Here is a 112,804-nt window from a genome sequence, read left to right on the forward strand (position 1 = left end):
GTCTCGGTGCCCTTGAAGGTCGTCGGGTCGGCCTGCTTGACCACCTCGAACGGGATGATCTCCTCGCGGACCTTCTCGGCGCCGGTGATGCGCAGGACGGAGACGGTCTGCCCGTCGCGCGGGAAGGACTCTGGCGCCACGGAGGTGGTGTCCTCGCCGCGCAGCGCGATGCCGGCCTGGTCGAGTGCCTCGCGGACGGTGGCGGCGTTGGTGCGGACGGTGTGTTCGCGGCCGTCGGCGACGAAGGTGACGCTGCGTTCGGTGCGTACGTCGAGGTCGAGGCCGTTGCGGCCGATGCGCTGGGCGGGGGCGGTGGACAGGTGGGCGCCCTCGGTGCGGACGCCGATCCGGTGGAGCGCGTCGGCGACGGTCTCGGCGGTCGTCCAGACCTGGCGGCGTTCGCCGTCGAGGGTCAGGCGCATGGGCCGTCCGTAGCGGACGGTGATCTCGTCGCCGCTGGTCAGGGCGGCGTCGGCGGCGGGCTGGACGAGGTCGTGCGCGCCGACCTCGACGTCCTCGTCGGCGAGCAGGTCGCCGACGTCGGCGGCGAAGGTGTGCAGGGTGCGGGGTTCGCCGTCGACGTCGATGCGGACGGCCTTGTCGTGGGCGATGAACGCGGCGGTGCCGCCGGCGAGGAAGGCCACGACGAGGGCCTGCGGGAGCAGTCGGCGGCGGGTTTCGGTGTGCTCGGTGCCCTGGCGGTCCGCGGTGTTGAGCCGGTCGGTCATGCCGCGGCGGTGGGCGGTGCCGCGGGCGGCCCGGCGGGCAGCGGCCCGGCCCGGGTGGGGTGGGGTCGCCCCCGGGCGGAGGCCGGGGGAGGAGGGTACGCCGGCGAGGTCGTCGCGCAGCGGCACCAGCGGTCCCTGGTGCGGTACGCGCCCCGGCGGTGCCTGAGGCGCCTGAGAGGTATGGGAGTCCTGGGCGGCGGGGGGTGCCGGTGTCTCCCACGCCTCGGCCCCGCCGTGCCCCGGGTGCGCGGGTTCGTGGCGTTCGTACGGGGCGTACGTCTCGTAGACGTCGTACGGCCCGTACCCCTCGTGAGCGCTGTATCCGCTGTATCCGCTGTACGCGCTGTACGCGCTGTACTCCCCGTACGACGCGTACCGCCCGTACGGATCGGGGGTCTCGACGGCTGTGTCACGCGGCGGCTCGGCGCTCGGTCCGTATCCGCCGTGCGCGACGGGGTGGCTGCCCTGCGAATGAGTCACGACGCTCCACGTGCCACGGGTCCGGGTTGTCGGCCGGAATGTAGCGGAGCGCCGGTGACTCTCCAAAGCGGGCCCGCCACGCTGTGTCGTCGCGCTAGGGTGCCGGGCCCGTGCCGGGGTGCCGCTCAGTAGCCGAAGGCGCGCGCCGTGTTCGCGGCCACGGCGGTGGCCAGCGCGTCCTCCGTCATTCCCTTGACCTCGGCCATGGCCCGCAGCGTGACCGGAATGAGATACGGGGCGTTAGGCCGTCCGCGGTAGGGGGCGGGGGTGAGGAAGGGCGCGTCGGTCTCGACGAGCACCAGCTCGGGCGGGGCGACGGCGAGCGCGTCGCGCAGCGGCTGGGCGTTCTTGAAGGTGACGTTGCCCGCGAAGGACATGAGGTAGCCGGCCTCGGCGCAGGTCTTGGCCATCTCGGCGTCGCCCGAGTAGCAGTGGAAGACGACGGTGTCCGGCGCACCCTCTTCGCGCAGGATGCGCAACACGTCGTCGTGGGCCTCGCGGTCGTGGATGACCAGGGCCTTGCCGTGCCGTTTGGCGATCTCGATGTGGGCGCGGAAGGAGCGCTGCTGGGCGGCCATGCCGTCGGGGCCGGTGCGGAAGTGGTCCAGGCCGGTCTCGCCGACGCCGCGGACGTGCGGCAGCGCCGCGAGCGCGTCGATCTCGGCGAGCGCCGCGTCGAGGGCGGCGTCGCCGCCTGCCTCGCGGGCCCCCTGCCGCGACCAGCCATCGGGGTCGCCCAGCACGATACGCGGGGCTTCGTTCGGGTGCAGCGCGACCGTCGCGTGCACCGCGTCGTGCGCGGCGGCGGTCTCCGCGGCCCAGCGTGAGCCGTTCACGTCGCAGCCCACCTGGACGACGGTGGTCACGCCTACGGAGGCGGCCTTGGCGAGGGCGTCCTCCACGGTGCCCTCTTGCATGTCGAGGTGCGTGTGCGAGTCCGCGACCGGCACCCGAAGCGGTTCGGGCAGCGGCGGCGGCGCGTCCTTGGTCGTCCTGCTCATGACCGCGATCCTACGAGGGCCGGGTGAACGCCACTCCTCCAGGAGGCGCGCCCTCGCGGGACCGCGGCCGCCCGCTCACCTGCGGTGGTGCTGGAAGGGGTGCAGCAGGTCGGCGAGGTGCCAGTGGTGGCGTTCGCGGCGGCCGTCCGAGGTGGCGCCGCCGTCGGTGCTCTCGCCCTGCTGCGGCACGGTTCCCGCGCCCGCGCCCGCGGTGCCTGCGGCTGCGCCCGCCGAGGGCTGCGCGTAGAGGCCGGCCATCGCCTTGGAGACCATCGAGACCTGTCCGGACCGCATGATGCGGACGACGTGGCCGCCGCAGTTCAGGCAGGTGGGGCGGGTCAGGGGGGAAGGTACGCGCTCGCCGTCCGCGTAGTACACACAGTGCGCGCGCCCGTCCGCGTCGACGTGGTGCCGTATCTCGTACGACTGCTCCCAGCCGTGGCCGCAGCTCATGCACGCGAAGGCGTAGGCCTCGTGTGCCGGGGGGTCCGTCTGGGGGGTGGGGTGGGCGCCGGTGGTGATGCCCGGCGTACGCGCGATGTCACTCATAGCCGCTCCTCTTGCCCGCTGGACAAGGTCTCCGGGGACAAACGTCCCACCTCCCAGTGGACGCCTTTCCCGGCGGTGGCGCAGCAGGGCCTCCTACCTGTTGACACAGATTTGGCGGTGTGCAGACGATGCGCCCGGCTGCGCGGCCCAGGTTTTACTTTCCAGGCTAGTCATTTACCTTCCGCTGGTCCCGTTCGCGCCGCATTCTTTGCCGCCACGACCGCATCGAACACCTCGCGCTTGGGTAGCCCGGTCTCGGCGGCGACGGCGGCGATGGCCTCCTTGCGGCGCTCCCCCGCCTCCTCCCTGACGTGTACGCGCCGGACGAGCTCGTCGGGTCCGAGGTCCTGCGGGCCGGTTTCGGGGGCGCCCTCGACGACGATGGTGATCTCGCCGCGTACGCCGTCCGCCGCCCATGCGGCCAGCTCCGACAGCGGCCCGCGCCGCACCTCCTCGTACGTCTTGGTCAGCTCGCGGCACACCGCTGCGCGCCGCTCGGCGCCGAAGACCTCGGTCATGGCGGCGAGGGTGTCGTCGAGGCGGTGCGGGGCCTCGAAGTAGACGAGGGTGCGGCGTTCGTCGGCGACCTCGCGCAGCCGGGAGCGGCGTTCGCCGCCCTTGCGGGGCAGGAAGCCCTCGAAGCAGAACCGGTCCACGGGCAGGCCGGAGACGGCGAGCGCGGTGAGCACCGCGCTGGGGCCCGGTACGGCCGTGACCTTGACGCCGCGCTCGACGGCGGCGGCGACCAGCCGGTAGCCGGGGTCGGAGACGGAGGGCATGCCGGCGTCGGTGACGAGCAGGACGCGGGCTCCGGCTTCGAGGGCGTCGGCCAGCTCCGGGGTGCGGGCGGCCTCGTTGCCCTCGAAATACGACACGACGCGGCCGGTCGTGTGCACGCCGAGCGCCTGGGTGAGGCGGCGCAGCCGCCGGGTGTCCTCGGCGGCGATCACCTCGGCCGCCGCCAGTTCGGCGGCGAGCCGCGGGGGCGCGTCCGCCACGTCGCCGATGGGCGTCCCTGCAAGTACCAGCGTTCCAGTCACGCCCCCATCCTCCCAGCCGTACGGCCCGCCGTGCTCCGGCGGCCGGGGCCCGCCGCGCACCACGGGTCCCGTGCGCCCCGGCAGCACCGGCCGCGGGGGCCCGGCCGCGCGGCCCCCGCGTTCCGCACAGGCCGCTTCCCTACGATGGGCCGGTGACGAGTGACACCGCGACAGACGCCGACCGCGCCGAGGAGCCCGCCGGACAGCCCGGCCGGTGGCAGCGCAGGCTGCGCCGGTTCGGATACGCCGGGCAGCCGCAGGCCGACGCCCGGGAGCGGCTGGTGCCGGCGTTCCCCGAGCCGGGGACGCGGGTGTGGTCGGTGCTGGGCCTGGGCCCGGCCGCCGCCGGCCGGCTGGCGCGCTGGTCGGGCTGGGGCGGGCCGCTGCTGGTCGCGCTCTTCGCGGGTCTGCTGCGGTTCTGGAACCTGGGCAGCCCGGCGAAGGTGATATTCGACGAGACGTACTACCCCAAGGACGCCTGGTCGCTGCTCCAGTACGGCTACGAGGGCACGTGGGCCAAGGACGCCAACGACGCGCTGGTGGCCCACCCGCAGCAGATCCTGCTCTCGCCCGAGCACTCCTATGTCGTCCACCCGCCGCTGGGCAAGTGGATGATCGCGCTGGGCGAATGGGCTTTCGGGATGAACCCCTTCGGCTGGCGGTTCGTGGTCGCGCTGCTCGGCACGCTGTCGGTGCTGATGGTCTGCCGGATCGGCCGCCGGCTGCTGCGCTCCACGGCGCTGGGCTGTCTGGCGGGCGTCCTGCTGGCGGTGGACGGCCTGCACTTCGTGATGAGCCGTACCGCGCTGCTGGACCTCATCGTCATGTTCTGGGTGGTGGCGGCGTTCGGCTGTCTGCTGGTGGACCGGGACCGTACCCGGGCGCGGCTGGCGGCGGCGCTGCCGGTCGGCCCGGACGGGCTGGCGCGGCCGGACGAGAAGGTGGGTGACCGGCTGCGGCTGGGGTGGCGGCCGTGGCGGCTGGCGGCCGGGGTGTGCCTGGGGCTGTCCGCCGCGAGCAAGTGGAACGGCCTGTACTACCTGGCGGCGTTCGCCGTGCTGATGGTGCTGTGGGACGTGGCGTCGCGGCGCACCGCCGGTGCCCGGCACCCGGTGCGCGCGGTGCTGCGCCGCGACCTGCTGCCGGCCTTCGGCGCGACCGTCGTGGTGGGGATGGCCGCGTACTTGGTGACGTGGACCGGCTGGCTGGTCACCAAGGGCGGCTACAACCGCGACTGGGCCACCGCCACCCCGGAGGGGCGGGCGAGCGGCTGGACGTGGCTGCCGGACTGGCTGCGCAGCCTGTGGCACTACGAGACGGAGGTCTACGACTTCCACAAGGGCCTGTCCACGCCGCACACCTACCAGTCGAATCCGTGGAGCTGGCTGGTGCAGGGCCGGCCCGTCTCGTACTTCTACGAGGACCCCAAGATGGGCCACGACGGGTGCGCGGCGGCCGAGGGCTGTGCACGGGAAGTGCTCGCGCTGGGTACTCCCCTGCTGTGGTGGGCCGGGTGTTTCGCGATCCTGTACGTGCTCTACCGCTGGCTGTTCAAGCGGGACTGGCGGGCGGGCGCCGTCGCCTGCGGCATCGCGGCGGGGCTGCTGCCGTGGTTCCTGTACCAGGACCGGACGATCTTCCTGTTCTACGCGGTGGTGTTCGTGCCGTTCGTGTGCCTGGCGCTGGCCATGCTGGTCGGCGCGATCCTCGGCCCGCCGGGGTCGAGCGAACGGCGGCGCGCGATCGGGGCGGTGGGCGCCGGGGTGCTCGTCCTGCTCATCATCTGGAACTTCATCTACTTCTACCCGCTCTACACGGGGCAGCCGATCCCCAAGAGCGCCTGGCACAACCGGATGTGGTTCGACACCTGGGTCTAGGGCACGACACGGCCGGGACCCGTACGCCGAAAGCGCCGTCCGCGCAGGAACGGCGGTCATACTTGGCCGTCATCGAATGATGCCGGTCAATGCCGATCGCCGCCCTGCGTCCCCGGACGGCCAGGGAGGGAGCGTAATTGAGTACGCCGAAGTTCGTGTACGTCATCGAGCACAACAAGCCCGAACAGGTCGAGGACCACGGCGCGCTGCGGACGGTCGCGCCCGCCTGCAAGGAGACGGCCCTGGCGGCGTTCGCCGACATGGAACAGGCCAGGGAAGAGGCCGAGATCTGGGCCGAGCGGCAGCACTACCCGGGCCTGACCTGGCAGGAGAACAACAATCCGCTGCTCGGTGACGCGGTGGGGCTGTCGGCCACCACCGACGTCGACGGGCAGAAGACGGTCGTCTTCCGCGTCACCGCGATGGTCGTGGTCGAGTCGCGCCACCGGTCGCCCCTGGGCAGCGCGCAGCCGCCCGGCGTCTAGAGCGCAGACGTCGCACGCGTCACAGGGCCGAGACTCACCCCCACACCCCGTGTCCCATAGAGTGCGCTGCACGTTCTTGTGTGCGTGCTGAAGAACGAGGATTCGGGAGGGGATCGGTGACATGCGCCGTGAGGTGAGGTACGGGCTGATCGGCGGGGCGGTCGCCCTGGTCGTGGGCGGCGTCGGCGGCTACACGCTGCTCGGCGGCTCCGGCGACGACGAGCAGGCCCAGCAGGTCCGGGCGGCCCGGGACGGCAAGCCCGGCGACGCGGCACCCGAGGTCAAGACCGGTCCGCTGTCCGCCGCGGAAGTCGGCGACACCGCGGGCAAGTTCCTCGACGCCTGGAAGGCGGGCGCCGCCGACCGGGCCGCCGCCCTCACGGACGACGCGAAGGCGGCCGGCGCCGCGCTGGCCGCGTACCCGAAGCAGACCCACTTCACGGGCCTGAAGCTCACCCCGGGCAAGGCCACCGGCGACAAGGTCGCCTACACGGTCAGCGCCGACATCGCGTACAAGACCATGAAGGCCCCCGTCTCCTACGGCACTTCACTGACCGTCAAGCGGGACAAGGAGACCGGCGAGCCGCGTATCGCCTGGGCGCCGAGCATCCTGCACCCGAAGCTGGACAAGGGCGACGTACTGCGCACCGGCGAGTCCGAGGCGCCGCCCATCAAGGCCGTGGACCGCAACGGCACCGAGCTGACCAAGGAAGCGCACCCGGCGCTGGCCGGGGTGCTGGACAGCCTGCGCGACAAGTTCGGCAAGAAGACCGACGGCAAGCCCGGGGTGGAGCTGTCCATCCACCGGGCCGCCGGCGACAAGGCGACCCAGCGGCCCGACGAGACGCTGAAGGTGCTCTCCAAGGGCAAACCGGGCACCCTGAAGACCACCCTGGACGCCAAGGTGCAGGCGGCGGCCGAAAAGGCCGTCAAGGGCAAGCCGAAGGCGTCCACGGTCGCGCTCAAGCCGAGCACCGGCGAGATCCTGGCCATCGCCAACTCGCCCGAGAAGGGCTTCAACACGGCCACCCAGGGCTCGCTGGCGCCCGGCTCCACGATGAAGGTCGTGACGGCCTCGATGCTCATCGACAAGGGGCTGACGGCGCCGGACAAGCCGCACCCGTGCGAGAAGTTCGTGACGGTCGGCGGCTGGAAGTTCCAGAACCTGAAGAAGACCGAGATCAAGAACGGCACCTTCGCGCAGAGCTTCGCCGCGTCCTGCAACAACGCGTTCATCTCCATGGCGCCCAAGCTCCAGGACGACGACCTGACGAAGCAGGCCCGCGACGTCTTCGGCATCGGCCTGAACTGGCAGACCGGCATCCCCACCTTCGACGGCGCGGTGCCGGTGCAGAGCGACGCGCAGATGGCCGCCTCGCTGATCGGGCAGGGCGGGGTGCGGATGAACCCGCTGACCGTCGCCTCGGTCGCCGCGACCGTGCAGAACGGCGGCTTCCACCAGCCGTACATCGTCGCGCCCTCGCTGGACGGCCGGGCCCTGGCCAAGGCCCCGCGCGCGATGAAGCCGGGCACCGCGTCCGCGCTGAAGTCGCTGATGAAGCTGACCGCCACGTCCGGTACGGCGGCGGAGGCGATGTCCGGGCTCAGCGGTGACATCGGCGCGAAGACGGGCTCGGCGGAGGTCGACGGGCAGGAGAAGCCGAACGCCTGGTTCACCGCCTACCGCGGCGACATCGCGGCGGCGGCCGTCGTCCCCGCCAGCGGCCACGGCGGCTCGAACGCCGGGCCGGTCGTCCGGTCCGTCCTCGCGGCGGGCTGAGACCCGTCCCCGGCCCGGGGTGATCTCGCACACCCCCCGCCCGCCGACCATCGCGTGGCCCGTACAGCTACAGCTAGCGTGCGGGCCATGCGTCATTTCCCGTACGGTCATGAAGCCACCCGCCCACCGGCCCCCGGCGCCGCCACCGCACTCCCGGCGCCGCCCGCCCGGAGCCGGGCGGCCGACCTGCGCGAGCGGACCGCATGAGCCCCCTGGTCGTCGCCGCGGTCCTGGTCGCCGCCGTCACCCACGCCGGCTGGAACGCGATCGCCCACCACATCAAGGACCAGCTGATCGCCTTCACGCTGGTCGGCGGCGGCGGCGCGCTCTGCGGGGCGGTCCTGGCCTGCTTCGCGCCGCTGCCCGCGGCCGGCGCCTGGCCGGCGCTGGTGGGCTCCGCCGTGCTGCACATCGTCTACCAGGCGCTGCTGATGCAGTCCTTCCGCCTCGGCGAGTTCGGACAGATGTACCCCATCGCGCGGGGCACCGCGCCGCTCGTCGTCACCGTCCTGGCCGCCGTCTTCGTCGGGGAGCTGCCCGACGCCCAGGCCCTGGCCGGCGTCGCGCTCGCCTCGGCGGGCCTGGTCGGCGTCGCGCTGTGGGGCATCCGCGGCTCCGGTACGAAGCCGCACTGGCCGGCCATCGTCGCCGCCCTCGCCACCGGGCTGGCCATCGCCTCGTACACGACCGTGGACGGCGTGGGCGTGCGCGCCTCCGGCACCCCGATCGGCTACATCGCCTGGCTGATGATCCTCGAAGGCGTGGCGATCCCCGCGTACGCGCTGGCCACCCGCCGCCGCCTGCTGCTCACCCAGCTGCGCCCGGTGGCGCTGCGCGGCGCGGCCGGCGGCGTGCTGTCCGTCTTCGCCTACGGCCTGGTGCTGTGGGCCCAGACGCGGGCCCACCTGGCGCCGATCGCCGCCCTGCGCGAGTCCTCGATCATCGTCGGCGCCGCCATCGGCGCCCTGTTCTTCAAGGAACGGTTCGGCGCGCCGCGGCTCGCGGCGGCGGGCCTGATGGTCGCGGGGATCGCGCTGATGCTGCACTAGACGCGCTGTCCAGGACGGCCCGGGCCCGGGGCGGGGGTCAGTGCCGGTCGCCGAGCAGCGCCTCGCGCAGGGCCGTGTTGGCGGTCAGGATGCCGCCGTCCACCGGGAGCGTGATGCCGGTGATCCACGCGGCGTCGGAGGAGGCCAGGAAGGCCACCGCGGCGGCGATGTCGTCGGGGCGGCCGACCCGGCCCAGGGGGTAGGCGGCCGCGGCGCGTTCCAGGGCTTCGGGGCGGTCGCCCCAGTTGGGGGTGTCGACCGTGCCCGGCGCGACCAGGTTGACCCGTACGCCGCGGCCGGCCGCCTCGCCCGCGAGGGTGCGGGTGAGGGAGGCCAGGCCCGCCTTGGCGGCGCTGTAGGCGTGGTTGCCGAAGTCCTGCTCGCCGTTGACCGAGCCGACGCTGACGATCGCGCCGCGGCCGTCGGCGGCGGCCAGGTGGGGCAGCGCGGCGCGGGCGCAGCGGAAGGCGCCGCCCAGGGTGATGTCCAGGTCGCCGGCCCAGTCCTCGTCCCGCTGGTCCTCGAAGAGCGGGGTGCCGGGCGAGCACCGGCAGGCGTTGTTGACCAGGACGTCGAGTCCGCCGAAGCGGTGCACGGCGTGTGCGACGGCCGCGTCGACGGCGGTGCGGTCCGCGACGTCGCAGGCGAGCGCCTCGGCGGTGCCGCCGCTGCCGCGGGCGCCGGCGTCCTCGCGGATGCGGGCGGCCGCCTGTCCGGCCCGGTCGGGGTCGCGGTCGGTGACCAGGACCCGGGCCCCTTCGGCGGCGAGCCGCCGGGCGGTGGCCTCGCCGATGCCCCGGCCGGCGCCGGTGATCAGTACGCGGTAGCCGTCGAATCGCCTCATGCGCCCAGCCTGACGCACGGGTCCCGCGAGCAACAGACCCCGGGCGTCGGGCGCCCCGGGCCCGGCTGCGCGCGCCTCAGGCTTCGAGCGCGGCCCGCAGGGCCCGTACCAGTGCCTGGGCCCGCGGGTCGGCGGTCACGTTCTGCTGCATGCCGTTGGTGACGTAGCCGAGCGCCGTGCCGGACTCGGGGTCCGCGAAGGCCAGGCTGCCGCCGCGGCCGGGGTGGCCGAAGGAGCCGGGGGCCAGGAGGGGCGAGGCGGGGCCGTGCAGCATGTAGCCGAGGCCGAAGCGGGTGTTGACGACGAGGGTGCGGTCGGGTCCCGCCGACTCCTCCGTACGGGCCAGGGTGAGCGTGGCGGGCGCGAAGAGGCGGGGGTGGCCGTCGACGGGGCCGATGAGCGCCGCGTAGCAGCGGGCCAGGGCGCGGGCGGTGGCGATGCCGTTGGAGGCGGGGAGTTCGGCGGCGCGGTAGGCGTCGGCGTTCTCGTCGGGGGCCGGGGTGATGGCGCCGAAGGCGCGCCGGGTGAGGGAGCCGGGGTCGCGGTAGGCGTCGGAGACGTTGCGCTTGGGGCGGACGCGCAGTCCGGCCGCGGCGGGCGGGGCCGGTGCCTCGACGTCGGCGAGGCGGCCGGTGCGGGCGAGCGCGTCGGCGGGGGCGCCGACCCACAGTTCCAGGCCGAGGGGCCCGGATATCTCGTCGGCGATCCAGGTGCCGATGGTGCGGCCGGTGATCCGGCGTACCAGTTCGGCCAGCAGCCAGCTGTAGGTCTGGGCGTGGTAGCCGTGGTCGGCGCCGGGGGTCCAGGCGGGGGCCTGGGCGGCGAGGGCGGCGGGGCCGCTGACGCCGTCGACGGCCTGCTCCGGGGTGAGCGGGGTGTCCAGGACGGGCAGGCCCGCGCGGTGCGAGAGGAGGTGGCGGACCAGGACGCGGTCCTTGCCGGCGGCCTTGAACTCGGGCCAGTACGTGCCGACGGGGGCGTCCAGGTCGAGCAGGCCGCGCTGGTGGAGCAGGAGCGGCACGACGGCCGCGATGCCCTTGGTGGCGGAGCGGATGACCTGGGCGGTGTCCGCTTCCCAGGGGGCGCCGTCGTCCGGCGCGTGCGCCTCGGGGCCGTCGGCGTCCCGGCTGCCGCCCCACAGGTCGACGATCTTGCGCCCGTGCCGGTAGACGGCGACAGCCGCGCCGCGCTCGCCGCGCCACGCGAAGTTGGCCGCAAAGGCGTCGCGGACCGGCTCGAAGCCGTCCGCGACCGTGCCCTGGACGTCCACCACTGTTTCCCGCTTCCCACTCATCCGTCGCGTTTGTGACCTATCAATGGTGCAACGCGCGGATCAGTGCTGGTGACCAGGGGCGGCGGCGGACGCGGTGTGCGGGGGTGCCGTCAGGGCGTGGGGATCGTCACAGAGCGCGGATCGAAACCGAAGGGCAGTTCGAGTCGGTGCGCGGCCATCAGTTCCGCGTCGCCCAGCAGGTCCTGGGTGGGGCCGTCGGCGGCGATGACGCCCTCGGACAGGACGACGGCGCGCGGGCACAGTTCGAGGGCGTACGGCAGATCGTGCGTGACCATCAGCACCGTGACGTCCAACGCCCGCAGGATGTCGGCCAGTTCGCGTCGCGAGGCGGGGTCGAGGTTGGAGGACGGCTCGTCCAGGACGAGGATTTCCGGGCGCATCGCGAGGACGGTGGCGACCGCGACGCGGCGGCGCTGCCCGAAGGAGAGGTGGTGCGGCGGGCGGTCGGCGTAGTCCGCCATGCCGACCCGGCCGAGGGCCTCGGCGACCCGCGCCGCCAGTTCGGCGCCGCGCAGCCCGGCCGCGGCGGGCCCGAAGGCGACGTCCTCGCGGACGGTGGGCATGAACAGCTGGTCGTCGGGGTCCTGGAAGACGATGCCGACACGGCGGCGGATCTCGGCGAGGTGGCGCCTGGCGACGGGCAGCCCGGCGACCGTGACCGTACCGGCGCCGGGCGCGAGGATGCCGTTCAGATGCAGGACGAGGGTGGTCTTCCCGGCGCCGTTGGGGCCGAGCAGCGCGACCCGCTCGCCGCGGGCCACGGTGAGGTCGACGCCGTAGAGGGCCTGGTGGCCGTCGGGGTAGGCGTAGGCGAGTCCGGCGACCTCCAGGGAGGGGGCCGGGGGCGGTTCGGGTGCGGTGGTGACGGGCGTGGGCACGGGGTTGTTCAAAGGGTCCATCCCAGCAGGCATACGGCGAGGGCGGCGGCGGGCAGGGCGGCGGCGCGGGTCCACTGGGCGCCGGTCGCGGCGGCGGTGTCCGGTACGGGCAGGGTGCCGGTGTAGCCGCGGCTGACCATGGCGAGGTGGACGCGTTCGCCGCGTTCGTAGGAGCGGATGAACAGGGCGCCGGCGGACTTGGCGAGGACGCCCCAGTGGCGTACGCCGCGCGCCTCGAAGCCGCGGGAGAGGCGGGCGATGCGCATCCGCCGCAGCTCGTCGGCGATGACGTCGCCGTAGCGGATCATGAAGGAGGCGATCTGGACGAGCAGCGGCGGCATCCGCAGCCGTTGCAGGCCGAGCAGGAGGCCGCGCAGTTCGGTGGTGGCGGCGAGGAGGACGGAGGCGGCGACGCCCAGGGTGCCCTTGGCGAGGATGTTCCAGGCACCCCAGAGGCCGGGCTCGCTCAGCGCCGTCCCCAGGATGTGGACGCGCGGCCCCGTGGCGACGAACGGCATCAGGACGGCGAAGGCCACGAACGGCACCTCGATGAGCAGCCGCTTGAGCAGGAACCCGGCGGGCACCCGGGCCGCCGCGGCGACCGCGGCCAGCAGCAGCGCGTACAGGGCGAAGGCCCAGACGGCGGTGCGCGGGGTGGCGACGACGGCCAGGACGAAGCAGAGCACCGCCGTGATCTTGCAGTGCGGCGGCAGGGCGTGCACCGGCGAGTGCCCGTGCCGGTAGAGCTTGTGGGCGTGCCCGGCGCCCATCTCAGGCCGATTCCGGCGTGTGCTGCTGCGGCGGTACGGCGTCCCCGGCGGCGTTTCCAGCGGCGTCCCGGGCCGCGCCGCGGCGGCGCCGTACGACGACGAAGACGCCGGTGCCGACGGCGAGCGTCGCGCCCACCCCGATCACCCCGGCCAGCCCGCCGGAGATCCGGGGGTTCGCGATGTCCTTGACGCTGTAGTCGGCCAGCGGCGAGTCCTTCGCCGCGTGCTCCTCGGCCTTGGCGTCGATGCCCTGGTCCTCGGCGACCTTCTCCAGGCCGTCGGGGCTGGTGGAGGCGTAGTAGCTGACGCCGCCGGCGCAGATCAGCGCGGCGGCGACGCCGGCCAGCCAGACGCGGCGGGTGGAGCGCCGGGCGGCGTCAGGCCGCGGGGCGCCACCCGCGGCGCCCGCCGCGTCCTCGCCGGGCCGTGGCGCCTCGGCGGGCTCCGGCTCCCCCGCTGCCGTCGCGGGCCCGGCCAAGGGGGAAGTCCGCAGCTGGAGCGGCTTGGCCAGCCCGCGCGCCCCGTACACGAGGTCGGGGCGCACGGCGAGGACCGCGCCGACGGTCAGCGCGGTGATGACGGCCTCGCCGATGCCGATGAGGACGTGTACGCCGGTCATCGCCGCGAAGACCGTGCCGAGCGGTACGTGGGTGGTGCCGCCCAGCGCGTACAGGCCGGTGAAGGCGGCGGCGGCGGCCGGTACGGAGACCGCGGCGGCCACGAAGGACGCGGCCGTGACCGCGCGGCGCCCGCGCGGCAGCACCTTGACCAGGCCGCGGAAGATCCCGTACGCGACGAGAACGGTCACCACCGCCATGTCGGTGATGTTGACGCCGAGCGCGGTCAGCCCGCCGTCCGCGAAGAGCACCGCCTGCATGAGCAGCACGACCGAGACGCAGAGCACGCCCGTGTACGGGCCGACGAGGATCGCGGCCAGCGCGCCGCCGAGGAGGTGGCCGCTGGTCCCGGCTGCGACGGGGAAGTTGAGCATCTGGACGGCGAAGATGAAGGCGGCGACCAGGCCGGCGAGGGGCGCGGTGCGCTCGGCGCCGAGAGCGGTGTGCGGTCCGTGGCCGCCCAGTTCGCGGCGGGCGCCGCGCAGGCTGACCGCGACGGCGGCAGCGGCGAGGATGCCGGTGGCGGCCGAGACGGGGGCGTCGATGAATCCGTCGGGTACGTGCATGAGGGTCTCCGCTCAGCCGCGCAACCCTTTCATCGTGGCCGTACTGCATATGGGTCGCAAGAGCGCCCGGGACGCGAAACCGCAACGGACCGTCACCCCGACAGCAGCAAAAGGTGGCGAAGCAGGGCATTGGCCCAAAGGCTTGGGGGCATGACCACGGCCGCCGCGCACGCCCCCGCCCCCGAAGCGCGCAGCGCTCCGCCCGCGCTGAGCCGCCGCCGTACCAACCTCGTCTTCACCACGATCGTGCTCGGCATGCTGCTGGCCGCCCTGGACCAGACGATCGTGTCCACCGCGCTGCCCACGATCGTGGCGGATCTGGGCGGCGGCGGGCACATGGCGTGGGTGGTGACGGCGTACCTGCTGGCCGAGACGGTCTCGACGGTGCTGGTCGGCAAGTTCGGCGACCTCTTCGGCCGGAAGATCATCTTTCAGGTCAGCGCGGTGGTCTTCGTCGGCGGCTCGATCCTGGCCGGGGCCTCGGCCTCGATGCTGATGCTGGTCGCGGCCCGCGCCGTGCAGGGCATCGGCGGTGGTGGCCTGATGGTGACGGCGATGGCGCTGATCGCGGACGTCATCCCGCTGCGCGAACGCGGCAAGTACCAGGGCGCGCTGGGCGCCGTCTTCGGCGTGACGACGGTCGTCGGCCCCACCCTGGGCGGCCTGTTCACCGACCACGCCTCCTGGCGCTGGTGCTTCTACGTCAATATCCCCATCGCGGTCGTCATGGTCGTGATGGCGGCGCGTACGGTTCCCGTCGTACGGGCCGCGGTCCGCCCGGTGATCGACTACATCGGCATCGTGCTGGTCGCGCTGGGCGCCTCCGGCCTCGTCCTCGGCCTGGAGTGGGGCGGCAACGAGTACGCGTGGGGCTCGCCCGTCATCATCGGCCTGTTCGTGGGCTCGGTGGTGCTGCTGGCGGCGTTCGTGTTCGTGGAGCTGCGGGCCAAGGAGCCGATGCTCCCCATGCACCTGTTCCGCAACCCGGTCTTCACCGTCTGCTCGGTGCTCAGCTTCATCGTCGGCTTCGCGATGCTCGGCGCGATGACGTACCTGCCGACGTACCTCCAGTTCGTCGACGGCGTCTCGGCGACCATGTCGGGCGTGCGGACGCTGCCGATGGTCGCCGGGCTGCTGGGCACCTCCATGCTCTCCGGCGTCGTCGTCAGCCGCACCGGCCGCTACCGCGTCTTCCCCATCGTCGGTACGGGCGTGATGGCGCTGGGCCTGTACCTGATGTCGACCATGGGCGCGAGCACCGGCCCCTGGCTCGAATCGCTGTACATGTTCGTGCTCGGCCTCGGCATCGGGCTGGCGATGCAGGTGCTGACCATCGCCGTGCAGAACACCGTCAACTACCACGAGCTGGGCTCGGCGACCTCCGGCGTGACCTTCTTCCGCACCCTCGGCTCGTCCTTCGGGACAGCCGTCTTCGGCACGCTCTACAGCAACCGCCTCGACCCCAACCTGAAGGCGGCCCTGGCGAAGTCCCCGGGCGTGCCGCCGGAGGCAGCGGCGAGCCCGCAGGCGCTGCACCGGCTGCCCAACGCGCAGGCCAGACCGGTGATCGACGCCTACGCCGACACCGTCAACCACGTCTTCCAGTGGGTGGTGCCGGTCGCGCTGGCCGGGTTCGTGGTGGCGTGGTTCCTCAAGGAGGTGCCGCTGCGCGACAGCGCGCGGGCGGCGGCGGGCGACCTGGGCGAAGGCTTCGCGGCGCCCGACTCCACCGACTCCGACCAGCAGTTGGAGCGGGCGGTGGCCCGGGTGATGCGCAAGGCGGAGGGACCGGTGAGCCTGGAGGTGCTGGCCGCGTCCGGCAGTTCGCTCACCCCCGGCCAGGCGTGGGCACTGGGCCAGATCCACTGGCGTACGCGCATCCACGGCGAGACCTCGCTCGCCGCCGTCGCCCAGGCCCACCGGATGCCGGACGAGGTGCTGGAGCCGGTCTTCACGCGGGTGGTGTCCGCCGGGTACGCGCGCTACGAGGACGACGGACGGCTGGTGCCGACCGAGGCGGGCCGCACCGAACTCGACCGGCTGATCGTCGCCTGGCGCGAGTGGCTGGACGACCGTCTGGAGGGCTGGACGGCCGAGGACCCCGAGGACCGCGCCCGCCTGGCGCGCGCACTGGACAACATGGCGGCACGGCTCCTGGACGAGGACTCGTCGCACCGGGAGCGCACGGCGGTGTGAGGGCGGTGCGCGCCGAGGCCGTCAGGGGCCCGGGCGCGGACCGCCGACCGAATGCGGCTTCCTACCCGAGGCCACCGAACCGGCCTGCGGCCACGGCGGAGACGAACGCGGCCAACTGCGCGCGGTCGAACCGCAGCGCGGGCCCGTTCGGGTCCTTGCTGTCCCGTATGGCAACTGTGTCGGCGTCGAGGATGCCGCATTCGACGCACTGTGCTCCGCTGTCGCTGTACGTGGACTTCCACCACGTCACGGGAAGGGCGGAAGCGTCGTCAACGTGGCTCATGTGTTCTTCCTTATCTCTGTGATCAGGTCCGCCGATGCCCCGACCGGGAGTGCGGCGGAGGTAAGTCGTTGCCAGGCGTCCCGGTGAGCCGCCACCTTGTCAGCTTCCTCGATGTACAAGGCCGAGGTCAGCCCCTCGGTATGAACGACGTCAAGGTCGACGTGCGGGCCGAACCCAGCACCGAGAAGCTGCCCGGTTCCGCCGCCACGCAGACGAACCGGCTCCGCGTCCACCTCACGGCGCGCCGTGCCGAACGGCTCCCGGACCGGCAGTGCTGTGCGATGACCGCAGGAGGCCGGGCGCGTTCTGGACCGGGGGCGCGGGCGGGGTTAGGTTGCCAGGGCAACTATCCGCTCGCGGGAGGAGCCGGCGACCGTGACCACAGCCGTGCAGGGCATCTGTGCCCCCGAGTTCGAGAACGTACGGGCCGAGTTCGAGCGCAACTTCGCCGAGCGCGGCGACGTGGGCGCGTCGCTCGCGGTGCGCCTGGACGGCGAGTTCGTCGTCGACCTGTGGGGCGGGGACGCGGACGCCGAGGGCGCCCGCCCCTGGGAGCGCGACACGCTCGTCAACGTCTACTCGACGAGCAAGGGCATGACCGCCCTGTGCGCCCATCTGCTCGTAGATCGGGGCGAGCTGGACCTGGACGCGCCGGTCTCCCGCTACTGGCCCGAGTTCGCGCAGGCCGGCAAGGGGGACGTGCCGGTGCGCTGGCTGCTCTCGCACCGCGTGGGCCTGCTCGGGCCGCGGGAGCGGCTGACGCCCGAGGACGTGTACGACTGGGAGAAGATCTGCGCGGTCCTGGCCGCCGCCGAGCCGTGGTGGGAGCCGGGCACGGCGCAGGGCTACCACGCGGTCAGCTTCGGCTTCCTGGTCGGCGAGGTCGTACGCCGTATCACCGGTGTCTCGCTCGGCACCTTCCTGCGTACGGAGATCACCGAACCGCTCGGCGCGGACCTCTACATCGGCACCCCCGCCGCGGAGCACGGCCGCTGCGCCCAGCTGATCGGCCCGGACGGCGGCGGCTCCCTCCGCAGCCTGTACGCGAAGCTGCTGGAGGACGGGCCGGTGCGGTCGCTGGACGCCCACCCGCTCGCGCCGCTGGCGCTCGCCATGGGCCATCTGCCGACGGGCAACGTGAACAGCGCCGCCTGCCGTTCGGCCGAGATCCCCGCCGCCAACGGCAATGCCACCGCCCGCGGCCTGGCGGAGGTGTACGGGGCCCTCGTCGACGGCAAAATCGTCGGTGCCGACACCCTCGCCGCCCTGCGGGAGCCCCAGGGCCGCCCCGGCGAGCCGGACGTGGTGCTCAGCGCCACCGCGCCGGACGGCCTGCCGTTCTCCTGGGGCTGCGGCTACATGATCAACACCGGCGGCTACCTGGGCCCCAACAAGGGCGCCTTCGGGCACGGCGGCGCGGGCGGCTCGTTCGCCTTCTGCGATCCGGAGAACCGGCTGTCGTACGCGTACGCCATGAACAAGTTCGGGGGCGGCACGTCGGGCGGCGACGTCCGCAACTTCGCGCTGGTCGAAGCGGTGTACGCGGCGCCGGGCCTGGCCGGGCGCACCGGCTGAGACGGAGTCCGGCGGCCCGTACCGCCGCGGCCGGTCCCGCCGTCCCCTCGTACCGCCGCGGCAAAGGGCCCGGCGGCCCGCCCCGCTCCGCGGGGGCCGGCCGCCGGGCCGTTTCGCGCCGCGCCCCGTCCCCACGGGGCGGCGCGGGCCGGGGCGGCCGCACCGCTCACGCGGCCGCCCCGGGGCTCGTCACACCTTGGCGAGTTCCGGCTTCTCGGCCGGCTCGGGGGCGAGGTGCTTCTGGAGCTGTTCGCCCTCGACGTCCACGTTGGGCAGCGCGCGCTGGAGCCACTTGGGCAGCCACCACGCGGCGCGGCCGAGGAGGGCGAGGACGGCGGGGACGAGGGCCATGCGGACCACGAACGCGTCGAAGAAGACGGCGACGGCGAGCCCGAAGCCAATCATCTTGATCATGGATTCGGAGGAGCCGATGAAGCCGGCGAAGACCGAGATCATGATGACCGCGGCGGCCGTGACCACCCGCGCGCCGTGCCGGAAGCCGGTGACGACCGCCTGCCCCGGGCGCTCCCCGTGGACGAACGCCTCCCGCATCCGCGTGACGAGGAAGACCTCGTAGTCCATGGCGAGTCCGAAGACCACGCCCACCATGAAGATCGGCATCATGCTCATGACCGGACCGGTCTGCTCGACGCCGAACAGGCCGGACAGCCAGCCCCACTGGAAGACCGCGACCACCGCGCCGAGCGCCGCGACGACCGAGAGCAGGAAGCCCAGGGCGGCCTTCAGGGGCACCAGGACCGAGCGGAAGACGACCATCAGCAGCAGGAAGGCCAGGCCGACCACCAGCGCCAGGTAGGGCAGCAGGGCGTCGTTGAGCTTCTCGGAGACGTCGATGTTCATCGCGGTGGTGCCGGTGACCAGCGCCCGCGCGTCGGCGTCCCGCGCCGCGTCGCCCGCCTTGCCGCGGATCTCGTGGACCAGGTCCTCGGTCTCGGTGCTGCTCGGCTTGGACTTCGGTACGACGCTGAGCATCGCCGTGTCCCCGGCCTGGTTGAAGGTCGGCGGGGTGACGGCCGCGACGCCGTCCAGCTTGGCGACGACGCCGGCGACCCGCGTGGCCGCCGCCTTCGGGTCCTTGCTGCCCTGCCCGTCCACGACCAGCATCAGCGGCCCGTTGAAGCCCGGCCCGAAGCCGTCGGAGAGCAGGTCGTACGCCTTGCGCTGGGTGGTGCTGGTGGGCTGGGCGCCGTCGTCCGGCAGGCCCATCTCCAGTGAGCTCGCGGGGACGGCGATGACACCCAGGCCGACCACTCCGGCCAGCAGGACGGCGACCGGCCGCCGCAGCACGAAGCGCGCCCAGCGGGTGCCCATGTTGGGCTTGCCGCCCTCGGCCTCCCCCGCGGCCGGGGCGCCCTTGCGGGCCTTGCGGCTCAGCACCCGCTTGCCCGCGAAGCCCAGCAGCGCGGGGATGAGGGTCAGCGCGACGAGGACGGCGATGACGACCGTGCCGGCCGCCGCGATGCCCATCTTCGTCAGCATCGGGATGTTGACCACCGACAGGCCCACCAGGGCGATGACGACGGTCAGTCCGGCGAAGACCACGGCGGACCCGGCGGTGCCGACCGCCCGCCCGGCCGCGTCCTCGCGCTCGCGGCCCTCGGCCAGTTCGGAGCGGTAGCGGGAGACGATGAACAGCGCGTAGTCGATGCCGACGGCGAGGCCGATCATCATGGCGAGGGTGGACGTCGTGCTGGACAGGTCCAGGACGCTGCCGAGCGCGGTGATGGACGAGACGCCGATGCCCACGCCGATCAGCGCGGTCAGCAGCGGCAGGCCGGCGGCTATCAGCGCGCCGAAGGTGATGACGAGGACGACGGCGGAGATGACGATGCCGATGACCTCGGTGGCGCCGGTCTCCGGCATCGCCTGGAGCGCGTTGCCGCCGATCTCGACGGTCATCCCGGCGTCGCGGCCGTGCTGGGCCGCTTCCTTGAGCGCGTCGCGCGCGTCATCCTTCAGCTCGAAGCCGGAGACCTTGTAGGTGACCTGCGCGTAGGCGATCTTGCCGTCCTGGGCCACGCCTTTGGCCAGGTACGGGTCGGAGACCGAGGCGACCTGCGGCGAGGAGGACTTCAGCTCGCCGACGACCTTCTCGACGGCCTGCTTCTGCGCCGGCCCGGTCATCTGCTGCCCGTCGGGCGCCTTGAAGACCACGTGTGCCGTGGCGCCGTCCGCCTTGGTGCCGGGGAAGCGCTCGCCCAGCAGGTCGAAGGTCTTCTGCGACTCGGTCCCCGGTACGGAGAAGGAGTCGGCCGCGGGCGAGGAGGCGGTGGCGGCGCCGACACCGGCGACGGCCAGCAGCGCCACCCATATGAGGGCGACGAAGCGGCGTCGCCTGAAGGCGAACCGTCCGAGTTTGTAGAGGAATGTAGCCACGAGGAGGGGCGCTCCCGTCGGGTGAGGGACGTACAAGGGCGTACGGAGCCGGCCCGACGACGAGAGCGGCGCGTCGAGAGCTGCCGTTATGGGGGGAGTTGGAGACGGTTGGGTCCGGCCTGCGTGGGGGGGGCCGGGCCCGGTCAGACGCCGAGGGCGGGGAGGACCACGGCGTCGACGTAATCGGCGAGGAAGGCGCGGTCCGGGGGCCGGTCCTCGATGAGCTGCTGGGCGACGAAGGCGCCGATCAGCATGTGGGGTACGTAGGCGAGCGCGGGGCGTCCTGCGGGGATTTCGCCGCGCTCGACGGCGCGGGCGAGCATCACGTCCATCCCGGAGAGGTCCGGGTTGACGATCAGGTCGCGCAGCGCCTGGTGGAGGTCGGGGTTGTCGTGCGCGGCCCGTACGAGGCCCCGCAGCAGCGCGCAGTCGCGTTCCATCTCGCAGTCGTCCGCGCGGGAGACCATGGCGTGCAGGTCGCCGCGGAGGCTGCCGGTGTCGATGTCGGCGACCTGGACGGGCTTGTGGTGGTGGAGCGCCTGGGCGACCAGTTCGGGCTTGCCCTGCCACTGGCGGTAGAGGGTGGCCTTGCTGGCGTGGGTGCGGGTGGCGACGGCGTCCATGGTCAGGGCGTCGTAGCCGACCTCGCGGAGCAGGTCGAGCACGGCCGCGTAGAGCTCGGCCTCGCGCTCGGGGGTCAGCCGGCTGCGGCCCATCGCGGCACACCTCCTCCTGATGAACGAAACGGTTTCGTACAGCTTCGGTACGGCCCGACGCTACTCCCGGCCACAGCGAAACGGAAACGTTTCGATGGTGGTGTGCGTCACGGGATCACGGCCCGTGGCCGAGTTGCCACGGTCCGCCCGCGCCGAAACCATGGGGGCGTGAGTGACGGCGCGTATCTCCGGTTCCCGCACCTCCACGGCGAGCTGCTGTGTTTCGCCGCCGAGGACGACCTCTGGGTGGCACCGCTGGCCCCCGACGGCGGGCCCGCGCCGCGGGCCTGGCGGCTGACGGTCGACCGCACCCGGATCAGCCACCCGCGGTTCTCCCCGGACGGCCGGCACATCGCCTTCACCACCTGGCGCAGCCTCGACCCGGAGGTCCACCTCGCCCCGGTGGAGGGCGGCCCGGCGCGCCGCCTCACCTATTGGGGGAGCACCGACGCCCGCGTCTGCGGCTGGACCCCGGACGGCCACATCCTGGCCGTCTCCTCGCACGGCCAGCCCTTCTCGTACTACTCCTGGGCCTACAGCGTCCCCACCGACGGCAGCCCCGGCGGCCGGCTGCCCTGGGGCCCGGTCTCGGACATCGCGGTCGCCGACTTCACCGCGGACGGGCGCCGCCTGGAGGGCGACGGCCATCCGTACGGGAATGTCGGGGACGGCGGGGAGGACGGGGGCGGCCAGGCGGACAGCGGCGTCGGCTCCCACGACGACACGGTGGACCGCAAAACGCTGCTGCTGTCCGGCAAGCCGCCGCACGAGCCCGCCTCCTGGAAGCGCTACCGCGGCGGCGCGATGGGCCGGATGTGGCTGCACGGCACCCGGCTCCTGCCGGACCTGCGCGGCCACCTGGACGCGGTGATGTTCGTCGGCGACCGGATCGCGTTCCTCTCCGACCACGAGGGCGTCGCCAACGTCTACTCCTGCAAACCGGACAGCACGGACCTGCGGCGGCACACCGACCACGCCGACTTCTACGCCCGGCACGCGGCCACCGACGGCGCCCGCATCGTCTACCAGTGCGGCGGCGACCTGTGGCTGGTGGACGACCTCGGCCCGAGCGGGAAGCCGCGCCGCCTCCAGGTGCGGCTGGGCGGCCCGCGCGCCGGGCGCCGGACGTACCAGATCCCGGCCGGCTCGCACATCACCTCCCTCGCCGTGGACACCACCGGGCGGGCCAGCGCCGTCGGCGTACGCGGCAGCCTGTACTGGCTCACCCACCGCGACGGCCCGGCCCGCACCATCCACGACGAGCCGGGGGTACGCGTCCGGCTGCCCGAGATGCTCGGCTCCACCGGCCGGATCGCCTACGTCACCTCCGCGGCGGGTGACGACGCCATCGAGATCGCCGACCTGCCCAAGGCGGGCATCCCGCGCGCGCCGCGCCGCCTCGCGGCCGGGCGGCTGGGCCGCGTCCACGAACTGGCCGCCGCGCCGGACGGCGAACGGCTGGCGGTGGCCGCGCACGACGGACGGCTGCTGCTCGTCGACGTCCCGGCGGACGGCGACGGCGAGGGCGGGGTCGCCGAGCTGATCAGGTCCGACAACGGCCCGGTCCGCGACCTGGCCTTCTCCCCCGACTCGGGCTGGCTGACCTGGTCCCACCCGGGCATCGGCCGCACCCTGCGGCAGATCAAGATGGCCCGGCTCACCGGCAACGGCGCCGGGGACGGCGAGCCGGCCGCCCGCGGCGTCGTGGACGTCACCAACGGCCGCTTCGAGGACGAACAGCCGGTCTTCACCCGCGACGGCCGCTACCTCGCGTTCCTGTCCTGGCGCGGCTTCGACCCGGTCTACGACGTGCACACCGGCGACCTGTCCTTCCCGCTCGGCTGCCGCCCCTACCTCGTACCGCTGTCCTCCGCGACGCCCTCCCCCTTCCAGCTGTCCGCCGACGGACGGCCCGCGGCGGGCGGCCTGGACCCGGCCCAGGCGCCGGTGACGGCCGAGGGGACGGCGCTGGTGGAAATGGAGGGGCTGGCGAGCCGGGTGACGCCGTTCCCGGTGTCGGCGTCGAAGTACTCGGCGCTGCGCCCGGTCGCGGGCGGCGGGCTGGTCTGGCTGCGCTGGCCGATCTCCGGCGCGCTCGGCGAGACGTTCGCCAGTCCCGACAACACCTCGGGCCAGCCGACGCTGGAGCACTTCGACCTGGTCAAGGCCAAGCGCACCGAACTGACCGGCGCCATCGACTCGTACGCGCTCAGCGGCGACGGCACCCGGCTGGTCGTCAACGACGAGGGCGACCTGCGCGCGGTGCCGGCGACCGAGCCGCCGGACGCCGACTCGACCGTCTACCTGGACCCGCGGCGCATCCTGCACGACGTGGACCCGCCGGCCGAGTGGCGCCAGGCGTACGACGAGGCGGGACGGATCATCCGCGCGTACTTCTGGGACCCCGGGCTGAGCGGCGTGGACTGGGACGGGGTGCTCGACCAGTACCGCCCGCTGGTCGAACGGGTCGCCTCCCCCGACGAGTTCGCCGACCTGCTGCGCGAGGTGCTGGGCGAGCTGGGCACTTCGCACGCGTACGTGACGGCGGGCAAGCGCAACGAGGGGCCCCCGCACTACCAGCGCGCCATCGGCCTGCTCGGCGCCAACTTCGTCTTCAAGGACGGCTACTGGGTGGTGCGGCGCATCCTGCCCGGCGACTCCTCCGACTCCCGGGCCCGCTCGCCGCTGGCCGGTACGGGCATCCGCGAGGGCGCGGCGCTGACGCACGTGGACGGCCGCCGGGTCGATCCGGTGGCCGGTCCGTATCCGCTGCTGTCCGCGGCCGGCGGCACCACCGTCGAGCTGACCTTCGCGCCGGAAGGCGGCGGGCCGTCGCGGCGGGTGGCGGTGGTCCCGCTGGTCGACGAGCGGCCGCTGCGCTACCAGGACTGGGTGGCCAAGCGCCGGGCGGTGGTGCGGGAGCTGAGCGACGGCCGCTGCGGCTATCTGCACATCCCCGACATGGGCGGCTCCGGCTGGGCGCAGTTCAACCGCGACCTGCGCATGGAGGTCTCCCGGCCCGCGCTGATCGTGGACGTACGGGGCAACGCGGGCGGCAACATCTCCGAACTGGTCGTCGAGAAGCTGACCCGCACCATCGTCGGCTGGGACCTGACGCGCGACGCCCAGCCCGTCAGCTACGCGAGCAACGCGCCGCGCGGCCCGGTCGTCGCCGTCGCCGACGAGATGACCTCCTCCGACGGCGACATGATCACCGCGGCGTTCAAACTGCAGGGCATCGGCCCGGTCGTGGGCCTGCGCACCTGGGGCGGGGTGGTCGGGATGACCGGGCGGCACCGGCTGGGCGACGGTACGTACATCACGGTGCCGATGAACGCCGCGTGGTTCGAGGCGTACGGCTGGGGCGTGGAGAACCACGGCGTGGAGCCGGACATCGAGGCGCCGCGCTCGCCGCTGGACTGGGCCGAGGGCCGCCACCCGCAGCTCGGCGTCGCCGTCCGTACCGCGCTGGACCTGCTGGAGCGCCACCCCGCCGCGACGCCGCCGGACCTGTCGGACGTACCGGACCGGCGGCGTCCCGAACTGCCGCCGCGGAGCGGCTGAGCACCGACCGCACACCGACAGGAGCACCTGCATGGGAACGCGCATATGCACAGCGTCACTGACCGTCACCGCAGCGTTGACGGCCGGGCTCGCCACCGCCTCACCCGCCCACGCCGCCGAACCGCCCGCCCCCTCCACGCGGGCCGACGGGACGTACCTGCGGTTCGACAAGAACCAGCGCGACCCGTCCATGTCCCGCCTCCGTCTGGTGCAGTCCGGTACGGGGCGGGTGCTGGCCGACTACCGCTCGGGGTCCGGACAGGGCGGTACGGCGGGCCTCGACGAATGCGCGAAGAACAAGGGCTGGCTGCCGGACGGCACGTATCAGGTGCTCTCGCACACCACGGGGAAACGGGGCGGGCGCGACGGCATCAACGGGTACGCGATCCGGGTCGCGGACAAGGTGTGCCGGGACGGCCGGACCCAGCGCACCGCCCTGTTCCTGCACAGTGAGATGCGGCCGGACGGCAGCCAGGGCGTCGCGCGTCCGGGCCGCGACAGCCCGTACCGCTGGGACGGGGACGTCGACTACCGCTCACTGGGCTGCGTGAAACTGGCTCCGGCGGACATCAAGCACCTGTTCGCGGCGGCGCAGCGGTACGGCTGGCCGACGTCGCTCAAGGTCGTCAGGTAGCGGCCTCCGGGCGGAGGGGCACCCGTCGCCACGGGCGCCCCCTCGTACGCGGGCGGCACGCGGAACCCTTCTCAGCGGTTCGTCCGCACCTTCTCGTCCGCCTCCCCGCCCGCGCCCACCAGGCCCACGCGCAGCCCTTCGACCCGGTCGCCGAAGCGGCGCATCTCGCGCTGCCCCACCGTGCCGATAAGGGACGGCAGATAGCCGCGCACCGACTGCATCCCGCGCAGCCACCACTGCCCGTACACATGCGCGGAGCGGCGCTCGATGCCCGCGACGATCCGGTCGACGGCCGGGCCCAGCGGGTACGTCTTGTTCGACGGCCAGGGCAGCCGCCGGCGCAGTTCGCGCATCACGTCGTCCTGGTCGGCGCCGCGCACCATGTCCGTGTCGGTCCAGCTCAGGTAGCCGACGCCGACCCGTACGCCCTTGTGGCCGACCTCGGCGCGCAGGCTGTGCGCGAACGCCTCGACGCCGGATTTGGACGCGCAGTACGCGGTCATCATCGGCGCCGGGGCGAGAGCGGCGAACGAGGCGATCTGGAGGAAGTAGCCGCGCGACTCCATCAGGACGGGCAGGAACGCCCGTCCCGTGACGGCGCCGCCGATGAGGTTGACCTCGATGACCCGCCGCCAGGACACCGGGTCGGACTCGACGAACGGGCCGCCGGTGGCCACCCCGGCGTTGGCGACGACGATGTCCACCTTGCCGAAGCGGGCCTTGACCTCGCGCGCGACCTCGGCCATCGCCTCGTGGTCGGTGACGTCGGCGTGCCAGTGCGCGGCCTCGCCGTGCAAGGAGGCGGCGACGCGGGCCAGTTCCTCCGGCTCCAGGCCGACCAGAGCGAGCGTGGCGCCCCGTGCGGACAGTTTGCGGGCGAGGAGTTCGCCGACCCCGCGGGCCGCGCCGGTGACGACGGCGACCTGCCCCTCCAGGCTCCTGCGTGCGCTCATGCGGTCCTCTCCTTCGCCTCGGCGGCCGCTCCGGCCGTCGTCGTCCCGTCGCCGCCCAGGTGGTCGCTCAGGTGGTCGCGGACCAGTTCCCGGATGCGGCCCGCGACCGTGTCCGGCGCCTCGATGGGCGTCATGTGCCCGGCCCCGGGCAGTTCGGTCATCCCCAGGAACTGCGGCAGTACGGAGGCCAGCCGCCGCGAGTGCACGATCGGGGTGAGCCGGTCCGCGGTCCCCGCGACGATGCCGGTCGGCACCTCCAGCCGGGCCGCGCCGCCGGTCAGTTCCAGCTCCGCGAGGACCTTGCCCCAGCGGGACCGCACGCCCACCGGGCAGGCGTGCACGATGCGCGCGCACGCCTCCACCTGCTCGGGGGTGGCGGCCGGCCCCATCGTGGCGTACTTCAGGATGCGCTTGGCGGGCGCGGTGACCGGACCGAGCGGCGCCCGCGATCCGAGTACGGCGCGGTGCGCGACGCGCCGCCCGCCCGGCGAGCGCAGCGGTATCACCATGGACTCCGACGGCAGGTTCGAGCTTCCCGTGCTGCACAGCAGGACGGCCGCGGCCCGCTCCCGGAACTCCGGGCGCTCGGCGGACGCCATCATCGTCATGCCGCCCATGGAGTGCCCGGCCAGCACGGCCCGCTCCCCCGGTTCGAGGGCCGCGCCGAGGACGGCTGCCAGGTCGTCGGCGAGCGCGGTGGTGGAGTAGCCGCGCGGGCCCACCGCCGGGGTGCGGCCGTGCCCCCGCTGGTCGTAGAGCACCACCTTGTGGTCGGCGGCCAGGTCCCGTACGACCGGGGCCCAGAAGGCGGTGGAGCAGGTCCAGCCGTGCGACAGGACGACGGCGGGCAGGCCCGGGTCGTCCGGCCCGTGGATCTCCACGTGCAGCCGGGACCCGTCGGCCGAGGCCGCGGTCAGCTCCCGGCGCGGGGCGGGCGGGGCGTACCGGCCGCTGGTCATGGGCGTCGGTGCCATCACGCCACCGCCTTCGCGGTGTCGGCGGGCCGCGCCCCCGCGGGCCGGCCGGGGATGCGCAGCACCTCGTACTCGGCGAGGTCCACCTCCCGGGTCACCTTCCTGAACTCGGCGGTCGTACCGGGCCAGGCCGTCGTGTTGCGGCCGTTGGAGTCCAGGTACCAGCTGTCGCAACCGCCGGTGGTCCACACCGTGCGCTCCATGCGCTTCTGGATGCGCCGGGTCCAGGCGTGCACCGCCGAGGGGCGCGCGTTGAGCGCGATCTTTCCGCCCAGCACGTCCAACTGCCTCATGTAGTCGACCAGGTAGTTCAGCTGCGACTCGATCATCAGGATCATCGAGCTGTTCCCCAGGCCCGTGTTGGGGCCGATGATGGTGAGGAAGTTGGGGAATCCGGCCGCGCTGGTGCCGCGCAGCGCCTCCATCCCGTCCTTCCACTCCTCGGCCAGCGTGGTGCCGTTGGCGCCGGTGACGCGGTGGGCGATCGGCATGTCCGTCACGTGGAAGCCCGTACCGAAGACGATCGCGTCCGCCTCGGTCTCCGTACCGTCCGAGGCGATGAGCACATTGCCCCGGACCTCCCGCAGCCCGCCCGCCACGACGTCCACGTTCGGCTGGGTGAGGGCCGGATAGTACGAGTTCGACAGCAGAATCCGCTTGCACCCGATGCGGTAATCGGGCGTGAGCTTGGCCTGTAGCACCGGGTCCTTCACGGCCCGCCTCATGTGTCCCTTGGCCAGCCCCTCGATCAGGCCCAGCTCGTTCGGGCGCTTGGTGAAGGCGCTGACCTGCAGCTCCCTGATCCCCCACAGCAGCCCGCGGCGCGCGGCCCGGGTCGCCGGGACCTTCGTGTGCAGCCAGCGCTCCAGACCGCTGATCTTGCGGTCGGCGCGCGGCAGCACCCAGGCCGGGGTGCGCTGGAAGAGGGTGAGCCGGTCGACCGTCGGCTGGACGGCCGGCACGATCTGGATCGCCGAGGCGCCCGTACCGATCATCGCGACCCGCTTGCCGCGCAGGTCGTAGTCGTGATCCCAGCGGGCGCTGTGGAACACCTTGCCCGGGAACGTGTCCAGCCCCGGGATGTCGGGCACCTTGGGGTCGGAGAGCGGCCCGGTGGCCGAGACGACCACATCGGCGGTCAGCGCCCCCCTGGCGGTCTCCACCTCCCAGTACAGCCCCTCCCCGTTCCACCGCAGGCTGCGCACCTCCGAGTCGAAGCGCAGGTGCGGCCGCAGCCCGAAGGTGTCGGTGACCCGCTCCAGGTACGCGCGGATGTGCGGCTGCCCGGAGAAGTTGCGCGGCCACTCGGGGTTGGGCGCGAAGGAGAACGAGTACAGGTGCGAGGGCACGTCGCACGCGCATCCCGGATAGCTGTTGTCACGCCAGGTACCGCCCACCGAGCCGGCCCGCTCCAGGACCACGAAGTCGGTGATCCCCTGGCGCCGCAGCCGTACGGCCGCCCCCAGACCACCGAACCCCGATCCGATCACCGCCACCCGCACGTGCTCGTGTTCGCGCTCGGCCATGCCGCCGCCTCCCGAGTTCGACCGTCAGAACGTCAAGCCTTCGCCTCAAACCGCGCCAGCAATCACTGGCACGATTGGAGGGTAGGACACCCGCGTACTGAGCGGTAGGGGGTGCGCGGCGGGAAGTTACCGCTGGTTGCACCTCGGCCCGGCCCCGGGGCGGCGACATAGGGTGAACCCGTGGCAGAGAACAGGAACAGGGCACCCGCCCCGGATGACGCGGTCCCGGGCGGGGGCGGCGCCCCCGTGACGGGCGGCGGCGGCAACCCCGGGCCGGACGCCACGGCCGTACCCACCGCCGACTCCGGCCCCCGCGAATACCGCATGGCCGACCTCGCCAGGGAAGCCGGCATCACCGTCCGCACCCTCCGCTTCTACCGCGAGCGCAAACTCATCCCGCCACCGCGCCGCGAGGGCCGCATCGCCTGGTACAACGAACACCACCTCGCCCGCCTGCGCACCATCGCCGGCCTGCTGGAGCGCGGCCACACGCTCGGCGGCACCGCCGAACTCCTCTCCGCCTTCGACAACGGCCGCGACGTCGGCGAACTCCTCGGCCTGGAGGACACCCTCGTCGCCCCCTGGTCCGAGGAGACCCCCGTACGCCTCACCCCGGAGGAGCTCGCCGACCACTTCAAGGACGACGTCACCCCGGAGAACCTCGCCGCCTCCCTCGACATCGGCTATCTCGCCGTCGACGGCGACGAGTTCGTCCACATCAGCCGCCGCCTGCTGGACGCCTCCACGGAACTCGTCGCCGGCGGCGTGCCCCTGGCCGCCGTCCTCGAAGCGGGCCGCGAGGTCCGCACCCACGCCGACGCCCTCGCCGACCTGTTCATCAAGGTCATCCGCACCCACGTCCTGACCGACGTCCTCGACCGCGCCGCCGCCGGCGACCCCCTCGACCCCACCGAGGCCGCCCGCATCACCCAGACCATCGAAAAGCTCCGCCCCATCTCCAAGGGCATCGTCGACGCGGAACTCTCCATGGCGATGGACCGCAGGGTCCGTACCGAACTGGAGACCTGGCACCGGGAGCGGGACGAGGAGGCCGGCCCGAAGCAATCCGGTTGATCCTCCCCTCACAGGAGTGCCGGTTGACCGTTCTCCTCGCGGAAGTGCCGACGGTAGACCTTGTTGGCGATGCGCCAGCCGCCCTCGACGCGGACCAGCAGGAAGATGTCGGTGAAGGTGTCCGCACCGTGTGAGAGCGTCATGGTCGCGGTCGCGACGGTGCCATGGACATCGATGGAGTCGACGCGGCGGGAGCGGGTCGGTTCGTCCGGGGCCGGCCTGCCCCGGAAGAGAGCGGTGTATTCGTCCAGCGACCAGGAGACGAATGCGCCGTCCCGCATTCCTTCGACATGGGCGGTGGGCAGGAACGCGGCGCGGAAGTGGGCGGAGTCGCCGGTGGCGTGTCCGCGGATGTAGGCGTGCAGCGGTTCGAGCACGGCATCCTGTACGGCGGGGACCGTAGCGGCGACAGCGATGTCGGCTTGGGGGGCGGCCGGGCTGTCGGCCAGGCCGGCCGCACTGCGCAAAGGGGTGCCCGATGCGGCGGCCAGCAATGCCATGTCCTTGGCCAGCGCCCCGATCGTGAAGTCGGCTGTGGCGGCGGGCGCCTCGCCCAGGAGAAAGGGGCGTTTGCGGGCCACGAGCCCGCCGAGCTGGCCGAGTTCGAGGATGTCGAGCACCTGGGTGCGGGGCAGACCGAGGGCGTCGGCTTGTCGCAGCGTGTCACGTAGCGCGAGGACGGCCCCGGCAAGGCTGTTGTTGGTGATCAGCTTCAATGCAGCGGCGATGGAGGCCCCCTCCACGCGTTGCGCCGTGCCCAGCGCGTCCAGAACCGGCCGTACCCGGTCGAACGCGTCCTGGCCGGCAGCGGCGAGAATGCGCAGGGTGCCGGCGGCGACAGCCGGCACCGAGCCGAGCACGGGAGCGTGCACGTAGGACGGGCCGAATTGCCGCGCGAACTCCGCCGCTTCGACGGGCGCGACAGTGCTGACGTTCACAACGACCGTGTCCGTTCGCAACGAGCCGTGAACATCATCGAGGACCTGTCGGCAGGCCGGGCCGTCGAACAGTGCCAGGAGTACGACGTCGGCCCCGGCCACGGCCTCGTTGGGCACGCGGGTCGTCCTGACCGCGTCCGGTGTACGCCCTGAACGGGTCCAGCCGACGACGTCCCAGCCCTGGCCGGTGAGTCGGGACGCGATGGCGCCGCCCATGCGGCCCAGGCCCAGGACAGCGATCGAGTGCGGTGTGGTCATGCGCGCCACAGTGCTGCACCTCGCCGGCCTGCGACAAGCGCAGATCTCGCATGTCCGCCCTGCGGCACAGGCATATCAGCAGCCCATACTGGGTGCCATGGATCTGGCAGTGTGGCGCACCTTCGTGACCGTGTGCCGGCTCGGTTCGCTGTCGGCGGCGGCAGCGGAGTTGCATCACACCCAGTCGGCCGTCTCCCGGCAGATTGCCGGGCTGGAACGGCAGCTCGGCGTGCCGCTGATGGAGCGCCATGCACGAGGTGTGCGCCCGACGCCGGCCGGCGAGGCGTTCCGGCGGCACGCCCTGATCACGCTCAACGAGGCCGACCGCGCCGTGCGCGCCGCACGGGACGTGCACGACGGGGCGTCCGATCGGCCGCTGGCCGTCGGCGCACCCCCCTCTCTCGCCGCGGGAATCGTGCCGGAGGCCATCCGGGCCCTGCAGGAGCAGGCCGGACCCTTCCGCTGGAGCCTGCTCCCATGCCTGAGCGCACAGCTGCACCACCGCGTGATCACCGGCGATCTCGACCTCGCCGTCGTCACCGACGCCCCGCCGGGGCTGCCGCACGACCAGCGGGTCGAACGCCGGTTCCTCGGGCTGGACGACATGGTCGTCGTCCTGCCCGTCGGCCACCCGCAGGCCGGACACGGGCCTGTCCCCATCCGGGCACTGGCCGACCAGACCTGGGTCGAGGACAACGACGGCTCAGCGGCACTGTTGCGCCAGCACGCCGCCCGCGCCGGAGTCAGCGCCCGCATCGACCTCACCGCGGCCGATCTGCCCGGCAAGCTGGCCCTGGTCGCCACCGGACACGCCATCGCGTTGATCCCCGGAGTGCTGACGCGCGCGCTACGGGCCGACGTCACCACGGTCGGCCTCGTCGATCCCCCGATCCGCGGCGTCTACACCGTCACACCGCGCCGCAACTCCCACCCCCGCACGGCGCCCCTGCTCGAACAGCTCGCCACAGCCTTCGCCTCGAACCGTCCGGCCCAAGCCGCTCACCAGCCGGCCGAGCCGGACGGCCACACCACTGCGGCGGCGCTTCACGACGTCGGCACCGGCTCTTGAACAGGCCCCGGACCGGCAAAGACCCCGGAACAGCCGATCACCGTATCCGAAATGCTCAACGACTCCGGTCGCCACCCAAGTCGCCACTCGCCCGCGGAAGTCCGCACATTTCTCCCGGCTCGTCCAGCCACACCCGTTCGCCCTCCTCGGCGACGGTCAGCCCGAACCGCTCATAACCGGGCCGCCCCTTCCCGGCCCACCACCGATACGCGGCCTCCACCTCGTCCCAGAGCCGACGCACCCCGTACTGCCAGACCCGGGCCGCCCCGCCATCGCGGAACTGCACGCACGCCCACGACCGGTCCCGCAGCCCGTAGAACCACACCGGCCGCGCCCCCGCGCGTTTCTCCGCCTCCACTTGCAGACAGTCCGGCACCCGCAGCCCCATGACGAACCGCTGAGGCCCGAACGCCCCACCCAGAAACTCCGCCTCCGTGACATCCGTAGAGGTCTCCCACCCCTCGGCCACGCTGCCCCGTACGTATTCGCCGTGCACCACCAGCGGAAGACGCTGCGCCCGCAGTTTCATGAACTCCACCGGCCCGGTGAACCGCCCCGAAGCACTGCGCCCGTCCCCCGCCACCACCAGGCGGACCACCGCATCGGCATTGCTGAAGTGCGTCCCCCACGGCGCGACCAGAATCCCCCCGGGACGGCACTGTTCCACCCAGGCCCACGGAAAGCGCCGTAGCCCACAGGTACCGATCACCCGGTCGTACGGAGCCCCTTCCGGCCGCCCCCGGAACCCGTCACCGTGCACGGCCTCGGCCGCGCTCCCGAACGCCGCCAAGGCCGTACGGGCCCGGCCGGCCACCGCCGCGTCCACCTCCATCGTGACCACGCGCCCGCGCCCGGCCGCCCGATGGGCCAGCAGCGCGGCGTTCCGCCCCGTAGCCGTACCGATCTCCAGCACCCGGTGACCGGAACGCACATCCAGGTCCCGCAGCATCCGGAACACCACCGACGGCATGGACGCGGAACTGGTGGCCACTCTCCCCGGCTCCGTACCGACGTGCTCCCCGTCGTCCCACTGCGTGACCACCGGACAGTCCGCCTCGGCATACCCCCGCCACCGCTCCGGCTCGTCCACACGGGAAACGGCAACACTCCGCCCGGCTTCCATATCCCACGGCCACATGAGATCGGGGAGGAAGGCGGCCCGGGGTACGGCGGCGAAGGACGGCGCCCAGTCGGCGGACATCGCTCCACCTGCCCTGAGGGCACTTCCCAGCTCACTGCGGCTGGGGCGCCCCGGACATTCGCGCGCCATGCCTACGCGGCCTTCGGCGGGTTGGGGACACCGGGGCCGCCGTCGGGCGTCGGCGGCTGATGCGGGCCGGGGTAGGGCTCGCCTGGGAGCTTGTCGCCACCCTGGCTGTGACGGGGAGTTGTCGTCATCGTACGGATACCTCCTGGCTGTTGCGCGATACGCGACCGTGGGTTCACGGAGGCGCCTTACAGTGGGCGGGTTCCTCCGTCGGCGGGCGGACCGCCGTGGTCGGGGTGCCTGCGAATCAGTACCTGGCAGTCCGTCACCTTGGACAGGTCCCCGGCCTTCAGTGCGACGACCAGGGCGCGCGCCAACTCCGCGCACCCCGCGCACTCCACGGCGCCCTCTTGAGACGTACGCAGGGCCGTCACGACTGCCTCCTCGCCCATGCGTCCTCAACGGTCGCACCGACCTGTTCAACGTCACCCATGGACAGCCCTTCACCTGTTCCCGAACCGCACATTCACTCAGTGCGCCCAACTGGTTACAGAGTGGCGCACGATTCAGTAGCCTTGGGGGATTCGGGCACCCAACCTGAGGGTTGGACTCTGGGGCATATGCACGCGCCGCTGACCAGCGCAAACGCCATTTCCCGGGGCCATGACCAGACCTTGAGTCGGGAGAATCGTGGACGAAGAGACCGATACCCCGGAGGACCCACGCCGGGAGTTCGCCGAGGAATGCCGCAGCGCACGCGAACTGCACGACCCGGCGCCGTTGACACAGGCCCAGCTGGCCAGACTGGTACGCACCTCGAAAAGCACGATCTCGCGCCTGGAGACGTGCCATGGGGCGATCCCCCCTGACCTTCCGCCGCTGCTGGACGAGGTGTTCGCGACGGATGGGAAGTTCAAACGGCTTCACGAGGACGCAGTCACAGCGTCGTTCCCATCGGTCTACCGGCGACGTATGGCCATGGAACGCGTGGCCGTGACCATTCGGGAGTGGTCGCCAACTCTCATCCCAGGGTTGTTCCAGACCGCGGACTACGCACGCTGTCTGTTCAAGGGCGGCTATCCGCGTGCCAGCGCGAGGGAAACCTCAGCTTTCGTGAACGATCGAATGGCAAGGAAAGCCCTGTTCGACGGAGACATGCCGCCTGACGTACGCGTGGTGCTGTGCGAGTCAGTACTGCGCCGCCACTTCTGCCCTCCCGAGGTCATGCGTCAGCAGTTGAAAGCCCTGCTCACCGCCGGGTCGCGCCCCACGGTCCGCGTGCAGGTCCTCCCCATGGACGCGCCTGCCCACCTGTTCATCGAGTGCCCGGTTTCGCTCATCACCTCCCCCAGCCACAGCGTGTCCATCTGCGTGGAGAACTACCGGACGGCTGGCATCCTGGAAGATCCGGACCTCGTTCGAGCAGCACTGCGGGCCTACGATGAACTCACCGGTGACGCGCTGCCCACACGGGAAAGCGCACGTCTGATCGCTGAGCAGATGGAGAAACTGACGTGAAGATCAGTCCGACTCGGTGGGTCAAGTCGAGCCACAGCAGCCCGGACGGGGGTAACTGCCTGGAGTGGAGCCCCACTTCCGGCATAGCAACCGGCACCGTCCCCGTCCGCGACAGCAAGAACCCGCACGGCCCCACCCTCACCTTCCCCTCCACCGCGTTCGCGGACTTCATCGCGGGCGTCAAGAGCGGCGCGTTCTCCGATGGGGCGTGGAGTCGGTAACCGGCCCTGCGATGACGGAAGGGGCCCCGGGGGCCCATCGGCACCGCAGCCCGCCGCCCGCCCTCAAGACTCAGACACCGAGCACCCAAGCACAGCCGCTGACGCGGCAGTTGGCGCCGATCCCGCTACCTTGCCACCATGACCTCGTACACCGCTCATGGGCGCCGGCGGCGTCGCGCCGGGGAGCGGCTCCCGAACGGAGGAGTGGCCAGGCATGACGAACTCACCCGCCCCTCCCCGCGGAGACCCGCCGGAAGAGAGCGATCAGGACGTGACATCGCTCCAGGGAGATGAGGCAGGCGCGGCAGCCACTTCCCCGGACGCGGCCCCTTCGAACTCCACCGCCAAGAGCAAGCTCTACTCGGCCGGTGTTCTCACGCTGATCGTCATCGCGCTCGTACTCTCGATGAACCTGTTCGTGCACGCGAAATGGTGGCGTCTGGCGATAACCGTCAGCGCCTGCGCCATCATCGTGGCGATAACCCTGCTCATCCCCCGGTCTTGGCGCGTCCGTCTGGGGACCGTCGCGGGGATCTTCGTGGCGGCTTCGGGTGTTCTGCCGATACTGCTGATCGACCCGGGTGACGAGGAGGGCAGCCCTGAGGTCGACTCCACCGCGATGGCCGCGTACGTGGAAAGAGGGCCGTTCGATCAGCGTCTGCCCACACCGCTGCTGGCAGACGGGATCACGCTTGCCAACGTCGGGAAAGACTCAGGCGCGAAGAAGCTCACCGCCGTAGAGCTGAAAATCAAGGTGGACCCCAAGTACAGCCCCTTCGTCCCGGGCGACGACAACACCGAGCAGTTCGCCATCGCGGCGTACCTGGAGGTGTACCCGGACGCCGATGACGCCACCGTACGGGGAACGGAAGCCATGCGGCACTTCAAGCATTACGACACCCCCGCCCAGGAAGACACGAATGTCGGCTTGTTCTGCTTCCAGGGAGTCACCGTTGCCGCGTTCTGGGAATGCGGCGGAGTCCGGGGGAACTCCTACGCCGAGGTCACCCTGTCCCCGGGAGACAACGCCCACCTCGGATTGGCACGGGACACGGTGACCGCGCTGTTGAACTACTCCGACAGCATGGCGCGGAAAGCGACACCCCGGAAATAGGGCAGCCGGTGGGGCCGTGGCAGCTCCACCGGCTGCTCCTGCGAGGACCTGGAGATCGTCACGCGACCAGCCAACTCGGCTGGCGACGATGAACTTGCGTCTGGCCGGCACAAAGGGTGTGCGGGTACCCGCAGGGCTTGCGACCATGGCCGGAGAACGCACCTCCTCGGGTAGGGCTGATCACATGGCGACCACGGAATTGGCACCGGGCGCGAACCTCGCAGCACTCCGCAAGGCGCACGGCATGTCCCAGACCCAGCTGGCGTGGCGGGCGAACATCTCCGTCTCCCTCCTGTCCAAGATCGAAGTGGGCGACAGGGCTCTGACGCCTGCCGTAGCGGCTGCCCTGGGCAAGCCCATGGGGCTCAGCATGGCCGAGGTGCTGGGCCGGGCCTCCGTCCCCCAGGGCGACGCACAACGGCTGGCGGACCTGCGTTCCGCGATCCGGGACTACGACCTGCCCGGACGCCACGAGGTCACCGAGGACGGCATACTCGCAGCCCTGGAAACGGCCAGGCGACACCGCGACGCCGCAGAGGTGGACCGGCTGCTGGCCCTGCTTCCCAAGTTGCTGAGGAGTGCCACCACCCATGCGCACACCGTCAACACGACGGACGCGTGGATGGCATTGTCCGAGGTCTACAGCAGCGTGTACTGGCTGGCCGCCCGGCACCGCTGGATGGACATGGCGGAACTGGCCGTGACCCGGCAGCGGTGGGCCGTCGAGCAGCAGCCCAATGCGCTGGGGGTGGCCATCGCCGCCCGTGACCGGGCCGGGGCGTATCTCAACGGCGGCGACTTCGAAGGCGGTCTGACCATAGTCGACCGTGCCATCGCACAGGCCCAGTCCGGCCTGTCGGGGCAGGACCGGGCCTTCGCCGTAGGCGTGCTGAACCTTCGGGGCATGACCCTTGCCGGGCGACTGAACGACAAGGAGGAGGGCAAGCGGGAAGCGGAACGGCACATCGCGTCCGCCTATGAGGCCGCCGAATGGTTCGACAGCCGGGACTGGCACCGACACAACATGATCTTCGGTCCGCGGAACACCACCACTCATGTCCTCGCCACCCGCCTCGACCTGGGCCGCCCGCACGAAGCCCTGACCGTGGCGGAGAACCTCGACACGGCTCTGGCGGGTCTGCCCGCCACCCGCGTCGGCCCGTCCAAGATGAACCTCGCCCGTGCTCAGCTCGACATCGGCGACCGTGACGGAGCCCTGGAGAGCCTGACCGCCGCATGGGACGCGGCCCCGCAGATGGCACGTATCCACCCGACGGCCCGGGAGGTCTTCCGCGTACTGTCCTCCCTGCACAGACGCAGCAAGCCGGAACTGCTCCGACTGTCCAAGCTCTCGGGGATCAGCCTCTAGGCCGGGCAACCCACCAGACAGTTACTGGAGGCGATATGACTCCATCTCCGCCCCTTATCTGGACCAAGTCCAGCCACAGCAACCCAGATGGCGGCAACAGCCCGGACTGGAACCCCACCTCCGGCACAGCAGCCGGTGCCGTTCCCGTCCGCGGCAGCATGGACCCGACTGGTCCCGTACTCGGCCTCCCCGTAAGCGTGTTTGGCGCCTTCATCTCATGCGTCAAGAGCGGCACCTTTCCCGGCTGAGCCGTACCGCTCACCTCAGTACGACCTCCACCCGCCTCTCCTCCAACACGGCCACCAGCTCCTCGAAGCAGTTGTAGGGCGTGCCGTCGGGTGAGAGGCGGTGGCTCAGATGGTGGCGGGCCACGTGGGAGTGGTGCCAGCGGAGGGTGAAGGGCGTGGTGGCGCCGAAGCGGCCGGAGAGGCAGTCGGACAGGGCGTTGCGGCAGCCGCCGAAGTAGCCGCCGGGGCCGTTGATCGCTTCGCCGAGGGCGCAGTACAGGCCGGTCTCGTCGCTGATGTGGCGGCCGTCGAGGTCGTAGACGCGGCCGGGTGGGCGGTCCGGAGCGTGGCCGGAGAGGCGGCAGCCTCGTTCTCGGACGATGTCGAGCCACTGCTCGCGCTCGCGGGCGGGGTAGGCGGCCCAGAGGTTGGGGGCGATGGGTGGTCCGGTGAGCCAGCGGGTCCACAGGGGGCGGGCCCAGGTGGGGATCTGCGGGTAGGGCGCGCGGGTGAGGTCGATGTCGAGCAGGCCGTCGCCGAGGGCGGACGGGCGCCAGCCGGATATGTGGAGGCCGGACACCAGGCGGTCGGTCAGCTCCGTACCGGTGTGGTCGAGGATGCGGAGTTCGGCCTCGTCGAGGAACAGGGAGCGGCGGGTGCCGGTGGACAGCACGGCGCCGAGGGTGGCGCCGGGGGCGCAGCCGAGGAGCTGGAAGGGCGGGCCGGACGGCTCGTCGTCCGGTGGGAGGACGACCGAGAGGTCGCGGCAGTGGCCGAGCCAGGTGCGTTCGTCGTGCAGGGACACGCCTGCCGCGAGGTACGGGTCCTCGGGTTCGCCGTAGAAGTCTTCGACGCCGTCGACGGTGATGTCCCAGCGCTCGGCGTCGGCGGGGTTGCGGCGGCTGCCGGTGACGCGTACGTCGAGCAGGCGCCAGGCGTCCAGCCGTTCGGAGCCCGCGGGGCATCGGTCGTCCGCCTCGGGTCGTAGCCAGATGTCGCCGAGCCGGGCGGCACCGGCACCGGCACCGGCACCGGCACCGGCAGCCGAAACGGCTCGCATCGCGTCGAGGAAGGGGCCGGTCGGGGCGCAGCCGAGGAGTTCGTATGACCGGCGGGGCGGGTCGGCGTACAGGCCGGTGACGTCGGCGCAGACTCCCCACGGGCTGTCGTCGTCGGTGTTCACCAGCGCGTACGCCGGTATGTCGCTGCGGTCGAGGCCGGGCGGCCAGTGATGGGACGGCTGGTGGTTCAGCGGTGCTCCACTCCTGTGGTCACGGTCGCGCCCGGCCCCACGGCTCAGGCGTCAGCCCTGATCGTAGGCAACCGTCACCGGTGCGTGGTCCGACCACCGGGTGTCGTAGGACGCGGCGCGCTCCACGAAACCCTTGACCGCGCGGGTGGCGAGGCCGGGGGTGGCGACGTGGTAGTCGATGCGCCAGCCGGCGTCGTTGTCGAAGGCGCGGCCTCGGTAGGACCACCAGGAGTACGGGCCCTCGGTGTCCGGGTGGAGGGCGCGGACGACGTCGGTGTAGCCCGCCTCGTCGAAGACGCGGGTGAGCCAGGCGCGCTCCTCGGGGAGGAAGCCGGCCTTCTTCTGGTTGGCCTTCCAGTTCTTCAGATCGGCTTCCTGGTGGGCGATGTTCCAGTCGCCGCACACCAGGACCTCGCGGCCGGACGCGGCGGCCCGCTCGCGCAGCGCGGCGAGGTACGGGAGGAACTCGGCCATGAAGCGTTCCTTCTCGTCCTGCCGCTCGGTCCCGACGTCACCGGAGGGCAGGTAGAGGCTGGCCACCGTCACGCCGGGCAGGTCGATCTCGACGTAGCGGCCGCTGGTGTCGAACTCGGCGGAGCCGAATCCGATCTGTACGCGCTCGGGCTCGCGGCGCGTGTAGAGGGAGACGCCGGCCCGGCCCTTGGCCGCCGCGGGCGCGTGCACCGTGTGCCAGCCCTCGGGCTCGCGGGCCTCGGCGGGGAGCTGGCCCGGCTCGGCGCGTACCTCCTGGAGGCAGATCACGTCGGCGTCGGTCTCCGCCAGCCACGGCAGGAAGCCCTTCTTGGCCGCGGCGCGCAGCCCGTTCACGTTCACGGTTGTCACAGTTAGCACTATTTGCTCCCTCATCGCGCTGGCGGCAGCGCAGCCTACGCGATGAGGGGGAACAGCGGCGATTCGGCACTACACGCGCCGGTGCCCGGCGCCGCGGGCGCCGGGCACCGTGGTGGGCCGTCCCGGTCAGTGGCAGATCGAGGAGGACGGGGTCGCGTACAGGTCGCGGTAGCAGGTCGGCAGCCGGTCGCTGTCGGTCTTGTTGACCGCGGTGATGACGTACTTGCCGTTCCGGTCGCCGAGGAGCTGGTACGGCTTGTGGCCCCACCCGATGGTGCCGGGGTAGTCCTGGCCGCCGCGGCCGTCACCGTTCCCGCCGTCGTCGTTCGGCTGGCTGCCGAAGGTGACCGGCGGCGCGGGGTCCGCCGGGGCCGCCGCCACGGCAGCTCCGGTCAGACCGGTTGCGGACAGGGAGAGTACGGCGGCGGCGGTGGCCAGCACGGGACGCAGACGCATGGCTTTCTCCTTCGGTTCAGCGTAAGTGGCCCAGCAGCCGTTCCCCGTCGGCGGGGCGGTCTGTCCTCTGCCGTACCGACACACCCCCATCGGGTGCTTTGGCTGAGCCGAACCGCCGAAGGGGAGAAGTGGGCGGAGGCCGGGTCCGGTAAAGGAGCGGAGGCCGCGGAAAGGGGGCCGGGCCGGTTCCCACCTGGCACTCTCGCCCCGGCGCCCGGACGTCCGTACGATTCGGCGGATGGATATCCGGCCCGTCCCCTATGACCACCCCGACGCCGTCCTCCTCGACCGGCTGGTGCAGCGCGAGTACGCGCAGCGGTATGACGACGAGGGGGATGTGACGCCGCTCGATCCGGGGATGTTCCGGCCGCCGCACGGTCTGTACCTGCTCGCGTACGAGGACGGGCGCCCGCTGGCCACCGGCGGCTGGCGGTCCCAGGACGCCAATCCGGAGGGCTACGCGGACGGGGACGCCGAGATCAAGCGGATGTTCGTGGTGGCGGAGGCCCGCGGGCGCGGCCTGGCCCGGCGCATCCTCGCGGCCCTGGAGGCGGACGCGCGCGCCGCGGGCCGTACCCGGATGGTGCTGGAGACCGGCATCAAGCAGCCCGAGGCGCTGGCGCTGTACGCGTCGTGCGGCTACCGGACGGCGCCGAAGTTCGGGCTGTACCGGATGTACGAGGAGAGCCGGTGCATGGCGAAGTCGCTGGTGGATGACGTGGAGGCGGTGCCCGGCGGGCGCGTGGAGGCGCACGCGCCGTAAAGCACGTCCGCACCCGTCCGCACCCATCCGCATTCGTCCGCATCCGCCGGTACGGGCCCAACCAAGATCGCGTTGACATCGATCACCGGCGCTCCCCATACTCATTCCACTAATGAACTAGTGGAAGGGGGGATTCGGGTGAGCGACCCGAGCCCATGGGCGATCGAGGCGTACGGCCTCGGGAAGAAGTACCGGCGCGGCTGGGCCCTGCGGGACTGTTCCTTCCGGCTCCCGGCCGGCCACGTCTGCGCGCTGGTCGGGCCGAACGGCGCGGGCAAGAGCACCTTCCTCGGTGCCGCCACCCGGCTGGTGCGGCCGACCACCGGGACGCTGCGGCTGTTCGGGGTGCCCGTGAGCGACCCGGCCGTACTGGAACACGTCGCCTTCCTCGCCCAGGACAAGCCGCTGTACGCGCGCTTCACGGTCGCCGAGACCCTGCGGCTGGGGCGGGAACTGAACCCGCGCTGGGACCCCGAGATCGCCGAGCGGATCGTCCGCGCCGGGCAGCTGCCCCTGGACGCCCGCATCAGCACGCTCTCCGGCGGCCAGCGCACCCGGGTCGCGCTCGCGCTCGCCTTCGGCAAGCGGCCGAAGCTGCTCCTGCTCGACGAGCCGATGTCGGACCTGGACCCGCTCGCCCGGCACGAGCTGTCGGGGCTGCTGATGGCGGAGGCCGCCGAGCACGGCACGACCGTGGTGATGTCCTCGCACCTGCTCTCCGAGATGGCGGACATGTGCGACTACCTGGTGGTGCTCGGGGAGGGGCAGGTGCGGATGGCCGGGCAGACCGACGAGCTGGTGCCCGGGCACCTGCTGGTGACCGGGCTCGCCGAGCAGGGGGGTGCGGGGCCCGGGGCCGGAGTCCCCGACGGCGTGCCCGCCGAGCTGGCCGAGCGCCACACCGTCGTGGAGTCCCGCGTCACCGGGCGGCAGTTCACCGCCCTGATCCGCCCCGGCGGCCCGCTCCCCGACTCGTGGGAGACGAACGAACCGAGCATGGAGGAAGTCTTGCTGGCCTATCTGCGCTCCCCCGGAGCCCCGCCGCTGATCGCCGAGGAGGCGCGGGTCGAAACGGGCTCGGGTACGGGTACGGGTGCCGGTACGGGTACGGGTACGGGTGCCGGCGGCGGTCAGGGGGCCGCGGCATGAGCGCGCTCTCCCGTACGGCCAAACGCGCCGGAGCCGAGGCGGGCCCCTCCGCCGCCCGCCGCGGCCTGCTGCACGGCACGACCTGGCTCGTCTGGCGCCGCCACCGCGGCACCTTCCTCATCGGCTTCGCCGTCACCGCACTGGCCTGCGCGCTCTTCGCCTACCAGCGCATCGGCCTCATGGACTTCCTCCGGGCGCACCCGCACACCATGGGCCTGTCGTCACACGACGACGGCGAGCTGCTGATGAAGTTCCAGGACCGCTTCAACTCGCTGTTCAACCAGGACATCACCATCCTGAAGGGGGTACCGATCGTCCTCGGCATGTTCGTCGGCGTCCCGCTGATCGCCTCCGAACAGGAACAGGGCACGATCCGGCTGGCCACCACCCAGTCCGTCTCCCGCGGCCGCTGGATCGCGGCGAAGCTGGGCGTGCCGCTGCTCGTGGCGTTCGTGTGCACGTCGCTGATGTCGGCCGTGTTCACCTGGCTGTGGCACCCGGCGCGCGAGCTGGCCATGATGGGCGACTGGTTCAGCAGCGGCGTGCTGGAGGCCACCGGCCCGGTGCCGGTGGCGCGCTCCCTGTTCCTGACGGTCGTCGGCATCGCGGTGGGGATGCTGCTGCGGCACGTCGTCGCCTCGATGGCGGCCGTCTTCGTCTTCGGCTTCGTGTTCGGCGTCTTCTGGAGCGAGAAGGTGTGGCCGATGCTGGCCCCGCTGCGCCGCAAGCTGTACCCGTACGACCAGGGCGACCCGCTCCTGCCCGGCGGCGCCGTGCGGATGGACGACTGGAAGGCCACCGCGGACGGCAAGGTCTATGGCATCGGGACCTGTTCCGACGGCACCGGCGAGGCGTGCCGCGCGAAGCTCGGCATCGTCAACCGGGCCACCGACTACTACGGCTACGACCAGATGGCAGGTATGCAGTGGCTCGGTGCGGGCATCCTGGTGGCGCTGGCCGCGGCGGTGACGGTGTTCGTCGTGTGGTGGGCGCGGCGCCGGCCACTCTGAGCGGCACCGCTTTGACACCCCGTACGAGTGGGCCGATCATCAAGCCGAAACGGACGCCGCCGTACAAGTCGGCGCGGGCGTCGACAACGGTGCGGGGGCAGGCGCCCGCACGGGCAGCGGGGAGGCGGTGAGCGTGGTCGAGTTCCGTATCGACCGGCGCAGCGGCGTCGCCACCTACCTCCAGATCGTCCAGCAGGTCCGGCAGGCGCTGCGGCTGGGCATCCTCGTCGAGGGCGACCGGCTGCCCACGGCCGCGCAGGTCGCGGCCACGACCAAGGTCAACCCGAACACGACCCTGAAGGCGTACCGGGAACTGGAGCGCGAGGGGCTGGTGGAGCCGCGGCCCGGCCTGGGCACGTTCGTGAGCCGGTCGCTGGCCCGGCCCGAGTCCTCGGCGGCGACCGACGCGCTGCTGCGCGAGGAACTGCGGACCTGGATGGAACGGGCCCGGACCCAGGGCCTGGCCAGGGAGGACGTGCAGGCGCTGCTGAACGCGGTGCTGGAGGAGCGGTATCCGGCGGGGTGAGCGGTAGCCGGCGAGGGCCCGTACCCGACGGGAGCCCGTACCCGGCGGGGTGAAGGGCCGGGGCGCGTGGTCGGCGACTTGCTCCGGGCGCGCGAGGCCTCAGCGGCTCGCACCGGGCGTACGCCGCGGCAGCCGACCGCCCCGGGCGCGCGGCCTCAGCGGCCCTCCGCGATCGCCTCTTCCACGTGCTTGCGGACCTCGGCCGCCGGATAGCGGACGACTTCCTCGCCGACGCCCGCCAGCGCCGCGTCGACCGGGCCCCTGGCCGGTTCCGTGACCTCGGCGACCAGGATGGTGCTGCCCGGCGGCACCTCCGCCGCCAGCATGTCGACGGCCGCGTTGTCCGCGCTGGCCCGGCGCGCGTCGTGCGCGCCGCCGAGCAGGCCGCCGGCGCCGAACCCGATCATGACGCCCAGCGGCCCGCCCAGCAGTCCGGCGAGCCCGCCGACCAGGCCGCCGACGGCGAAGCCGCGCGCGGTGCCCGTGTGGTCCTCGCTGTCGGGGAAGGTGACGTTGCCGTCGGCGTCCCGGGCGATCACGGTGGCCTCGCGCAGCGTGATCCGGTGTTCGGCGTCCTCGTGGCGCAGCGCGTCCAGGGCGCGTCGCGCCGCCCCCTCACCGGCGCTGGTGAGGTCCATGAAGAGCACGTTGTCTTCCATCGCGGCGGCTCCAGGGGTCAGCTCGTCGAGGTCTCGTTGCGGCCGGCTCGGTCACGGCCGGTCATCACACGCCTGCTCCGGCCGCGGGCGTCTCACACCACTCTTGGCGCCACTTGGCCGGTACGCACGTCAGGGACCGTCGGCGGAAGGGGTGCCGGCGGATTTCGCCTCCGCCTCCCCCGCCTGCTCCGCCTCGCCCGCCTCCTCCGTACGCAGCGCGTCGGTGAGATCCAGCGTCGCCCGCGCCCCGCCGCCCGCCGCGTTGGCGAACGTCAGCCGCGCGCCCAGCACCCGCGCCTGCCCGGACGCGATGGTCAGCCCGAGGCCGAGCCCGTGGCCGTCCGAACCGCCGCCCGTACGGAAGCGCTGCGGCCCGTGCGCCAGCAGCGCCTCCGGGAAGCCCGGCCCGCTGTCGTGGACGCGCAGGACACCGCGCTCGATCTCGATGACCACGGGGGCGGCACCGTGCCGCAGCGCGTTGCCGACCAGGTTGACGAGGATGCGCTCGACCCGCCGCGGGTCGGTCTCCACCAGCCCGTCCGAGACCACGCGCACGGTGACGCCCGAGCGGGCGGCCCCGCCCATCGCCGCCACCGTCCGCCGCGCCAGCTCGGCCAGCGGGCGCAGCTCCGTGTCGGCCTTCTCGGTACGCGCGTCCAGCCGCGCCACCTCCAGCACGTCCTCCATCAGCCCCCGTACCCGCTGTGCCCGGTCCTGGACCATCTCGGTGGGGCGCGACGGCGGCAGCAGACCGGCCGCCGCGACCAGCCCGGCGACGGGGGTACGCAGCTCGTGGGCGATGTTCGCGGTCACGTCGCGCTCGGCCTGGAGGCGGGCGGCCAGGGCGTCGGCCATGGTGTTCACCGCGGTGGTCAGCTGGGCTATCTCGTCCTTGCCGCCCCGCGGCAGCCGCGCGGTCAGATCGCCCTCGGCGATCCGCTGGGCGGTGCCGGCCGAGGCGGTCAGCCGCCGTCCCAGCCGCTGGGCGACCAGCAGACCGACGACGCAGCCCAGGGCGGTGCCCGCGATGCCGGACAGCCACAGGACGCGGTCCAGGCTGCGCAGGGTCTCCCGCTCCCGTACGTACGGGCGCTTGAGCGCGATGATGTCGCCGTTCAGCCCGGTCGCGGCCCACAGGTGCGGTTCGGGGCCGTCGGGTTCGAGGTAGACGCCGCGCTTGCCGTGTTCTACGGCGTCCTTCAGCGGGCCGGGGAGGTCGGGCGGATCGATGATCGCCCGGCCGGTGTCCACGCCGGCCGCCCGGTCCTGCACCAGGCTCTGCAGCCGCCCGTCGATCGACTCGGCCGCCAGGTCGAACTGGGCGTCCACGGTCCGGTTGTGCACGAGCACCCCGATGAGGACCGCCACCACGGCGGCCGTGGCGGCGATCGCTATGCCGATCTTCGCGCGCAACCCCATGGCGGCCTAGAACTCCGGGGTGTGCAGGCTGACCCTGCCCAGCTCGGCGGCCTTCTGGGGCGGCAGGCGGTCGGAGACGAGGGTGGCGCGGGAGTAGAACGCCGGCCGGTCCTGCTTCTCCTGCTTGGTCAGCCCGCTGAGGGTGACCTTGACCGGATACGGCTGGGTCCCGCAGCCCGGCCGGCACCAGTCGCCGCTGAGTCCGCCGGTGGCCTCGGCGGTCGCCTCGCCCCAGGTGCTCCAGCGCAGGCCGGTCAGGCTGATGGACGCGTTGATGACGAAGGAGGCCGGGCGCTGCAACGGGCGGCGGGCCGCGTCGGAGACGTAGACGGGGTCGGTGACCCGGGCCGGGCCGTCCGGCGGCGAGGGGGACACGGCGGGGCCGGCCACCCGCAGGCCGCGCGGGTCGGAGCAGCCGGACAGCAGCAGCGCCGCCGCGGACAGTGCGGCGACGCAGGCGGACGCGGTGAGTGAGCGCACGTGTCCCTCGGTCGGCTGGGATGGGCTTGGGGGTGGCACCGGAATGCCGTCGGGGCGCCGTCGGGTGCCCTGGGCTGGACTTTTGGGCTTTTACGACAAAGGTAACCGTGTCCGCCCAGATTGCCCCCACGCTAAGCAGTCTGTTTCACGGCGGTCCCACGGCCTTGTAACAGGGGCCCATCGTTGGGCGGCGGCGCCCGCCCCACCGGTGGCGACCACCCGCCGACGCCCTCGCTTGACCCTCACCCCACGTCAGGCCGCAGCCTTTGTCCGTACGGCACGGGCCGTACGGCGGTCCGCGCCGTACGGGCGGGCCGTGGCGCGAAAGGCGGTTCCATGGCGTACTCGGTCGGGCAGGTCTCCGGTTTCGCGGGCATCACGGTCCGCACCCTGCACCACTACGACAGGACCGGCCTGCTCTCCCCCGGCGCCCGCAGCCCCGCCGGCTACCGCCTCTACAGCGACGCCGATCTGGCCCGCCTCCAGCAGATCCTCTTCTACCGGCAGCTCGGCTTCGGCCTCGACGAGATCGCCGCCATCCTCCAGGACCCGCAGGCCGACGCCCTGGACCACCTGCGCGCCCGGCACCGCCTGCTCAACGAGCAGATCACCGAGCTGCGGCGGCTGGTCGAGGTCGCCGAGCGGGCCATGGAGGTGCAGCGTACGGGGGTGGAACTGACGCCCGAGGAACGCTTCGAGGTCTTCGGCGAGGTCACCTTCGACCTCAGCTACGCCACCGAGGCGCACCTGAAGTGGCAGCACAGCGCGGGCCACCAGCGCTCCATGGCGCGGGCCGCCGCGCACACCAAGGAGGACTGGGGCCGGATCATGGCCGAGGCCGGGGCGTGGCGGCACCGGCTGCTCGCCGCCTTCGACGCCGGGGAGGCCGCCGACGGCGACCGGGCGATGGACCTGGCCGAGGAGCACCGGTCCCACATCACCCGCTGGTTCACGCCGTGCCCCACCGACATGCACGGCCGGATCGCCGAGGACTTCGCGGCCGATCCGCGGGCCTTCGCCCTCGTCGTACCGCCGTCCCAGCAGCGCCCCGGCCTGGCCGCGTACCTGCGGACGGCGGTGCTGGCCAACGCGGTACGGCGCGCCCCGGGCCCCTCCGAGACCGCACCGTCCTCCCTCCCGGAGCAGTCATGAAGATCCTCATCACGGCCGCCGGTTCGTACGGCGACGTCGCCCCGTACACCGGCCTCGGCGCCCGCCTCCGGGAAGCCGGGCACAGCGTCGCCCTGGCCGCCGACGCCTCGTACGCGCAGCTCGTACGGGCCGCGGGGCTGGAATTCCGCCCACTGCCCGCCGATCCGCGAAGGGAGCAGGGCGGGGCTCCCCGCGGGCAGCGGGAGCTGATGCGCCGGGCCGCCGCCTTCGTACGAGAACTCGGGCCGGGTGTCGCCGACGCCGCCGCCCAGGGCGCCGACGTGCTGCTCCTGTCGGCGACCACGGCCCCGCTCGGCAGGCACGTCGCCGAGGCGATGGGCATCCCGTCGCTGGACCTGCCGCTCCAGCCGAACGCCCCCACCGGGGACTTCCCGCCCGTGGTCGCGGGCACCCGCTCGCTGGGCCGCCGGGGCAACCGTGCCGCGGGCCGTTTTTCCCTGCGGGTGGTGGACCGCCTCTACGCGGACGGGGTACGGGATGTGCGCGCCCGGCTGGGCCTGCCGCCCGTCTCCGCGCGCGCGGTGCGCCGCCGCCGGGCCCAGAACGCCCGTCCGGTGCTGCACGGCGTCAGCCCGGCGCTCGTCCCCCGCCCCGCGGACTGGCGTCCGGGCCTGGAACTGGTCGGCAACTGGTGGCCGTACACCGCACCGGACGCCGTCCTCCCGCCCGTACTGGAGGACTTCCTCGCGGCGGGCCCGCCGCCCGTCTTCGTCGGCTTCGGCAGCATGGCGGCGGGAGCCCGGGACGACGGCACGTCCGCGCGGCTCGCCGCGAACGTCGTCGCCGCCCTGCGCCGCGCCGAGGTGCGGGGCGTGATCCAGTCCGGTTGGGCGGGCCTGGCCGGGCCGGAGAGCGGCGACGGCATCCTCACCGTCGGCGAGGTGCCGCACGCCCTGCTCTTCCCGCGCACGGCGGCCGTCGTGCACCACGCGGGTGCGGGCACGACGGCCGCCGCGCTGCGGGCCGGTGTCCCGGCCGTACCGGTTCCGGTGGCCGCCGACCAGCCTTTCTGGGCCGCCCGGCTGGCCGCGGTGGGGGCCGGTACCGATCCGGTGCCGTTCCGCGCGCTGTCGCAGGAGGAAGGTTCCGCCGGCCGCCTGGCCGACGCCGTCGCCCGCGCCGTACGGGAACCCTCCTACCGCGAACGCGCCGCCGCGATCGCACGGCGCGTGGCCGCGGAGGACGGCGTGGGCGAGGTGCTCAAGGTGGTGGAGAGCGGCGCATGAGGCGGGGCGGGACCGACACACCCCGCCCCGCCCCGGGCTCCTCAGCCCTCCGCTCCGCGCGTCAGCCGTACGGTCACGATCTGGAACGGCCGCAGCGTCAGCGCCACCTGCCCGTCCCGCACCTCACCGACGGCCGAACCCGCCGTCTCCCGCTCCAACAGGTCCGTCTCCACGGCCCCCGCCACCGGGAACCCGGCCGAGAGGGTGGCCGAAGCCCGCCCGCCGCCCGACTCGTACAGCCGGACCACGACATCCCCGCTCCGGTCCTCGGCCAGCTTGACGGCCTCGACGACGACCGCGTCGTTGTCCACGCCGACCAGCGGCGCGACCGGCCCGCCGCCCTGCACCGTGCGCTCCGGCAGGTTGATCCAGTGCCCCTCCCGGACCGCGTCCGGGACCGCCGCGCCGGGCGCGAGCGCGTACCGCAGCCGGTGGCGGCCCTGGTCGGTCTCCGGGTCCGGATAGCGGGGAGCGCGCAGCAGGGACAGCCGTACGGTCGTGGTCTGGCCGCCGTCCGGGCGGATGTCGCGGGTGACGTCGTGCCCGTACGTGGAGTCGTTGACCAGCGCCGCGCCCCAGCCCGGCTCCTCGACCTGAATCCAGCGGTGCGCGCAGATCTCGAACTTGGCGGCCTCCCAGGACGTGTTCGTGTGGGTGGCGCGGAAGACGTGCCCGAACTGGGTCTCGGACGCGGACCGGTCGGCCTTCACGTCCAGCGGGAAGGCGGCCTTGAGGAACGTCTCGGTCTCCCGCCAGTCCACCTCGGTGTCGATGTCCAGGACCTTGGCGCCGGCCCGCAGCGTCAGCGTCTGAGCGACGGTGGAGCCGTGCCCGAAGGACCGGACGACCTTGACGCGCACCTGCTCGGGACCGGCTTCGGTGATCGTCAGCTCGTCCACGGCCACCAGGTCGGTGACGTTGTGGCGGTAGAACTCGTCCACGTCCCAGGCGTCCCACATGTTGGGGAAGTCCGGGTGGATCTGGAGGAGGTTGGCCGCCGCGCCCGGTGCGACGGCCTCCCGTCCGGCCTCGATGTCATATGCGGACACGACCAGGCCGCGCGCGTCGACGTCGACGCGCAGCCGGTCGTTGGCGAGCCGGTGGCCGCCGGTGGCCCGGCCGTCCACGGTCAGCGGCTCGACGGTCACCGGACGTACGGCGACGGGCGTGCCGCCCCGGCCGGGCGCGGGCTCGGCGCCGCCCGCCGGGACGCCGCCGCGCGCGTGCGGCGCGGCGTTGAAGACGATCTCCTGGTCCCCCGGGCCGGCCAGCGCGGTCTGCGCCGCGACGACGATCGCGGTCAGCTCCTCGCGGACCCGCGCGTACGTCTCGCGGGCCTCCCGGTGCACCCAGGCGATCGACGAGCCGGGCAGGATGTCGTGGAACTGGTGCAGCAGCACCGTCTTCCAGATCCGCTCCAGGTCCTCGTACGGGTAGGAGTAGCCCGGAACCCGTACGGCGGCGGTCGCGGACCACAGTTCGGCCTCGCGCAGCAGGGACTCGCTGTGCCGGTTGCCCTGCTTGGTCTTGGCCTGCGAGGTGTACGTGCCGCGGTGCAGCTCCAGGTACAGCTCGCCCGCCCACACCGGCGCGTCCGGGTACTCCGCGTGCGCCTTCTCGAAGAACGCGTCGGGCCGCTCGATCTCGACCCGCGGCGAGCCCTCCAGGTCGCGCAGCCGGGCGGCGCGCGCCAGCATCTCGCGGGTGGCGCCGCCGCCTCCGTCGCCCCACCCGAAGGGCGCCAGCGACCGTGAGCCCCGGCCCTTCTCGCGGTAGTTGCGCGCGGCGTGCGCCATCTCCTTGCCGCCGAGGTCGGAGTTGTAGGTGTCGACGGGCGGGAAGTGGGTGAAGACGCGGGTGCCGTCGATGCCCTCCCACCAGAAGGTGTGGTGCGGGAACTTGTTGACCTGGCTCCAGGAGATCTTCTGCGTCAGGAACCAGGTCGAGCCCGACAGCTTCACCAGCTGCGGCATGGCCGCGGTGTAGCCGAAGGAGTCCGGCAGCCACACCTCCTTCGTCTCGATCCCGAACTCGTCGAGGAAGAACTTCTTCCCGTACAGGAACTGCCGGGCCATCGCCTCGCCGCCGACCATGTTGGTGTCCGACTCCACCCACATGCCGCCGACCGGGACGAACTGCCCCGCCTCGATCTTCGCCTTGACCCTGGCGAACACCTCGGGCCGGTGCTCCTTGATCCACGCGAGCTGCTGCGCCTGCGACATGGCGAAGACGAACTCGGGGTGGTCGTCCATCAGGTTGACCATGTTCGAGGAGGTGCGGGCCACCTTGCGGACCGTCTCGCGCAGCGGCCACAGCCAGGCCGAGTCGATGTGCGCGTGGCCGACCGCGCTGACGCGGTGGGCCGAGGCGACGGCGGGGGACGTCAGGACGTCCGCGAGCCGCTCGCGGGCCCGCGCCGCGGTGCCGGGGACGTCCTTCAGGTCGACGGCGTCCAGGGCCCGTTCGACGGCCCGCAGGATGCCGTGGCGGCGCGCGTCGGCGACGTCCAGTTCCCGCATCAGAGCGCCCAGCACCTCCAGATCCTGGACGAGTTCCCAGACCTCGGTCTCGAAGACGACGAGGTCCATGCGCCGCACCCGGTACAGCGGCGCGTGGCCCGCGGTGAGCCGGTCGCCCTCGTAGGTGGGCCGGTGGTCCGCCAGTACGGGGTTGGAGGCCGCCTCCACGTACAGCTCGACCTCCTCACCGCCCGCGGCCGGCGCGGCGACGCGCACCCAGTCGTTGCGGGGGTTGAGGCCCTTCACCGCCTCGCCGTCGGGCCGGTAGACCAGGCCCTCGCACTGGAAGCCGGGCATGTTCGCGTCGAAGCCCAGGTCCAGTACGGCTTCGACGGTGTGCCCGGCCCACTCCGCCGGGACCTGCCCGGTGACCCGGAACCAGGTAGTGCCCCAGGCGGGTCCCCACGGCTCCCCGGCCTTCGTCGGTTCGTACGCGGCGGCCAGGCCCTCGGCCGGCGGCACCGGCTCGCCCGGCGCCTCCCAGCGTTCGACCGTCAGCGGCGCGGACCGGCTGCGGACGGCGGGCAGGATGCGGTCGTTCAGGACACGGCGTAGACGGTGTTCCACGATGCTGCGGTCGTCGTGCATGAGGGTGCTCCGGTGGGTGTGTGAGGGTGGGTGATCACGAACGGGCTGCGCGGTTCTGCGGGTTTTCTGCCCCCCGGGCGGGTGGCTTACCAGGTGAATACGGCCGTGGCGGCAGCCGGCTGTCCAGGTGGGCCCAGTGGCGGAGGGCGTTCACTTCACGTCCGACGGCCACACCACCTCCGTGATCCCCCGGCCCGCCAGGTGTGCGGCGTCCCGCGCCCGGCCCGCCAGCACGGCTCCCGCCCGGACGCCCTGGTCGGCCAGCCGTACCCACGCCTCGGCGAAGGAACCACCCGGCGCGCACACCGACCGGTGCGGCGCCGTGCCCTCCTCCCCCGCGTCCAGGACCAGCGCGGTCGTACGGCGCTCCGGCCGTGGCCACCCGTCCCGCAGCCGGGCCGCCACGTCGGCGACCGCGCGCCCGGCCGGTTTCGTCCGCCCGTCCGAGGCGAGCAGCCCGAGCCCGTACTCCAGCTCGGGGAAGTCGGCCAGCTCGCGGGATACGTCGTGCGAGCACCACCAGGTGATACCGGAGAGGTGTTCGCAGGTCAGGGCGTTGTCGATGGTCGCGGTGGCGAACGCGGCGGCGTGCTCGGGCGGTACGAGCGGGGCGGGCGCGCCGACTTCCTGGAGCCAGACCGGCCGCGCCGGGTCGTCCGCCCAGGCAGTCGCCAGCTCGATCAGGTACTCCGCCAGCCGGACCGTACCGGTCCCGTCGTGCCCGTACCGCTGGGCGGTGCCGTTGAAGACCCAGGAGTGGATGGTGGTGGCCCGGCCGAGGCGCGCGGCCTGCGCGGGCGTGAAGGGGTGGCCGTCCTGGAACCACACCGCGTCGTACTCGGCGTGGGTGTGCAGCCGCCCCGGCGCGGCCCGCTCGCAGACCTCCAGCAGCCGCGTCAGCCACTGCCCGGCCTGCTCGTACGTGCACGGGTCGGGGTCCGGATGCGGCGGTCCGGAGAACTGGTTGATCTCGTTTCCCAGCGTCATACCCAGGAAGTTGGGACGTTCGGCCAGGGAGGAGGCGAGTGTCTCCAGGTAGTGGGCCGCGCCGTCGACCGCCTCGGGGTCGGTGAACAGGTTCCGCCGGTGCCACGTGCGCAGCCAGGACGGTACGAAGTCGAAGCTGGACAAGTGGCCCTGGAGGGCGTCCACGGCGACGTCGAGGCCGCACTGCGCCGCCGCGTCCACCAGGTGCCCGAGCTGCTCGACGGCGCGCGGGCGGACGAGGGCACGGTTGGGCTGGAAGACCGGCCAGAGCGCGAAGACGCGGACGTGGTCCAGGCCGAGCGCGGCGAGTGCGTCCAGGTCACGCCGTACGTCGTCGAGGTCGAAGTCCAGCCAGTGATGGAACCAGCCGGTCCTGGGGGTGTAGTTGGCGCCGAGACGCGGCACCCCGTCCGGCCGCCCTGCGGACGTCGTCACATCGCTTCGCATCGCTTCCCTTCACGTCTTGGGCGCCCGGCGTGGGGGCTTGGGGGCTTGGACGCCCGGATTCGGGGCTTGGGCGCGCTTCTGATGTCCTGAGCGCGCGGCTTCGGGGCTTGGGCGCGCCTTCACGTCTTGAGCGCGCCTTCACGTCTTGAGCGCGCCTTCGCCCACGCCCCGGAAGAAGAACCTCTGGAGGGCGAAGAACAGCGCCATCATCGGGATCAGCGCGGCCATCGCCCCCGCCGCGATGAGCCGCTGGTCGTTGACGGTGGTGGCTCCGGCCAGCGACTTCAGTCCGAGTTGCAGGGTGTAGTGATCGCTGTTGGTCAGGACGATCAGCGGCCACAGGAAGTCGTCCCAGGCGCCCATGAAGCTGGTCAGGCAGACCACCGCCAGCGCCCCCTTGGCGGCCGGCACGAACACCTTCGTGAAGCGCTGCCACTCGTCGGCCCCGTCCAGGACGGCGGCCTCCTCCACCTCCGCCGGTACGGCGAGGAAAGCGGCCCGCATGATCATCAGGTTGAGCACGGAGACCGCGCCGGGCAGCCAGACCCCGACGAGCGTGTCCACCAGCCCCATCGAGCGGACGGTGAGGAACATCGAGATCATCACGGACTCGAACGGAAACATCAGCGTCGCGACCAGCACCGTGAAGACGATCCGCCGCCCGCGCCACCCGGCCCGCGACAGCGCGTAACCGCCCATCGCCGCGAACACGCAGTTGGAGGTCACGGCCAGCGCGGCCACGATCAGCGTGTTGCCGACGTACTGCACCAGGGGGAAGGACTCGGCGACCCGCAGGTAGTTGTCCAGGGTGGGCTGACTGGGCAGCACTCCCCCGTACACGTCCTCCCCCCGCCCCTTCAGCGAGGTCAGGAACTGCCAGACGATGGGCCCCAGCATCACCACAAGCATCAGACACAGGGTCAGGTAGCGGCCGGTCAGTCCGAGGGCGGCCTTGCGGGTGCGGTTGCGGTTGCGGTTGCGGTTGCGGTTGCGGTTGAAGCTGTGGGTGCGGCTGCGGTTTTGGCCACGGTCGAGGGGTCGCCGTATCCGTGGCGAAGGTCGTGCACCTGGCGAAGGCCGTCCATCTGGCGAAGGCCGTGCGCCTGGTGAGGACAGCGAAGTCACCTCTCGTCTCCCTTCGACAACCGGTGCCCCAGCAGGCTGAACGCCAGCGTCAGCAGGAACAGCAGGATCGAGATGGCCGCCGCGTAACCGGTCTCCCCGGCGAAGCCCAGCCCGACCTGGCGGATCAGGAACGGCAGCGTCCGCGCGCCGCCTCCGGGGCCGCCGCTCTCCCCGCCGAGGATGTAGATCTCGGTGAACACGCGCAGCGCGGAGATCGCCGACAGCGTCCCGACCAGCAGCATCATCGGCTTGACGCTGGGGATGGTGATGCTGAAGAAGCGGCGCGGGGCGCCGGCGCCGTCGAGCGCCGCGGCCTCGTACAGCGACGCCGGTACGTTCCCCAGCGCCGCGAGGTAGAAGACCATGTAGTAGCCCAGGCCCTTCCAGACCGTGACGATCATGGCGGACACCAGCAGCATCGTGGAGTCGGTGAGGAACGGCACCGGCCCGGAGATCATGTGCAGCTTCTCGAAGACGGTGTTGACCAGGCCGTCGCTGCGGAGCACCCACTGCCAGATCAGCCCGACGACGACCGCTGAGGCGATCACGGGCGTGTAGAAGGCGGAGCGGAAGAAGCCGATGCCGGGGACCTTGCGCTGTACGAGGACGGCCAGCGCCAGCGGCAGCAGCACCAGGCAGGGCACGACGACGGCCAGGTAGACGACGCTGTTGACCGTCGCCGTCCAGAAGTCGGGGTCGTCCAGCGCCCGACCGTAGTTCTCCAGGCCGACGAACCGGCCGCCGCGCAGGATCTGCGCGTCGGTGAGCGACAGGATGACGGTGTTGACGAACGGCCAGAGGCTGAACAGCACCACCATGACCAGCCCCGGCAACAGGAACAGGTACGGCGTCCACCACCGGCGGTGCACAAGGCCGGTCTCCGCACCCATGCCCTTGCCACGACGGCGGGCGGCGCGTGGGCCGGGGGCGGCACGTGGGCCGGGTGCGGCACGCCGACCGGGCTCGGCGCGTGGGTCGGAGGCGGCACGCCGACCGGGCTCGGCGCGTGGGTCGGGTGCGGCACGTGGGTCGGAGGCCGGGCCGGTCGGCGCTTCGACTGCCGTGTCGCCCTTACCCTCCCTCTCGCCCTTCTCGCCCCTGTTGCCCCTGTTGCCCCTGTTGCCCCTGTTGCCCCTGTTGCCCCTGTTGCCCCTGCCATCCATACGCTCGGTCCGGGCCATCGCCGATCACTGCCGCTTCTGCTGCTGCGCGAGGATCTTGTTGGCCGCTTCCTGCGCGTTCTTCACCGCAGTCGCAGGCTCCTCTTCCCCCTTGATCCCCTTCTGCATCTCCCGCACCACCGCGTCACCGACCTGAGTGGTCCACTCCACGGGCGTATTGGCGTCGAGCTGGGCCGACTTCAGCTCCTCGGCGCCGACGACGCGGGCCATCGTCTCGGGGTCCTTGCCGTCGCCCCGGTCGGCGAAGTACGGGTCGGCGAGGCCCTTCGCGTTCGACGGGTAGATCGTCACCTGCTTCGAGAACGCGACCTGGTTGGGCCCGTTGGTCACCCACTTGGCGAACTCCGCCGCCGCGTCCGGGTGCTTGGTGTCCTTGCGCACGCCCAGCGACTGCGTGTAGACGCCGATGTGCCCGAGCGTCCCGGTGACGGCCTTGGCAACTTGCGTCTTCCCGTACGCCGATGGGGAGTTGCGCTTCACGTCCTTGAGGACACCCGGCGAACCGGGCCCGAACGCCAGCTTCCCCGCCCCGTAGAGCTGCGCGAGGTCGTCGGCCTTGGTCAGCGACTCCTTCGGCATCGCCCCCATCGCGTACAGCTTCTTCATCCGCTGCACCCACTCGACGGCCTTCGGAGTGTCGAAGACAAACCGACTCTTCTTCTTGTCGAGGATCGGTACGCCCATCTTCTGCCAGTCGCCGGGCAGTCTCCCCTTCGGGTCCGCCATGAACGCGGCGAACCGGCCGCCAGAGGCCCCGGTGCCGGCCCCGGCGATCCGCTCCGCGTAGTCGAAGAACTGCTCGACGCCGGTCGGCGGCTTGTTCACATCGAGCCCGGCCTTGGCGAACAGGTCCTTGTTGTACGTGAGGATCTCGGGCGTCACATACCAGGGATACGCGTAGACCCCGTCCCCCTTGCCCGGCAGCTTGTACTGCTCCCAGGCACCCGGCACGTACTCCTTCGCCACCCCCGGGTCCAGCCGGGCGACGTCCGCGAGCATCCCCCGTTCGCCGAGCAGTTGGAAGGAGTCGGTGTTCAGGTTGACCACGTCCGGCAGCCCGCCGGCCTGCGCGTCCGCGACGAGCTTCTCGTTGTAGCCGTCGCCCGGGACGTCCTCCCAGGTCACCTTCACGTCCGGGTACTTCTTCTCGAACGCGTCGATGACGCCCTGCACGTACGCGGTGAAGTTCGGCTTGAGCTGGAGCGTACGGAAGGTGATCTCGCCGGAGACCTTGCCGCTCCGCTTCGGCTGCCCCTCGGCGGCCGACGAGTCCTCCGCGCCGCCGACGCCGCAGGCGGCCGTGACGGACATCAGGGCACCCGCGAGGGCGGTGGCGAGCACGATCCGGGAACGGTCGTGGCGGACGTTGCGTACGGGGGCCAAGTGCCTGCGCGTCATGGTCACTCCTGCGTCGGGGAAACGCGTCGGGAAAAACGCTTCTGCTCGGGATGCGCACCCACGGAGGAGGGCGCTTCCGCGTCGGTGAACCGCGAGGAAACAGCGAAGAACCACGCACGGACCAGCACTCGACCGGCCGCGCCGCCGGATGGCGGTGCCAACGTTGTCGTCCACCCTCACTTCCGTCAATGCACAAGCCCCAACTTTCCCGCACACACCTTCACTTCATCCCCGATCCCCCTCACCACCACCCTTCCCCGCTCCGCCCCAGCACCCCTCCCCAACTGCACTAATGCGCTAAAGCTCAGCCCTTCACCCCACCGCTATCTCAATTCCATAACGACGCAGCCGACTTCGCCCCGCGACCTCAACTCCCGACCACCGATTGACTTCCCACCACCACCCGGTGATCCTGATCCCCTAATGCGGTTTAGCCCGGCAAGCTAATGCGGTTTAGCCAAGCCACCACCACGCCTCCCACCGTTTACACCCCACCTTCCTCTCACCCTCACCCACCCATGAAGACCGGGCCGGGGAACAGCGGACCGCCGAGCCCGCAGAGCCAACCAGCCGACGGATCAACTGACCGCCGAGCCAACTGGCCACCGGGCCAACGGGCCGCCGTACCGGCCGGAGGAGCTGACGGACGACATGACCACCGGCACCCCGGCCGCCAACCCCGACGGCCCCCGCCTCCCCGCCACACCCCCGCGCCGCCGCCCGACCATGAAGGACATCGCCGAACGCGCCGGCGTCTCCCCCTCGGCCGTCTCCTTCGCCCTCAACGACCGCGACGGCGTCTCCCCCGGCACCCGCGCCCGTATCCGCGAGGTCGCCGAAGAACTGGGCTGGCAGCCCAACAGCGCCGCCCGCGCCCTGTCCGGCGAACGCTCCGGCTGCGTCGGCCTCGTCCTCGCCCGCCCCGCCCACACCCTCGGCGTCGAATCCTTCTTCCTCCAACTGGTCTCCGGCATCCAGGAGGCCCTGGCCGCCCGGCGCGTCGCACTCCTCTTCCAGGTCGTCGAGGACCTGGAGGCCGAGTGCGCGACCTACCGCCGCTGGTGGGCCGAGCGCCGCGTGGACGGCGTCCTCGTCGTCGACCCCCGCACCGAAGACCCCCGCCCGGACCTCCTCACCTCCCTCGCCCTGCCCGCCGTCGTCATCGGCGACACACGGACGGGGGCGGGGGCGGGGATGGAGGCGGGCCCGGAGACGGGGACGGGGGCAGGAACGGGCCCGGAGACGGGGGCAGGCCCTGTGCCGGGGACGGGATCGGGATCGGGGCCTGGATCGGGGCCAGGGCTGGGCCCGGGGCCGGGAACGGAGACGGGGGCGGGCCCGGAGGCGAAGGCGGGCACAAGGCCGGGCCCGGCGACGGGATCGGGGCCAGGGCCGGCGACGGGATCGGGAACGGAGACAGGGGCGGGCCCGGAGGCGAAGGCGGAGCCGGGCACGAGGCCGGACCCGGCGACGCGACCGGGATCGGAGCCAGGGCCGGGCCCGGGCCCGGAAGCAGGCCCAGCGGCGGCCCCGGAAGCAGCCCCACAGACAGGCCCGGGAACGGCCCTTCCCCCTCTCCCCCCGCCTCCCCCACCTCCCCTCTCCACCATCTGGGCCGACGACGCCGCCGCGATGCGGTCGATCATCGACCACCTGTACGAGCTGGGGCACCGCCGTATCGTCCACATCGCCGGTCTGCCCGGCCTCGCGCACACCGAGCGCCGCGTCGCGGCCCTGCGCACCGAGGCCGCCCGCCTCGGCCTGGACGCCGCCCACGTCCGTTCCGTCTCCACCGACTACTCCGACGAGCAAGGCGCCGAAGCCACCCGCCGCCTCCTCGCCGCCCCCTGCCCGCCCACCGCGATCGTCTACGACAACGACGTGATGGCCGTGGCCGGAGCCGCCGTGGCCGCCGGGCGCGGCGTGCCCGTACCCGGCGCCCTGTCCATCGTGGCCTGGGACGACTCCCCACTGTGCCGCGTCACCCACCCACGTCTGACCTCGCTCGTCCGCGACACCGCCGGCTTCGGCCGCCTGGCCGCCCAGGAACTCCTGTCCGTCCTCGACGGCGCGCCCACCCGCCGCCTCCAGGCCGAGCTCCCGCACCTCGACCTCCGCGAAAGCACCACCCGCGCGCCGTAATCCCCCGCCCGCGCGCCGCCCTCAGCACCGTGATCCGCCGCCCGCACCGCTCCCTCCGCACCGGGCTCCACCGCCGAGGCGCCGCGCTCCTCCTCCCGCGCCGGGCCCCTCCTCCCGCACCGTGCTCCTCCTCCCGCGCCGGGCTCCTCCGCCCGCACCGTGCCGCACCGCCGACGCGCCGCGCCCCTCCCTCCGCGCCGTGATCCCCTCTCCCCCGCACCGTGATCCTCTGCCTCCGCGCCCCGTTTCCCCTTCCGTCTCGTCCCACTCCAGTTACCACCCGGTACGGGGAACCTCTCCGCCGTTCGGGCGTCCACCGCGCGTGTCCGGATGCGCCCGCCCGTCCCAGGGCGTGTCCTCACAACTATGAACTGGCTCCGCAGACGACTCCTGCTGCACGGCGTGGTCCCGGCGGCCATCGGCACCGTACTCAGCCTGGCCGTGACCGAGGCGGTCCCGGCCGTGGCGGCGGGCCCGTGGACGCGTCCGATCGCCGCCAATGCCCGCATCAGCTCGCCCTACGGCGTCAAGGGCAACTGGGCCGCCGGCCACCACACCGGCGTCGACTTCGCCGTCCGCACCGGCACCCCGGTCTCCTCGGTCGGGGCAGGCACCGTCGTCCTGGCCAAGCGCTCGGGCGACTACGGCCTGGCCGTCACCATCCGCATGACCGACGGCTACTACACCCTCTTCGGACATCTCTCCCGCATCACGGCCCACGTCGGCCAGCGCGTCCGGGCCGGCACCCGTATCGGCTACAGCGGCGCCACCGGCCGCACCACCGGCCCCCACCTCCACTTCGAGGTCCGCAGAACACGCCGGTACGGCTCCGACATCAACCCCCTCACCTACCTAGCCCGACGCGGCATCCGCATCACCCACCGAGCCCTCCCCCACTAGCCCCACCACCCCCGAGCCGCCCGCTTCCCCTCCTTCCCGCCTGCCTCCCCGACCCCCTATGCCCCACTCCCTCTCGCCCCGTCCCGCTCGGGCAGCCCCTCGACCTCCACCCGGTCGTACCGACCGAGCCGCCCGGGCACCAGACCGTTCCGCTCCGCCGTCACCTCGAATCTTCCGGCCGACCACCCCAGGAGTGCCGCCGCCTCCTTGGCCGTCACGCTCCGCTCCATCCACAGCTGCCGCTCACCCACCACACCCGCGACCAACTCCCTGTCCAGCCCGTCAAGGCTCCCCAGGCTGTACATCGGATACCCGCGGAACTCCCCCACCGGCTGGAGATGCCCCTCCCCCGCCAGGACCCGTACGTCCTCCCGCTCGACCTCCAGCTCCGTACGCCCGGCCAGACGCTTCGCCGCGTCGATCGACCCCAGCCCAGGATGATCGCCGAGCACTTCCCGGATCTCCGCCCCTCTCTCCCGCAACCCCTCCACAACCGCCCCCGACCAGCGCTTGCCGTCCACGTCCGGCGGCGGAATCATCCCCTGCTGCTCGGCCCGCCCGACCTGCCACCGCTGAAGATCCAGCTCACCCGCCAACTGCTGCGGCCCGAAGGCCTCCCGCTTGACCGGCTTACGGTGCCCGGCCTTGCTCCCGTCCGGCGCCGTGCCGTAGTTCTCGTCGCCCACCACGGACAGGATCTCCTCGACCCGGTCCGGCAGCGTCTTGGCCACCGCCTCCGACCACCGCTCGTCCCCGACGTCCGGGGGCGGAATCAGCCCCCTGGTCTCGGCACGCCGTACATGCCGCGGCTCGATCCCCAGCCACTCGGCCAGCTGATGCGGCCCGAACGCCCGTTCCTTGGCCATGTGTCCTCCCGTTGCCACCGCCATCGGATACCCGATCACGTACCCATTGGCGAAGCCCACCGGCCCCGCGAACAACAACTTTAGGGCCCGGGCCCGACATGCAACTGGCCTGTGGATAACTGTGGTTACGGGCGCTGGAGTATCAGGAGCATCAGGGACCGTGAGGGGCAATCCGGAGCCGACACGGGCGATCCGGGGCCCACAGGGGTAATCAGGGGCTTTCGGCGCCGAAGCGCGAACGCGGCTCGGCTCGCACCCCGCGGCCGGGTACCGACAGGCGGCGTGCGCATCGAAGGCCGGGCACCGCCGGGATGTCGACCGGGAGACAGGCCGGTCGACGGGCGACTGCTCGACCGCTTACCGCAGAGCGCCCCCACCTGCCCGTCGAACAACCCCCGGGAAAGCAGAAATCCCGCCCGATCAACAGATCGGACGGGATCTCATGAACTACTCCCGAGCTGACTCAAGAACAGTCCGTCGGTGGACCTGAGGGGATTCGAACCCCTGACCCCCTCGTTGCGAACGAGGTGCGCTACCAGCTGCGCCACAGGCCCTTGCGACGAGTGAAACTCTAGCATCCATCTCGGGGTGCTCGGAAATCGCTTCCCGTGCTGGTCAGCTGCGGGGGGTTCACTCGTTCGCCGCGCGGGGGCGGTCGTCGTCCGCGTACTGGTCGAACAGAGGGGTGCGGCTGCGGGCGCGGCGGCCGGGCGTGGAACGGCGGGCGGTGTCGGCCGTGGGGGCCGGCTGGGGGGTTTCGGTGGCCGGGCCGGAGCGGGCGGAGCTCCAGGCGTCGTCGGCGTCGAGGTCGACGTGGCTGGTGGCGCGCGGGGCGACCGGGGCCGTGACGTAGGTCGGGAGCGGGACCGGGACGGGGTCCCAGCCGCCGGGCTCGGTGCGCTCGCGTTCGCGCTGCTGGTCCACCCACTCCGCGTGGTCGGTCTCCTCCACCAGGGCCCGGCGGCCGGCTGTCGACGCCGGCTCGGGGCGGGCGACGGGTGCGGCGGGGCGCGCCGGGACGGGAAGGGGGGCGGCGTCCTCAGCGGGGGCTTCGTCGGCGGGGGGCTGCTGGGACGCCTGCGGAGGGCGTGGCCTGCCCTCCCGTAGCCGTTGCGCTGCCGCTTCCGCCTGGCGCTGATCCATGGTGAAGGTGAACCGGCGGCGCTCCTGGGCGCGGAGGTAGACGATGTACGAGCTGAGGAGTATGGCCGGGATGGCCGGCGCCCAGAGGAAGGCGAGGCCGCCGACGGCCGCGATGATCGTGCCGACGGTGAAGGCGAGGAAGAGGACCGTGGTGGTGCGCCGGCGGCGGGCCAGGACTTTGGCCCGCTTCATGCGGTCGGTGGTGGAGAGGGAGGGCCGGCCGAAGCCGGGCTTCCTGCCGTAGCGGAGGCGGGCGGCCTCCGCCGGGGCGGCCCCGCCGCCGGGCGACGCGGCGCCGGATGGCCCGCTGCCGGGCGACGCCCCACCGGCCGGTACGGCGCCGGGCGACCCGCTGCCGGCCGCGGCCGCCGGCTGGCGCTGAGCGGCGGGCGGGGCTTCGTCCGCACGGTCCGCGGGACGCTCCGCGGGCGCGTCGAAGTCCCGGACGGCGGCCTCGTCGGCCACGGCGTCCGGCTCCCGCGTATCGCTCGCATCGTCGGTGGAACGGCCGCCCTGCCCCTGAAGCCCCTTGGCGTAACGGCGCTCCATGGCCGCCCGCCCGGACAGGAGCCGGATGGCGGTACTGAAGCGTTCCGTCGGCCGGGCTTCATTGAGCTCGTCCTGCCTACGGAGCCACATCGGCACCAAGTAGGCGGCCCAGGCCCCGACGATGACTGCGTAGATGAGGCCGCTGCTGCTCACGTCTCACACGGTAGAGGGGTTTGCATGGGGCCATCCGCCAATTGAGCCGGTGTGTCGCACGATCTGGCTGATATCTCGAACTTTTTTTGTGATTGTTGAGATCAGCCGCATGCAGTTGTGGTCAATTGGTGAATTAATTCGAACACATATTTTATTTGTGGGGTGTGCTGGGCTTCTCCCGGTGCCAGCGGCTGAGCAGGCCCTCGGGCACCTCCTCCGCGGTCAGCGCGAATACAAGGTGGTCGCGCCAGGCCCCGTCGATGTGCAGATAGCGCGGCCGCAGACCCTCCTCGCGAAAGCCGAGTTTCTCCACGACCCGGCGGCTCGGCAGGTTCTCCGGCCGAATACAGACCTCGATGCGGTGCAGCCCCACCGAGCGGAAGCAGTGGTCGACGGCGAGCGCCACCGCGGTCGGTATGACGCCGCGGCCGGCCACCGACTCGTCGACCCAGTAGCCCACATGGCCCGAACACATCGAGCCCCAGGTGATGCCCGCCACCGTCAGCTGCCCGGCCAGACGGCCGCGGTGTTCGACGACGAAGGGCAGCATCCGGCCCGCGTGCGCCTCGGCGCGCAGGTGGCGGACCATCTGACGGTACGTGGGGCGATGCGGCGCCGGGATGCCGGGCGGGGGCGGCGGAATGGTCGCCTCCCAGGGGCGCAGCCAGTCGCGGTTGCGGCGGTTGACCTCGCGCCAGGCCCGTTGGTCGCGCAGTTTTATGGGGCGGAGCGCGGTCTCACCGTCCGCCAGCACGACCGGCCAGGGGGCGTTCAGTGTGCGCTCCCGGTGGCGTCCGGGCGGGTGTGGTCGCCGCCGCGCAGCTGGTCCACCGCGTGCGGGAGGAGGTCGGCGAGGACGGCGAGCCCGTCGCGTACGCCGCCGGTGGAGCCGGGCAGATTGACGATCAGCGTACGGTTCGCGACCCCGGCCAGGCCCCGGGAGAGCGCGGCGGTGGGCACCTTCGCGCGGCCCGCGGCGCGGATCGCCTCGGGGATGCCGGGGATGTCGTAGTCGATGACGCGGCGGGTGGCGTCGGGGGTGCGGTCGGTGGGCGAGACGCCCGTACCGCCGGTGGTCAGGACGACGTCGTACGCGGCGGCGACGGCGGCGCGGAGGGCCGCTTCGACGGGGTCGCCGTCCGGGACGACCTGCGGTCCGTCGACCGTGAAGCCCAGCGCGGCCAGGCCCTCGGCGAGCAGCGGCCCGCCCTTGTCCGCGTACACACCGGCCGCCGCGCGGTTGGACGCGGTGATGACGAGGGCCCGGGCAGCGGCGGGGCCTGGGTGGTCGGCGGTGGGTCCCGGGCCCGGGTTGCCGGTGACGTCCGGACTCGGGTCGGCGGTGGACCCCGGGCCCGGATTGGCGGTGCCCCCTGGGCCCGGGCCGCCGGAGCCGGCGGCCGTGCCCGGCCCGGGGTTGGGGGGCGTGGTGGAAGGCCGGTCGGTGGCCGCGTCCGGGCCCGGGTTCGCGGTGGTGCGCCGCTCGCCGCCGGGTGCGGCGGCCGGGCCCGGGTCGGCCGTTTCGCCCCGTACGCCCCGCTTTTCGCGCCGGTCCGCGGTCATGACCGGCTCCAGTGGCCCGACTTGCCGCCCGTCTTCTCCTCGACCCGTACGTCCGTGACGACCGCGCCCTTGTCGACGGCCTTGACCATGTCCACGACGGTGAGGGCCGCGACCGAGACGGCCGTCAGCGCCTCCATCTCGACGCCCGTGCGGTCGGTGGTGCGGACCGTGGCCAGGATCTCCACGGCGTCGTCGGTCACGCGCAGGTCCACCTCGACCCCGGACACCGCCAGCGGGTGGCACAGCGGGATGAGATCGGGGGTGCGCTTGGCGCCCATGATGCCCGCGATCCGGGCGGTGGCGAGCGCGTCGCCCTTCGGCACGCCTTCGCCGCGCAGCAGCTCGACGACGCGCGGCGCGACCAGGACGCGACCGCTGGCGCGGGCGGTGCGCGCGGTGACGTCCTTCTCGGAGACGTCGACCATGCGGGCCGCGCCCGACGCGTCGAGGTGGGTGAGGTCTTGCTGGCCGCTGCTCATCGTTCTCCCGGTCCGGACCGTGCCGCCTGTGCGACGACACCGTACCCGCAGGCGTGGGCCGCCACCCGGCTACCCGGCGAGGACGGCGCCCCCGGCCCACCGGACCCGGAGCACACACCCCGGAGAGGCCCCGGCGTGCCTACGGACGTCACGGCGAGCCCACGGAAGCCCGCGCGAACTCTCGGGCACCGCGCACCCGTGCGATCCCCCGTACGGCGCGCGCCACACACCCGCCTCCGTACGAGCCCCGAATCCCCCGATACCCGCTACGTCCCCCGCTCCCCCGTCACCCCAACAGCACCACCTCCACCTCCGCCCCCTCCGCGACCTCCGTCGCCTCCTCCGGGACCACGATCAGCGCGTCGGCCCGGGACAGCGCCTTGATCAGGTGGGACCCGGCGCCGCCCACGGGGGTGACGGTGGCGGTGTCGGCGTCGTACCGGCCGCGCAGGAACTGCCGCTTGCCCTCGGGCGAGGAGGTGATGGGCGCGCCGCAGACGGCCTTGGAGGTGTGGCGGTGGACATCGGGCAGGCCCATGAGCGTACGGATGGCGGGGCGCACGAACAGCTCGAAGGAGACGTAGGAGCTGACCGGATTGCCGGGCAGGGCCAGCAGCGGGGTGCGGTCCGGGCCGATCAGGCCGAAGCCCTGCGGCTTGCCGGGCTGCATGGCCAGCGTGCGGAACTCGACGGTGCCCTCCTCGGCGGAGAGGTCGGCGAGGGTCTCCTTGACGACGTCGTACGCGCCGACGCTGACGCCGCCGCTGGTCACGAGGATGTCGGCGCGGATGAGCTGGTCCTCCAGGGTGGCGCGCAGCGTCTCGGCGTCGTCGGCCACGGCGCCGACCCGGTAGGCGATGGCGCCGGCCGCGCGGGCGGCTGCGGTGAGCTGGAAGCTGTTGGAGTCGTGGATCTGTCCGGGCGCCAAGGGCTCGCCGGGCTGGACCAGTTCGCTGCCGGTGGACAGCACCACGACACGGGGGCGGGGCCGCACCCGGACCGTGGCGCGGCCGATGGCGGCGAGCAGGCCGATCTGGGCGGCGCCGAGGACGGTGCCGGCCGACAGGGCCAGTTCGCCGGCCGGTACGTCGCTGCCGCGGGGGCGGACGTACTGCCGCTCGGCGACCGGGCGGTACACCCGGACCTCGCCGCCCGCGGCCTCGGGCGCGGCGCTGTGCGCGCGCATCGCCTCGGCGGGCCCGCGGCCCGTACCGCCGTCGGTCCACTCCACGGGGACGACGGCCTCGGCGCCGGGCGGCAGCGGCGCGCCGGTCATGATGCGGGCGGCCTCGCCGGGGCCGACGGCGAGCGGTACGGCGCTGCCCGCCGCGATGTCGCCGACCACGGTCAGCGCGGCGGGGAAGTCCTCGGTGGCGCCCGCGACATCGCCGACACGGACCGCGTAACCGTCCATGGAGCTGTTGTCGAACGGCGGCAGGGCGACGTTGACGGTGACGTCCTCCACCAGGACGCAGCCCTGCGCGTCGAGCAGATGCAGGTCGATCGGCTCCAGCGGGTGGATCTTGGACAGTACGTCGTCGAGGTGGTCGGCCACCGACCAGACGCGTTCCTGGTGGGTGGTCCGGCCGGTGGGGGCGCTCACGGTGTCACATCTCCTCGCTGACGAAGCTGCGCAGCCAGGTCCGGAACTCCGGGCCCAGGTCTTCACGTTCGCACGCCAGTCTGACAATGGCGCGGAGGTAGTCGCCACGGTCGCCGGTGTCATAGCGGCGCCCCTTGAAGACCACGCCGTGTACGGGACCGCCGAGGCCGGGGTCGGCGGCGAGCGCCTGGAGGGCGTCGGTCAGCTGGATCTCGCCGCCGCGGCCCGGCTCGGTGGTGCGCAGCACCTCGAAGACGGCCGGGTCGAGGACGTACCGGCCGATGATGGCGAGATTGCTGGGGGCGTCGGCCGGATCGGGCTTCTCGACCAGGTCGGAGACGAGTACGACGTCGTCGTCGCCGTCGGGGGCGGCGGCCGCGCAGCCGTAGAGGTGGATCTGTGCCGGGTCGACCTCCATGAGGGCGATGACCGAGCCGCCGTGCTGCTCCTGCACCTCGATCATGCGCTGGAGCAGCGGGTCGCGGGGGTCGATCAGGTCGTCGCCGAGCAGCACCGCGAAGGGCTGGTCGCCGACGTGCGGCTCGGCGCACAGCACGGCGTGGCCGAGGCCCCTGGGGTCGCCCTGGCGGACGTAGTGCATGGTCGCCAGGTCGCTGGACTCCTGGACGCGGGCGAGCCGGGACTCGTCGCCCTTGCGGTCCAGCGCCTCTTCGAGTTCGTAGTTGCGGTCGAAGTGGTCTTCAAGGGGCCGCTTGTTGCGTCCGGTGACCATCAGGACATCGCAGAGCCCGGCGGTGGCGGCCTCCTCCACGACGTACTGGATGGCGGGTTTGTCGACGACCGGCAGCATCTCCTTGGGCGTGGCCTTGGTCGCCGGGAGGAAGCGGGTCCCGAGACCGGCCGCCGGAATGACAGCCTTGGTGATCCGAGTACGCGATGGAGTCATGCGGATCACGATAACCGGCACATTGCGCCGGAAGATGGGGTCCTGGGAACGGGCCACGGAAGCGGGAGCGACGGCGCATCATGGGCGGTTACGACGGTACGAAGCGCGGGTTGCGGCGCGCACTCCTGGACATGAGGGCGCAGTTGCCGCCGGATGAAGTCCGGGCGACGGGGGCGGTGCTGGCGCGCCGGGCGCTGGGGCTGGCGGAGTTGGCGGGGGCGGGAACGGTCGCCGCGTACGTGTCGGTGGGGCGCGAGCCCTCCACGCACGCGCTGTTGGACCAGCTGCACGCGGCCGGGGTGCGGGTGCTGCTGCCCGTACTGCTGCCGGACAACGACCTGGACTGGGCTCCCTACGAGGGCTCCGACGGCCTCGTACGCGCCGGGCGGGGGCTGCTGGAGCCTGCCGGCCCCCTGCTGGGCCCGCAGGCCGTCACCGGCGCCGACGCGGTGCTGCTGCCGGGGCTGGCGGTGGACCGGCGCGGCATGCGGCTGGGGCGCGGCGGCGGGTCGTACGACCGGGTCCTGGAGCGGCTGGAGAAGGCGGGCGTACGGCCGGCGCGGGTGGTGCTGCTGTACGGCGCGGAGGTGCTGGCGGAGGTGCCGGCCGAGGAGCACGACCGGCCGGTGGATGTGGCGGTGACGCCGGGGGGCGTGCACCGGTTCGCAACGTAAGGGCGTTACGCGTATCTCCGGGCGTACCCGGTGGCGCGTTGCGCGCGCGTCCCCGGGCGTAACCAGCGGCGCATAGAGCGCGCCCCGGGACGTACCCAGTGGTGTGTAGCGCGCGCCCGGGACGTACCCGGTATGTGCCCCTGAACGGCGCCGGGCGGGCCCGAAGAGACTCGGACCCGCCCGGCGCGCGGGGTCAGCGCCCCGTCGCGGCAATCGTCACGGCGACAGCGTCAGCGTGTCCTCCGCGGCGGCCTTAACGGCCTTCTTGGAGAAGGCCCACGGCAGCAGTTCGCCCTTGGCCCACTTGTCCGTCTGGTCGTAGTAGTGCCCGTTGTACGCGTGCCCGGAGGCACCCGTCAGGTTGATCCAGCGCGACTTGTCCAAGTCGGCCAGGTTGACGACCATCCGCATCGACGGGACCCAGGTGACCTCGTAGCCGCCGGCCGCGTTCCAGCCGGTGGCGTCGACGGCCGCCTCGCCGCCGCCCAGGTTCCACGGGCCGCGGTTGAACAGGCCCTGGAGGGGGCCGGGACCGCTGGTGCCCAGGGTCTGGTTCTTCAGGAACATCTGGTGCAGGCGGCCCCAGCTCCAGTTGTCGACGTTCTTGCCGAGCTTGCTGGTCAGCTCGTAGCGCGCGTCCTTCATGGCGTGCGCGAGGAGCTGGTCACGGTTGGCGTCGAGGACGCGGCCGGGCCGGGACTCGGTCTTCCACCAGTCGTTCTTCGGGTCCTCGATGATGGACCGGACGACCTCGTACCAGCGGTCGCCACCGTCCGGCTGCGCCTGGTCGGGGGCCCGCTCGCCGCACTCGCGCACGGGCTTGTCCTGGTCGTCGGCCGGGCCGGTGTCGTCGGCCGGGCGGACGTAGAGGCACTGGCCCTCGACCCGCAGCTCCTTGGGCATCTTGTTGCCGAAGGCCAGCTTGAGGGTGTTGCGCCAGACCGCGTTGAAGTACGCGGCGGCGGCGGAGTCGGGCTCCTGGGTGTAGTCCCAGCCCTCCAGCAGCTTCTGCGCCTCGCGGACGTACGGGTCCTTGACGTCGATCTTCTGCAGGTAGGGCGTCAGCAGCTTGGCGATCTCGCTGCTGTTGTCCATCTGCATGGTCTGCATGTCGTCGGTGGAGACCTTGCCGCCGTCCTTGATCTTCGACTGGATGAGGTCGTTGATCCGCTGGCTGCGGGCGCCGTAGCCCCAGTCCTTGGTCAGCAGGTACGGGTACTTGTCCGGGTCGACGACGGCCTGGTTGGCGGTGACGATGTAGCCGCGTGCCGGGTTGTACTCGTTGGGCAGCGCCTTCTGGGGCACATAGCCGTCCCACCGGGCCTTCGGGTCCCAGCCCGGGGCGGGCAGGGTGCCGTCGTAGCCCTTGCCGCGGACCGGGATGCGGCCGGGCGCCTGGTAGCCGATGTTGCCCTTGGTGTCGGCGTAGATCAGGTTCTGCGAGGGCACCTCGAAGTGCGCGGCGGCCTTGCGGAAGTCCGTCCAGTTCTTGGACCGGTTCAGCTCGAAGACCGCGTCCATCGAGTTGCCCGGGTCCAGGGCGGTCCAGCGCAGTGAGATGCCGTAGCCGTCGCCGCGGTCCGGTGCCGCGTTGCCGACCGGGGCCTGCTTGCCGACCTTGGACATCTCGTCGTCACGGTCGGAGATCAACGGGCCGTTGTCGGTCGAGCGGACCGTGATCTCGCGGTCCGTGCCGCCGGCGACCTTGATGGTCTCCTTGCGGGTCTTGTACGGCTGCACCTTGTCCTTGGACAGGTACCCGTTGGCGGTGATCTTCTCCAGGTACAGGTCGGTGACGTCGGCGCCGAGGTTGGTCATGCCCCAGGAGATGTCCTGGTTGTGGCCGATGACCACGCCCGGCATCCCGGAGAAGGTGTAGCCGGAGACGTCGTAGTTGCACTTGGCGCTGGTGGTGCGGCAGTGCAGGCCCATCTGGTACCAGAGCGACGGCATCTGGGGGGCCAGGTGCGGGTCGTTGGCGAGCAGCGGCTTCCCGGTGGTGGTGTGGGCGCCGGAGACGACCCAGGAGTTGGAGCCGATGCCGTTGCCGTTGGGGCCGAGCAGGGCCGGGATCTGCTCCAGGGACTTGGAGACCGCGGAGAGCTGGGTCTTCACGCCGCGGGCGGTGCCGGAGGCGGAGTTGGTGCCGGTACCGGTACCGGCGCTGGAACCCGTGCCCGTACCTGTTCCCGTGCCGGTTCCCGTGCCCGTACCGGTGCCGCTTCCGGAGCCGGTACCCGTACCCGTGCCGCTGCCCGTACCCGTGCCCGTACCGGAGCCCGTGCCCTGGCCCGTCCCGGAGTTGCTCTGCGCGCCGCCGCTCGGGGTGGCCTTGGGGTCGAACTCCTTGGTGGCCGGGTCGACCGCGCCGCCGTCGACGATCGGCCGGTTCCGCTTGGCCGGGTACTTCGGGTACATCTGGTCGATCTGCGTCGGGCTGAAACGGCTGGTCAGCAGGGCACGGTCGATCTCCTCCTGCATGTTGCCGCGCAGGTCCCAGGCCATGGCCTTGAGCCAGGCCACCGAGTCGACCGGGGTCCACTTCTGGGGCTTGTAGTCGTTCTGGAAACCGAGCGCCGCGTACTCCAGGGAGAGCGCCGCCCCCTCGTGGTCCTTGAGGTAGGCGTTGACGCCGTCGGCGTATGCCTGGAGGTACTTCTTCGTCTGCGGGGAGAGCTTGGTGTCGTACTCCTGCTGCGCGACGTGGTGCCAGCCGAGCGTACGCAGGAAGGAGTCCGTGTCGACCTGGCTCTGGCCGAACATCTCGGAGAGGCGGCCGGCCGTCATGTGGCGGCGCACGTCCATCTCCCAGAAGCGGTCCTGGGCCTGTACGAAGCCCTGGGCGCGGAAGAGGTCCTCGTCGGTGTCGGCGTAGATCTGCGGAATCCCGTTGCCGTCGCGCGAGACGTCGACGGGGGCGCTCAGACCGGCCAGCTTCAGGGAACCGGTGGTCTGGGGGTACGAGGCGCGGACGGTGCTGACGCCCCAGAACGCGCCGTAGCCGATGCCCGCCACGAGCAGAAGCACGACCGTGATCGCGACGAGGCGGCCGCGCCGCCCCTTCTTCTTCGGCTTCTTCGCAGCCTTGTCAGGGGCGGGGGCGGACTTGGTGGCGGGCATCTCTGTCCTTCGAGGGGCAGGGTGGGAGTGCTGGAGCAACCATAGGCGCACGGGTCCGCCGAGCCCTACGCGGTGTAGCCACCGGCACCTTCAAGGTTCAAGCAATGGTAAATTGTTAGTCTCAGTAACTAGATACAGTAAGGAAAGACCGCCCGATCCACTCCCGTGCCCGCCTCCCGTGCCAGCCCCGGCCCGCCACGAGGAAGGACCAGCCCTGACTGTCGACCGCCTCAACGAACTCCTGCTGATCTGCGCCCTCGTCCTGCTCGTCGCGGTGGCCGCGGTCCGCCTCTCCTCCCGAAGCGGCCTCCCCAGCCTGCTCATCTACCTGGGGATAGGCATCGCCATAGGGCAGGACGGCCTCGGCGGCGTCGTCTTCGACAACGCCGAACTGACCCAGATACTGGGCTACACCGCGCTGGTCGTGATCCTGGCCGAGGGCGGCCTCGGCACGAAGTGGAAAGAGATCAAACCCGCGCTGCCCAGGGCCGCGGTGCTGTCGACGTTCGGTGTCGCGGTGAGCGTGGGGGTCACCGCGGCCGGAGCGCACTACCTCGTCGGCCTGGACTGGCGCCAGGCGCTGCTCATCGGCGCGGTGGTCTCCTCCACGGACGCGGCGGCGGTCTTCTCCGTGCTGCGCAACGTGCCGCTGCCCGCCCGGCTGACCGGTGTCCTGGAGGCCGAGTCCGGCTTCAACGACGCCCCCGTGGTCATCCTCGTCGTGGCCTTCTCCACCGCGGGACCGGTGGAGCACTGGTACACGCTCATCGGCGACATCGCCCTGGAGCTGACGATCGGCGCGGCCATCGGCCTGGCCGTCGGCTGGCTGGGCGCGTACGGGATGCGGCACGTGGCGCTGCCCGCCTCCGGCCTGTACCCGATCGCCGTGATGGCCATCGCGGTCTCCGCCTACGCGGCCGGCGCGCTGGCGCACGGCTCCGGCTTCCTCGCGGTCTACCTCGCCGCGCTGATCCTCGGCAACGCGAAACTGCCGCACTCGGCCGCCACCCGCGGCTTCGCCGAAGGCCTCGGCTGGATCGGCCAGATCGGCATGTTCGTCCTGCTCGGCCTGCTGGTCACCCCGCACACGCTCTTCGACGACGCGGTGCCGGCGCTGATCATCGGCCTCATCCTGACGATCGTCGCCCGCCCCACATCGGTGTTCCTCGGGCTGCTGCCCTTCAAGGTGCCCTGGCGCGAGAAAGCACTCCTGTCGTGGGCCGGGCTGCGCGGCGCCGTACCGATCGTGCTGGCCACCATCCCCATGGTGGGCGGCGTGCCCGGCAGCGACCGGGTCTTCAACATCGTCTTCATCCTGGTCGTCGTCTACACGCTGATCCAGGGCCCGACGCTGCCCTGGCTCGCCAGGAAGCTGCACCTGGGGGACGACGAGGAGGCCGCCGACCTGGGCATCGAGTCGGCGCCGCTGGAGCGGCTGCGCGGCCATCTGCTGTCCACCACGATCAGCGTGAAGTCCCGCATGCACGGCGTGGAGATCAGCGAGCTGCGGCTGCCGCCGGGCGCCGCGGTCACCCTCGTCGTACGGGACGGGACCAGCTTCGTACCGACACCGACGACCGTGCTGCGGCGCGGGGACGACCTGCTGGTGGTGGCCACGGACCCGGTGCGGGACGCGGTCGAGAACCGGCTCCAGGCGGTCTCCAAGCACGGCAAGCTGGCCGGATGGCTGGCGCCGAGCACGCCTGCCGGGCGGCGGCCCGGCCGGAAGGCGGGGACGCGGTCCGGCGACCGGCCCGGTGAGCGGCCGGGCGGGAAGGCCGGAGGGCTGCCGGGCGGGGAGGCCGGGGGACGGCCGGACGGAATGGCCGGAGGACGGCCGCCGCATACGCCGGCGCGCTGACCCCCATGCGCCCTGCGCGCCCCACAGGTCCCTCGCGCCCCTTCGCCGGCCCGGGAAAATTCCGGGTGAAGCCCTGGTCGAGGCCAGGGCTTCACCCCGTATCGGCCTGTACTATGGCGTAGCAATCAAAGGAACCAACTCTGCCTGACGCAGAGCTGGCGCGACCGCTCGGCGGCCGCGGTCCCCTGCCACACGCAGCCACCTCCCCGGTGCGGACCACGCGGTATCACTCGGTCCTGCGCGAGAGGACAGCTCTCGGCGCGCAACCCCGTGACAACCTCGCGGGCGGCGCGCTACCAGGCGGTAGAAAGGCTCGGCCGTGGCATCCGCGGTCAAGGACAACGCGGGCAGGGACGCTCAGGGCGAGGACGCCCAGGGCGCGACCGCCCCCGCACAGCAGACACCCGCCAAGGACGCCCGTCCCGGTTACGGGCAGCTGCTGCGCACCCCCGGCGCATGGGCGTTCCTGCTGCCGGGCTTCCTGGCCCGCCAGCCCTTCGCGATGCTGACGTTCAGCATCCTGCTGCTCGTCCAGCACACCACCGGCTCGTACGGCACCGCCGGTGTCGTCTCGGCGGTGACCGGCGTCTCGATGGCGCTGTTCGCGCCGCAGAGCGGCAAGCTGGCGGACCGGTTCGGGCAGCGCGCGGTGCTCGTGCCCGGCGTACTGGTGCACGCCGCGGCGGTCGCCGCGATGATCACGCTGGCGCTGTCGCACGCCCCGCTGTGGGCGCTGCTGGTGATCGCCGTACCGACCGGCGCCTCGACGCCGCAGATCGGCCCCATGGTGCGCTCCCGGTGGGCCGCCAAGCTGACCGGTACGCCCCTGATGCCGACGTCCACCGCCTTCGAGTCGGTGACCGACGAGTTCACCTTCGTCGTCGGCTCGGTGCTGGCGACCGCGCTGTGCACCGGCATCCACCCGGCGGCCGGCCTGGTCGCCGAGGGTGCCCTGACGCTGGGCGGCGGGCTGCTGTTCGCGGCGCAGCGGCGCAGCCAGCCGCCGGTGCACCGGTCCGCGGACGGCTCCGCCGAGCGCACCTCCGCGCTGTCCGTGCCCGGCCTGCGGGTCCTGATCGCGGGGCTCTTCGGCATCGGCACGGTCTTCGGCGGGATGCAGGTCTCCCTCACGGCCTTCGCCGAGGACATCGGGCAGCCCGGTATCAACGGCCTGCTGTACGGGGTGTTCGCGGCGGGCAACATGCTGGCCGGCATCGTGTGCGGCGCGATCGCCTGGAAGATCGGCCCCCGGCGCCGCCTGCTGGTCGGGTACGCGCTGCTGGCGCTGATGACCACCCCGCTGTGGGCGGTGAGCGTGGCGCCGCTGATGGGCGCGGTGGGCCTGCTGGTCGGCCTGTGCATCGCCCCCGCGCTGATCACCGGCTACACGCTGGTCGACTCGCTGGTGCCGGCCTCGGCCCGTACGGAGGCCTTCACCTGGCTGACCGGCGCGGTCGGCCTCGGCCAGGCGGCGGCGTCGACGATCGCCGGCCTGCTGGCGGACCACTTCGGTCCGCATGCCGGATTCCTGGTGCCGCTGTGCGGTACGGGGCTGGCGCTGGTGGTGCTGGCGGTGTTCCGGGGACACCTGGTGCCGCGCTCCGAAACCCTGGTCGTCGGACGTGGGGTCGGTCACCGTACTCCGGTGACAGTGGACTGACGGGCCGGAATACTGCACTATGGAGCGTCGTTAGCACTCATTGAGTGAGAGTGCCAGGAGGAAGTCACAGTGCCGACCTACCAGTATCAGTGCACCGAGTGCGGCGAGGGCCTTGAGGCGGTGCAGAAGTTCACCGACGACGCGCTCACCGAGTGCCCCGCCTGCAACGGACGCCTCAAGAAGGTGTTCTCCGCGGTCGGCATCGTGTTCAAGGGCTCCGGGTTCTACCGGAACGACAGCCGCGGCTCGTCGTCTAGCAGCACGCCCGCGTCGAGCTCGTCCTCGTCGTCCGGGTCGTCTTCCTCGGACTCCGGGTCGTCGTCCTCGTCGTCTTCGGGTGGCGAGTCGAAGTCGTCCAGCGGCTCGTCGAGCTCTTCGGGTACGGGCTCCAGCTCGACGCCGAGCACCTCGGCCGCCTGAGCGGCACACCGGACAACTCTTCGCACAAGCCCCGCCGTCCTGTCAGTGACGGCGGGGCTTTGGCGTTCGGGGACTTCGACGGGGGCGCGCCGGCGGCCTTCCGAGGCACCACCCCGGCCCTCTCAGGCGCTCTCTCGATCACGCTCCTCAGGTGCCGTCTCCCGGACGTTCTCCACCAGGCACCTTCCTCAGGCGCCCCCTCCCAGGCGCGCTCCCTTCTCACGCGGCCTCCTCGAACACCCCTCCCCGCGATTAATGTGACCGCATGGCTGACGCGGAGATCGGTGTCATCGGTGGGTCCGGCTTCTACTCCTTCCTGGACGACGTGACGGAGATCACGGTCGACACTCCCTACGGCGCCCCGAGCGACTCGCTCTTCCTCGGCGAGGTGGCCGGCCGCACCGTCGCCTTCCTGCCCCGGCACGGCCGCAGGCACCACCTCCCGCCGCACCGCATCAACTACCGCGCCAACCTGTGGGCACTGCGGTCGGTCGGAGTCCGTCAGGTGCTCGGCCCGTGTGCGGTGGGCGGGCTGCGGGCGGAGTACGGGCCGGGGACGCTGCTCGTACCGGACCAGATCGTGGACCGTACGAAGGCCAGGGCGCAGACGTACTTCGACGGGGTACCGCTGCCGGACGGCAGCGTGCCGAACGTGGTGCACGTGTCGTTCGCCGACCCGTACTGCCCGGTCGGCCGGGAGACGGCGCTGACGGCGGCACGGGGGCGCGCGTGGGAGCCGGTGGACGGCGGCACGCTCGTGGTCGTCGAGGGGCCGCGCTTCTCGACCCGCGCGGAGTCGCGGTGGCACGCGGCACAGGGCTGGTCGGTGGTGGGCATGACCGGCCACCCCGAAGCGGCGCTGGCCCGCGAGCTGGGGCTTTGCTACACGTCGTTGACGCTGGTCACGGACCTGGACGCGGGTACGGAAGCGGGCGAGGGCGTCTCGCACGAGGAAGTGCTTGAGGTCTTCGGCCGAAACGTGGGGCGGCTGCGCGAGGTGCTGTTCGACGCGGTGGGCGCGCTGCCGGCGTCCGCGGAGCGGGGCTGCCTGTGCGCGGAGGCACACGCGGGCTGGGAGCTGGGAATCCAGTTGCCGTGAGGGGGCTGGGGGGAGCGGCACTGGGGGGAGCGGCACTGGGTGGGGGTGGCACTGAGGTGGGGTGGCACTGGGCGTGAGTGGCGTGTGGGGTGCAAGTTGCACCTGAGGCACAAGAGGGTGACGCCCTTTTTCACAACTCGTGGGTAGCGGTCCGGGGCCGGCGGGCGCCGGTCGCGGTTGTCCACAGGGCCGAGCGGGCTCCGGCGAAGTCCGGCACGGTGGGGATCGTCCACACCGATTCCGGCACCTCAGGCGGTGGTTACCGTGCCTCAGCCCTCCCATCCCAGCTATCCCGACACCGACCTCAACCCCATTACCGACACCACTACGGGCCCCGGCCCCGGCAACGGCCCCAACACCATCACGGCCCCCGGCACCACACCCGCCCCAGGCCCCGGCCCGACCCCGACTCTCGACAGCTTCACCCCGCCCCTCCCCCTGCCCCCGCCATGTGAGGTTGCGCACTTCCCTCCCGTACGGCCCCAGGGCGGGCGCCACCGGCTCCATCGCGCGGTACGGCGCCGACGGCGGGCCGTGACGGCAGGGCTGGCGATGACGGCCGCGGCCCTGACCGCCACGGTCCACCAGAGCGGCGAAGGGGGCGCTTCGAGCGCCGCGAACGCCTGCGCCGCACCGTCGTCCGGGGCCCGTCCCGGCTGGGGGCAGTCATGACGGCCCGAACCGCGCCGGACGAAGATCGAGTGGCCTTTGCCCGATATGCGCGCGACACTGGCGAAAGTGGCGGGGTGCGTTTGGCGTGCCGACGGGAAGGCTCTTCCCCGGCCGACCGTGACGCGGCGCCGATCCGTACGGACGTATCGTCCGCTCACCGGTTCAGGTTATGGGATTGGACAGCCCTGCCCTGCCCTGCCGTAGGTTGCGGTGCTGTTCGTTGCACGGTTCGTAGTGAGTGTGGAAAGAGGCTTTCAGGTGAGCGAGAAGACGACGGGCGTACTCGCGGGATTCAAGGAATTCTTGCTGCGCGGCAACGTGATCGAGCTCGCGGTCGCCGTCGTGGTCGGAGCCGCGTTCACGAACATCGTGAATGCCGTGGTCAAGGGCGTCATCAACCCGATCGTCGGTGCCCTCGGCTCGCAGAACCTCGACCACTACAAGACCTGCCTCACCACCTGCACCACGGACGCCAAGACGGGCGACTACACCGACGGCATCTACATCCTGTGGGGATCGGTGCTCAGCGCGGTCCTGACCTTCGTGATCACCGCCGCGGTCGTGTACTTCCTCATGATCCTGCCGATGAACAAGTGGAAGGCGCGTCAGGACGCCAAGAAGCCGGCGGACGACGCCCCGGTGGACCCGACCGAGGTCGAACTGCTGACGGAGATCCGCGACGCGCTCGTCGCGCAGCGCAACGGCTCACTGTCCGGTTCGTCCACGGCCTCGGCCGCCGGTGGCGGCTCCGGCTCGGTGGTCACGCAGAAGACGCAGCAGTAGAGGGCTCCGGTCCCGCGGCGAAGCCGCCCCGGCGCCTCGGTCAGAGGTGGTGGGGCGGCTTCTCGTCGAGAAAGCGCGCCAGGTCGGCGGCGCCGTCACCGCTGGACGGACGCTCACCCCAGCCATGGTCGGTGTCGTCCGCCGACGGCCGGCTCAACGGATCGTCGAAGACAAGCGCCGCACGCGCCTTGGCCCGCGCCACACGCTCGGACTGCTCCGACTGCTCGGCGCTCTCCGGCTGCTCGGCCCGCTCGGCGCTCTCCGGCTGCTCGGCGCTCTCCTGCGGGTCCTTATCGGCCTCGGGCCGGGATTCGGGGGTCTTACTCACCCCTCCAGGGTACGGCTGGCGAGCACGCGGGGCCCCGGCACGTCCCTACGCGACGGGAGGACCCACCTGGCGCCCGTCACCGCCACCTCCGGGGGCGCTTCCCTCCAGCCGACGATGGCCACTGGTCCCTTCCAAGCCGGACGTGCTGTCAGCCCCTCCCCCTACTCTGAGCCGTGCCGGACTCTTCAGAGAGGGGCAAGATCGTGTCTCAAGAAGGTGCCCACCCCGACTCCCCCGCGCCCCTGGTCTTCGGCCAGCGAATGCAGATTCTGCGGCAGCGTCGCGGAATGACCCGCACGGTGCTGGCAGGGCTCATCGGCATGTCGGAATCGTGGGTGAAGCGGGTGGAGAACGGGCAGTTGAAGACGCCCGGGTTGGACATGGTCCTGCGGGTGGCCGAGGCACTGCGCGTACGGGAGCTTGCCGAGCTCACGGGGTCCGGGTCGGTGCGGGTCGGCCTGTTCGCCGGGCCCGGGCACCGGCTGCTGCCAGCAGTCGCCTCGGCGGTGAACCAGTTCCCCTTCGAGGCGGACCGCGCCGCGCCTTCGGCGGCGCACCTGCGGTCGCGGCTGGCTCACGCCTGGTCGGCACGGCACTCGGCTCCGCACCACCGCGACGTCATCGGTGGGCTGCTTCCGGATCTCATCCGCGATGCCCGGATCGCCGTCCGTCAGGCCGACTCAGCTGCCGAACGACGTACCGCGCAGAGTCTTCTCTCGGAGGTCTACAGCCTCAGCCAGTTCTTCATCGCCTACCAGCCGGATGCCGCGCTCCTGTGGCGCGTCGCCGAACGCAGCATGGTCGCGGCGCAGGAGTCCGAGGACCCCCACGCGATCGGCGTGGCAGCCTGGCTCACCGGACAGGCATACCGGGACGCCGGTCCGCGACACTACGACGCCGCCGACGAGATCAACCAGGCGACGCTCCGCTTCCTGGGCCCTCTGCTGGCAGAGGCTGCCGATGACGTGCTCGCCATCGCCGGGGCCTTGCAGTTCGAGGTCGGCTACACGGCAGCCCGGCGTGGGGACACGGGCACGGCATGGCGCTACTGGGACATCGCGCGTGAGATGGCTGAGCGGTTGCCCGCTGAGTACTTCCACCCGGTCACTTCGTTCTCCCGCGGCATCATGGGAGCCCACGCGGTAACCGTCGCGGTCGAACTGCACTCCGGTACCGAGTCCGTCAGGCAGGCGGAACGGGCCGAAGCCGGCGTCATCCCCTCCAGGCCGCGCCGGGCCCGGCACCGTATCGAGCAGGCCCGCGGCTACCAGCTCGACAGACAGGGGGACGTAGCGCTGGCGACACTCGCCCAGGCGTACGAGGCCGCCCCGGAGACAGTCCGCTACAACGGCTATGCGAAACGGATCGTGCTGGAGGAAACCGAGTCGAAGGTGCCGTCCCGTCGTCACCGGGCATCCGAACTGGCCCAGAAGATCGGCTTGCTGGCCGCCTGAGAACTGTGGGGTGACGGACACGATCTGTGTCCCTCCCACCCCGTGAGCGCTTCTACGGTCGTGCCGTATCGCCGATCAGCACGACACGCGCAAGGGGAACCGCCATGCCCACCACACCCCCGCTCGCCTTCGTCTACGACCGTTGCGCCACGCGATCGCACGCCATGTTGGAGCTGCGGCTCGCCGGGTGTCGCACCTATGCCGAGCGGCAAGGGTGGGACGTGGCCGGGTGGTGGGTGGACTTCGGGGATGAGGCGTTGGGGGGTGAGCGGCCTGAGTTGCGGGAGCTGGTGGGGGCTTTGGGGCGGGTGGTGATGGCGCGGCGGGCGTTCTGCCTCGTGCATCACTGGAATCGGTTCGCGCATGACGTCGAGGGGCGGCTCGCGTTGCGGCGGCGCATCGCGCGGGTGGGCGGGTACTCGGCCACGACGTTCGGCGAGAGCGACGAGCGGGAGGGGGACGCGGGCGAGGCACGGGTACCGGCCGCGCAGGTGGGGCGGCAGGGGCCGACGTAACGGGCGCATTGGCGGCAAGCGTCGGCGGAGGGCCTCGGAGGCAGAGTCCGCGCTGCGCGGGGGCTGCGGGACGACGGCGCGCGGCGCGCGGGCGAGGCCAGCGCGGAGCGCGAGCTGAGGCCGGTGCGGCGCCAGCGCCGGCGGCGGCGTGGAGCGCAGGCCGAAGGCGACGCGGGCCAGGGCCGGAGCCAGCACGGAACGCGGGCCGAAGGCGACGCGGTATCAGGGCCAGAGCCAGCGTGGAGCGCGGGCCGAAGACGGCGCGGCACCAAGGCCGAAGCCAGCACGGAGCTCGGACCGAAGACGGCGCGGTACCAGGGCCGGAGCCAGCACGGAGCGCGAGCCGAATGCGGTGCGGCGCAAGGGCCGGAGCGGTGCGGCGCGCGCGGAATCGGCGCGGCGCGGAGGCCCACGGGGCGGCGGACGGCGGCGCGCAGGACGGCGGCCCACGGGATAGCGGCCCACGCGACGGCGGCGCGCGGTCGGTGGTGGGGGCTGCGCGGAGCCCGCGGACGGCGGCGCGGGGGTGCGGGGATTGGGCGCCGGGTGCGCGGGGGCGCGTCAGCGGGTGGCGAGGGCCTCGTGCCACCAGTGGTCGCGGCCCGCCGTCCAGGACACCGGGCGGCTGGTGCGGTTCACGACCAGGACGGCCCGTACCTGGGGGCAGCCGTGCCGCAGTGCCCGGTCCAGCACGGGCTTGACCGGCCGTACGGCACCGTCCCAGAACGCGGCGTCCGCCGTGATGATCACCTTGGCGCCGGACTCCCGGGCCTGGTCGGCGAGTTCCGGAACGGTCAGGTAGACCGGCAGCGTCGTACGGACGGCACCCAGCCGACCGCAGGCGAGCGTGGCGATCACCGACTCCGGCACCAGCGGCAGATGCACCGCGACCCGGTCGCCGGCCCGCACCCCGAGCCGGGCCAGCGCCGCGGCGGCCCGCTTGGCCTGGCCCATCAGCATGGTGTGGGTCAGCTCCTCGTGACGTCCCGGCTCTCCGTGCCAGGTGAGGGCTATCGGGGACGGGGACGCCGGGGGCTCTTGCGGTTCCCGGGTCGTTTCCTCATGCTGGGAGATCACACGGCGCAACATGCGGACCAGCCTGAAGATCAGCGATCAACAACCGCTGAACATCCGCTGTACGACGCGGACCGCGCGACGTACGCACCGCCTTCGCGACGCCCCTCGGACGGCGTCGCTTCTCGTGCCCTTGGGCGACGTGCCCGTGAAAAGCCGCAGGTGTCCGTGGGTTTCCCACGGTGCGCCACGTCTTGCACCCCCACGTCTCTGCCCCGTCTTCGGCACACGCAATCCCCCACCCTTCACCTTCCTCATCCGTACGTACTGCGCCGCGCCGACCCGCGCGGCGCGAGAGGTGGACCGGTGTGCCGGATGTCCGAGCAGAGTGGTGCGAAAAGGGGCGACGAGCAGAGTGACGAGCGACGCCGTGTCGGTGGTGCAGGGGTGGTGTGGGGGCGGTTGTGGGCTGTGGTGGCGGTTGCGATCGGTGGGTTCTGTGTGCAGCTGGATGCCTTTGCGCTGAACATGGCGCTGCCGGTGCTCCGCCGTGACCTGCAAGCCTCCGCGGCGGCGGGCCCGTGGGTGATCAGTGGATATCTGTTGGCGGCCGGGTCCCTGATGCCCGCGGCCGGGCGGCTGGGCGATCTGTTCGGGAGGCGGCGGCTGCTGCTTCTCGGGCTCGCGCTCTTCGGGGGCGCGTCGGCGGGGTGCGCGCTGGCGCCCTCGTTGTCGTTGCTGGTGGTGGCTCGTGTGGTGCAAGGGGTGGGCGGGGCGCTGGTCATGCCGGTGGGGCTGGCACTGCTGACACGTTCCTTCCCGCCGGGGCGGGCACGCGTGGCGACGGGGTACGCCTTGGGGCTGGCCGGGCTGGCCACCGCGTGCGGCCCGTTCGTGGGCGGGGCGCTGGCCCAGGAGCTGTCCTGGCGTGCGGTGTTCTGGAGCAATGTGCCGCTGTGCGCCGCGGCACTGCTGTGCGCCCGGCGCGTGCGGGAACCTCGGGAGGGAACGTTTCTTCGAGCTCCGTACGGCCGGGCACCGTACGGCCAGGCACCGTACGGCACAGGGGCCAGCGGCCGTTCCTCTGGCCGCACCTGTGGCGATTGGAGGCCACTGCGGCAAGTCGAAAGCGGTGGGGGATCTCTGGCCGCTCAGGGCGACGGGGGCGCCCCGGCCACCCGGGGCGGTCGGCGTGTCCGCGGCAGTCGGCGTGTCCGCGGCAGTCGGTGGTTCCGGACCACTCGGGCCACTCGGGCCACTCGGGGCAGTCGGAACAGTCGGCGCAGCTGGCGTAGTTGGAGCAGCTGGGGTAGTCGGGGCCTCTGGGATAGCTGGGGCTCGTTGGTCAGCGGGAGCGGGGTGCCTGCCTGTCTGGCGATGGCCGTCGCGAGTGTGAGTACGGGAATGGGTGCGAGCGGCGGCGTGGGGGTGTGGTGGCGGGCGTGTGGGTGGGGCGTGGGCGCGGTGGTGTCCGGGGCGCTGTTCGTACGCGCCGAGCGCCGGTCGCGTTTCCCGCTGCTCGATCTCTCCCTCTTCCGTAACGCGCCCTACGTAGCGCTCACTTCGGCCGGTGCGGTGGCCAATGCGGCGACCGTGGCGCTGCTCTACGTGGTTCCGCTCATGCTTCAGGAGGCGCAGGGGTTGTCCGTGCTGGGCGCGGGGGCCGCCTTCCTCGTGCCGGCGGTGGCGATGGCCGCGGCCGGGCCGGTGGCCGGGCGGGTGCCCCCCGGCGCCACCGAGCCCGCGATGGCCGCCTGCCTCGGCCTCGCCGCCGCCGCGTTGACGGCGTCGGCGAGGGTCGGCCACGCCTCACTGGCCTTACTGCTGTCGGCGGTCACCGTGGCCGCGGGGGCCCTAGGGGTGGCGGGCGCCCTGGCACTGACCGCGACTCAGGCCGTGGTGCGCCCGGACCGCGCGGGCGAGGCGTCCGGGCTGACCAAGTGCGCGATCACGGTGACGGCCGGGCTGGGCCTAGCGCCCGCCGGCACGGACCCGGGCGGCGCACTACGTCTGGCCGCCACCGGATGCGCGGCCGCCTGCCTGGCTCTCCTCCTGCGGAGGCGGCCAAAGCTCCACAAGCAGCGAAAGGGAACAGCGGACCGGGACGTAGGGCGTGAGGCGGGCACCGGGGCGTAAGGCGTGAGGCAGGTGGGGCGCGGGCTTCATCCGCGGGCGGACACCGCCGCCTCGTATCCCCCGGTGATGTCCCGTACGTCCCGGAAGCCGCGGGACTCCAGCAGCGCCGCGGCGATCACGGAGCGGCTGCCGCCGCGGCAGTAGAGGACGACCGGACGGTCCGGGTCCAGGGACGCGCAGTCGCCGGAAAGGCTCGCCAGGGGCAGGTTGACCGCGCCGGGCAGGGCGCCCGCCTCGTACTCGGACGGGTTGCGGACGTCGATCAACTGCGTCTCCCCGTCCGGGGCTTCCCCCGCCGCCAGGCGGCGGGTGCGCGACACCAGCTCGGGGTGGCGGGCGAGTTCGGCGGCCGGGTCCAGGACGTGCCCGAGGACGTGGTCGTAGCCGATGCGGGCCAGGCGGAGGCGCGCCTCGGCTTCCGTACCCGGGTCGCTGACGAGGACGATCGGCGTGCCGGGCTCCACCACGCTGCCCGCGTACTCGGCGAACCGGGTGTCCAGGCTGGTGTGCAGCGAACCCGTGAAGTGCGCCTCGGTGTACGCGGCGAGGGACCGGCTGTCGAGGAGGACGGCCCCGGCGTCCCGGCGGGCGGCCAGCGCCTCGTCGAGGGTGAGGGCGGCGGGCGGTGTGGTGTCCAGGAGCGGGTGGCCGTCGCGGTTGAGGGCCGCGTCGTGGGCGAAGTAGCCGGGGGTGGCGGGCTGCCCGGCCGTGACCAGACGGATGAAGTCGGCCTCCGGCATGGGCTGCAGCGCGTAGTTGTAGCGCCGCTGCTCGCCGATGGTGGAGGTGGTCTCGGTGGAGAGGTTGCGGCCACAGGCCGAGCCGGCGCCGTGGGCGGGGAAGACGCGGGTGGCGTCGGGGAGGGTCAGCAGCTTGTCGTGCAGGGAGCTGTAGAGGCGGCCCGCCATGTCCTCGGGCGTCAGGCCGGCCGCGGCGAGCAGGTCGGGGCGGCCCACGTCGCCGACGAACAGGGTGTCGCCGGTCAGGACGCCATACGGCTCGGCCGCTTCCGGCTGTTCGTGGACGACCAGGCAGATGGATTCCGGGGTGTGGCCGGGGGTGGCGAGGACGGTGAGGGTGACGCCGGCGGGCTCCGTCTCTCCGGCCTCGGCTCCAGCTCCGGCCTCGGCTCCGGCCCCGCCGAGGGATATCCGCTCCCCGTCCCGCAGCCGCCGTATCGGGTAGCCGGTCTCGGCGGCCTCGCCGAAGGCGATGGTGGCGCCGGTGGCGCGGGCCAGTTCGAGGTGTCCGGACAGGAAGTCGGCGTGGAAGTGCGTCTCGATGATCAGCTCGATACGCAGCCCGGCGGCTTCCGCGTCGCGCAGGTAGTCGTCGATGTCGCGGCGTGGGTCGACGAGGACGGCACGCCCGGTGGTCTCGTCGCCGATCAGGTACGACGCCTGGGAGAGGCAGTCGAGGTAGTACTGCGCGAAGTGCACGGTCGACCTCCGTGTTCCTGCGGGCCCGCTGAACCGCGGACCCCGCGGGGGATGTGTTGTGCGGATGCACGGATGTACGTACATTAGGCACGTGGTGCTGCCGTCGACAAGTTCGGCAGCGGGCGAGGAAGGACGCGGAAGGAGACGGACAGGGTGCAGGAGGACGCGGAAGCACGAGGAAGAACGCGGATGTACGAGGAAGTACGACTCCGGAACGGCGACGCGCCCGAGCGGCACGCCGCACGCCCCGAGCACCCTGCCCGTACGGCCCACACCACCCGCACCACTCACACGGTCCGCAGCATCCGAACCTTCCCCACCATCCACACAACCGGTACCACCCACACAACCGGTACCACCCGCACTGCTGGCACTACCCGTACCGCCCGTATCGCCTGTACCACCCGTTCAGCTCGCACTACCCGTTCAGCTCGCACTACCTGTCCAGCTCGTACCTCCCGTACAGCCCGCACCACCCGTATCCGCTCGGAGGCGCCCTCATGACCGCACACCCCCCGGGCCCGCGCCCCCTGGACCGGCGCTCGCCGCTGCCCCTGTGGGCCCAGCTCTCCGAAGACCTTCGGCGCCGCATGGAGGCGGGCGAGTTCACCGACGAGTTCCCGGCCGAGCATCGTCTCACCGGGGAGTACGAGGTCAGCCGGCACACCGTCCGCGAGGCGCTGCGCAAGCTGCGCGCGGACGGCCTGGTGATCGCCGAACGTGGCCGCGCCAGCCGCCTGAACACCCGGCGCATACAGCAGCCACTCGGCTCGCTCTACAGCCTCTTCCGTGAGCTGGAGGGCCAGGGCGTGGAGCAGCGCAGCGAGGTGCTGCGGCTGGAACGGACGGCGGACGGCCCGGTCGCCGACCAGCTCGGGCTCGTCCCGGACGCGCCGCTGGTCGTGCTGGAGCGGCTGCGGCTGGCGGACGGCGAGCCGTTGGCCCACGACACCACGTATCTGCCCGCCGAGGTCGCGGAGCCGCTGCTCGACGCGGACTTCCGGCACACCTCGCTGTACGGGGAGCTGCAGCGGCGCTGCGGGGTGAAGGTCACCGGCGGCCGGGAGCGCATCCACCCGTTCCTGCCCGACATCCGGCAGGCGTGGCTGCTGGGGCTGGCCGACCGGGAGCCCGCGTTCGCCATCGAGCGGCTGGGGCGCTCCGGGGAGCGGCCGGTGGAGTGGCGCGAGACCGTCGTACGGGGCGACCGCTTCACCTTCGTCGCCGAGTGGACCAGCGATAGCCAGGCGGTCGAGCTGGCGCCGCGCGCCGCGTGTCCGTCATGACGGCCGGCCGAGTTCCGTACGGTGCGGCGAGCCCGACAGCACCGACGCCGGGCCCAACAGCGCCGGTACCGGGCCCGATACCGCCGGCACCGGGCCTGATACCGAAGGCAGCGGGCCCGTTGCCACCGACCGCAAGCCTGATACCTCTGCCTCCGACATCCCGGCACCGGTCATGCCCCTCATAGCCGTCGCGGCGCTGCCGTGCGGGCTGGTCATCGGGCTGCTGCTGGGCGCGCTCGGCGGTGGTGGATCGATCCTCGCCGTACCGGCGCTGGTCTACCTGCTGCACCAGTCCCCGCACGAGGCCACGGCGGGCGCGCTGGTCGTCGTCGGCATCGGCGCGGCCTCCGGCCTGGCGTTTCACGCCCGCGCGGGCCGGGTCCGCTGGGCGGCCGGTGCGGCCTTCGGAGGGCTGGGTACCGCCGGTACGTTCCTGGGCTCCCGTTGGAGCGCGTCGCTGGACCCGACCGTACTGATGACGGCGTTCGCCGGAATGATGCTGGCGGTCGCGGCGGCGATGCTCGTACAGACGCGGCGCGAACGGAAGGGGACGCGCGGACGTGCGAAGACGCCCGGACGCGAGAAGACGCGCGCCGTCCGTGACCGCCCGCACGCCGTGCGAACCGCCCCCACCCCCGCCACCACCGGCACCCTCGCAACTTCCGCCTCCCCCACCTCCCCCGCAACGGCCACCACCCGCCTGGCCTCCGCCCTGCGCATCGGCGCCACCGCGACCGCCGTCGGCCTGCTGACCGGCTTCTTCGGGGTCGGCGGCGGCTTCGTCGTCGTACCGGCGCTGACCCTCGTCCTCGGCCTGGAGATGCCCGTCGCCGTCGGCACGTCACTCCTCGTCATCCTGATCAACTCCGCCACGGCGTTCGCCACCCGAGCCGGCGCCGGCGGCCTGGACTGGCCGCTGCTGGCCACCCTCGCCGCCTGCGCCGCGCTCGGCAGCTGGCTCGGCAACCGCCTCGCCGCCCGGGTACGGCCGCAGGCCCTGTCCACGGCGTTCGCCTCACTGGTCACCGTGCTCGCCGTATCGGTGGCGGTGACCAGCATCCCCCGCCTATAGACCGGACCGGCCCGACCCTGACCGGCCTGGCCCGAATCCCGACCGGCCTGGCCCGAATCCCGACCGGCCTGGCCCGAATCCCGACCGGCCTGGCTCAGTCGCGGCCCGACCCCGACCACCCCCGCCCCACCCGTCCCCTGACCCCCCGACCCCCGAACCCAAACCCCCGCCCCCAGGAGGAAAGACCACATGACTTCCGCCTCGTCGCACCACCAGGTCGTCATCATCGGCGGCGGCAGCGCGGGCATCACCGTCGCCGCCCGCCTGCGCCGCGCCGGACTGCGCGACATCGCGGTGCTGGAGCCCTCCGAGACGCACTGGTACCAGCCGCTGTGGACGCTGGTCGGCGGCGGCCAGGCGCCGCTGCGAGCCGCGCTGCGTACGGAGGCGGAGGTCATACCGCCCGGTGTGCGCTGGCTGCGCGAGTCCGCCGTCTCGGTCGACCCGGCCGCGCGTACGGTGGGCACGGCTTCGGGCCGGACGGTTTCGTACGACCGGCTGGTGCTCGCACCCGGGCTGAGCCTGGACTGGGACGGCATACCGGGCCTGGCCGGGGCCCTCGGCCACGGCGGCGTCTCCAGCAACTACCGCCCCGATCTCGCCCCGCTCACCTGGGACTTCATCCGGCGCACCAAGCGCGGTACGGCACTGTTCACGATGCCGTCGGGGCCGGTGAAGTGCGGCGGCGCCCCGCAGAAGATCGCGTATCTCGCCGCCGACTACTGGCGCAAGCGAGGGCTGCTGGGCCGTATCCGTACGATCCTGGTGCTGCCCGAGCCCGCCATGTTCAAGGTGCCGGTCTTCAACGCGGCGCTGGAGGAGACGGCGCGGCGGTACGGCATCGAGGTGCGGCTCCAGTCCGAGCTGACGCAGGTGGACGGCGCCGCGCGGGAGGCGGAGATCGTCGACCACGCGACCGGCGAGAAGGAGGCGATCCGCTACGACCTGCTGCACGCCGTGCCGCCGCAGCGCGCCCCGCAGTGGGTGGCGGACAGTCCGCTCGCCGACCCGGCCTCCCCCTTCGGCTACGCCAAGGCCGACCGGGCGACGTTGCAGCACCCGGACTTCCCCGAGGTGTTCGCGATCGGCGACGTGGCCAGCCTGCCGACGTCCAAGACGGGCGCGGCGATCCGCAAGCAGGCCCCGGTCGTCGCCGCCAACCTGCGCGCCGGGCTGCGCGGCCGCGCGGCCACCGCCCGCTACGACGGCTACACCTCCTGCCCCCTGGTCACCGCCCGCCACAAGATGCTGCTCGCCGAGTTCGACTACGACTTGGAGCCGGCGCCGTCCATCCCGTTCATCGACACGACGAAGGAGCGTACGGACATGTGGTTCCTGAAGCGGTACGGGCTGCCGCAGCTGTACTTCAAGGGGATGCTGAAGGGTCTGGCCTGAGGGCGAGGGACGGGCGGGGGTCCACCCGCCTCCGTCCCGCCGTCCCGTCACCCCTCGACACGGCGCGAAAAAAAGTGGGACGATAGTCCCAGTTGATGCCCGGCTCCCCGGCGTGCGGTCGCGCGCCGGGGAGCTCCCGCCTGCCTTCGCGCCGAAGGCCCACGTGGACAGGACGCACGATGGCCAACCCTTACCGCGACCTCTTCACCGCCCCGGGCACCACGGCATTCAGCGCGGCCGGGCTGCTCGCCCGGCTGCCGCTGCCGATGGCACACATGGGCATCCTCACCATGCTGTCCGAGACGACCGGCGGATACGCCCTGCCGGGCCTGGTGGCGGGCACCTTCACCCTCTCCATGGCCTTCCTCGGCCCCCAGGTCTCCCGGCTGGTGGACCGCCGCGGACAGCGCCGGGTGCTGCCGGTGGCGACCGGTCTGAGCGTCCTCGCCCTGGGCGCGCTGATCCTGTGCGCGCACGTCGGCGCACCGGCCTGGACCCTGTTCCTGTGCGCGCTGGTGTCCGGGCTGATGCCGAGCATGGGCGCGATGGTGCGGGCCCGCTGGACGGAGATCTACCGGGGCAGGCCGCAGCTGAGGACCGCGTACTCGATGGAGTCGGTGGTCGACGAGCTGACGTACGTCATCGGTCCGGCCGTCGCCGTGACCCTGTCCACCACGCTCTTCCCGCAGGCCGCGCCCCTGGCGGCCGGGGTGCTGCTGGTGGTGGGCGTGGCACTGTTCGTACCGCAGCGGCACACCGAACCGCCCGTCCGGCCGCACACACCGGCGGCGGGGGAACGTTCCCGCTCGGCGATCCGGTCGGCGCCGGTGTGCGTCCCGGCCCTGGCGCTGCTCTTCTGCGGCGCGATCGCCGGGACCGTGGACACGATGGGGCTGGCGTTCGCCGCCGAGCAGGGCGACAAGGCGCTGGCGGGGTTCGTGTACGCGGCGTACGCGCTGGGCTCCGGGCTGGCCGGGCTCGCCTTCGGCGCGCTCCGGGTGAGCTGGCCGCTGCCCCGGCTGCTGCTCGCGGGGCTGACCGGGGCGGCGCTGACCACGTTGCCGTTCCTGCTGGTGAACAGCGTGGCGACGCTGTCCTTCGCGGTGTTCCTGGCCGGGGTGTTCTTCGCGCCCACCATGGTCGTGATCATGAGCATGGTGGAGCGCACGACGCCCGGCCACCGGCTGACGGAGACCATGACGTGGATGATCGCGGGGCTCCAGACGGGCATCGCGGCGGGCGCGGCGGTCAGCGGCGCGGTGTACGACGGCGCGGGGGTACGGGCCGGGTTCGGCGTGGCGGTCGCGGCGGGCGTCCTGGCCGTACTGACCGGGCTGTGCGGCCTGCCCGTCCTGCGGGCACGGCTGGCGCGGGCGGCCTCGGAGACCACCGAGTCCCGTTCGGTGTCCGGGTCCCCCGGTGCCCGCCCGGCGTCGTCCGGCGCCTACCCGGCCTCGTCCGGCAGCAGCTCCCACAGCATCGCCTCGAACTCCTCGGCGGCGGGCGGCTCGTCGGCCAGCAAGGCTTGCAGCAGCAGCCCGTCGTAAGCGCGGGTGAAGAGCTTGATGCGCATCGGGTCCTGTGTGTAGAGCCGCGCGAAATCGGCCAGGGCGTCGAACCAGCGGCAGGTCTGGCCGCGCAACTCCGGGCGGCGGGCGGCGAGCAGGCACAGTTCGAACTCGGCCAGCAGCAGCCCCCGGTCCTCCAGCGTCCCGGCCATCAGCCGCGCCAGCATCCGCCGCTTGTCGCCGCGCGCGCCCGCCTCGCCCGGACCGTCCACGGGAGCGGCGGTGAGCTGCCGCACCCGTTCGGCGTCCATCTCCATCGCGCTGGTCAGCGCCGCGGTGAGCAGCGCGTCGACGCTCTCGAAGTAGTACGTCGTGGCCGTCGTCGGCAGGTCCGCCTCGCGCGCGACGGTGCGGTGGGTGACCCCGGCCGCACCGTCCCGCTCGATGACGCGCAGCGCGGCCTCGATCAGCGCCCGCCGCCGCCGCTCCCCCTTGGCCCGACGCCCGTCGGTGATGTTCGCGTGCGGCTCGTTCACGGGGGCTCCAGCGGCAGTACGGGGGGGGAGGCGTCGTAGGACGATACCGGGCGCGCCTGCGCGCTACCCGGCGGCCGACACGCCCGCCTCCCCTCCCGTCGCCGCGGCCGTCGACACGTCCGCCACCACGCAGCTCACGTTGTCCGGCGCCCCGGCATCGTGCGCCAGCGCCACCAGGTCCCGTACCGCCCGGCCGGGATCGGAGACCGCTCCGAGGACGTCCCGTACGGCGTCGGAGGGCACCACCGCGGACAAGCCGTCGGAGCACAGCAGATAGCGGTCCCCGGGGCGCGCCTCCCGCAGTCCCACCTCCGGCTCGAAGCCCGCGCTGCCGTCCAGCGCCCTGATCAGCAGGGCGCGTTGCGGGTGCGACTCGGCCTCCTCGGGTGTCAGCCGTCCCTCCTCGACGAGCGACCGGACGTGCGTGTGGTCGTGCGTGATCTGGAACAGCTCACCGTCGCGCAGCAGGTACGCGCGCGAGTCGCCGACGTGGACCAGGGCGAGGTGGGAGCCCGTCCAGAGCATGGCGGTCAGGGTCGTTCCCGCGGCGTCTGCGCCGGAGCCGGCGGCGGGCCCGGCCGCCGCCACGACCTCCCGCACCGAACGGTTCGCCCGGTCGGCCGCGTCCGCCAACGCGTTGAGGAGGTCGCCGGGGCGCAGCACCCCGGCGCCGACGTCCTCCAGGCCGCGCAGCGCCTCGACGGCCGCGGCCCCGGCGGACGCTCCGGACCGGCCGAAACCGTCGGCCACGGCCAGCAGCCGGTCATCCGCGTACGCCGTGTCCTGATTGCTCTCCCGTACCAGCCCGGTGTCCGAGAGCGCCGCGTAACGGATGGTGAGCGCTCCGGCCGGCCTCGGCTCCCCTGCCGGTGGCTCCCCCGTCCGCGGCGTCCCTGCCGGTGGCTTCGTCATCGTCGTGTCCTTCCCCTTGAGGTGGTCGACGAGGAAGGCCGCCAGTTCGCGCCGGGCGGCGGTGTCGGTCTCGACTCGCGCCCAGTACGCCGAGACCGCCCCAGCGGCCGGGCCCGGGGCCAGCTCGCACACGTCCCGGATGCGGGCCAGCGGCATACCGATCCGCCGCAGGCAGGCGACCAGCCGCGCGCGCTCCAGTTGGGCGAGCGCGTAGCGCCGGTAGCCGTTGGCGGGGTCGACCTGTGCGGGTGGCAGCAGCCCCAGCTCGTCGTAGAGCCGCAACGCCTTCGGCGAGAGCCGCGCCGCCCTGGCGAACGCCCCGATGCTCAGCAGCCGCCCGGTGTCCCTGCCGCCCGCCCCGGTCGCCGTCTCCGGCCCCGGCCCCGTCTCTCCGTCCACCGGCCCGCCCTCCTCGTACGGGGACATCCCCCGCACACACGAGGCTGCGTCTTCCCCCAAGGGCAAGGTCAAGGGCCCGCCACCGCCCAAGAACGGCCGCCTGCTCAAGCCCGGGCGAAGTGCGTGACCGTCACTCCGTTGTCGAACGACGTGCGATCGGTCACCTCGAAGACGGTCGGGTCGAAGGCCCCGTCGAACACCGGGATTCCGGCCCCCGCGACCACCGGATAGCTCTTGATGATCAGCTCGTCGATCTCGGGCAGCAGCGCGCCCGCGAGCCGGCCGCCGCCGCACAGCCAGATGTCCCGCTCCCGCCCCTTCTCCGCCTTCAGGTCGCGGACCAGCCCGAGCGGGTTCGCGCGGACCACGGTCACGGCGGGGTCGGTCCCGGGGGCGAGCGTGCTCGACACGACGTACTGGCGCAGGTGGGCGTACGGGCTGGTGATGCCCATGTCCAGCGCGGGCCGGTAGCTGCCGAGCCCCATCAGCACGGTGTCGAAGCGCCGGTTGGGCGTGTCGGCGAGGCCGAGGGCGGCGCGCATCGCGGTGGGGACGAACTCCGGGTAGCGCGCGTTGACCCAGGAGCTGTAGGCGGCGGCCTGCCCCTCGTCGCCCGCCGGATAGAAGTCGTACTCCCCGGCGGGGCCGGCGATGCGGCCGTCCAGGGACACGGCCACGTAGTAGACGAGCTTGCGCATACGGACGACTCCATCCATAGGGTTCTCACCGAAGTGGTCCGAATGTAGTACTACGAACGCGGTCAGTGGTCCGCAGGAACGACGAGCGCAGGGCCGCTCTCGTCGACGCCGCGCCCGAGGTCCTGGCCAAGGACGGCGCTGATGCGCGAACTGGTCGGCCGCGTCCGCGCTTTCCGCCCCGGCTACCTGACATTGCCCGCACTGCGCCTCGAAGCCACCCGCCGCCCCGCGCGGCGCGCGCTGCTGACCGAACGCGTCCGCGCCGACGCCGATGTGGCGTACCACGCGGAATCCGGCCTGCCCGGGGACGCGACTGCCGTCCGGCTCCGCTACCTGGCGTTCAGCTGGCTCATCGTCGGACAGCTCACACTGCCCGGGGTGTTCCCGGAGGCCGAACGGGACGCACTCGTCCAGGCCCCGGTCGAACGCATCGTGGCTCCCTGGCCCGCCGTCACCGCCCCGGCTCCAGATGGCTCAGTGCCGCCACGGTGAGCGCCTGGACGCCCATGGTCAGGGTCGGCTGCTTGACCGGGGCGAAGTGCGGTGAGTGGTTGGACGGGATGTCCTGGGCGAGGCGTCCGGAGGCCATGGCGGCGCGGAACTCGCCGGGTTCCCAGCCGCCGAGCCACCAGTAGTAGAGCGGCGCGCCGGCGGCCGTGGCGATCAGGCCGGCGTCCTCGCTCCCGGCAGCCGGCTCGTAGCCGAACAGCCGTTCCGCGCCGAAGTGGTCGGTGAAGGCCGCGTTGACCTGCTCCAGGGTCCGGTCGTCGTTGCGGGTGACGGGGAACGTGTTCAGCACCTCGCTCTCCGGCTCGCGCGGCGCGTTCGAGGCGGCGGCCTCGGCCTTGGCGATGCGGTCGATGGCCGACAGCACCTGCCCGCGCACGTCCTCGTCGAAGGTGCGGACGCTGAGCTGCACCACCGCCTGGTCGGGGATGACGTTGGGGGCGTCGCCGGCCTGGAAGGAGCCGACGGTGACGACGGCCCGGTCCTTGGGCGCGACCTCGCGGGCGACGACGGACTGCAGACGCTGGACGAAGGCGGCGGCCATCAGGATCGGGTCGACGGCGGTCTCGGGGCGGGAGCCGTGGCCGCCGGTCCCATGGAAGGTGATCTTCAGGCTGTCCGAGGCGGCCATACAGGCGCCGGGGGCGTACGAGATCAGTCCCGCGCCGAGCGGCGCGACGTGCTGCGCGAGGACCACGTCAGGAGTGGGCACCCGGCCCGCACCCCCGTCGACGCCGGCCCCTTCCGCACCCCCGCCCTCTGCGAACAGCCCGTCCTCGATCATCGCCCGCGCCCCGTCGCCGACCTCCTCGGCGGGCTGGAAGAGCACCACCAGCGTGCCGGACCAGTGCCCGCGCCCTGCCGCCAGCAGGTCGGCGGCGCCCGCCAGGCACGTGACGTGCACGTCGTGGCCGCAGGCGTGCATGACGCCGGGCACGGCGGAGGCGTACGGCAGGTCGCTGCGTTCGGTGACGGGCAGGGCGTCCATGTCGGCCCGCAGCAGGACGACCGGCCCGGGGCCGTTGCGCAGTACGCCGGTCACGCCGGTCCGGCCGATGCCGGTGGTGACTTCGTAGCCGTACGAGGTCAGGCGGCGGGCGGCTTCGGCGGCCGTGCGGTTTTCCTGGAAGCCCAGTTCGGGGTGCCGGTGGAGGTCTTCGTAGAGGGATTCGAGGTCCGCCATGCGGGCGTCGAGCGGGGCCAGTACGGTGTCACGCGCGCTATCGCTCATACGTAGCATTTGATCATGTAACGGACGCACGGGCGAGGGCAGGACCAGCCGCCGCAGGGGTACGGCAGGCCGGAAAGCGCCGGTGCCCGCGAACCGCTCCGGTTCGCGGCGGCAGGCCACGGCGCAGGCACCCATTTCCCGCACAAATGCTTTACGGATAACGCACGTTGCACGGAAACAGTTCCCGGCCCTCGATGACTCCCGCCACCCATACGCCCATCCAGGAAATCCGGCCGGATAACCCCATACGAATCCCGGCACGGAAAGCCGGCACGGAAACCCTGCACAAGACCCCCGTACCAGAACCGCATTCCGCCGCCCCAGCGCCCGCGCGTCTCATCGCGGCTTTCGTTCGGGCGGGCTGTACTGATACGCAGCCCTCGACGCGAAACGAGAGCAAGGAGCGCCGAATGAGCTGGACGGACCGGGTGAATACGACGAGCCGGACGAGGCCGGCGGGGCGGAAGGTCCGCCCATGATGGCCCGGATGCTGGCGCGCGGCCGCTCCGAGTCGCACCGTGCGGCCACCCCGCTGGAGCTGTTCTTCGACCTGTGTTTCGTGGTGGCCGTCGCGCAGGCCGGGCGGCAGCTCGTGCACGCGCTCGCCGAGGGCCATCCGGGGCACGGCATTCCCGGCTATCTGATGCTGTTCTTCGCCATTTGGTGGGCCTGGGTCAACTTCTCGTGGTTCTCGTCGGCGTACGACACCGACGACGCGCTGTACCGGGTGGTGACGCTCGTACAGATCGCGGGTGTGCTGATTCTGGCGGCGGGTGTGCCGCGCGCCTTCGACGGCGACTTCGCGGTGGTCTGGTTCGGCTATCTGGTGATGCGGCTCGCGCTGGTGGCGCAGTGGCTGCGGGCCGCGTACGGCAGCACCGGCTCCGAGCGGGCGACCGCGCTGCGGTACGCCGCCGGGGTGACGCTGTGCCAGGCCGGTTGGCTGGCCGTGCTGCTGTCGCCGCAGGACGTCCGGCCATGGGTGTTCCTGGCGCTGGCGGTCGCGGAGATGGCCGTACCGACACTGGCCGAGCGCGGGCACCAGACGGCCTGGCATCCGCAGCACATCGCCGAGCGGTACGGCCTGTTCGTCATCATCATGCTCGGCGAGACGGTCTCCGCCGCGACGGTGGCGATGCAGTCGGCGGTGGACGAGCAGGACGAGCTGGGTGATCTGCTGCCCATCGCGGCGGGCGGTCTGCTGCTGATCTTCGCCGCGTACTGGATCTACTTCGCGGTACCGATCCACCTGCACCTCGCCTCGAACCGCCAGGCGTTCCTGTGGGGTTACGGCCACTACCTGGTCTTCGGGTCGGCGGCGGCGATCGGCGCGGGCATCGAGGTGGCGGTGGAGGAGTCGGTCGGCAAGGCGCACATCTCGGAGTTCGCGGCGTCCGCGTGCGTCACCGTGCCGGGCGCGCTGTTCATGTTCACCGTGTGGCTGATCCATTCCCGCCACCAGAAGCGCGGCCCGGCCCAGCAGCTGGTGCTGCCGGTGTCCGCCGTACTGGTCCTGGCCTGTACGTTCGCGGGGCACGCGGCGGTGCTGCTGGCCGGTCTGGTGGCGGCGCTGACGGTCGCGGTGGGCGCGACGCTGACGGCACGCCAGGGCCAGGCGCTGGAGAGCTGACCGCACACCGGGGCCGCACACCGGGGCCGCACACCGGGGCCGGGCGCCGGGGCCGGGCGCCGGGGCCGGGCGCCGAAGCCCCGAGCGCCGTACGCGGCCAGGCACCAAACAGCTGACCGACCGCCACATACGTGTGCCCGTGGCCCACACGGGCACACGGCCCGCAGAGGCCAGGCCGGTCGTCCCACGCCCGTCCAGGCCCACGGAACCGACCGTTCCGGCCAAAGGTCCCGTGCCTTTCGGCCATTGGCCCCTCGTGACGCATAAAGACCACGAGGACCGGTGCCGGGTGTTTCCCCGGACGGTGTAGGGTGCGGATTGCCCGTTTTATACCTACGACAGCCCACCGGCCCGGAGCCGACGGGCGAGGAGACGCCACGACATGGTCGCCCGCCACGCCCAGCAACGCGGTACGCGAATAAGGATGACCCGTCGCGGCAAGGCCGTGAGCGGCCTCGCCCTGACCACGCTCGTCGGTACCGCGCTGTGGGCCTGGCCCGCCTCCGGCGACGACCACGGCGGTCGCCACGCCGAGCAGGCCCGCCCGGCCCCCTCGGCACCGGAGGCCCCCGCGCACCACGCCGCCGGCGGCGCCGCGGCCCCGGCGCAGCGCGCGATACCGGGGCTGAGCGATGCCGTGCGCAAGCAGATCCCGGCCGATTCCCGGCAGGTCCTGGTCGTCACCGGCAAGGGTGCGGATCAGCACGACTCGTCCGTCGTCCTGTACACCCGCGCCGAGAAGTCCGACGACTGGCGGCCCGGCGCCACCTGGGCGGCGCACAACGCGTCCCGGGGCTGGACCAAGGACCACCACTACGGCGACCTGCGCTCGCCGCAGGGCGTGTTCACGCTCGGCGACGCGGGCGGCAAGCTGACGCCCCCCGAGGGCACCAAGCTGCCGTACGACCGGAACGACAGCTTCGTCGCGCACGGCACCGGCGTGGAGGGCGAGCCGCTGGGCGGCGCCTTCAACTACGTGATCGCCATCGACTACAACCGCGTCAAGGGCTCCTCGCCGCTGGACCAGCGGCGGCCGCAGGGCGCGGAAAAGGGCGGCGGCGTCTGGCTGCACGTGGACCACAACGGCCCGACGCAGGGCTGCATCAGCCTCAAACCCGAGGTGATGGAGGAACTGCTGCGGACGCTGGACCCGGCCCAGCACCCGGTCATCGTGATGGGCCCGGCGGGCCACTGACCACCTGACGGGCCCCTGACCAGCTGGTCACCGGGGCGGGCGGGCCACCATCCGCGGCCCGCCACCGCCCGTACCGCCACCGCGTCACCCGTGGTACGCATGTGCCATGGCCGACGACGCTGACGCCCGGGAACCGCACGGCGCACCCGCGCCCCACGCCACCACCGCGTTCGCCCCGGCGGAGGCGGAGCCACAACGCCCGGGGCCCCGGGACGCGTTGACCGATGTCGCCGGGCTGCGGGTCGGCCACGCGCGGCGCGTGGGCGAGGGGCGGCTCACCGGCACCACCGTCGTACTGGCACCCGAAGGCGGCGTCATCGCCGCCGTGGACGTACGCGGCGGCGGGCCCGGCACCCGCGAGACGGACGCCCTGGACCCGCGCAACCTGGTCCAGCGCATCGAGGCGGTCGTCCTCACCGGCGGCAGCGCGTTCGGCCTGGACGCCGCCTCCGGGGCGGTGGCCTGGCTGGAGGAGCATGGCCGCGGCTACCGCGTCGGCCCGGACCCGGCGCAGGTCGTCCCCGTCGTACCGGCCGCGGCGCTGTTCGACCTGGGGCGGGGCGGCGACTGGCATGCCCGCCCGGACGCCGCCCTGGGTCGCGCCGCCATCGAGGACGCCGCGGGTACGGACCCGGGCGCGCCCGTCGGCCAGGGCAACACCGGCGCCGGTACGGGCGCGGTCGCCGGGGGCCTCAAGGGCGGCATCGGCACCGCGAGCCTGGTCCTGCCGTCCGGCGTCACGGTGGCCGCGCTGGTAGCCGTCAACGCGGCGGGCTCGGTGGTCGATCCGCGTACCGGGGTGCTCTACGGGCAGTACGGGGAGGTGTGCGCTCAGTCGGCACAAGCGGCGCCCGCAACCGGCACCGGCCCGGCCGCCTCCGGCCTGCCTGCCGCAGCCCCGTCTTCGCCCGGCCTGCCCACCCCCGGCGCGCACGCCGCCGCGCAGCGCCGCCTAGCCGAGGCCCGTACGGAATCCGAGCGCCGCTGGGCCGCTTCCGTGCGCCCGCCCCTTAACACCACCCTCGCCGTCGTCGCGACCGACGCGGACCTGACCCGCGCCCAGGCCCAGAAGCTGGCGGGCACCGCGCACGACGGGCTGGCCCGCGCGGTACGGCCGGTGCACCTGCTCACCGACGGCGACACGGTCTTCGCGCTCGCCACAGGGGACCGGCCTTTGGTGCCGGAAGAGGCCGCGGCCGACCCGGTGTTCGGGGCGCACGCCACGACCGGGGCGCTCAACGAGATCCTGGCCGCGGGGGCGGACGCGCTGACCCGTGCCGTGGTCAAGGCCGTACTGGCGGCGGAGACGGTGGACACTCCGGGCGGCCGCTTCCCGTCGTACCGCGACCTCTACCCCTCCTGCCCTGACCTCCACCCGTCGCAGCCGCCCTCCTGACTCCGGTGGTAGAACGGGCCGTATGTCCGCTCCGCCGCCTCCCCCCACGCTCGTCCAGCCACCGCCCAAGAAGAAACCGGACCCGCCGAACCGGCGCCGGCTGTGGTGGCACCGCCTGTTCCTCGGGCTCTGGTACCGGCCGGTCGAGGTGATGGACGAGGCGCGCGACCGCAGCGCCTGGAGCGCGGCGATCCTGCTGTGCCTGGTCAGCGGCGCCCTCGGCATCCTCTCGGTGGACACCTTCCGCAAGCAGTGGGGCATGGACCACCGGCAGGCGCTGGAGCTGGCGGCCATCGCGGAGGCGGGCGTGCTGGTCGCCAGTCTGGCGCTGGGCATGGTCACACATGCCATAGCGCGCACGATCGGCGGGAACGGCAGGTTCGAGCCGACGGTCAGCCTGTTCATCGTGCTGTTCTGGATCACGGATCTGCCGCGGCTGGTGCTCGCGACGTGGCTGCCGCACGGCTCGACCCTCGTCCAGGCCGTGGCCTGGTCGACCTGGGGCTTCGGCTACCTGCTGGCGATCCTGCTCATCAGGGGCCAGCACCACCTGTCCACCGTCAAGGCGGCGGTGGCGGTCGCGGTGCAGATGCTGGCTTCGCTGGCGCTGCTGAAACTCGGTCCGGTGCGCTGACGCCGGGCCGCGGCTCCAGGTACCGGGCCCGCGGCGCCGGTTGGCGCCCGCTCGGCTCCGTTCAGTGCGGCCCGGCTCCGTTCAGTGCCGCTCGTTGCCGTCCAGTTGCCGTACGAGTCCGGCGAACGCCTCCCGCTCGGCGGCGCTCAGCTCCACCCGCTCGGAGGGCGGCCCGGCCGGGCCGGTCTGCCGCGGTACCGCGCGCAGCAGCGGTCTCGGGCCGTTCGTGGACGGAATCTCGAAGCGGTGCCCGCGCACGATCCGGGCCTGGCCCACGGCCCAGCCCACGGTGACGGTGAGCAGGATGGCCAGGCCGATCTGCTGGAGGAGCGGGACGGAGGGGAACATGCGGTCCTCCAGGTCGGGTGCGCGACGGTGCGGTTCCGGGCCCGTGCTGGCCCCGGCGGGCGGACTTCAGTAGTAGACACCATGTCAGGGACCTGCGTCAGGGGATTGAAGGGACTTAAGTCCCACAAGTGAGGAATTTCCTACACCTTCCCGGCTAGCGCCCGGTCCCCGTCCGCACGCGGACGCCTCGTACGCGCCCCGCCCCGCCCGCGCACAGCCCCGTCCGCCCCCCGCCCGTACGCGGACGCCCCCTTCCCCCCACCCAAGATCGTCCACGAGCATGTGGCACACCGCCCTCCCGACGTGAGGAGTACGCACGTGCCGCAGCCGCCCGCCCCGCGCGGCGCCCAGGAGGCGCCCGCCACGCCGAAGGCCCTGGAGGGCGTCCTCGTCGCCGACTTCAGCCGGGTCCTGGCCGGCCCGCTCGCCGCCGCCACCCTGGCCGACCTCGGCGCCGACGTCATCAAGGTGGAGCGGCCCGGCTCCGGCGACGACACCCGCGCCTGGGGCCCGCCCTTCTCGCCCGACGGCACGGCCGCCTACTTCGACGCCGCCAACCGCTCCAAACGGGGCCTCGCCCTGGACCTCACCGACCCCGGCGACGCCGCGGCGGCCCGCGAGTTGGCCCGCCGGGCCGACGTACTGATCGAGAACTTCCGGCCGGGCGCGCTCACCCGCTACGGCCTGGACCCCGCGGCGACCACCGCCGCCCACCCCGGCCTGGTGCACTGTTCGATCACCGGCTTCGGCTCCGGGGCCGGCGCGCACCTGCCGGGCTACGACTTCGTCGTCCAGGCCACCGGCGGCCTGATGAGCATCACCGGCGAACCGGGCGGCCCGCCCCTGAAGGCGGGCGTCGCGCTCGTCGACGTACTGACCGCCAAGGACGCCACCACCGCCGTCCTGGCCGCGCTGCGCCACCGCGACCGTACGGGGCAGGGGCAGCACGTCGAGGTGAACCTGCTGTCGTCGCTGCTCGGCGCGCTGGTCAACCAGGCGTCCGGGCACCTGGCCACCGGCCGCGACCCCGGCCCGATGGGCAACCGGCACCCGAGCATCGCCCCGTACGAGACGCTGGCCTGCCGGGACGGCGCGCCACTGGCCGTCGCGGTCGGCAACGACCGGCAGTTCCGGGCACTGGCGCACGCGCTGGGCGCGCCCCGGCTCGCCGAGGACGAGCGTTTCGCACGCAACCAGGACCGGGTGCGCCACCGCACCGAACTGGTCAAGGAGCTGGAAGAGCGGCTGGCGGCGGAGACGCCCGCGACCTGGACCGAGCGGCTGACCGCCGCTTCAGTGCCGTGCGGTCCGGTCAACACGGTCGGCGAGGCGCTGCGGCTGGCCGACCGGCTCGGCCTGGACCCGGTCGTGCCGGTCGGCGCGGACCGTACTCCGCAGGTGCGCAGTCCGCTGCGGCTGTCCGCCACACCGGTCACCGCCCCGCACGCCCCGCCCGGCCTGGACGAACACGGCGACCCCGTACGCGCCTGGCTGTCCGGTCCGACCGACGCTCCCCTGCCACCCCTCATGTGACGTTCCTCACAGGGGAGTCGGGAGTGCAACCAAACCCGCCCGTAGTTGCTGTTTACCAGCACTGACTTACAACACCCCTGCATGGAGCAGCCCGTGACACTGCCGGACAACACCGCGCCGACCGCACCGTCCCGCACCAAGCGCCGGCTGCGTCGCGGTCTCGCGGCGGCCTCCCTTCTCGCCGCCGGTGCCCTGGCCCTGTCCGCCTGCGGTGGTGACGCCTCGGCGGGCGGCAAGGACGGCAAGGGGCAGGCCGGCGCGGACGCCGCGGCCGCCAAGGACGCCTCCGAGGCGAAGATCTCGGTCACCTCGAAGGACGGCGCCACCAACGCCAGCATCAACGACACCGGGGTGAAGGTCAGCGGCGGCAAGCTGACCGACGTCAAGCTGGTGCAGGCGGACAACGGCGCCGTGGTCAAGGGCTCGATAGCCGCCGACGGCTCCTCCTGGAAGCCGTCGGCGCAGCTGGAGCGGGGCACCAAGTACAAGCTGGTCGCCAACGCCAAGGACGACAAGGGCCGGGCGGCCACCGAGAACGCCACCTTCACCACCGTCTCCTCGAAGAACAGCTTCATCGGCTCCTACACGCCCGACGGCGGCAAGACCGTCGGCGTGGGCATGCCGGTGTCCTTCAACTTCGACAAGGTCATCAGCAACAAGAAGGACGTCCAGTCCCACATCACGGTGACCTCCAGCAGCGGCCAGAAGGTCGTCGGGCACTGGTTCGGCGCCCAGCGCCTGGACTTCCGCCCCGAGCAGTACTGGAAGGCCGGCTCCAAGGTCACGCTGAAGATCGACCTGGACGGCGTCAAGGGCGGCCAGGGCATCACCGGTGTGCAGTCCAAGACGGTGACCTTCACCATCGGCCGCTCCCAGGTCTCCACCGTCGACATGAACACCCAGACCATGACCGTGGTCCAGGACGGCAAGACCGTGAAGTCGATCCCGATCTCCGGCGGCAGCCCCAAGAACCCGACGTACAACGGCCAGATGGTCATCTCGGAGAAGTTCGAGCAGACCCGCATGGACGGCTCGACCGTCGGCTTCGGCGGTGAGTACGACATCAAGGACGTCCCGCACGCGATGCGGCTGTCCAGCTCCGGAACGTTCATCCACGGCAACTACTGGGGCAGCCCGTCGATCTTCGGCAGGTCCGGCACCAGCCACGGCTGCGTCGGCCTCCAGGACAACAAGGGCGGCGGCGGCAACACCAACGGCAGCTGGTTCTTCAAGAACTCGCTCGTCGGTGACGTCGTGGTCGTCAAGAACTCGCCCGACAGCACCGTGAAGCCGGACAACGGCCTCAACGGCTGGAACATGTCGTGGAGCGAGTGGCAGGCGGGCAGCGCGGCCTGATCCCGCGTACGTACGGCACGGCCCGCGCGGCCCTGACGGCATGACGGTGGCCGGTCCCCGAGGGGACCGGCCACCGTCGTACTGCGCTCGGTGCGTCAGACCGCCACCGGTGTGCTCTCGGCCGGAGCCCGGTCCGCCTCGGCGGCCGCCTGCGGCGCGGCCGGCTTGCGCAGGCCCTTCAGGAGGACGACCAGGGCGGTGGTGACCGCCGTACCGGCCAGCACGGCCACCAGGTACAGCAGCGGCTGTCCGATCAGCGGCACCACGAAGATGCCGCCGTGCGGGGCGCGCAGCGTGCAGCCGAAGGCCATCGACAGGGCGCCGGTCACCGCGCCGCCCGCCATCGCGGACGGGATGACGCGCAGCGGGTCGGCCGCCGCGAACGGGATCGCACCCTCGGTGATGAACGACGCGCCCAGGACCCAGGCCGCCTTCCCGTTCTCCCGCTCGGTACGGGTGAACAGCCGGCCGCGTACGGTCGTGGCCAGCGCCATCGCCAGCGGCGGCACCATGCCGGCCGCCATCACCGCGGCCATCACCTTCAGGCTGCCGTCGTTGGGGTTGGCGAGGCCGCCCACGGCGAACGCGTAGGCCACCTTGTTGAGCGGGCCGCCGAGGTCGAAGGTCATCATCAGCCCGAGGATGACGCCGAGGATGACGGCGTTGGCGCCGGACAGCCCGCTCAGCCAGTCGGTCAGCGCCTTCTGGAGCGCGGCGATGGGCTTGCCGACCACCAGGAACATCAGGAATCCGACGACCGCCGACGAGAGCAGCGGAATGACGACGACGGGCATGATCCCGCGCAGTGCGGGCGGCACCTCGACCCGCTGGACCGCCATCACCACCGCGCCCGCGAGCAGACCGGCGATCAGCCCGCCGAGGAAGCCCGCGTTGACCGTCAGCGCGATCGAGCCGCCGACGAACCCGGGTACCAGGCCCGGCCGGTCGGCCATGCCGTACGCGATGAAGCCCGCCAGTACGGGGACGAGGAAGCCGAAGGCGACGTTGCCGATCTGGAAGAGCAGCGCCGCCCAGCTCGCGGACTCGCCCCATACGAAGTGCTCGGCGACGGACGGCGCCTTGTTGATGCCGTACCCGCCGATCGCGAAGGCCAGCGCGATCAGCAGCCCGCCCGCGGCGACGAACGGCACCATGTAGCTGACGCCGGTCATCAGCCACTTGCGCAGCCGGGTGCCGAAGCCGTCACCCGCCTCGCCGTCCCGGTCCATGGGCGCGGCGGGGCCGGCCGCCGCGGGGGCGCAGGTGTCGCCCCGGGCGGCCTTCTCCCGTACCTCCGCGATCAGTTCGGCGGGCCGGTTGACGCCGGCCTTCACCCCGACGTCGACCGTCGGCTTCCCGGCGAACCGCGCCTTGTCCCGCACCTCCACGTCGTGCGCGAAGATCACGCCGTCCGCCGCGGCGACGACCGCCGGGTCCAGCCGCTTGAACCCGGCCGACCCCTGCGTCTCGACGACCAGCTCGACACCGGCCTCCCTGCCCGCCTTGGCCAGCGCCTCGGCGGCCATGTAGGTGTGGGCGATGCCGGTGGGGCAGGAGGTGACGGCGACGATACGGAAGGGGGCTGCGGAAGCGGCCGCTGCCTGCGGCCCGACGTCGGCCCCGGGAGCCGCCGTCGCCTCGGGTACGGCTTCCGGCTCGGGTACGGCTTCCGGCTCGGGAACCGCCGCCGTCGCCCCTGGTACGGTCGCCGGCTCGGTCACGGCCTGCGGCTCGGGTACGGCTTCCGGCTCGGTCACGGCCCGCGGCTCCTCGCCGCGGATGAGGGCCGCGGCCGTCGCCGGGTCGTCCGCCGCGCGCAGCGCGCCCGTGAACTCCTCGTCCATCAGGTGCCGGGCCAGCGTCGACAGGATCGACAGATGATCGGCGTCGCCGCCCGCCGGTGCCGCGATCAGGAAGATCAGGTCGGCCGGGCCGTCGGCGGCGCCGAAGTCGACCCCGGCGGCGCTGCGCCCGAAGGCGAGCGTCGGCTCGGTGACGTGCTCGCTGCGGCAGTGCGGTATGCCGATGCCGCCGTCCAGGCCGGTCGGCATCTGGGCCTCGCGCGCGGCCACGTCCGCGAGGAAGCCCGCCAGATCGGTGACCCGGCCGCGCGCGGCCATCCGCTCGGCCAGCGACCGCGCCGCCGCTTCCTTGGTACCGGCGGACAGGTCCAGATCGACCAGTTCCGCGGTGATCAGCTCACTCATCGCGGGCTCCTTCGCTCGCTTCAAGTCCACACCCGGTCCCGACGGAAACCGGTTCGCTCAACCCCGCCCCGCTCAGCCCCGCCCCGTTCATCCCACCGGCTCCCGCAGCACCGCTCCCACCGGCACGGTGCGGGCCACCACCACCGCCGAAGGATCGAGATCCTTCGGCGTCGGCATGGCGCTCCCCGGCAGCTGCACGGCCGCCGCCCCGTACGCCACGGCCGCGGCCAGGGCCCGTACGCCGGTGCCGCCCGCCGCCAGGAACCCGGCCAGCGACGCGTCGCCCGCGCCGACGTTGCTGCGTACGGTCGCGACCGGAGCGGAGGCGAAGTGCTCGCCGTCCTCGTCGACGAGGAGTTGTCCGTCCGCGCCGAGGGAGGCGAGCACCGCGCCAGCGCCCAGCACCCGCAGTTCGCGCGCGGCCTCCACCGCGTCGCCGACGGTGCGCAGCGGGTGGCCCACGGCCTGGGCCAGTTCCTCCGCGTTCGGCTTGACGATGTCGGGCCGGGCCCGGAGCGCTTCGGTCAGCGACGGCCCCGACGTGTCGAGGGCGATCCGGGCGCCGGCGCGGTGCACCTGGGCGACCAGTTCCGCGTACCAGGAGGGCGCCAGGCCGCGCGGCAGGCTGCCGCAGCAGGCGATCCAGTCCGCCCCGGCCGACCGGTTCCGTACGGTGTCCAGGAGCGCCCGCGACTCGTCCGCGGTCAGTTCGGGACCCGCCGCGTTGATCTTCGTGAGGGTGCCGTCCGGTTCGACGGCGGAGATGTTCGAGCGGGTCTGCCCGGCGACCGGTACGCCCGCGACCTCGATGCCCTCGGCTTCGAGCAGCCCGCCGAGCGCCGCGCCCGCCGGCCCGCCCAGCGGCAGCACGGCGAGGGTGCGGTGCCCGGCCGCGGCGACGGCCCGGGACACGTTGACGCCCTTGCCGCCCGGGTCGATCCGGTCGGCGCCGGCCCGCAGCACGGCGCCGCGCACCAGGGCCGGGATCTCGTACGTACGGTCCAGGCTGGGGTTGGGGGTGACGGTGAGGATCATGCGCGCACTACTTCCGTGCCCGCGCGCTCGATGGCGAGGGCGTCGTCGGGGCTGAGCCCGGTGTCCGTGACGAGCAGGTCCACGTCGTCGAGTCCGCCGAAGCGGGCGAAGTGCACCTGCCCGAACTTGCTGCTGTCCGCGACGAGCACGACCCGCCGCGCGGCGGCGACCGCCGCCCGCTTGACGGCCGCCTCGGCGAGGTCGGGCGTGGTCAGGCCGCCCTCCAGGGAGAAGCCGTTGGTCGCCAGGAACACCACGTCCGCGTTGATCTCGCGGTAGGCGCGCAGCGCCCAGTCGTCGACCGCGGCCCGCGTACGGTGCCGGATGCGGCCGCCGACCAGGTGCAGGGTCAGGCCGGGGTGGTCGGCCAGCCGGGCGGCGACCGGGAGGGCGTGGGTGACGACGGTCAGCTCGGCCTCCAGCGGCAGTTCGGCGGCGATCCGGGCGGCCGTGGTGCCCGCGTCGAGGATCACGCTGCCGGGCGCGGAGCCGCCGGGCAGCTCGGCGAGCGCGGCCCGCGCGATGCGCTGCTTCTCGTCGGCGGCGACGGTGTCCCGCTCGGCGAGGTCCGGCTCGAAGTCCAGACGTCCCGCGGGGATGGCGCCGCCGTGCACCCGGCGCACCAGCCCGGCCCGGTCCAGGGCCTTCAGGTCTCTGCGCACGGTCTCGGCGGTGACCTGGAACTCCTCGGCGAGCGAGAGGACGTCGACCCGCCCGCTCTCCCGCGCCAGACGCAGGATCTCCTGCTGCCGCTCCGCTGCGTACATGGTGGTTTCGCGCCTGCCTCATGCCCGATCGTGTGGTTTCACGCCCAAGGTACGACCAGAAGGGCAGGAAGTAAACACATCCGGGCACTCGATCAACGTAAACGGACACCAGTGGGCAGCCTCGGGCACGGCCAGGCGCGAGAGGACCGTCGGATACGCGGCCGAGCGGACAGCAAAGAGCCCCGGCGCCAGAGGGGGGAGTCGGCACCGGGGCTCGTCTATGGGGAAGGGGTCACTCAGGGCATTCGGAGGACTCGGCGAACTCGGAAAGCTCGGGGAACTCCGGGCACGCGCGCCACACGTCAGGCCACCACTGCCGCGGGGCGCGAGCGCCCCTACGCCGCCGCGTCGAAGCCCGTGTCGCGCGCCATCCGCTTCAGCTCCAGCAGCGCGTGCTTCTCTATCTGCCGGATGCGCTCACGCGTCAGGCCGTGCTGCTTGCCGACCTCGGTGAGGGTGCGCTCGCGGCCGTCCTCGATGCCGTACCGCGCCTTGATGATCGAGGCCGTACGGTGGTCGAGCCGGTCGATGAGGTCCTCCAGCTCCTCGCTGCGCAGCAGCGTCAGGACGGACTGCTCGGGCGAGGCCGCGGAGGTGTCCTCCAGCAGGTCGCCGAACTGGGTGTCGCCCTCGTCGTCGACCGACATGTTCAGACTGACCGGGTCGCGGGCCCAGTCCAGGACGTCCGTGACGCGCTCGGGCGTGGAGCCCAGCTCCTGTGCGACCTCGGCGGGCTCCGGGTCGCGGCCGTTCTCCCTGTTGAACTCGCGCTGCACGCGGCGGATGCGGCCCAGCTCCTCCACGAGGTGGACGGGCAGCCGGATCGTGCGCGACTGGTCGGCGATGGAGCGGGTGATGGCCTGGCGAATCCACCACGTCGCGTACGTCGAGAACTTGAAGCCCTTCGCGTAGTCGAACTTCTCGACGGCGCGCACCAGGCCCGCGTTGCCCTCCTGGATCAGGTCGAGCAGGGGCAGGCCCGCGCGCGGATAGCGGCGGGCGACCGCCACGACCAGACGCAGGTTGGACCGGATGAAGACGTCCTTGGCCTTCTCGGCCTCCTCCGCCAGCGCTTCGAGCTCTTCGCGGGTGCCGCCGGCGGCGTTGCCGTCCTCGACGACGCCGTCGAGGATCTGCCGGGCGTAGACGCCCGCTTCGATGGTCTGGGACAGCTCGACCTCCCTGGCGGCGTCGAGCAGGGGTGTTCGCGCGATCTCGTCGAGGTACATGCCGACCAGGTCGCGGTCGGCGATCTCCCCGCCTACGGCGCGAACACTGTTGGCCCCGTCGGCACCGCTGCTGGTGGCCTGACGTCGGGCGACGGCACGGGTTGCCATGCGTGTGCTCCCTTTGCGATGAGTCTGCGTGAGTCGGTCGCGGGATGGTGGCGGTGGGACACCGGGTGCGAGGCCCGTGTACCCCTTCCGAAGGAAACAACGGCTGGAATCCGGACAGAATTCCCCTGCCGCACACCTATTTTTGTGATCATGCAGTACCCTGCGTCCCCACCGAGGAGGCCGGATGCCGCCGGAGTACCGGGAAGTGCAGGTCAGAACGGCCACGGAGGCCGACCTCGGCGGCCTCACGGACCTCTGCAACCACTGCGTCCGTGAGACTTCCCGCACCATCGACACGGAGCCGTTCCCCCCCGGGCAGCGCCGCCCGTGGATGCTCTCCCACCCCTCAAGACGGCCCGCACCCGCTTCTGGTTGCCCAGGAGCGGACCTACGGGACCGAAGGCCGTCCGGCCACGGGCCTTCCGGCCCGGTGGCGACGGCCGTCGGGCCTTCCGGACGGGGCTTCCGGCCCGGGCGGTCCGGCGAGGGGATGCCTCTTGGGTTGTGTGACCAGTAGTCCTAACCGGATCAAGCTGGCCTATGCCACCTCGGCCGGGGTCGTCTTCCGGGACGTCGGTACGTACGTCGGTACGCACGTCGGTACGTACGGGAAGGCCGGCCGCGCGGGACCGGGCCGGAACACCAACCGCTCCGGTTGACGGTGGCGGGGCCCGGGTGTGGCCTGGAGTGGGGGCGAGTGAGAGGAGCCCGTCATGGAGACACCCGTCCGCCCGCACGGCGCGACCGCCGACCCGCAGCCCCGGGCCCAGTCGCAGCCGCCGTCACCGTCGCCGTCGCCGTCCACGTCGCGCCCGAAGTCGCGCGGCATGTCCCCCGCCACCCTGGCCCTGCCCGTCGCCGCTGCGGCCCTCTACGGCCTGTGGACCGCCTTCGTCGACCGCACCAGCGGCTCGTCACTGGGCCACGCCTGGCTGCTGGGCCTGATCGCGGCCGCCGTCACCGGAGTGCTCGGCCTGGCGCTGGTGCGCGTCCAGTCGTCCCTGATCACCGAGGTACGGTCCCTGTCGTACGCCGTGCTGTTCGGTGGCGCGATGGGCTACCTGTACAGCATCTCCGGCGGCGCGTCCGGACCGTCCATCCTGGAGTCGGTGCGGATGGGTCTGATCATGGGAGCGGTGATGCTCGTGGTCTCCCTGTACGTCTTCCGTACCCACCGCACCCGCGAGCCCCACGGGGAACACCGCCCGCGCCGGGCACACGGAGCGCACCGGGCACACCAGGCAGGCCGCCACCCCCGCCCCACCCACTGAGGCACCCCGTGCCCCAGCCGTCCCCGTCCCAGCCGCCCCCGCCCTGCCGGCGCCTTGACCTCGATCGCGCTTGAGGCTCTGGCGTCACCGCCATGGCTCTCACACCCGCGTCCACTCGGTGCGCGTCAACAGCCGGCAGCTGGAGGCGGACGGCGGTGCCGCCCGCTCCCGCCCTGTGTCCTACCCGTCCGCCGTCCTACCCGGGCGCGGCCGTGACCTCGGGCGGCTCGGCGCCGTTCCCCCGGCGGATGGTGCGCAGGGGCCCGCCGGGCCGCCAGGTCTCCAGCACGATGTGCGGGTCCTCGACGTACGTACGGACCACCTCGGTCAGCTCCGCGCGGAACAGGTGGAAGGGCTCGGGCGGTCGCGTCTCGGCCGTGTACCGCGCGAGCACCGCCGGATCGGTCACCTCCACGGCCCGCCCGGCGACCCGTACGTCACCGCCCTCCATGTCCGTACCCGGGCCCGGGTTGGCGTGCAGCGCGAACCGCGGATCGCGCCGCAGGTCCAGTGCCTTACGGGAGTTGGCCATCATGCCCAGCCACAGCTCGCCGGCGCGGAAGTCCGCCTCGATGCCGGTGAGGCGCGGTGCGCCGTCGGCGTGGAGGGTGCCGAGGACGTGGTGCCGGTGGGCGGCGAAACGCTCCTCCACCTGCCGCGCCAAACCCGGCTGCGCCGCCGCGAACCCGGCCCACGCCACTCCCCCGCCGATCCCGCCCTCGGCCCCGGTGCCGGGCCCGGGCCTGGCTTCGGGCCTCGCTCCGGTCGTCCCGCCGCTCTCGCCTGCCTCGTCGCTCGTCATGCGCCCACCCTCCCCGCCATACCCGACACCCTCTGTCGGGTATGGCGGCGGGAAACGAGGGCGGGCCGTGGCCGGGCCTTACGACCATCGCCGTACCCGGGCGTAGGTCCGGCGTCCGTTACGGCCGTCCGCCGCGCCGACCTAGCCTCGGGCCATGGACACCACGAGCGGCACCCTCGACGAAGCTCTGGAGCGCCTGCACACCTCGGGTCCCGAGTTTCGGGGATTCCTCGCCAATCACGGGCCGATGGCGGTGGAGGCCCTGGTCCGGCACGGGCAGGCGGCTACCGTCCACCGCTGGCTCGACGACTACGAAACGAAACTGGAGGACGTGCCGAGTCCGCAGGACGCGGTCACCGACACCAACTGGCATGAGGCGCTGGGTGATTCGCGCCGGGTCACCGACTGGACCGCGTACTTCGCCCGGCTGGTCGCCGAACGCCCGTGGCGGGACGTCCTCGCCGAGTGGTGGCCGCGGCTGCTGCCCGGCATCGCCGGCGCCGCGACGCACCCCGTCATCCGGGTCGGCCACGTCGTACGTACGCTCCTGGAGGACGGTGAAGAGGCGCCGCGCATCGCGGAGTTGGCGCACGCGCTCGGCTACTGGGCCGCCCGTCACGCCACCCTGCCCGTCTCGGTGAACCCCACCGGCACCGCCTCGCCCGCCGAGGCGCTGGCCGCCCTTCCGCCCGTCCCCGAGCAGCAGGTGCTGCCGCTCGACGGGCTGGCCCAGCTCCCCGGCACCCCGGGCTGGCAGGCCACCGCGGAGTCGCTGCGCGTGCCGCACGACGATCCGGACGCCGTCCGCGCCCAGCTCACCGCGCTCGTCCAGGCCACCGTGCACCACTATCTCGATCACGGGCACGGCCACGGCGTCCTGATGGTGCACACCGCCACCGCCCCGAACGCCGTCCTGCGCACCCTGCCCGCGCTCCCCCGCGAGCTGTGGGCGGCGTCGCTCGGCGCGGTCTGGACGGCGAGCGCCGCGATCACCTCGATCTACGCGGCACCCGAGGCGCTGCCGCCGCTGGAGGACTTCGGCCCCCGTACGCCGGAGGAGATTTTCGCGCGTTCCGCCGCGCACGGTGACGAGCACGTCATCAAGATGGCCGACACCGCGCTGGACGCGGCGGCCTGGGCCGACGACGGCGACGACCGGGCGCTGGCTTCGGCTGTGCGCGCCCAGCGGCTGATTTCCGCCGATTCCTGAACAGATTGCCCCTGTTTCGGAGCGTTCCTGAAAAAACCGGGGACCGTCACAGGAGGGCTCACCTGCATATCTCCGTCCCGTCATTCATTGTTAAAACTTCAAGAAATGGCGGAGCGGTGAGACAGTGGATGGTATGAGCACCGAACCCGCAGGTGAGCCCCGCTGGCTCAGCGACGAAGAGCAGTACGCCTGGCAGTCGTACCTGCACGCCACCACGCTCCTGGAGGACCATCTCGACCGCCAGCTGCAGCGTGACGCAGGTATGCCGCACGTCTACTACGGCCTGCTCGTCCAGCTCTCCCAGGCCCCCCGGCGCCGGTTGCGGATGACCGAACTGGCCCAGAACGCCAAGATCACCCGTTCCCGGCTCTCGCACGCCGTGGCCCGCCTGGAGAAGAGCGGCTGGGTCCGGCGCGAGGACTGCCCCTCGGACAAGCGCGGCCAGAACGCCGTCCTGACCGACGAGGGCCTGCGGGTCCTGGAGAAGGCCGCGCCCGGCCACGTCGCCGCCGTACGGGCGGCGATATTCGACCGGCTCAGCCCCGAGCAGATCGGCCAGCTGGCCGCCATCTGCCGCACGGTGGCCGACGGCCTGCAACCGCAAGGCGCCGACCTGCCCTGGCTCCGCTGAGGAGCCGGGGCCGATCGGCGCCGAGGGGACCGGACCTGCTGGGGCGACCAGCGGTACGGGCGGTACGGGCCCGGCCCGACAGTACGGACTGGCCCGACAGTGCGGACCTGGCCCGGCGGGTACGAGCCTGGCCCGGAAGTACGGACTGGCCCGGAAGTTCGGACCTGGCCCAGCAGTACGGACCGGCCCGGCAGTACGGGCCTGGCCCGGAAGTACGGGCCTGTAGCCGTCATCGGCCGCAGGCCCGTACGCGCATGCTCAGTGCGCCATGACCGGAATCGGCACGTCCGCCTCCGCGTCCGCGCCCTCGGCCGCGTCCGCCCCGTCACCGGAGCGAGCGACCGGACCGCCGCCCTGGTGCCCGGTGGTCACCATCGTGAACGCGATGGCCGCCGCGACGGCCAGGATGCCGACCGCCCACCAGATCGCCGCGGTGTAGCCGTGCACCATCGACTCCAGCTTGAGCAGGTCCACCGAGGCGGCGCCCTTCGCGTGGGAGGTGGCGTACGCGGTGGTGGCGCTGGCCGCGATGGTGTTCAGCAGGGCCGTACCGATCGCGCCGCCCACCTGCTGCGAGGTGTTGACCATCGCCGAGGCGACACCCGCGTCGCGGGGCTGGACGCCGTGCGTGGCCAGCGACATGGCGGGCATGAAGGCCGTACCCATGCCGAGCCCGAGCAGCAGGAACGCGGGCAGGATCAGCGCCGGGTAGGACGTGTCCAGGTCGATCTGCGTCAGGATCAGCATGCCGACGGCGGCGAGCAGGAAGCCCGGGGCCATCAGCAGCCGCGGCCGGATGCGGGTCATCAGCCGGGCGCCGATCTGCGTCGAGCCGGTGATCATGCCGACGATCATCGGAAGGAAGGCCAGACCGGTCGTGACCGGCGTGTATCCCTTCACGATCTGCATGTAGTACGTCAGGAACAGGAACAGACCGAACATGCCGATGACGGCCAGGCCCAGCGACGTGTAGACGCCGGCCCGGTTGCGGTCGGTGAGCACCCGCAGCGGCAGCAGCGGGGACTTGACCTTCGACTCGACGAGCACGAACGCCGCGAGCAGCACGGCGGCGGCCACGAACAGGCCGACGGTCATCCCGGCGCCCCAGCCGTCGGACTCGGCGCGCGTGAAGCCGTACACCAGGGAGACCAGGCCGAGGGTGGCCAGGATGACGCCGGGCACGTCCAGGCGGGACGGGTTGCGGCTGCCCGCGGGCTCGCGGATCACCAGCAGCGCGCCGGCCGCCGCGATCACGGCGAACGGGATGTTGACGAAGAAGGTCCAGCGCCAGTTCATGTACTCGGTCAGCACGCCGCCGAGGATCAGGCCCACGGCACCGCCACCACCGGCGATGGCGCCGAAGATGCCGAACGCCTTGGCCCGCTCCCGCGCCTCGGTGAACGTCACCGCGAGCAGCGACAGCGCGGACGGCGCCAGCAGCGCGCCG

Annotated in this window: 98 protein-coding genes, 1 tRNA gene and 3 pseudogenes (2 of these 102 cut by a window edge); 49 read left to right on the forward strand and 53 right to left on the reverse strand. The window is 72.6% G+C overall.

The features are described 5' to 3' along the window. The 4 genes from ACFV57_RS03555 to rsmI form a co-directional block, all read right to left on the reverse strand. A protein-coding gene (locus ACFV57_RS03555) for a ubiquitin-like domain-containing protein (RefSeq protein WP_385225241.1) crosses the window boundary here: on the reverse strand, positions 1-1,208 show its 5' portion. The gene continues 409 nt to the left of window position 1, outside the view; the window shows 1,208 of its 1,617 coding nt (coding positions 1-1,208); it begins with the start codon at positions 1,206-1,208; the stop codon falls past the left edge of the window. Between the two features lie 125 nt (positions 1,209-1,333). Further along, complete coding sequence (locus ACFV57_RS03560) at positions 1,334-2,209, reverse strand: TatD family hydrolase (protein WP_385225243.1); 876 nt, start codon at positions 2,207-2,209, stop codon at positions 1,334-1,336. 75 nt (positions 2,210-2,284) lie between these two features. Then, positions 2,285-2,758: a hypothetical protein gene (locus ACFV57_RS03565; protein WP_385225245.1), complete on the reverse strand. Its 474-nt coding sequence runs from the start codon at positions 2,756-2,758 to the stop codon at positions 2,285-2,287. A 170-nt stretch (positions 2,759-2,928) separates the two neighbouring features. Next, on the reverse strand, positions 2,929-3,798 hold the full coding sequence (gene rsmI, locus ACFV57_RS03570; RefSeq protein ID WP_385225247.1) for a 16S rRNA (cytidine(1402)-2'-O)-methyltransferase: 870 nt from the start codon (positions 3,796-3,798) through the stop codon (positions 2,929-2,931). Positions 3,799-3,950: 152 nt separating this feature from the next. Between rsmI and ACFV57_RS03575 the strand changes: the two genes are divergently transcribed. From ACFV57_RS03575 to ACFV57_RS03590, 4 genes are all read left to right on the forward strand, one after another. Further along, a complete protein-coding gene (locus tag ACFV57_RS03575; protein ID WP_385225249.1) occupies positions 3,951-5,675 on the forward strand; it encodes a dolichyl-phosphate-mannose--protein mannosyltransferase in 1,725 nt (574 codons plus the stop codon). Positions 5,676-5,812: 137 nt separating this feature from the next. Next, positions 5,813-6,160, forward strand: coding sequence for a hypothetical protein (locus ACFV57_RS03580; RefSeq protein WP_385225251.1), 348 nt, complete (start codon positions 5,813-5,815; stop codon positions 6,158-6,160). A 121-nt stretch (positions 6,161-6,281) separates the two neighbouring features. Then, on the forward strand, positions 6,282-7,940 hold the full coding sequence (locus ACFV57_RS03585) for a penicillin-binding transpeptidase domain-containing protein (protein ID WP_385225253.1): 1,659 nt from the start codon (positions 6,282-6,284) through the stop codon (positions 7,938-7,940). Between the two features lie 203 nt (positions 7,941-8,143). Further along, complete coding sequence (locus ACFV57_RS03590; RefSeq protein ID WP_385225255.1) at positions 8,144-8,989, forward strand: EamA family transporter; 846 nt, start codon at positions 8,144-8,146, stop codon at positions 8,987-8,989. Positions 8,990-9,026: 37 nt separating this feature from the next. On the opposite strand, the gene ACFV57_RS03595 is transcribed toward ACFV57_RS03590, so the two are convergent. The 5 genes from ACFV57_RS03595 to ACFV57_RS03615 all read right to left on the reverse strand — a co-directional run bounded on the left by ACFV57_RS03595 (position 9,027) and on the right by ACFV57_RS03615 (position 13,958). Beyond that, the gene (locus ACFV57_RS03595) at positions 9,027-9,833 is read right to left on the reverse strand and encodes an SDR family NAD(P)-dependent oxidoreductase (RefSeq protein ID WP_385225257.1); all 807 of its coding nucleotides are present in this window, start codon (positions 9,831-9,833) and stop codon (positions 9,027-9,029) included. Positions 9,834-9,909: 76 nt separating this feature from the next. After that, entirely contained in the window at positions 9,910-11,127 is a 1,218-nt protein-coding gene (locus ACFV57_RS03600) for a serine hydrolase domain-containing protein (RefSeq protein WP_385225259.1), read from the reverse strand. An 89-nt stretch (positions 11,128-11,216) separates the two neighbouring features. Further along, positions 11,217-12,026: an energy-coupling factor ABC transporter ATP-binding protein gene (locus tag ACFV57_RS03605; protein WP_385225261.1), complete on the reverse strand. Its 810-nt coding sequence runs from the start codon at positions 12,024-12,026 to the stop codon at positions 11,217-11,219. Continuing rightward, on the reverse strand, positions 12,014-12,775 hold the full coding sequence (gene cbiQ, locus ACFV57_RS03610; RefSeq protein WP_385225263.1) for a cobalt ECF transporter T component CbiQ: 762 nt from the start codon (positions 12,773-12,775) through the stop codon (positions 12,014-12,016). The genes ACFV57_RS03605 and cbiQ overlap by 13 nt, the downstream gene beginning before the upstream one ends. Before the next feature lies 1 nt (position 12,776). Then, positions 12,777-13,958 (reverse strand): energy-coupling factor ABC transporter permease, encoded by a 1,182-nt coding sequence (locus ACFV57_RS03615; protein ID WP_385225265.1) that lies wholly within the window; start codon positions 13,956-13,958, stop codon positions 12,777-12,779. A gap of 150 nt (positions 13,959-14,108) precedes the next feature. Between ACFV57_RS03615 and ACFV57_RS03620 the strand changes: the two genes are divergently transcribed. Then, a complete protein-coding gene (locus tag ACFV57_RS03620) occupies positions 14,109-16,154 on the forward strand; it encodes an MFS transporter (protein ID WP_385225267.1) in 2,046 nt (681 codons plus the stop codon). Positions 16,155-16,215: 61 nt separating this feature from the next. Here the strand turns inward: ACFV57_RS03620 and ACFV57_RS03625 are convergent, their stop codons facing one another. Continuing rightward, positions 16,216-16,437, reverse strand: coding sequence for a DUF397 domain-containing protein (locus ACFV57_RS03625; protein ID WP_385225269.1), 222 nt, complete (start codon positions 16,435-16,437; stop codon positions 16,216-16,218). Beyond that, positions 16,434-16,670: a Scr1 family TA system antitoxin-like transcriptional regulator gene (locus ACFV57_RS03630; RefSeq protein WP_385225271.1), complete on the reverse strand. Its 237-nt coding sequence runs from the start codon at positions 16,668-16,670 to the stop codon at positions 16,434-16,436. The genes ACFV57_RS03625 and ACFV57_RS03630 overlap by 4 nt, the downstream gene beginning before the upstream one ends. Before the next feature lie 142 nt (positions 16,671-16,812). Between ACFV57_RS03630 and ACFV57_RS03635 the strand changes: the two genes are divergently transcribed. After that, a complete protein-coding gene (locus ACFV57_RS03635) occupies positions 16,813-18,012 on the forward strand; it encodes a serine hydrolase domain-containing protein (protein WP_385225273.1) in 1,200 nt (399 codons plus the stop codon). 189 nt (positions 18,013-18,201) lie between these two features. Here ACFV57_RS03635 and ACFV57_RS03640 read toward each other — a convergent pair whose 3' ends face one another. Continuing rightward, on the reverse strand, positions 18,202-20,409 hold the full coding sequence (locus ACFV57_RS03640; RefSeq protein WP_385225275.1) for an MMPL family transporter: 2,208 nt from the start codon (positions 20,407-20,409) through the stop codon (positions 18,202-18,204). 143 nt (positions 20,410-20,552) lie between these two features. Continuing rightward, on the reverse strand, positions 20,553-21,125 hold the full coding sequence (locus tag ACFV57_RS03645; protein WP_385225277.1) for a TetR/AcrR family transcriptional regulator: 573 nt from the start codon (positions 21,123-21,125) through the stop codon (positions 20,553-20,555). Between the two features lie 168 nt (positions 21,126-21,293). Between ACFV57_RS03645 and ACFV57_RS03650 the strand changes: the two genes are divergently transcribed. Continuing rightward, complete coding sequence (locus tag ACFV57_RS03650) at positions 21,294-24,689, forward strand: S41 family peptidase (protein WP_385225279.1); 3,396 nt, start codon at positions 21,294-21,296, stop codon at positions 24,687-24,689. A gap of 31 nt (positions 24,690-24,720) precedes the next feature. Then, a complete protein-coding gene (locus ACFV57_RS03655) occupies positions 24,721-25,323 on the forward strand; it encodes a hypothetical protein (RefSeq protein WP_385225280.1) in 603 nt (200 codons plus the stop codon). A gap of 71 nt (positions 25,324-25,394) precedes the next feature. On the opposite strand, the gene ACFV57_RS03660 is transcribed toward ACFV57_RS03655, so the two are convergent. From ACFV57_RS03660 to ACFV57_RS03670, 3 genes are read right to left on the reverse strand one after another with little or no spacing between them, the layout of a single operon-like run. Next, on the reverse strand, positions 25,395-26,276 hold the full coding sequence (locus tag ACFV57_RS03660) for an SDR family oxidoreductase (RefSeq protein ID WP_385225282.1): 882 nt from the start codon (positions 26,274-26,276) through the stop codon (positions 25,395-25,397). Beyond that, a complete protein-coding gene (locus ACFV57_RS03665; RefSeq protein WP_385225284.1) occupies positions 26,273-27,250 on the reverse strand; it encodes an alpha/beta fold hydrolase in 978 nt (325 codons plus the stop codon). Before ACFV57_RS03665 ends, ACFV57_RS03660 begins: the two co-directional genes overlap by 4 nt. Continuing rightward, complete coding sequence (locus ACFV57_RS03670; RefSeq protein WP_385225286.1) at positions 27,250-28,776, reverse strand: flavin-containing monooxygenase; 1,527 nt, start codon at positions 28,774-28,776, stop codon at positions 27,250-27,252. Before ACFV57_RS03670 ends, ACFV57_RS03665 begins: the two co-directional genes overlap by 1 nt. 324 nt (positions 28,777-29,100) lie before the next feature. Here ACFV57_RS03670 and ACFV57_RS03675 point away from each other — a divergent pair, with 324 nt between their 5' ends. Beyond that, complete coding sequence (locus ACFV57_RS03675; protein WP_385225620.1) at positions 29,101-29,850, forward strand: MerR family transcriptional regulator; 750 nt, start codon at positions 29,101-29,103, stop codon at positions 29,848-29,850. Between the two features lie 8 nt (positions 29,851-29,858). On the opposite strand, the gene ACFV57_RS03680 is transcribed toward ACFV57_RS03675, so the two are convergent. Then, a complete protein-coding gene (locus ACFV57_RS03680) occupies positions 29,859-31,046 on the reverse strand; it encodes a nuclear transport factor 2 family protein (RefSeq protein WP_385225288.1) in 1,188 nt (395 codons plus the stop codon). Positions 31,047-31,143: 97 nt separating this feature from the next. Between ACFV57_RS03680 and ACFV57_RS03685 the strand changes: the two genes are divergently transcribed. Next, positions 31,144-32,115 (forward strand): LysR family transcriptional regulator, encoded by a 972-nt coding sequence (locus ACFV57_RS03685; RefSeq protein WP_385225290.1) that lies wholly within the window; start codon positions 31,144-31,146, stop codon positions 32,113-32,115. 55 nt (positions 32,116-32,170) lie between these two features. On the opposite strand, the gene ACFV57_RS03690 is transcribed toward ACFV57_RS03685, so the two are convergent. Further along, on the reverse strand, positions 32,171-33,316 hold the full coding sequence (locus tag ACFV57_RS03690; RefSeq protein WP_385225292.1) for a protein-L-isoaspartate(D-aspartate) O-methyltransferase: 1,146 nt from the start codon (positions 33,314-33,316) through the stop codon (positions 32,171-32,173). A 254-nt stretch (positions 33,317-33,570) separates the two neighbouring features. Then, positions 33,571-33,774: a hypothetical protein gene (locus ACFV57_RS03695; RefSeq protein WP_385225294.1), complete on the reverse strand. Its 204-nt coding sequence runs from the start codon at positions 33,772-33,774 to the stop codon at positions 33,571-33,573. Positions 33,775-34,012: 238 nt separating this feature from the next. Here ACFV57_RS03695 and ACFV57_RS03700 point away from each other — a divergent pair, with 238 nt between their 5' ends. The 5 genes from ACFV57_RS03700 to ACFV57_RS03720 all read left to right on the forward strand — a co-directional run bounded on the left by ACFV57_RS03700 (position 34,013) and on the right by ACFV57_RS03720 (position 37,792). After that, a complete protein-coding gene (locus tag ACFV57_RS03700; RefSeq protein WP_385225296.1) occupies positions 34,013-34,840 on the forward strand; it encodes a Scr1 family TA system antitoxin-like transcriptional regulator in 828 nt (275 codons plus the stop codon). Continuing rightward, complete coding sequence (locus tag ACFV57_RS03705; protein ID WP_385225298.1) at positions 34,837-35,061, forward strand: DUF397 domain-containing protein; 225 nt, start codon at positions 34,837-34,839, stop codon at positions 35,059-35,061. Before ACFV57_RS03700 ends, ACFV57_RS03705 begins: the two co-directional genes overlap by 4 nt. Before the next feature lie 214 nt (positions 35,062-35,275). Next, the gene (locus tag ACFV57_RS03710) at positions 35,276-36,175 is read left to right on the forward strand and encodes a hypothetical protein (RefSeq protein ID WP_385225300.1); all 900 of its coding nucleotides are present in this window, start codon (positions 35,276-35,278) and stop codon (positions 36,173-36,175) included. A gap of 184 nt (positions 36,176-36,359) precedes the next feature. Next, on the forward strand, positions 36,360-37,544 hold the full coding sequence (locus tag ACFV57_RS03715; RefSeq protein WP_385225302.1) for a helix-turn-helix domain-containing protein: 1,185 nt from the start codon (positions 36,360-36,362) through the stop codon (positions 37,542-37,544). A gap of 35 nt (positions 37,545-37,579) precedes the next feature. Continuing rightward, complete coding sequence (locus ACFV57_RS03720; RefSeq protein ID WP_385225304.1) at positions 37,580-37,792, forward strand: DUF397 domain-containing protein; 213 nt, start codon at positions 37,580-37,582, stop codon at positions 37,790-37,792. 10 nt (positions 37,793-37,802) lie between these two features. Here the strand turns inward: ACFV57_RS03720 and ACFV57_RS03725 are convergent, their stop codons facing one another. The 3 genes from ACFV57_RS03725 to ACFV57_RS03735 all read right to left on the reverse strand — a co-directional run bounded on the left by ACFV57_RS03725 (position 37,803) and on the right by ACFV57_RS03735 (position 40,331). After that, complete coding sequence (locus ACFV57_RS03725; RefSeq protein WP_385225306.1) at positions 37,803-38,954, reverse strand: barstar family protein; 1,152 nt, start codon at positions 38,952-38,954, stop codon at positions 37,803-37,805. 120 nt (positions 38,955-39,074) lie between these two features. After that, the gene (locus tag ACFV57_RS03730) at positions 39,075-39,890 is read right to left on the reverse strand and encodes an exodeoxyribonuclease III (RefSeq protein WP_385225308.1); all 816 of its coding nucleotides are present in this window, start codon (positions 39,888-39,890) and stop codon (positions 39,075-39,077) included. 111 nt (positions 39,891-40,001) lie between these two features. Beyond that, positions 40,002-40,331, reverse strand: coding sequence for a hypothetical protein (locus ACFV57_RS03735; RefSeq protein WP_385225310.1), 330 nt, complete (start codon positions 40,329-40,331; stop codon positions 40,002-40,004). A gap of 238 nt (positions 40,332-40,569) precedes the next feature. Between ACFV57_RS03735 and ACFV57_RS03740 the strand changes: the two genes are divergently transcribed. From ACFV57_RS03740 to ACFV57_RS03755, 4 genes are all read left to right on the forward strand, one after another. Beyond that, a complete protein-coding gene (locus ACFV57_RS03740; RefSeq protein ID WP_385225312.1) occupies positions 40,570-41,094 on the forward strand; it encodes a GNAT family N-acetyltransferase in 525 nt (174 codons plus the stop codon). A 138-nt stretch (positions 41,095-41,232) separates the two neighbouring features. Beyond that, a complete protein-coding gene (locus ACFV57_RS03745) occupies positions 41,233-42,243 on the forward strand; it encodes an ABC transporter ATP-binding protein (RefSeq protein WP_385225314.1) in 1,011 nt (336 codons plus the stop codon). Further along, on the forward strand, positions 42,240-43,253 hold the full coding sequence (locus ACFV57_RS03750; protein WP_385225316.1) for an ABC transporter permease subunit: 1,014 nt from the start codon (positions 42,240-42,242) through the stop codon (positions 43,251-43,253). The genes ACFV57_RS03745 and ACFV57_RS03750 overlap by 4 nt, the downstream gene beginning before the upstream one ends. 127 nt (positions 43,254-43,380) lie before the next feature. Further along, the gene (locus ACFV57_RS03755) at positions 43,381-43,779 is read left to right on the forward strand and encodes a GntR family transcriptional regulator (protein ID WP_385225318.1); all 399 of its coding nucleotides are present in this window, start codon (positions 43,381-43,383) and stop codon (positions 43,777-43,779) included. 155 nt (positions 43,780-43,934) lie between these two features. Here ACFV57_RS03755 and ACFV57_RS03760 read toward each other — a convergent pair whose 3' ends face one another. The 3 genes from ACFV57_RS03760 to ACFV57_RS03770 all read right to left on the reverse strand — a co-directional run bounded on the left by ACFV57_RS03760 (position 43,935) and on the right by ACFV57_RS03770 (position 46,337). Then, positions 43,935-44,438: a DUF1269 domain-containing protein gene (locus tag ACFV57_RS03760; RefSeq protein WP_385225320.1), complete on the reverse strand. Its 504-nt coding sequence runs from the start codon at positions 44,436-44,438 to the stop codon at positions 43,935-43,937. Positions 44,439-44,567: 129 nt separating this feature from the next. Continuing rightward, complete coding sequence (locus tag ACFV57_RS03765) at positions 44,568-45,857, reverse strand: ATP-binding protein (RefSeq protein WP_385225322.1); 1,290 nt, start codon at positions 45,855-45,857, stop codon at positions 44,568-44,570. Between the two features lie 6 nt (positions 45,858-45,863). After that, positions 45,864-46,337 carry a hypothetical protein gene (locus ACFV57_RS03770; protein WP_385225324.1) on the reverse strand — a complete coding sequence of 158 codons (474 nt, stop codon included), beginning with the start codon at positions 46,335-46,337 and terminating at the stop codon, positions 45,864-45,866. A gap of 336 nt (positions 46,338-46,673) precedes the next feature. On the opposite strand from ACFV57_RS03770, the gene ACFV57_RS03775 reads away from it, so the two are divergent. Then, positions 46,674-47,489 carry a MerR family transcriptional regulator gene (locus ACFV57_RS03775; RefSeq protein WP_385225326.1) on the forward strand — a complete coding sequence of 272 codons (816 nt, stop codon included), beginning with the start codon at positions 46,674-46,676 and terminating at the stop codon, positions 47,487-47,489. Continuing rightward, positions 47,486-48,736: a glycosyltransferase gene (locus ACFV57_RS03780; protein WP_385225328.1), complete on the forward strand. Its 1,251-nt coding sequence runs from the start codon at positions 47,486-47,488 to the stop codon at positions 48,734-48,736. Before ACFV57_RS03775 ends, ACFV57_RS03780 begins: the two co-directional genes overlap by 4 nt. Before the next feature lie 41 nt (positions 48,737-48,777). Here ACFV57_RS03780 and ACFV57_RS03785 read toward each other — a convergent pair whose 3' ends face one another. From ACFV57_RS03785 to ACFV57_RS03805, 5 genes are all read right to left on the reverse strand, one after another. Beyond that, the gene (locus tag ACFV57_RS03785; protein WP_385225330.1) at positions 48,778-51,843 is read right to left on the reverse strand and encodes an alpha-mannosidase; all 3,066 of its coding nucleotides are present in this window, start codon (positions 51,841-51,843) and stop codon (positions 48,778-48,780) included. Positions 51,844-51,993: 150 nt separating this feature from the next. After that, positions 51,994-53,277 (reverse strand): glycosyl hydrolase, encoded by a 1,284-nt coding sequence (locus ACFV57_RS03790; RefSeq protein ID WP_385225332.1) that lies wholly within the window; start codon positions 53,275-53,277, stop codon positions 51,994-51,996. A gap of 138 nt (positions 53,278-53,415) precedes the next feature. After that, entirely contained in the window at positions 53,416-54,186 is a 771-nt protein-coding gene (locus ACFV57_RS03795; RefSeq protein WP_385225334.1) for a carbohydrate ABC transporter permease, read from the reverse strand. Between the two features lie 212 nt (positions 54,187-54,398). Beyond that, positions 54,399-55,292, reverse strand: a complete 894-nt coding sequence (locus ACFV57_RS03800) for a carbohydrate ABC transporter permease (protein ID WP_385225336.1) — start codon at positions 55,290-55,292, stop codon at positions 54,399-54,401. Between the two features lie 297 nt (positions 55,293-55,589). Next, on the reverse strand, positions 55,590-56,981 hold the full coding sequence (locus tag ACFV57_RS03805) for an ABC transporter substrate-binding protein (RefSeq protein ID WP_385225338.1): 1,392 nt from the start codon (positions 56,979-56,981) through the stop codon (positions 55,590-55,592). A 726-nt stretch (positions 56,982-57,707) separates the two neighbouring features. Between ACFV57_RS03805 and ACFV57_RS03810 the strand changes: the two are divergent. The 3 genes and pseudogenes from ACFV57_RS03810 to ACFV57_RS03820 form a co-directional block, all read left to right on the forward strand. Further along, positions 57,708-58,148 (forward strand): annotated as a pseudogene (locus tag ACFV57_RS03810) (LacI family DNA-binding transcriptional regulator); the annotation flags it as partial. 27 nt (positions 58,149-58,175) lie between these two features. Beyond that, positions 58,176-59,123 (forward strand): LacI family DNA-binding transcriptional regulator, encoded by a 948-nt coding sequence (locus tag ACFV57_RS03815; RefSeq protein ID WP_385225622.1) that lies wholly within the window; start codon positions 58,176-58,178, stop codon positions 59,121-59,123. Between the two features lie 366 nt (positions 59,124-59,489). Continuing rightward, positions 59,490-60,023 (forward strand): M23 family metallopeptidase, encoded by a 534-nt coding sequence (locus ACFV57_RS03820; protein ID WP_385225340.1) that lies wholly within the window; start codon positions 59,490-59,492, stop codon positions 60,021-60,023. A 56-nt stretch (positions 60,024-60,079) separates the two neighbouring features. Here ACFV57_RS03820 and ACFV57_RS03825 read toward each other — a convergent pair whose 3' ends face one another. From ACFV57_RS03825 to galU, 8 genes are all read right to left on the reverse strand, one after another. Beyond that, positions 60,080-60,889, reverse strand: a complete 810-nt coding sequence (locus ACFV57_RS03825) for a hypothetical protein (RefSeq protein WP_385225342.1) — start codon at positions 60,887-60,889, stop codon at positions 60,080-60,082. A 481-nt stretch (positions 60,890-61,370) separates the two neighbouring features. Beyond that, positions 61,371-61,443, reverse strand: a tRNA-Ala gene (locus ACFV57_RS03830). A 76-nt stretch (positions 61,444-61,519) separates the two neighbouring features. Further along, positions 61,520-62,734 carry a gephyrin-like molybdotransferase receptor GlpR gene (gene glpR / locus ACFV57_RS03835; protein WP_385225344.1) on the reverse strand — a complete coding sequence of 405 codons (1,215 nt, stop codon included), beginning with the start codon at positions 62,732-62,734 and terminating at the stop codon, positions 61,520-61,522. A gap of 151 nt (positions 62,735-62,885) precedes the next feature. Beyond that, positions 62,886-63,509 carry a GNAT family N-acetyltransferase gene (locus ACFV57_RS03840; RefSeq protein ID WP_385225624.1) on the reverse strand — a complete coding sequence of 208 codons (624 nt, stop codon included), beginning with the start codon at positions 63,507-63,509 and terminating at the stop codon, positions 62,886-62,888. Next, entirely contained in the window at positions 63,506-64,297 is a 792-nt protein-coding gene (locus ACFV57_RS03845) for a molybdenum cofactor biosynthesis protein B (RefSeq protein ID WP_385225346.1), read from the reverse strand. The genes ACFV57_RS03840 and ACFV57_RS03845 overlap by 4 nt, the downstream gene beginning before the upstream one ends. Then, positions 64,294-64,776, reverse strand: coding sequence for a cyclic pyranopterin monophosphate synthase MoaC (gene moaC / locus ACFV57_RS03850; RefSeq protein ID WP_385225348.1), 483 nt, complete (start codon positions 64,774-64,776; stop codon positions 64,294-64,296). The genes ACFV57_RS03845 and moaC overlap by 4 nt, the downstream gene beginning before the upstream one ends. A gap of 286 nt (positions 64,777-65,062) precedes the next feature. Further along, on the reverse strand, positions 65,063-66,379 hold the full coding sequence (gene glp / locus ACFV57_RS03855; protein ID WP_385225350.1) for a gephyrin-like molybdotransferase Glp: 1,317 nt from the start codon (positions 66,377-66,379) through the stop codon (positions 65,063-65,065). A gap of 4 nt (positions 66,380-66,383) precedes the next feature. Then, positions 66,384-67,286 (reverse strand): UTP--glucose-1-phosphate uridylyltransferase GalU, encoded by a 903-nt coding sequence (gene galU / locus ACFV57_RS03860; RefSeq protein ID WP_385225352.1) that lies wholly within the window; start codon positions 67,284-67,286, stop codon positions 66,384-66,386. A gap of 80 nt (positions 67,287-67,366) precedes the next feature. Between galU and ACFV57_RS03865 the strand changes: the two genes are divergently transcribed. Beyond that, entirely contained in the window at positions 67,367-67,960 is a 594-nt protein-coding gene (locus tag ACFV57_RS03865; protein ID WP_385225354.1) for a 5-formyltetrahydrofolate cyclo-ligase, read from the forward strand. Between the two features lie 216 nt (positions 67,961-68,176). Here ACFV57_RS03865 and ACFV57_RS03870 read toward each other — a convergent pair whose 3' ends face one another. Then, on the reverse strand, positions 68,177-71,080 hold the full coding sequence (locus tag ACFV57_RS03870; protein WP_385225356.1) for a penicillin acylase family protein: 2,904 nt from the start codon (positions 71,078-71,080) through the stop codon (positions 68,177-68,179). Positions 71,081-71,294: 214 nt separating this feature from the next. Here ACFV57_RS03870 and ACFV57_RS03875 point away from each other — a divergent pair, with 214 nt between their 5' ends. From ACFV57_RS03875 to mscL, 5 genes are all read left to right on the forward strand, one after another. Then, a complete protein-coding gene (locus ACFV57_RS03875; protein WP_385225626.1) occupies positions 71,295-72,941 on the forward strand; it encodes a potassium/proton antiporter in 1,647 nt (548 codons plus the stop codon). Positions 72,942-73,377: 436 nt separating this feature from the next. Then, a complete protein-coding gene (locus ACFV57_RS03880) occupies positions 73,378-74,601 on the forward strand; it encodes an MFS transporter (RefSeq protein ID WP_385225628.1) in 1,224 nt (407 codons plus the stop codon). Positions 74,602-74,670: 69 nt separating this feature from the next. Further along, positions 74,671-75,021 carry an FmdB family zinc ribbon protein gene (locus tag ACFV57_RS03885; protein WP_385225358.1) on the forward strand — a complete coding sequence of 117 codons (351 nt, stop codon included), beginning with the start codon at positions 74,671-74,673 and terminating at the stop codon, positions 75,019-75,021. A 265-nt stretch (positions 75,022-75,286) separates the two neighbouring features. Then, complete coding sequence (locus ACFV57_RS03890) at positions 75,287-76,120, forward strand: S-methyl-5'-thioadenosine phosphorylase (protein ID WP_385225360.1); 834 nt, start codon at positions 75,287-75,289, stop codon at positions 76,118-76,120. Between the two features lie 930 nt (positions 76,121-77,050). Next, a complete protein-coding gene (mscL, locus tag ACFV57_RS03895) occupies positions 77,051-77,575 on the forward strand; it encodes a large conductance mechanosensitive channel protein MscL (RefSeq protein WP_385225362.1) in 525 nt (174 codons plus the stop codon). A 40-nt stretch (positions 77,576-77,615) separates the two neighbouring features. Here mscL and ACFV57_RS03900 read toward each other — a convergent pair whose 3' ends face one another. Then, positions 77,616-77,903, reverse strand: a complete 288-nt coding sequence (locus ACFV57_RS03900; RefSeq protein WP_385225364.1) for a hypothetical protein — start codon at positions 77,901-77,903, stop codon at positions 77,616-77,618. Between the two features lie 260 nt (positions 77,904-78,163). On the opposite strand from ACFV57_RS03900, the gene ACFV57_RS03905 reads away from it, so the two are divergent. Continuing rightward, positions 78,164-79,357: a helix-turn-helix domain-containing protein gene (locus tag ACFV57_RS03905; RefSeq protein WP_385225630.1), complete on the forward strand. Its 1,194-nt coding sequence runs from the start codon at positions 78,164-78,166 to the stop codon at positions 79,355-79,357. 104 nt (positions 79,358-79,461) lie between these two features. Next, on the forward strand, positions 79,462-79,872 hold the full coding sequence (locus tag ACFV57_RS03910) for a recombinase family protein (RefSeq protein ID WP_385225366.1): 411 nt from the start codon (positions 79,462-79,464) through the stop codon (positions 79,870-79,872). Positions 79,873-80,433: 561 nt separating this feature from the next. Here ACFV57_RS03910 and ACFV57_RS03915 read toward each other — a convergent pair. Next, positions 80,434-80,949, reverse strand: a complete 516-nt coding sequence (locus tag ACFV57_RS03915; protein WP_385225368.1) for an AMP-binding protein — start codon at positions 80,947-80,949, stop codon at positions 80,434-80,436. A 312-nt stretch (positions 80,950-81,261) separates the two neighbouring features. On the opposite strand from ACFV57_RS03915, the gene ACFV57_RS03920 reads away from it, so the two are divergent. Next, a complete protein-coding gene (locus ACFV57_RS03920; RefSeq protein WP_385225370.1) occupies positions 81,262-83,022 on the forward strand; it encodes an MFS transporter in 1,761 nt (586 codons plus the stop codon). Between the two features lie 26 nt (positions 83,023-83,048). On the opposite strand, the gene ACFV57_RS03925 is transcribed toward ACFV57_RS03920, so the two are convergent. Next, positions 83,049-84,461, reverse strand: coding sequence for a rhodanese-like domain-containing protein (locus ACFV57_RS03925; protein WP_385225372.1), 1,413 nt, complete (start codon positions 84,459-84,461; stop codon positions 83,049-83,051). A gap of 500 nt (positions 84,462-84,961) precedes the next feature. On the opposite strand from ACFV57_RS03925, the gene ACFV57_RS03930 reads away from it, so the two are divergent. From ACFV57_RS03930 to ACFV57_RS03945, 4 genes are all read left to right on the forward strand, one after another. Further along, entirely contained in the window at positions 84,962-85,747 is a 786-nt protein-coding gene (locus tag ACFV57_RS03930; protein ID WP_385225374.1) for a GntR family transcriptional regulator, read from the forward strand. A gap of 172 nt (positions 85,748-85,919) precedes the next feature. Further along, on the forward strand, positions 85,920-86,819 hold the full coding sequence (locus ACFV57_RS03935) for a sulfite exporter TauE/SafE family protein (RefSeq protein WP_385225376.1): 900 nt from the start codon (positions 85,920-85,922) through the stop codon (positions 86,817-86,819). Between the two features lie 189 nt (positions 86,820-87,008). Further along, positions 87,009-88,214, forward strand: a complete 1,206-nt coding sequence (locus ACFV57_RS03940) for an FAD-dependent oxidoreductase (protein WP_385225378.1) — start codon at positions 87,009-87,011, stop codon at positions 88,212-88,214. A 179-nt stretch (positions 88,215-88,393) separates the two neighbouring features. Beyond that, the gene (locus ACFV57_RS03945; protein WP_385225380.1) at positions 88,394-89,761 is read left to right on the forward strand and encodes an MFS transporter; all 1,368 of its coding nucleotides are present in this window, start codon (positions 88,394-88,396) and stop codon (positions 89,759-89,761) included. Here the strand turns inward: ACFV57_RS03945 and ACFV57_RS03950 are convergent. The 3 genes from ACFV57_RS03950 to ACFV57_RS03960 all read right to left on the reverse strand — a co-directional run bounded on the left by ACFV57_RS03950 (position 89,659) and on the right by ACFV57_RS03960 (position 92,267). Continuing rightward, on the reverse strand, positions 89,659-90,258 hold the full coding sequence (locus ACFV57_RS03950) for a TetR/AcrR family transcriptional regulator (RefSeq protein ID WP_385225382.1): 600 nt from the start codon (positions 90,256-90,258) through the stop codon (positions 89,659-89,661). The two genes, ACFV57_RS03945 and ACFV57_RS03950, sit on opposite strands and share 103 nt — an antisense overlap. 63 nt (positions 90,259-90,321) lie before the next feature. Then, complete coding sequence (locus tag ACFV57_RS03955; RefSeq protein WP_385225384.1) at positions 90,322-91,569, reverse strand: MerR family transcriptional regulator; 1,248 nt, start codon at positions 91,567-91,569, stop codon at positions 90,322-90,324. 104 nt (positions 91,570-91,673) lie between these two features. Continuing rightward, on the reverse strand, positions 91,674-92,267 hold the full coding sequence (locus tag ACFV57_RS03960) for a dihydrofolate reductase family protein (RefSeq protein ID WP_385225386.1): 594 nt from the start codon (positions 92,265-92,267) through the stop codon (positions 91,674-91,676). Between the two features lie 138 nt (positions 92,268-92,405). Here ACFV57_RS03960 and ACFV57_RS03965 point away from each other — a divergent pair. After that, positions 92,406-92,759 (forward strand): annotated as a pseudogene (locus ACFV57_RS03965) (TetR/AcrR family transcriptional regulator); the annotation flags it as partial. On the opposite strand, the gene ACFV57_RS03970 reads toward ACFV57_RS03965, so the two are convergent. Next, positions 92,719-94,005, reverse strand: coding sequence for an amidohydrolase (locus tag ACFV57_RS03970; protein WP_385225388.1), 1,287 nt, complete (start codon positions 94,003-94,005; stop codon positions 92,719-92,721). The pseudogene ACFV57_RS03965 and the gene ACFV57_RS03970 sit on opposite strands and share 41 nt — an antisense overlap. Before the next feature lie 475 nt (positions 94,006-94,480). Between ACFV57_RS03970 and ACFV57_RS03975 the strand changes: the two genes are divergently transcribed. From ACFV57_RS03975 to ACFV57_RS03990, 4 genes are all read left to right on the forward strand, one after another. Beyond that, positions 94,481-95,635, forward strand: coding sequence for a low temperature requirement protein A (locus ACFV57_RS03975; RefSeq protein WP_385225390.1), 1,155 nt, complete (start codon positions 94,481-94,483; stop codon positions 95,633-95,635). A gap of 424 nt (positions 95,636-96,059) precedes the next feature. Continuing rightward, a complete protein-coding gene (locus ACFV57_RS03980) occupies positions 96,060-96,830 on the forward strand; it encodes a L,D-transpeptidase family protein (protein ID WP_385225392.1) in 771 nt (256 codons plus the stop codon). Between the two features lie 106 nt (positions 96,831-96,936). Beyond that, positions 96,937-98,226 (forward strand): P1 family peptidase, encoded by a 1,290-nt coding sequence (locus tag ACFV57_RS03985; RefSeq protein ID WP_385225394.1) that lies wholly within the window; start codon positions 96,937-96,939, stop codon positions 98,224-98,226. Positions 98,227-98,248: 22 nt separating this feature from the next. Then, positions 98,249-98,860 carry a YIP1 family protein gene (locus tag ACFV57_RS03990; RefSeq protein ID WP_385225396.1) on the forward strand — a complete coding sequence of 204 codons (612 nt, stop codon included), beginning with the start codon at positions 98,249-98,251 and terminating at the stop codon, positions 98,858-98,860. A gap of 81 nt (positions 98,861-98,941) precedes the next feature. On the opposite strand, the gene ACFV57_RS03995 is transcribed toward ACFV57_RS03990, so the two are convergent. Then, positions 98,942-99,208, reverse strand: coding sequence for a hypothetical protein (locus ACFV57_RS03995; protein ID WP_385225398.1), 267 nt, complete (start codon positions 99,206-99,208; stop codon positions 98,942-98,944). A 318-nt stretch (positions 99,209-99,526) separates the two neighbouring features. Between ACFV57_RS03995 and ACFV57_RS04000 the strand changes: the two genes are divergently transcribed. Continuing rightward, positions 99,527-100,741, forward strand: coding sequence for a CaiB/BaiF CoA transferase family protein (locus ACFV57_RS04000; RefSeq protein ID WP_385225400.1), 1,215 nt, complete (start codon positions 99,527-99,529; stop codon positions 100,739-100,741). A gap of 81 nt (positions 100,742-100,822) precedes the next feature. Further along, a complete protein-coding gene (locus ACFV57_RS04005; RefSeq protein ID WP_385225402.1) occupies positions 100,823-102,097 on the forward strand; it encodes an Ig-like domain-containing protein in 1,275 nt (424 codons plus the stop codon). 95 nt (positions 102,098-102,192) lie between these two features. Here ACFV57_RS04005 and ACFV57_RS04010 read toward each other — a convergent pair whose 3' ends face one another. From ACFV57_RS04010 to ACFV57_RS04025, 4 genes are all read right to left on the reverse strand, one after another. Further along, positions 102,193-104,304, reverse strand: coding sequence for a fructose-specific PTS transporter subunit EIIC (locus tag ACFV57_RS04010; protein ID WP_385225404.1), 2,112 nt, complete (start codon positions 104,302-104,304; stop codon positions 102,193-102,195). A gap of 87 nt (positions 104,305-104,391) precedes the next feature. Then, positions 104,392-105,339, reverse strand: coding sequence for a 1-phosphofructokinase (gene pfkB / locus ACFV57_RS04015; protein WP_385225406.1), 948 nt, complete (start codon positions 105,337-105,339; stop codon positions 104,392-104,394). Continuing rightward, positions 105,336-106,106: a DeoR/GlpR family DNA-binding transcription regulator gene (locus tag ACFV57_RS04020; RefSeq protein WP_031008731.1), complete on the reverse strand. Its 771-nt coding sequence runs from the start codon at positions 106,104-106,106 to the stop codon at positions 105,336-105,338. The genes pfkB and ACFV57_RS04020 overlap by 4 nt, the downstream gene beginning before the upstream one ends. Before the next feature lie 335 nt (positions 106,107-106,441). Continuing rightward, entirely contained in the window at positions 106,442-107,443 is a 1,002-nt protein-coding gene (locus tag ACFV57_RS04025; RefSeq protein ID WP_385225408.1) for an RNA polymerase sigma factor RpoD/SigA, read from the reverse strand. A gap of 184 nt (positions 107,444-107,627) precedes the next feature. Here ACFV57_RS04025 and ACFV57_RS04030 point away from each other — a divergent pair. The 3 genes and pseudogenes from ACFV57_RS04030 to ACFV57_RS04040 form a co-directional block, all read left to right on the forward strand. Beyond that, a pseudogene (locus ACFV57_RS04030) lies at positions 107,628-107,820 on the forward strand (GNAT family N-acetyltransferase); the annotation flags it as partial. Between the two features lie 129 nt (positions 107,821-107,949). Beyond that, positions 107,950-108,102: a hypothetical protein gene (locus ACFV57_RS04035; protein ID WP_385225643.1), complete on the forward strand. Its 153-nt coding sequence runs from the start codon at positions 107,950-107,952 to the stop codon at positions 108,100-108,102. Between the two features lie 54 nt (positions 108,103-108,156). Beyond that, a complete protein-coding gene (locus ACFV57_RS04040; RefSeq protein ID WP_385225410.1) occupies positions 108,157-108,714 on the forward strand; it encodes a hypothetical protein in 558 nt (185 codons plus the stop codon). A 196-nt stretch (positions 108,715-108,910) separates the two neighbouring features. Here ACFV57_RS04040 and ACFV57_RS04045 read toward each other — a convergent pair whose 3' ends face one another. Continuing rightward, positions 108,911-109,516, reverse strand: coding sequence for a pyridoxamine 5'-phosphate oxidase family protein (locus tag ACFV57_RS04045; RefSeq protein WP_385225412.1), 606 nt, complete (start codon positions 109,514-109,516; stop codon positions 108,911-108,913). A gap of 154 nt (positions 109,517-109,670) precedes the next feature. Between ACFV57_RS04045 and ACFV57_RS04050 the strand changes: the two genes are divergently transcribed. Together ACFV57_RS04050 and ACFV57_RS04055 are read left to right on the forward strand one after the other, a co-directional pair. Next, positions 109,671-110,726 (forward strand): questin oxidase family protein, encoded by a 1,056-nt coding sequence (locus ACFV57_RS04050; RefSeq protein ID WP_385225414.1) that lies wholly within the window; start codon positions 109,671-109,673, stop codon positions 110,724-110,726. Positions 110,727-110,859: 133 nt separating this feature from the next. Continuing rightward, a complete protein-coding gene (locus ACFV57_RS04055; protein WP_385225416.1) occupies positions 110,860-111,357 on the forward strand; it encodes a MarR family winged helix-turn-helix transcriptional regulator in 498 nt (165 codons plus the stop codon). 258 nt (positions 111,358-111,615) lie between these two features. Here the strand turns inward: ACFV57_RS04055 and ACFV57_RS04060 are convergent, their stop codons facing one another. Continuing rightward, positions 111,616-112,804 carry the 3' portion of an MFS transporter gene (locus ACFV57_RS04060; protein ID WP_385225418.1) on the reverse strand. The gene runs 344 nt beyond the window's last position, so only the last 1,189 of its 1,533 coding nucleotides appear in the window; its start codon lies off the right edge, out of view — the gene reads right to left on this strand; it ends in the stop codon at positions 111,616-111,618.

The organism is Streptomyces sp. NPDC059788 (assembly GCF_042732265.1).
Classification (GTDB): Bacteria; Actinomycetota; Actinomycetes; order Streptomycetales; family Streptomycetaceae; genus Streptomyces.

Coding starts and splice junctions, on each gene's coding strand:
- ACFV57_RS03585 (WP_385225253.1), top strand. CDS start 6,282: ATGCGCCGTGAGGTGAGGTACGGGCTGATCGGCGGGGCGGTCGCCCTG.
- ACFV57_RS03920 (WP_385225370.1), top strand. CDS start 81,262: ATGTCCGAGCAGAGTGGTGCGAAAAGGGGCGACGAGCAGAGTGACGAG.
- ACFV57_RS03870 (WP_385225356.1), bottom strand. CDS start 71,080: ATGCCCGCCACCAAGTCCGCCCCCGCCCCTGACAAGGCTGCGAAGAAG.
- ACFV57_RS03865 (WP_385225354.1), top strand. CDS start 67,367: ATGGGCGGTTACGACGGTACGAAGCGCGGGTTGCGGCGCGCACTCCTG.
- ACFV57_RS03695 (WP_385225294.1), bottom strand. CDS start 33,774: ATGGGCGAGGAGGCAGTCGTGACGGCCCTGCGTACGTCTCAAGAGGGC.
- ACFV57_RS03990 (WP_385225396.1), top strand. CDS start 98,249: ATGTCCGCTCCGCCGCCTCCCCCCACGCTCGTCCAGCCACCGCCCAAG.
- ACFV57_RS03985 (WP_385225394.1), top strand. CDS start 96,937: ATGGCCGACGACGCTGACGCCCGGGAACCGCACGGCGCACCCGCGCCC.
- ACFV57_RS03820 (WP_385225340.1), top strand. CDS start 59,490: ATGAACTGGCTCCGCAGACGACTCCTGCTGCACGGCGTGGTCCCGGCG.
- ACFV57_RS03600 (WP_385225259.1), bottom strand. CDS start 11,127: ATGAGTGGGAAGCGGGAAACAGTGGTGGACGTCCAGGGCACGGTCGCG.
- ACFV57_RS03660 (WP_385225282.1), bottom strand. CDS start 26,276: ATGAGCGCACGCAGGAGCCTGGAGGGGCAGGTCGCCGTCGTCACCGGC.
- ACFV57_RS03945 (WP_385225380.1), top strand. CDS start 88,394: ATGGCCAACCCTTACCGCGACCTCTTCACCGCCCCGGGCACCACGGCA.
- ACFV57_RS03905 (WP_385225630.1), top strand. CDS start 78,164: ATGCAGATTCTGCGGCAGCGTCGCGGAATGACCCGCACGGTGCTGGCA.
- ACFV57_RS03620 (WP_385225267.1), top strand. CDS start 14,109: ATGACCACGGCCGCCGCGCACGCCCCCGCCCCCGAAGCGCGCAGCGCT.
- ACFV57_RS03960 (WP_385225386.1), bottom strand. CDS start 92,267: ATGCGCAAGCTCGTCTACTACGTGGCCGTGTCCCTGGACGGCCGCATC.
- ACFV57_RS03690 (WP_385225292.1), bottom strand. CDS start 33,316: ATGTCCGCCGACTGGGCGCCGTCCTTCGCCGCCGTACCCCGGGCCGCC.
- ACFV57_RS04040 (WP_385225410.1), top strand. CDS start 108,157: ATGGAGACACCCGTCCGCCCGCACGGCGCGACCGCCGACCCGCAGCCC.
- ACFV57_RS03710 (WP_385225300.1), top strand. CDS start 35,276: ATGACGAACTCACCCGCCCCTCCCCGCGGAGACCCGCCGGAAGAGAGC.
- ACFV57_RS03775 (WP_385225326.1), top strand. CDS start 46,674: ATGGCGTACTCGGTCGGGCAGGTCTCCGGTTTCGCGGGCATCACGGTC.
- ACFV57_RS03740 (WP_385225312.1), top strand. CDS start 40,570: ATGGATATCCGGCCCGTCCCCTATGACCACCCCGACGCCGTCCTCCTC.
- ACFV57_RS03765 (WP_385225322.1), bottom strand. CDS start 45,857: ATGGGGTTGCGCGCGAAGATCGGCATAGCGATCGCCGCCACGGCCGCC.
- ACFV57_RS03665 (WP_385225284.1), bottom strand. CDS start 27,250: ATGGCACCGACGCCCATGACCAGCGGCCGGTACGCCCCGCCCGCCCCG.
- ACFV57_RS03805 (WP_385225338.1), bottom strand. CDS start 56,981: ATGACGCGCAGGCACTTGGCCCCCGTACGCAACGTCCGCCACGACCGT.
- ACFV57_RS03930 (WP_385225374.1), top strand. CDS start 84,962: ATGACCGCACACCCCCCGGGCCCGCGCCCCCTGGACCGGCGCTCGCCG.
- ACFV57_RS03615 (WP_385225265.1), bottom strand. CDS start 13,958: ATGCACGTACCCGACGGATTCATCGACGCCCCCGTCTCGGCCGCCACC.
- ACFV57_RS03730 (WP_385225308.1), bottom strand. CDS start 39,890: ATGAGGGAGCAAATAGTGCTAACTGTGACAACCGTGAACGTGAACGGG.
- ACFV57_RS04010 (WP_385225404.1), bottom strand. CDS start 104,304: ATGAGTGAGCTGATCACCGCGGAACTGGTCGATCTGGACCTGTCCGCC.
- ACFV57_RS03940 (WP_385225378.1), top strand. CDS start 87,009: ATGACTTCCGCCTCGTCGCACCACCAGGTCGTCATCATCGGCGGCGGC.
- ACFV57_RS03735 (WP_385225310.1), bottom strand. CDS start 40,331: ATGCGTCTGCGTCCCGTGCTGGCCACCGCCGCCGCCGTACTCTCCCTG.
- ACFV57_RS03970 (WP_385225388.1), bottom strand. CDS start 94,005: ATGAGCGATAGCGCGCGTGACACCGTACTGGCCCCGCTCGACGCCCGC.
- ACFV57_RS04025 (WP_385225408.1), bottom strand. CDS start 107,443: ATGGCAACCCGTGCCGTCGCCCGACGTCAGGCCACCAGCAGCGGTGCC.
- ACFV57_RS03790 (WP_385225332.1), bottom strand. CDS start 53,277: ATGCGAAGCGATGTGACGACGTCCGCAGGGCGGCCGGACGGGGTGCCG.
- ACFV57_RS03720 (WP_385225304.1), top strand. CDS start 37,580: ATGACTCCATCTCCGCCCCTTATCTGGACCAAGTCCAGCCACAGCAAC.
- ACFV57_RS03685 (WP_385225290.1), top strand. CDS start 31,144: ATGGATCTGGCAGTGTGGCGCACCTTCGTGACCGTGTGCCGGCTCGGT.
- ACFV57_RS03935 (WP_385225376.1), top strand. CDS start 85,920: ATGCCCCTCATAGCCGTCGCGGCGCTGCCGTGCGGGCTGGTCATCGGG.
- ACFV57_RS03910 (WP_385225366.1), top strand. CDS start 79,462: ATGCCCACCACACCCCCGCTCGCCTTCGTCTACGACCGTTGCGCCACG.
- ACFV57_RS03560 (WP_385225243.1), bottom strand. CDS start 2,209: ATGAGCAGGACGACCAAGGACGCGCCGCCGCCGCTGCCCGAACCGCTT.
- ACFV57_RS03645 (WP_385225277.1), bottom strand. CDS start 21,125: ATGGGCCGCAGCCGGCTGACCCCCGAGCGCGAGGCCGAGCTCTACGCG.
- ACFV57_RS04055 (WP_385225416.1), top strand. CDS start 110,860: ATGAGCACCGAACCCGCAGGTGAGCCCCGCTGGCTCAGCGACGAAGAG.
- ACFV57_RS03890 (WP_385225360.1), top strand. CDS start 75,287: ATGGCTGACGCGGAGATCGGTGTCATCGGTGGGTCCGGCTTCTACTCC.
- ACFV57_RS03760 (WP_385225320.1), bottom strand. CDS start 44,438: ATGGAAGACAACGTGCTCTTCATGGACCTCACCAGCGCCGGTGAGGGG.
- ACFV57_RS04020 (WP_031008731.1), bottom strand. CDS start 106,106: ATGTACGCAGCGGAGCGGCAGCAGGAGATCCTGCGTCTGGCGCGGGAG.
- ACFV57_RS03680 (WP_385225288.1), bottom strand. CDS start 31,046: ATGACCACACCGCACTCGATCGCTGTCCTGGGCCTGGGCCGCATGGGC.
- ACFV57_RS03800 (WP_385225336.1), bottom strand. CDS start 55,292: ATGGGTGCGGAGACCGGCCTTGTGCACCGCCGGTGGTGGACGCCGTAC.
- ACFV57_RS03995 (WP_385225398.1), bottom strand. CDS start 99,208: ATGTTCCCCTCCGTCCCGCTCCTCCAGCAGATCGGCCTGGCCATCCTG.
- ACFV57_RS03625 (WP_385225269.1), bottom strand. CDS start 16,437: ATGAGCCACGTTGACGACGCTTCCGCCCTTCCCGTGACGTGGTGGAAG.
- ACFV57_RS03715 (WP_385225302.1), top strand. CDS start 36,360: ATGGCGACCACGGAATTGGCACCGGGCGCGAACCTCGCAGCACTCCGC.
- ACFV57_RS04050 (WP_385225414.1), top strand. CDS start 109,671: ATGGACACCACGAGCGGCACCCTCGACGAAGCTCTGGAGCGCCTGCAC.
- ACFV57_RS03825 (WP_385225342.1), bottom strand. CDS start 60,889: ATGGCCAAGGAACGGGCGTTCGGGCCGCATCAGCTGGCCGAGTGGCTG.
- ACFV57_RS03605 (WP_385225261.1), bottom strand. CDS start 12,026: ATGGACCCTTTGAACAACCCCGTGCCCACGCCCGTCACCACCGCACCC.
- galU (WP_385225352.1), bottom strand. CDS start 67,286: ATGACTCCATCGCGTACTCGGATCACCAAGGCTGTCATTCCGGCGGCC.
- ACFV57_RS03595 (WP_385225257.1), bottom strand. CDS start 9,833: ATGAGGCGATTCGACGGCTACCGCGTACTGATCACCGGCGCCGGCCGG.
- ACFV57_RS03795 (WP_385225334.1), bottom strand. CDS start 54,186: ATGCTTGTGGTGATGCTGGGGCCCATCGTCTGGCAGTTCCTGACCTCG.
- ACFV57_RS03565 (WP_385225245.1), bottom strand. CDS start 2,758: ATGAGTGACATCGCGCGTACGCCGGGCATCACCACCGGCGCCCACCCC.
- ACFV57_RS03675 (WP_385225620.1), top strand. CDS start 29,101: ATGGCCGACCTCGCCAGGGAAGCCGGCATCACCGTCCGCACCCTCCGC.
- moaC (WP_385225348.1), bottom strand. CDS start 64,776: ATGAGCAGCGGCCAGCAAGACCTCACCCACCTCGACGCGTCGGGCGCG.
- ACFV57_RS03785 (WP_385225330.1), bottom strand. CDS start 51,843: ATGCACGACGACCGCAGCATCGTGGAACACCGTCTACGCCGTGTCCTG.
- ACFV57_RS03845 (WP_385225346.1), bottom strand. CDS start 64,297: ATGACCGCGGACCGGCGCGAAAAGCGGGGCGTACGGGGCGAAACGGCC.
- ACFV57_RS03780 (WP_385225328.1), top strand. CDS start 47,486: ATGAAGATCCTCATCACGGCCGCCGGTTCGTACGGCGACGTCGCCCCG.
- cbiQ (WP_385225263.1), bottom strand. CDS start 12,775: ATGGGCGCCGGGCACGCCCACAAGCTCTACCGGCACGGGCACTCGCCG.
- ACFV57_RS03750 (WP_385225316.1), top strand. CDS start 42,240: ATGAGCGCGCTCTCCCGTACGGCCAAACGCGCCGGAGCCGAGGCGGGC.
- ACFV57_RS03815 (WP_385225622.1), top strand. CDS start 58,176: ATGGAGGCGGGCCCGGAGACGGGGACGGGGGCAGGAACGGGCCCGGAG.
- ACFV57_RS03590 (WP_385225255.1), top strand. CDS start 8,144: ATGAGCCCCCTGGTCGTCGCCGCGGTCCTGGTCGCCGCCGTCACCCAC.
- ACFV57_RS03980 (WP_385225392.1), top strand. CDS start 96,060: ATGACCCGTCGCGGCAAGGCCGTGAGCGGCCTCGCCCTGACCACGCTC.
- ACFV57_RS04045 (WP_385225412.1), bottom strand. CDS start 109,516: ATGACGAGCGACGAGGCAGGCGAGAGCGGCGGGACGACCGGAGCGAGG.
- ACFV57_RS03975 (WP_385225390.1), top strand. CDS start 94,481: ATGATGGCCCGGATGCTGGCGCGCGGCCGCTCCGAGTCGCACCGTGCG.
- ACFV57_RS03670 (WP_385225286.1), bottom strand. CDS start 28,776: ATGGCCGAGCGCGAACACGAGCACGTGCGGGTGGCGGTGATCGGATCG.
- ACFV57_RS04005 (WP_385225402.1), top strand. CDS start 100,823: ATGGAGCAGCCCGTGACACTGCCGGACAACACCGCGCCGACCGCACCG.
- ACFV57_RS03655 (WP_385225280.1), top strand. CDS start 24,721: ATGGGAACGCGCATATGCACAGCGTCACTGACCGTCACCGCAGCGTTG.
- pfkB (WP_385225406.1), bottom strand. CDS start 105,339: ATGATCCTCACCGTCACCCCCAACCCCAGCCTGGACCGTACGTACGAG.